The sequence below is a fragment of the Herbivorax alkaliphila genome (assembly GCF_030848475.1).
Classification (GTDB): Bacteria; Bacillota; Clostridia; order Acetivibrionales; family Acetivibrionaceae; genus Herbivorax.
Genome location: NZ_JAVDDS010000001.1, coordinates 57,672 through 173,014, shown reverse-complemented (window position 1 = coordinate 173,014; position 115,343 = coordinate 57,672). Strand labels below are relative to the sequence as shown.

87 protein-coding genes, 1 pseudogene and 1 other annotated feature are annotated in these 115,343 nt (G+C 31.4%); of the genes and pseudogenes, 65 read left to right on the top strand and 23 right to left on the bottom strand.

Annotated features, from left to right (window positions below; all coding sequences use genetic code 11):
* Positions 1 to 74 precede the first annotated feature (74 nt).
* Together RBH29_RS00650 and RBH29_RS00645 are read left to right on the top strand one after the other, a co-directional pair.
* Positions 75 to 1,052, top strand: coding sequence for an endonuclease/exonuclease/phosphatase family protein (locus tag RBH29_RS00650; protein ID WP_306694362.1), 978 nt, complete (start codon positions 75 to 77; stop codon positions 1,050 to 1,052).
* Positions 1,053 to 1,551: 499 nt separating this feature from the next.
* Positions 1,552 to 2,958: an ArnT family glycosyltransferase gene (locus tag RBH29_RS00645; RefSeq protein ID WP_306694361.1), complete on the top strand. Its 1,407-nt coding sequence runs from the start codon at positions 1,552 to 1,554 to the stop codon at positions 2,956 to 2,958.
* Positions 2,959 to 3,053: 95 nt separating this feature from the next.
* Here RBH29_RS00645 and RBH29_RS00640 read toward each other — a convergent pair whose 3' ends face one another.
* Positions 3,054 to 3,425 (bottom strand): DUF234 domain-containing protein, encoded by a 372-nt coding sequence (locus tag RBH29_RS00640; protein WP_306694360.1) that lies wholly within the window; start codon positions 3,423 to 3,425, stop codon positions 3,054 to 3,056.
* A 244-nt stretch (positions 3,426 to 3,669) separates the two neighbouring features.
* Between RBH29_RS00640 and RBH29_RS00635 the strand changes: the two genes are divergently transcribed.
* Positions 3,670 to 6,462: a DEAD/DEAH box helicase family protein gene (locus RBH29_RS00635; RefSeq protein ID WP_306694359.1), complete on the top strand. Its 2,793-nt coding sequence runs from the start codon at positions 3,670 to 3,672 to the stop codon at positions 6,460 to 6,462.
* A 32-nt stretch (positions 6,463 to 6,494) separates the two neighbouring features.
* Here RBH29_RS00635 and RBH29_RS00630 read toward each other — a convergent pair whose 3' ends face one another.
* Positions 6,495 to 8,099 (bottom strand): response regulator transcription factor, encoded by a 1,605-nt coding sequence (locus tag RBH29_RS00630; protein WP_306694358.1) that lies wholly within the window; start codon positions 8,097 to 8,099, stop codon positions 6,495 to 6,497.
* Positions 8,092 to 9,897: a sensor histidine kinase gene (locus RBH29_RS00625; protein ID WP_306694357.1), complete on the bottom strand. Its 1,806-nt coding sequence runs from the start codon at positions 9,895 to 9,897 to the stop codon at positions 8,092 to 8,094. Before RBH29_RS00625 ends, RBH29_RS00630 begins: the two co-directional genes overlap by 8 nt.
* 182 nt (positions 9,898 to 10,079) lie before the next feature.
* On the opposite strand from RBH29_RS00625, the gene RBH29_RS00620 reads away from it, so the two are divergent.
* Entirely contained in the window at positions 10,080 to 11,408 is a 1,329-nt protein-coding gene (locus RBH29_RS00620) for a cellulose binding domain-containing protein (protein ID WP_306694356.1), read from the top strand.
* A 184-nt stretch (positions 11,409 to 11,592) separates the two neighbouring features.
* On the opposite strand, the gene RBH29_RS00615 is transcribed toward RBH29_RS00620, so the two are convergent.
* Positions 11,593 to 13,110: an ABC transporter substrate-binding protein gene (locus RBH29_RS00615; protein ID WP_306694355.1), complete on the bottom strand. Its 1,518-nt coding sequence runs from the start codon at positions 13,108 to 13,110 to the stop codon at positions 11,593 to 11,595.
* 587 nt (positions 13,111 to 13,697) lie between these two features.
* On the opposite strand from RBH29_RS00615, the gene RBH29_RS00610 reads away from it, so the two are divergent.
* Entirely contained in the window at positions 13,698 to 15,401 is a 1,704-nt protein-coding gene (locus RBH29_RS00610) for a MutS-related protein (protein ID WP_306694353.1), read from the top strand.
* A 135-nt stretch (positions 15,402 to 15,536) separates the two neighbouring features.
* Here RBH29_RS00610 and RBH29_RS00605 read toward each other — a convergent pair whose 3' ends face one another.
* A complete protein-coding gene (locus RBH29_RS00605) occupies positions 15,537 to 16,292 on the bottom strand; it encodes a MerR family transcriptional regulator (RefSeq protein ID WP_306694352.1) in 756 nt (251 codons plus the stop codon).
* A gap of 511 nt (positions 16,293 to 16,803) precedes the next feature.
* On the opposite strand from RBH29_RS00605, the gene RBH29_RS00600 reads away from it, so the two are divergent.
* Genes RBH29_RS00600 through RBH29_RS00575 form a run of 6 tightly spaced genes read left to right on the top strand, consistent with a single transcriptional unit; the run spans position 16,804 to position 19,749 of the window.
* Positions 16,804 to 17,568 carry a hypothetical protein gene (locus tag RBH29_RS00600; protein ID WP_306694351.1) on the top strand — a complete coding sequence of 255 codons (765 nt, stop codon included), beginning with the start codon at positions 16,804 to 16,806 and terminating at the stop codon, positions 17,566 to 17,568.
* Positions 17,569 to 17,607: 39 nt separating this feature from the next.
* The gene (locus tag RBH29_RS00595) at positions 17,608 to 17,814 is read left to right on the top strand and encodes a hypothetical protein (RefSeq protein WP_306694350.1); all 207 of its coding nucleotides are present in this window, start codon (positions 17,608 to 17,610) and stop codon (positions 17,812 to 17,814) included.
* Entirely contained in the window at positions 17,768 to 18,298 is a 531-nt protein-coding gene (locus RBH29_RS00590; RefSeq protein WP_306694349.1) for an RNA-guided endonuclease InsQ/TnpB family protein, read from the top strand. Before RBH29_RS00595 ends, RBH29_RS00590 begins: the two co-directional genes overlap by 47 nt.
* Before the next feature lie 30 nt (positions 18,299 to 18,328).
* Positions 18,329 to 18,961 (top strand): DUF58 domain-containing protein, encoded by a 633-nt coding sequence (locus tag RBH29_RS00585; protein ID WP_306694348.1) that lies wholly within the window; start codon positions 18,329 to 18,331, stop codon positions 18,959 to 18,961.
* Entirely contained in the window at positions 18,954 to 19,085 is a 132-nt protein-coding gene (locus RBH29_RS00580) for a hypothetical protein (RefSeq protein WP_306694347.1), read from the top strand. The genes RBH29_RS00585 and RBH29_RS00580 overlap by 8 nt, the downstream gene beginning before the upstream one ends.
* Positions 19,054 to 19,749, top strand: a complete 696-nt coding sequence (locus tag RBH29_RS00575) for a hypothetical protein (protein ID WP_306694345.1) — start codon at positions 19,054 to 19,056, stop codon at positions 19,747 to 19,749. Before RBH29_RS00580 ends, RBH29_RS00575 begins: the two co-directional genes overlap by 32 nt.
* Before the next feature lie 122 nt (positions 19,750 to 19,871).
* Here RBH29_RS00575 and RBH29_RS00570 read toward each other — a convergent pair whose 3' ends face one another.
* Entirely contained in the window at positions 19,872 to 20,684 is an 813-nt protein-coding gene (locus RBH29_RS00570; protein WP_306694343.1) for an ion transporter, read from the bottom strand.
* 428 nt (positions 20,685 to 21,112) lie between these two features.
* Between RBH29_RS00570 and RBH29_RS00565 the strand changes: the two genes are divergently transcribed.
* The gene (locus tag RBH29_RS00565) at positions 21,113 to 22,390 is read left to right on the top strand and encodes a peptidylprolyl isomerase (protein ID WP_306694341.1); all 1,278 of its coding nucleotides are present in this window, start codon (positions 21,113 to 21,115) and stop codon (positions 22,388 to 22,390) included.
* Between the two features lie 65 nt (positions 22,391 to 22,455).
* On the opposite strand, the gene RBH29_RS00560 is transcribed toward RBH29_RS00565, so the two are convergent.
* The 6 genes from RBH29_RS00560 to RBH29_RS00535 form a co-directional block, all read right to left on the bottom strand.
* Positions 22,456 to 24,159, bottom strand: coding sequence for a hypothetical protein (locus RBH29_RS00560; RefSeq protein WP_306694340.1), 1,704 nt, complete (start codon positions 24,157 to 24,159; stop codon positions 22,456 to 22,458).
* A 55-nt stretch (positions 24,160 to 24,214) separates the two neighbouring features.
* Entirely contained in the window at positions 24,215 to 24,910 is a 696-nt protein-coding gene (locus tag RBH29_RS00555; RefSeq protein ID WP_306694339.1) for an SDR family oxidoreductase, read from the bottom strand.
* Entirely contained in the window at positions 24,907 to 25,977 is a 1,071-nt protein-coding gene (locus RBH29_RS00550; protein WP_306694338.1) for an SPL family radical SAM protein, read from the bottom strand. Before RBH29_RS00550 ends, RBH29_RS00555 begins: the two co-directional genes overlap by 4 nt.
* Positions 25,949 to 26,767 (bottom strand): 5'-methylthioadenosine/S-adenosylhomocysteine nucleosidase family protein, encoded by an 819-nt coding sequence (locus RBH29_RS00545; protein ID WP_306694336.1) that lies wholly within the window; start codon positions 26,765 to 26,767, stop codon positions 25,949 to 25,951. The genes RBH29_RS00550 and RBH29_RS00545 overlap by 29 nt, the downstream gene beginning before the upstream one ends.
* Positions 26,768 to 26,771: 4 nt before the next feature.
* On the bottom strand, positions 26,772 to 27,164 hold the full coding sequence (locus RBH29_RS00540; RefSeq protein WP_306694333.1) for a secondary thiamine-phosphate synthase enzyme YjbQ: 393 nt from the start codon (positions 27,162 to 27,164) through the stop codon (positions 26,772 to 26,774).
* 233 nt (positions 27,165 to 27,397) lie between these two features.
* Positions 27,398 to 28,324, bottom strand: coding sequence for an alpha/beta hydrolase family protein (locus tag RBH29_RS00535; protein ID WP_306694331.1), 927 nt, complete (start codon positions 28,322 to 28,324; stop codon positions 27,398 to 27,400).
* A gap of 569 nt (positions 28,325 to 28,893) precedes the next feature.
* On the opposite strand from RBH29_RS00535, the gene RBH29_RS00530 reads away from it, so the two are divergent.
* From RBH29_RS00530 to RBH29_RS00445, 18 genes and pseudogenes are all read left to right on the top strand, one after another.
* Entirely contained in the window at positions 28,894 to 29,247 is a 354-nt protein-coding gene (locus RBH29_RS00530) for an Hpt domain-containing protein (protein WP_306694329.1), read from the top strand.
* Between the two features lie 65 nt (positions 29,248 to 29,312).
* On the top strand, positions 29,313 to 29,714 hold the full coding sequence (locus RBH29_RS00525) for a response regulator (protein ID WP_306694328.1): 402 nt from the start codon (positions 29,313 to 29,315) through the stop codon (positions 29,712 to 29,714).
* A 35-nt stretch (positions 29,715 to 29,749) separates the two neighbouring features.
* Positions 29,750 to 32,497 carry a histidine kinase N-terminal 7TM domain-containing protein gene (locus tag RBH29_RS00520; RefSeq protein WP_306694327.1) on the top strand — a complete coding sequence of 916 codons (2,748 nt, stop codon included), beginning with the start codon at positions 29,750 to 29,752 and terminating at the stop codon, positions 32,495 to 32,497.
* Between the two features lie 219 nt (positions 32,498 to 32,716).
* Entirely contained in the window at positions 32,717 to 33,925 is a 1,209-nt protein-coding gene (locus RBH29_RS00515) for a PAS domain-containing sensor histidine kinase (RefSeq protein WP_306694326.1), read from the top strand.
* Positions 33,926 to 34,002: 77 nt separating this feature from the next.
* A complete protein-coding gene (locus RBH29_RS00510) occupies positions 34,003 to 34,476 on the top strand; it encodes a chemotaxis protein CheX (protein WP_306694325.1) in 474 nt (157 codons plus the stop codon).
* A 26-nt stretch (positions 34,477 to 34,502) separates the two neighbouring features.
* The gene (locus RBH29_RS00505) at positions 34,503 to 36,344 is read left to right on the top strand and encodes an Hpt domain-containing protein (RefSeq protein WP_306694324.1); all 1,842 of its coding nucleotides are present in this window, start codon (positions 34,503 to 34,505) and stop codon (positions 36,342 to 36,344) included.
* A 13-nt stretch (positions 36,345 to 36,357) separates the two neighbouring features.
* Positions 36,358 to 36,771 (top strand): response regulator, encoded by a 414-nt coding sequence (locus RBH29_RS00500; protein WP_306694323.1) that lies wholly within the window; start codon positions 36,358 to 36,360, stop codon positions 36,769 to 36,771.
* Between the two features lie 88 nt (positions 36,772 to 36,859).
* Positions 36,860 to 37,339 carry a chemotaxis protein CheD gene (locus RBH29_RS00495; protein WP_306694322.1) on the top strand — a complete coding sequence of 160 codons (480 nt, stop codon included), beginning with the start codon at positions 36,860 to 36,862 and terminating at the stop codon, positions 37,337 to 37,339.
* Positions 37,317 to 38,369 carry a protein-glutamate methylesterase/protein-glutamine glutaminase gene (locus RBH29_RS00490; protein ID WP_306694321.1) on the top strand — a complete coding sequence of 351 codons (1,053 nt, stop codon included), beginning with the start codon at positions 37,317 to 37,319 and terminating at the stop codon, positions 38,367 to 38,369. Before RBH29_RS00495 ends, RBH29_RS00490 begins: the two co-directional genes overlap by 23 nt.
* Positions 38,370 to 38,469: 100 nt before the next feature.
* Entirely contained in the window at positions 38,470 to 40,212 is a 1,743-nt protein-coding gene (locus tag RBH29_RS00485) for a chemotaxis protein CheA (protein WP_306694320.1), read from the top strand.
* 4 nt (positions 40,213 to 40,216) lie between these two features.
* A complete protein-coding gene (locus RBH29_RS00480; protein ID WP_306694318.1) occupies positions 40,217 to 40,705 on the top strand; it encodes a chemotaxis protein CheW in 489 nt (162 codons plus the stop codon).
* 1,276 nt (positions 40,706 to 41,981) lie between these two features.
* Positions 41,982 to 42,326: pseudogene (locus tag RBH29_RS17825) on the top strand (methyl-accepting chemotaxis protein); the annotation flags it as partial.
* 378 nt (positions 42,327 to 42,704) lie between these two features.
* The gene (locus RBH29_RS00470; protein ID WP_306694315.1) at positions 42,705 to 43,511 is read left to right on the top strand and encodes a CheR family methyltransferase; all 807 of its coding nucleotides are present in this window, start codon (positions 42,705 to 42,707) and stop codon (positions 43,509 to 43,511) included.
* A gap of 25 nt (positions 43,512 to 43,536) precedes the next feature.
* Entirely contained in the window at positions 43,537 to 46,215 is a 2,679-nt protein-coding gene (locus RBH29_RS00465; protein ID WP_306694314.1) for a chemotaxis protein CheA, read from the top strand.
* A gap of 16 nt (positions 46,216 to 46,231) precedes the next feature.
* Positions 46,232 to 49,423, top strand: coding sequence for a response regulator (locus RBH29_RS00460; RefSeq protein WP_306694307.1), 3,192 nt, complete (start codon positions 46,232 to 46,234; stop codon positions 49,421 to 49,423).
* A 26-nt stretch (positions 49,424 to 49,449) separates the two neighbouring features.
* On the top strand, positions 49,450 to 50,520 hold the full coding sequence (locus tag RBH29_RS00455; protein WP_306694300.1) for an HD-GYP domain-containing protein: 1,071 nt from the start codon (positions 49,450 to 49,452) through the stop codon (positions 50,518 to 50,520).
* A 22-nt stretch (positions 50,521 to 50,542) separates the two neighbouring features.
* The gene (locus RBH29_RS00450; protein WP_306694295.1) at positions 50,543 to 52,675 is read left to right on the top strand and encodes an ATP-binding protein; all 2,133 of its coding nucleotides are present in this window, start codon (positions 50,543 to 50,545) and stop codon (positions 52,673 to 52,675) included.
* A gap of 239 nt (positions 52,676 to 52,914) precedes the next feature.
* A complete protein-coding gene (locus tag RBH29_RS00445; RefSeq protein WP_306694417.1) occupies positions 52,915 to 53,502 on the top strand; it encodes a DNA-3-methyladenine glycosylase in 588 nt (195 codons plus the stop codon).
* A 17-nt stretch (positions 53,503 to 53,519) separates the two neighbouring features.
* Here the strand turns inward: RBH29_RS00445 and RBH29_RS00440 are convergent, their stop codons facing one another.
* From RBH29_RS00440 to glnA, 3 genes are all read right to left on the bottom strand, one after another.
* Positions 53,520 to 53,771, bottom strand: a complete 252-nt coding sequence (locus RBH29_RS00440) for a hypothetical protein (RefSeq protein ID WP_306694289.1) — start codon at positions 53,769 to 53,771, stop codon at positions 53,520 to 53,522.
* A 281-nt stretch (positions 53,772 to 54,052) separates the two neighbouring features.
* Positions 54,053 to 54,307 carry a hypothetical protein gene (locus RBH29_RS00435; RefSeq protein WP_306694287.1) on the bottom strand — a complete coding sequence of 85 codons (255 nt, stop codon included), beginning with the start codon at positions 54,305 to 54,307 and terminating at the stop codon, positions 54,053 to 54,055.
* 174 nt (positions 54,308 to 54,481) lie between these two features.
* Complete coding sequence (gene glnA / locus RBH29_RS00430; protein WP_306694286.1) at positions 54,482 to 55,909, bottom strand: type I glutamate--ammonia ligase; 1,428 nt, start codon at positions 55,907 to 55,909, stop codon at positions 54,482 to 54,484.
* A gap of 305 nt (positions 55,910 to 56,214) precedes the next feature.
* On the opposite strand from glnA, the gene cwlD reads away from it, so the two are divergent.
* Together cwlD and RBH29_RS00420 are read left to right on the top strand one after the other, a co-directional pair.
* Entirely contained in the window at positions 56,215 to 56,934 is a 720-nt protein-coding gene (cwlD, locus tag RBH29_RS00425; protein ID WP_306694285.1) for an N-acetylmuramoyl-L-alanine amidase CwlD, read from the top strand.
* 101 nt (positions 56,935 to 57,035) lie between these two features.
* Entirely contained in the window at positions 57,036 to 58,544 is a 1,509-nt protein-coding gene (locus tag RBH29_RS00420) for a LysM peptidoglycan-binding domain-containing protein (protein WP_306694283.1), read from the top strand.
* 203 nt (positions 58,545 to 58,747) lie between these two features.
* Here RBH29_RS00420 and RBH29_RS00415 read toward each other — a convergent pair whose 3' ends face one another.
* On the bottom strand, positions 58,748 to 60,664 hold the full coding sequence (locus RBH29_RS00415; protein WP_306694281.1) for an ABC-F family ATP-binding cassette domain-containing protein: 1,917 nt from the start codon (positions 60,662 to 60,664) through the stop codon (positions 58,748 to 58,750).
* Positions 60,665 to 60,942: 278 nt separating this feature from the next.
* On the opposite strand from RBH29_RS00415, the gene RBH29_RS00410 reads away from it, so the two are divergent.
* Positions 60,943 to 61,605 (top strand): redox-sensing transcriptional repressor Rex, encoded by a 663-nt coding sequence (locus RBH29_RS00410; RefSeq protein WP_306694280.1) that lies wholly within the window; start codon positions 60,943 to 60,945, stop codon positions 61,603 to 61,605.
* A 110-nt stretch (positions 61,606 to 61,715) separates the two neighbouring features.
* Here RBH29_RS00410 and aroA read toward each other — a convergent pair whose 3' ends face one another.
* The 3 genes from aroA to aroF all read right to left on the bottom strand — a co-directional run bounded on the left by aroA (position 61,716) and on the right by aroF (position 65,300).
* Positions 61,716 to 62,990 (bottom strand): 3-phosphoshikimate 1-carboxyvinyltransferase, encoded by a 1,275-nt coding sequence (gene aroA / locus RBH29_RS00405; protein WP_306694278.1) that lies wholly within the window; start codon positions 62,988 to 62,990, stop codon positions 61,716 to 61,718.
* A 200-nt stretch (positions 62,991 to 63,190) separates the two neighbouring features.
* Positions 63,191 to 64,285, bottom strand: coding sequence for a prephenate dehydrogenase (locus RBH29_RS00400; RefSeq protein ID WP_306694277.1), 1,095 nt, complete (start codon positions 64,283 to 64,285; stop codon positions 63,191 to 63,193).
* Positions 64,275 to 65,300 carry a 3-deoxy-7-phosphoheptulonate synthase gene (gene aroF / locus RBH29_RS00395; protein ID WP_306694276.1) on the bottom strand — a complete coding sequence of 342 codons (1,026 nt, stop codon included), beginning with the start codon at positions 65,298 to 65,300 and terminating at the stop codon, positions 64,275 to 64,277. Before aroF ends, RBH29_RS00400 begins: the two co-directional genes overlap by 11 nt.
* A gap of 480 nt (positions 65,301 to 65,780) precedes the next feature.
* Between aroF and fusA the strand changes: the two genes are divergently transcribed.
* From fusA to RBH29_RS00360, 7 genes are all read left to right on the top strand, one after another.
* Entirely contained in the window at positions 65,781 to 67,865 is a 2,085-nt protein-coding gene (gene fusA, locus RBH29_RS00390; RefSeq protein ID WP_306694273.1) for an elongation factor G, read from the top strand.
* A gap of 191 nt (positions 67,866 to 68,056) precedes the next feature.
* Positions 68,057 to 68,749: a heparan-alpha-glucosaminide N-acetyltransferase gene (locus tag RBH29_RS00385; RefSeq protein WP_306694272.1), complete on the top strand. Its 693-nt coding sequence runs from the start codon at positions 68,057 to 68,059 to the stop codon at positions 68,747 to 68,749.
* Positions 68,750 to 68,832: 83 nt separating this feature from the next.
* Positions 68,833 to 69,027, top strand: a complete 195-nt coding sequence (locus RBH29_RS00380; protein WP_306694271.1) for a hypothetical protein — start codon at positions 68,833 to 68,835, stop codon at positions 69,025 to 69,027.
* Between the two features lie 168 nt (positions 69,028 to 69,195).
* Positions 69,196 to 69,657 (top strand): CtsR family transcriptional regulator, encoded by a 462-nt coding sequence (locus RBH29_RS00375; RefSeq protein WP_306694269.1) that lies wholly within the window; start codon positions 69,196 to 69,198, stop codon positions 69,655 to 69,657.
* A gap of 65 nt (positions 69,658 to 69,722) precedes the next feature.
* Positions 69,723 to 70,223: a UvrB/UvrC motif-containing protein gene (locus tag RBH29_RS00370; protein ID WP_306694268.1), complete on the top strand. Its 501-nt coding sequence runs from the start codon at positions 69,723 to 69,725 to the stop codon at positions 70,221 to 70,223.
* 114 nt (positions 70,224 to 70,337) lie between these two features.
* Complete coding sequence (locus tag RBH29_RS00365) at positions 70,338 to 71,360, top strand: protein arginine kinase (RefSeq protein ID WP_306694266.1); 1,023 nt, start codon at positions 70,338 to 70,340, stop codon at positions 71,358 to 71,360.
* Between the two features lie 65 nt (positions 71,361 to 71,425).
* Positions 71,426 to 73,858: an ATP-dependent Clp protease ATP-binding subunit gene (locus RBH29_RS00360; RefSeq protein ID WP_306694264.1), complete on the top strand. Its 2,433-nt coding sequence runs from the start codon at positions 71,426 to 71,428 to the stop codon at positions 73,856 to 73,858.
* 56 nt (positions 73,859 to 73,914) lie between these two features.
* On the opposite strand, the gene RBH29_RS00355 is transcribed toward RBH29_RS00360, so the two are convergent.
* A complete protein-coding gene (locus RBH29_RS00355) occupies positions 73,915 to 75,171 on the bottom strand; it encodes a glycosyltransferase family 2 protein (protein ID WP_306694262.1) in 1,257 nt (418 codons plus the stop codon).
* Positions 75,172 to 75,395: 224 nt separating this feature from the next.
* Here RBH29_RS00355 and RBH29_RS00350 point away from each other — a divergent pair, with 224 nt between their 5' ends.
* The 3 genes from RBH29_RS00350 to disA all read left to right on the top strand — a co-directional run bounded on the left by RBH29_RS00350 (position 75,396) and on the right by disA (position 79,922).
* Positions 75,396 to 77,330, top strand: a complete 1,935-nt coding sequence (locus tag RBH29_RS00350) for a glycoside hydrolase family 15 protein (protein ID WP_306694261.1) — start codon at positions 75,396 to 75,398, stop codon at positions 77,328 to 77,330.
* 59 nt (positions 77,331 to 77,389) lie between these two features.
* Positions 77,390 to 78,757 carry a DNA repair protein RadA gene (radA, locus tag RBH29_RS00345; protein WP_306694260.1) on the top strand — a complete coding sequence of 456 codons (1,368 nt, stop codon included), beginning with the start codon at positions 77,390 to 77,392 and terminating at the stop codon, positions 78,755 to 78,757.
* An 88-nt stretch (positions 78,758 to 78,845) separates the two neighbouring features.
* Positions 78,846 to 79,922, top strand: a complete 1,077-nt coding sequence (gene disA, locus RBH29_RS00340; protein WP_306694259.1) for a DNA integrity scanning diadenylate cyclase DisA — start codon at positions 78,846 to 78,848, stop codon at positions 79,920 to 79,922.
* 79 nt (positions 79,923 to 80,001) lie between these two features.
* Here the strand turns inward: disA and RBH29_RS00335 are convergent, their stop codons facing one another.
* The 3 genes from RBH29_RS00335 to RBH29_RS00325 form a co-directional block, all read right to left on the bottom strand.
* Positions 80,002 to 80,397 (bottom strand): nucleoside triphosphate pyrophosphohydrolase family protein, encoded by a 396-nt coding sequence (locus RBH29_RS00335; protein WP_306694257.1) that lies wholly within the window; start codon positions 80,395 to 80,397, stop codon positions 80,002 to 80,004.
* Between the two features lie 155 nt (positions 80,398 to 80,552).
* Positions 80,553 to 81,278: a tRNA lysidine(34) synthetase gene (locus RBH29_RS00330; protein WP_459076743.1), complete on the bottom strand. Its 726-nt coding sequence runs from the start codon at positions 81,276 to 81,278 to the stop codon at positions 80,553 to 80,555.
* A 265-nt stretch (positions 81,279 to 81,543) separates the two neighbouring features.
* Positions 81,544 to 82,902, bottom strand: coding sequence for a YheC/YheD family endospore coat-associated protein (locus tag RBH29_RS00325; RefSeq protein WP_306694256.1), 1,359 nt, complete (start codon positions 82,900 to 82,902; stop codon positions 81,544 to 81,546).
* 475 nt (positions 82,903 to 83,377) lie between these two features.
* Between RBH29_RS00325 and RBH29_RS00320 the strand changes: the two genes are divergently transcribed.
* The 22 genes from RBH29_RS00320 (at position 83,378) to gmk (ending at position 114,927) form a co-directional block, all read left to right on the top strand.
* A complete protein-coding gene (locus RBH29_RS00320; RefSeq protein WP_306694254.1) occupies positions 83,378 to 84,772 on the top strand; it encodes a glycoside hydrolase family 11 protein in 1,395 nt (464 codons plus the stop codon).
* A gap of 525 nt (positions 84,773 to 85,297) precedes the next feature.
* Positions 85,298 to 86,200, top strand: a complete 903-nt coding sequence (locus RBH29_RS00315) for a hypothetical protein (protein ID WP_306694253.1) — start codon at positions 85,298 to 85,300, stop codon at positions 86,198 to 86,200.
* 43 nt (positions 86,201 to 86,243) lie between these two features.
* Positions 86,244 to 87,353: a site-2 protease family protein gene (locus RBH29_RS00310; RefSeq protein ID WP_306694251.1), complete on the top strand. Its 1,110-nt coding sequence runs from the start codon at positions 86,244 to 86,246 to the stop codon at positions 87,351 to 87,353.
* Positions 87,354 to 87,583: 230 nt separating this feature from the next.
* Positions 87,584 to 89,197, top strand: coding sequence for a mannitol dehydrogenase family protein (locus tag RBH29_RS00305; protein WP_306694249.1), 1,614 nt, complete (start codon positions 87,584 to 87,586; stop codon positions 89,195 to 89,197).
* A gap of 30 nt (positions 89,198 to 89,227) precedes the next feature.
* Positions 89,228 to 90,310 (top strand): mannonate dehydratase, encoded by a 1,083-nt coding sequence (gene uxuA, locus RBH29_RS00300; protein ID WP_306694248.1) that lies wholly within the window; start codon positions 89,228 to 89,230, stop codon positions 90,308 to 90,310.
* Between the two features lie 96 nt (positions 90,311 to 90,406).
* Positions 90,407 to 91,051, top strand: coding sequence for a bifunctional 2-keto-4-hydroxyglutarate aldolase/2-keto-3-deoxy-6-phosphogluconate aldolase (locus RBH29_RS00295; RefSeq protein WP_306694247.1), 645 nt, complete (start codon positions 90,407 to 90,409; stop codon positions 91,049 to 91,051).
* Positions 91,052 to 91,109: 58 nt separating this feature from the next.
* The gene (locus tag RBH29_RS00290) at positions 91,110 to 92,132 is read left to right on the top strand and encodes a PfkB family carbohydrate kinase (RefSeq protein WP_373463247.1); all 1,023 of its coding nucleotides are present in this window, start codon (positions 91,110 to 91,112) and stop codon (positions 92,130 to 92,132) included.
* A gap of 149 nt (positions 92,133 to 92,281) precedes the next feature.
* Complete coding sequence (locus tag RBH29_RS00285) at positions 92,282 to 93,529, top strand: glucuronate isomerase (protein ID WP_306694245.1); 1,248 nt, start codon at positions 92,282 to 92,284, stop codon at positions 93,527 to 93,529.
* Between the two features lie 121 nt (positions 93,530 to 93,650).
* Positions 93,651 to 95,258, top strand: a complete 1,608-nt coding sequence (locus RBH29_RS00280) for a response regulator transcription factor (RefSeq protein WP_306694244.1) — start codon at positions 93,651 to 93,653, stop codon at positions 95,256 to 95,258.
* A 36-nt stretch (positions 95,259 to 95,294) separates the two neighbouring features.
* Entirely contained in the window at positions 95,295 to 97,121 is a 1,827-nt protein-coding gene (locus RBH29_RS00275) for a sensor histidine kinase (RefSeq protein WP_306694243.1), read from the top strand.
* Between the two features lie 47 nt (positions 97,122 to 97,168).
* Positions 97,169 to 98,746 carry a response regulator transcription factor gene (locus RBH29_RS00270; RefSeq protein WP_306694241.1) on the top strand — a complete coding sequence of 526 codons (1,578 nt, stop codon included), beginning with the start codon at positions 97,169 to 97,171 and terminating at the stop codon, positions 98,744 to 98,746.
* 256 nt (positions 98,747 to 99,002) lie between these two features.
* The gene (locus tag RBH29_RS00265; protein WP_306694240.1) at positions 99,003 to 100,703 is read left to right on the top strand and encodes a type 2 periplasmic-binding domain-containing protein; all 1,701 of its coding nucleotides are present in this window, start codon (positions 99,003 to 99,005) and stop codon (positions 100,701 to 100,703) included.
* Between the two features lie 308 nt (positions 100,704 to 101,011).
* Positions 101,012 to 102,001 (top strand): ABC transporter permease, encoded by a 990-nt coding sequence (locus RBH29_RS00260; protein WP_373463244.1) that lies wholly within the window; start codon positions 101,012 to 101,014, stop codon positions 101,999 to 102,001.
* 12 nt (positions 102,002 to 102,013) lie between these two features.
* Complete coding sequence (locus RBH29_RS00255; RefSeq protein ID WP_306694238.1) at positions 102,014 to 102,928, top strand: carbohydrate ABC transporter permease; 915 nt, start codon at positions 102,014 to 102,016, stop codon at positions 102,926 to 102,928.
* A gap of 31 nt (positions 102,929 to 102,959) precedes the next feature.
* Positions 102,960 to 105,035: an alpha-glucuronidase family glycosyl hydrolase gene (locus RBH29_RS00250; protein ID WP_306694237.1), complete on the top strand. Its 2,076-nt coding sequence runs from the start codon at positions 102,960 to 102,962 to the stop codon at positions 105,033 to 105,035.
* Positions 105,036 to 105,097: 62 nt separating this feature from the next.
* Positions 105,098 to 107,269, top strand: a complete 2,172-nt coding sequence (locus RBH29_RS00245; protein ID WP_306694235.1) for a glycoside hydrolase family 3 C-terminal domain-containing protein — start codon at positions 105,098 to 105,100, stop codon at positions 107,267 to 107,269.
* A 22-nt stretch (positions 107,270 to 107,291) separates the two neighbouring features.
* Positions 107,292 to 108,821, top strand: a complete 1,530-nt coding sequence (gene xylB / locus RBH29_RS00240) for a xylulokinase (protein ID WP_306694234.1) — start codon at positions 107,292 to 107,294, stop codon at positions 108,819 to 108,821.
* 37 nt (positions 108,822 to 108,858) lie between these two features.
* Positions 108,859 to 110,178 (top strand): xylose isomerase, encoded by a 1,320-nt coding sequence (gene xylA, locus RBH29_RS00235; RefSeq protein ID WP_306694232.1) that lies wholly within the window; start codon positions 108,859 to 108,861, stop codon positions 110,176 to 110,178.
* 207 nt (positions 110,179 to 110,385) lie between these two features.
* Complete coding sequence (locus RBH29_RS00230) at positions 110,386 to 111,435, top strand: aldose epimerase family protein (protein ID WP_306694231.1); 1,050 nt, start codon at positions 110,386 to 110,388, stop codon at positions 111,433 to 111,435.
* A 258-nt stretch (positions 111,436 to 111,693) separates the two neighbouring features.
* Positions 111,694 to 112,980, top strand: coding sequence for a homocysteine synthase (locus RBH29_RS00225; protein ID WP_306694229.1), 1,287 nt, complete (start codon positions 111,694 to 111,696; stop codon positions 112,978 to 112,980).
* Positions 112,981 to 113,223: 243 nt separating this feature from the next.
* Positions 113,224 to 114,297, top strand: coding sequence for an AI-2E family transporter (locus RBH29_RS00220; protein WP_306694228.1), 1,074 nt, complete (start codon positions 113,224 to 113,226; stop codon positions 114,295 to 114,297).
* Between the two features lie 84 nt (positions 114,298 to 114,381).
* Positions 114,382 to 114,927 (top strand): guanylate kinase, encoded by a 546-nt coding sequence (gene gmk, locus RBH29_RS00215; RefSeq protein WP_306694227.1) that lies wholly within the window; start codon positions 114,382 to 114,384, stop codon positions 114,925 to 114,927.
* A 111-nt stretch (positions 114,928 to 115,038) separates the two neighbouring features.
* Positions 115,039 to 115,287 (top strand) — a binding site (T-box leader).
* Positions 115,288 to 115,343: the final 56 nt, after the last annotated feature.

The following is a 115,343-nucleotide window of genomic DNA, read 5'->3' as shown; positions in this document are numbered from 1 at the left end:
TTTAAAATGTATTGATGATTTTATCCATAAAGTATATTATAAGATTAAACTAAAACTTGGGGGGAAGCATTTAAATGAGTGATTGTGTAAATAAAAAATCTTATTTTAAATCTATATCAATAAAAGGACTTGTGGAGGCTCTATTTGCTTTATTTTTTATTTGTAATGTTGTTGGATACTTTGGGAGATTTGCATGGTATTTAGAATTGTTTGCACATTTTAAGTTTCAATATTTTGTAGTTGCAATATTATTTACTGTGACGTTTTTATTATTAAAGACGTGGAAATTTTTGAGTTTGGCCATACTAGTTTTAGGTGTTAATTTCTTTCATATAGCACCTTTTTATTTGGAGTTTTCAAGTTCTGATTATGTTATGCCTGAAAATAGTAATACGCTAAACCTTATATCCTTTAATGTCTATACAGATAATGATAATTATGAAGGTGTTATTGAATATATTAAATCAGAAAACCCTGAATTATTTGTTTTGCAGGAAGTGAATAGAGAGTGGATAGAAAATATTCAGCCACTGTTTGAGATTTATGAATACAGTCTTATAAAACCTAGAGAAGATAATTTTGGAATTGCTTTATTAAGTAAAATACCTTTAAAAGATAAAAGTATTGAATACTATGGAGGTTCTCGTGTTCCTAATGTTGTAGCAGACTTTATGCATAATGGGAAAGAAGTTACAATAATTGGCACGCACCCACTTCCACCTATGGGGGCAAATTATTTCGAAGACAGAAACAACCAGTTGAGAGATTTAGCTTCAAAAAGGTCTGAGTTTAGTGACAGTCTAATAGTTATAGGTGATTTAAATACTACGTCATGGACAAATATTTTTAAAGAGTTCTCTAGAGATATGGATGTATATGATACCAGGTTAGGAAAGGGTATTCAGCCTACTTGGCCATCAATGATTCCATTTTTTAAAATTCCAATAGATCATTGTTTAGTCAGTGAAGACATTACTGTGATAGAAAGAAAAACTGGATCTGACTTAGGTTCAGATCATAAGCCCATACTGGTTGAATTAGCTGTAAATTAGATATGATTTGAGGTAAATATAAAAAGAGAGGATGAAATAATATGGACAAAAATATAATTAATAAGTTATGTATTTTTTTTCTGGTGTTTCCTTGTTAATAGGTATTGTTTTGGTGTTTTATGGTATTGATAATCCTCGACCAATTACTGGAATTGTAGAAACAACTGGTGGTGGGTTTTTATTTTTATCTGGAACACTAGGACTATTACTACAAGTTTATATCTATAACAAAAACGGAAAATAATAATATATATCCTGTAATTTTTAAACATAGGTGGAATCTATTATTTAAAATAAATCATGCCCTCAAAATACATAAGAGCATGATTACTATACGTTTTGAATATTCATTGTATAAACTTTAATATTGTTTATTACAGAGTAAAAAAACAATATTATTGAAGGAGGTATAGTTATAAAAAACTTAAAATATTTTATTTCTGTCTTTTTTTCAATATTGATGGTGCTATTTGTTTTGTTTACAGGTCTAATAATTTCTTTGAGTAAGCCTGTAGCTCCGGTATTTAAAAACAATATAATGCTTATAATATATATTTTCTTTCTATCAGTGGCTTTATTATTTTTGGCGAAGAAATTTTTAAAAGATAATAAATTTATTTTTAATAATAGAAAGATATTGATTTTTTCATTAATATTATTAACATTTGTTACTAGGTTAATATGGATTAATGTTGTAAATGTTGTTCCAGTATCGGATTTTGGTAATTATCATAGTGTAGCTTCAAAGTTAGTTAATGGTAATCTGGATGGAAATAACTACATTTCTTTTTTTCCTCATGTTATTGGTTATCCAGCAGTATTGTCAATGGTGTATAGAATTTTTGGTGCCGAAGTCATAGTAGCACAATTATTAAATATAGTTTTGAGTTGTGGTACTGTGTTTCTCATTTATCTTATAGGAAAGAGAATAGTTGGTGAAAGATGTGGCTTTATTGCTGCACTATTATGGGCATTATGGCCGTCACAAATTTTTTATAATTCTCTTGTTGCAACTGAACATTTATTTACTTTTATTAATTTAATATGCATATTGATTTTTTACTATATTTATGAAAACAATAAAAACTATTATAAATCAGCTATTTTATTTATATTACTGGGAGTTTTATGTGCAATATTAAATGCGATACGTCCACTTGGATTGTTAATGATAATTGCTATGGGTATATTTTATTTTGTGTTTGCAAAGAATACTAAAATAGAGAGTGTAAAAGATAATCTAGTTAGAGTGGTCATATTTATTTTTCTACCAATATTTTTTTTCATTACATCTAATTTTCTTAACTTTTTAATAGTTAATACACTGGGTCAAGATATAGCAAAATCCCCAATGGGATTTAGTATTTTTGTTGGCTCAAATATTGAGTACAACGGTGTATGGAATTACGAAGATTCAAATGTATTTAATAAATTAATGAAAGATAAAGAAAAAAGCCCACAGGAAGTACAGGATGAACTTCTTAGGAAAGGAATAGCAAGATTTAAATATCAATCTTTTCAAAACGTTAATTTACTTATAAGAAAACACAAGGTTATGTGGTCATCTGATGATGATGTTTTAAAATATATTAATTCTGGTCTGGATAAGGAAAAGATTTCATCTATTGATTTTATTAAAAATTACAACAGATTAAATTTTTTATGTAATATTTATTATTATATTATGTTAGTTCTAGTTGGAATAAGTGCATTTATTGTAATTAAGAAAAAGAATAATTATGAGATTATCTTTTTATATATCATAATATCAGGTATAATTGCATTACATATGATAACTGAAGTTGCTGGCAGATATCACTTTCCTGCAATTTCAATATTTGCAATTATTGCGAGCTATAGCTTGATAAATAGTGACATTATATTAAAAAAAGAAGATTTAAAATAAGTAAAAAAAGGCAACAAAGAAAACTATATAGCTTTAAATTTCATAAATATGTATGCGTCAATTCTCCCTAAGCATTATGTATCACAGATAGTAGGTTAACTCACTATCATCATTAAATCCACGAGCTTTATCTTAGTATCCTTTTTAGATAAATCGATAAGCTTATTTTTAAAGCCAGATTTTGAAAATAAATAATAGTACTTTTCTGAGCCTATATTTATAAGTTCACTCTTGCTCTTTAAATCAAAATAGACTTCAGTACTCATTTTTTCATTTTTGTATTTACATTCATCGTATATAACTTTGTTTTCATAAAAAGCAAGAATATCTATTTTTTCCTGTCTTTTTTCTATTTTGTTATTCCCCCACCACTTACCTATATTTTTAAATACAAATGGTAAGTTTCTTGCTTTATCTGTAACAGGCAGAATTTTTTCTATTATTCGAAGCTCTATGAGTGTTTTCATATAGATATAGGTTTTATCAATTGGTTCACACACTTTAATCATAATTAAATTTAATCATGATTAAAGTGTGTGTTGTAGCTTGATTTGTCAAGGGTTAATGAAAATATTTTCTTTTGAATAACTTAAAGGTCTAAAACATTATTCTTTTTATTTGATATAATATATAATAAGTCATATAAGACAATTATTCTACAGCATATAGTATTGACAGGTAAAGAGGAACTACAAGGGGAGATAGTGTATTATGGGGACAAATTTTGATTTTTTAGAGACTAAAGAGCAATATAGTGATTTTGCAGAAAGTGCAATTGAAGCAGAAAAGAGCCTTTTAGTGTCACCGGCTACCTGTGCAATCCTTTCAAGAAGAGCTTTAGAGCTTTCAGTTAAGTGGGTATATGCAAATGATGATGATTTAACTGTGCCATATCGGAACAATATATCAAGTTTAATACATCAATCATCCTTTAAAGATATAATAGATATGGGACTTTTTCCTCTTTTAAAATACATTATAAAGCTTGGCAATACAGCAGTTCACACTAATAAAGAAATTGATTGGGATGAGGCTGTTTTGTCATTGAGAAATTTACATGAGTTTATAAGATGGATAGATTATTGTTACTCAGAAAAGTACAATGTTAAAGATTTTGATGAGTCACTTTTAGAAAAGAGTAGGGAAAGGCGAAAAAGGCCAGAAGAATTGCAGGAATTGTATGAAAGACTTAGTGCAAAAGATAAAAAGCTTGAACAAATGAGAAGTGAAAATGAGAAGCTTAGAAAATCAATGACGGCAAATAGAGTGAGGGCATCAGAAAACTATAAATTTAAGGTTGACAGTATAAGCGAAGAACAGACACGAAAAAAATATATTGATGTGGAATTAAAATTTGCAGGCTGGATATTAGGAAGAGACTATATAGAAGAAGTAGGAGTAGAGGGGATGGAAACTCCTTCAGGTCTAGCTTTTGTTGACTATGTGCTATATGGTGATAATGGAAAGCCTTTAGCATTAGTTGAAGCAAAGAAAGCCAGTGTTAATCCTGTTGGTGGACTGCAGCAAGCTAAACTATATGCAGACTGCTTAGAGGAGAGATATGGACAGAGGCCATTAATTTTCATTACAAATGGATTTGAAATACTTTTTATAGATGATAAAAGGGGATACCCTAAAAGACAGGTTGCAGGTATTTTTACAAAGGATCAGATGCAGCTTATTGTAAATAGAAGAAAGAATAAAAAACCTCTTAAAAATATAGATATAAACAGTAGTATTGCAAACAGATACTATCAAAGGGAAGCTGCTACAGCAGTTTGTGAGGCGATAGAGAAAAGAAAGAGAAAAATGCTTTTAGTTATGGCACCAGGAAGTGGAAAAACCAGAACAGCCATATCAATTGTTGATATACTAAAGGGTCATGGATATATAAAAAATATATTATTTCTTGCAGACAGAAAAGTTCTTGTACAACAGGCAAAAAGCAATTTTAAAAATCTTTTACCCAATTTGCCCCTTTGTAATCTTTTAGATGAAATTGATAATCCAGAGGAGGCTTGCATAATATTCTCAACTTATCCAGAAATGATGAATGCAATTGACGAAACTAAAAATGAATCTGGAAAAAGACTTTTTACTCCAGGGTACTTTGACCTTATTATTATAGATGAAAGTCATAGTAGCATTTACAAAAAGTATAAAGACATTTTTAACTATTTTGATGCACTTTTATTGGGATTTACATCTACCCCAAAAGATGAAATAGACAAAAACACATATAAAATATTTGAGTTAGAAAAAGGTATAACCACTTTTGTATATGACCTTGAAAAAGCTGTAGAAGATGGATATCTTGTACCTTATTCAACAATTGAAGTTAAGCCAAAAATAATGGCAGATGGTATTTTATATAATGATTTGAGTGATAAAGAGAAGGAAGAGTTTGAAAATACATTTGAAGATGATGAAATTATAGATGATAGTTTATCAAGCAATGACATAGACCAATGGCTTTTTAATGAAAGTACCATTGATATGGTTTTAAATAGGCTTATGGATAAGGGTTTAAAAGTTGAAGCTGGAGAAAAACTTGGAAAGACAATAATATTTGCAAAAAACAGTTTTCATGCAAAAGCTATTGTAGATAGATTCCATAAAATATATCCAGATTTTGAAGAAGATTTTATAAAACAGATAGATTACAGCATAAATCATGTAGATTCTTTAATGGAGTATTTTGCCACAAGAGATAAGTTTCCTCAAATTGCAGTTTCAGTGGACATGCTAGATACAGGTATAGATATTCATGAAATATTAAATCTTGTGTTTTTCAAAAAAGTACGTTCTAAGTCTAAATTCTGGCAAATGATAGGAAGAGGAACAAGACCTTGCAAAGATTTACTTGGTGTGGGAATTGACAAGGAAGAGTTTTTAATATTTGATTTTTGCAATAATTTTGAATTTTTCCGTGTTGAGAAAAATACCGGTGGATTAGGAATACAAAAGTCTTTATCCGAAAAGATATACAATTTAAAAGTTAATATTGTAAGGGAGCTTCAAGACACACAATATGAGAAAGACAAATATATAAAATATCGTGAGAGTCTTGTAAAAGATTTAAGGGATAAAGTTTTATCTCTAAATGAAGAAAGTTTTAGAGTAAAGCTTCATTTGCGTTATGTGGATACTTATAAAAATAAGGATGAATGGGAACATTTAGATGTAAAAAAAGTATCAGAAATAAAAGAGCATATTTCACCATTAATTCCACCTATAGAAGATGATGAACTTGCAAAAAGGTTTGATTATCTTATTTATACTGTAAATTTGGCACTACTTCAAAATAATAATGCTAAAAAGCCTATAAGAAGCATTGTAAAAACAGCAAAAGAATTATCTAAGTTATATAATATACCTAAAGTAAAAGAACAAAAGCATATAATTGAAAAAGTTCAAAAAGAAGAGTTTTGGGAAAATGTAAATGTAATAGAGCTAGAAAAAGTTCGTGAGGCATTAAGGGATCTGATAAGACTTATTAAATAAGTAAATTATTCAAGCCTGACCCCCAAAGGATTCTACTTTTTAGTAGTTATATCACCTCTTAGGTGAAAGTTTTTGAATTCTTTAGGTGATAAACCAGCATACTTTTTAAATATTCTATAAAAATATGCTGGGTCTTTATAGCCCACTGAATTTGAAATATCACTTATCTTAGAATTCTTATTTAGAAGGAGTTCCTTAGCCTTATTGATTCTATAGATATTTAAGTAATCGGAAAAATACTTTCCCATCTCCTCTTTAAACAGCTGTCCGAGATAATTTGCATTAGTATTTAGTTTATAAGCCAAGGTTTTTATAGAAATATCCTCCATGTAACTTGAATTCACATAATCCAACAACCTTTTAATTAATGGGTTTATGCTGGACGTTTTCATATTTACAAAGACTAAAAGTCTTCTTGATATTTCTTTTAAATTTTCTGTTGTCTGTTCCGTTGTTTTTAGTCTAGAAATATCTGCAGAAGGGCTTCCCATAATTTCGAAGACTCTGCCAGCAGGAAGTAATTCTTTGGCTATTCCTATCACTTCTATGAGAAACTGCAATGCTGCAGAATGTAAAATGGTAAGTTTCTCCCAATTTCCTTCCGGAATTGATAAAAAAATATCATCTATTAGATTTTCTATTCCAGCTTGATCATTTTTTAAAAACATTTCTTTTAAGCAATCTTTAATTTTATCAGATACTATTTTCTTACTAGGGCGAAAACTTTTTATATCTTCAAAATCAATAATTCTATTTGGAGACAGAATATAGCTGTACTCCATAAGCTTTACAGCACCTAAATAACTTTTGTGGACTGAACTAAACTCTCCTTCAACATTGCCAATGCAGATAAAAACATTACAATTTAATTCTTCATTTATTGAAAACAGGCAACTTTCAAGAACTTTTCTGATATTTATTTTTTCAAGAACCTGCTCTCTTTCTATGAATAAAACAATAATGTCTCCATCAGGAGCACAAAAGGTTACTCCACTATTATCTTTTTCAACTGTTTTACTGCATATTTCATAGGCTTTAGAAATCAAAGAGTTTGTTCTTTTTTTGAGGTTAACATTATTGTTCCTTTCATGCATTAGCCTTATAAAACACGTGCAGTAACATTTAGATTCAAGGTCAATTCCTATCATCTTAGACCTTTTTAAAAGCTCATTTTTATCAATGGAATTGGTAATCCATCTAAAAAGGATATTATCTCGTATAATCCGTATATCTTCTTCTAAATAAATCTTTTTATAAAAACTATTTTTAATTTTATCAATAGTGCTCATAATAGTAGCCTTTAGTTCATCGCGATTCACAGGTTTTAGAAGATAATTTTCAATGCCAAGTTTTATTGATTCTTTAAGGTACTCAAAATCATCATATCCACTTAATACTATAAACTTAATTTCAATCTTCTTTTCTTTTACAAGTTTTATGAGCTTAAGACCATCTATTTGAGGCATTTTAATGTCAGTAATTAAAATATCTGGTTTTTCTAACTGCACAGCTTCTAGTGCTTTTAGTCCATTTGAAACAGTACCAATAATCTTTATACCGTACTCATCCCAAGGTATAATATTTTTAAGTCCTTCCCTTATAGATGGCTCGTCGTCAGCTATTAACAATTTATACATCAGATTCCATCTCCTCTTTAGTTTTTGCAGGAATTTTTAAAATAACCTCAGTTCCTTTTCCATACTTGCTTAAAATATAAATACCATAATCACTACCATAGACTAATTTAATCCGTTTGTTTACGTTTACCAGACCCAGGCCCTCTTCATCACGGCTGTCTTTATTAGTAAGGGACTCTTCTAACTTATAGAGCTTTTCCTTCTTTATCCCTCTGCCGTTATCAATTATATGAATATAAAGTTCTTTATTTTTTATATAGATTTTAATTATAATGATATTATCTTCTTTCTCTATATCTACCCCATGTTTGATGCAGTTTTCAATGATAGGCTGTATCGAATGTTTAACAATTCCAAAGCAAAGAGCTTCTTTTTGTATATTGCATTCTACTGATAGAATATCATTGTATCTTAATTGAAACAGTTCTAGATACATTAAGGAGTATTCCAGTTCTTCATTGATGCTTACTATTGTCTTTCCTTTAACACTGTGTCTGAACAATTCTGAAAGAATATAAATCATATCACTCACTTCATAAGCTCCCTTTGTTTCTGCTTTCATTCTTATGGATTCTAGGGTATTGTATAAAAAATGAGGATTAATTTGTGCCTGCATTGCCTTTAATTCGGCTGTTTTCTGCTTTATTTCAGACACATATATTCTCTCTATGTATCCTTCAACTTCATCGCACATCAAGTTAAAGTCAGCAGCCATTTCACTAATCTCATCTTTTAGGTCATTAATAGGAATTCTTGCAGTGAGATCTCCATTTCTTACTCTCTTAAAACCTGTAAATATCAGCTTAATTCTCTTTGAAAAGGTAGTTATGGTCATGAATACAAGAAAAACTGCCCCTATAATACAAACTGATGCTATTAAAAAAATTGCCTTTGCAGGGGAGTTACCTTTACCCATATGCTGATTTCTGGTTAGTACCGTAATTGATACTCCATAATCCTCCAAATTCCTAGTACTGATAATATCTGCCTCACTCATTCTTTGATTAGAGGCTTGTTTGATTTCCATTGGCATTTTCTCATAGAGCTTTTCTAGAGAATCAAAAATAACTTGTCCTTTTTCTGTATATATGAAGACACTGCCTTTAAAATCTGCATATTTTGAAATCAGTTTATTTATGGCAGATATATCATAATCAATAGATATAAAACCAGTAACGTCTAATGAAAAACGATCCATAACAGGATAGACTATAGTAAAAATTAGTGTATTCTCTTTCCTTGAAGGATATTTAACGTTATGGTCAGGTAAAATCTTTCTCCCCCATATACCGGACAGAACATTATCAATTTCATTATAGAACATAACTTCATCTGATATCCTCAAAATATCGGAATAGATAAAAACCTCGTTTTTTTCTTTACTATAAATAGTAATACTATTTATATCCTCAGCGTTATATATGGTTGACTCAAAATATTTCTCGAAACCAATATAGGTAGCCTCATGACTCTGGGAGAATCTATCTAATTTATACGTCAAATGACTTTCGTATCCTCGTTTTATTAAATTATCTATCTCCTGGTGCATAGGAGAATTCATGTATATCTGCTGAACAATATTTCTGGACTCTTCAAGTTTTGACTCAAAATATCTTTCCATGCTATTTAAAACCTGATTATTATATTCCTTTTCTTTTTGCAGATAAGACATGTTTATGTATTTTGCGGCTATGAATGCTAAAGAGAGAATAGAAATGATTGAAATGGCAGAGAAAATAATAAACATTCGGTTAAAAAACTTGTTTTTAAAATATCTTGTGTAGAGTTTTTTAATCATAATCACAGCACCCTATAAAATCTTATTATTATTGTAACTCATTCTAATTTTATGTGCAATAAAACCATTTGAAAAATTTCTGTGATTAATACATAATACTAAAATTTTTAGACTTTAAATGTAGAAGCCTTTGAAATAAACTTAATTTATAACATCAATAAACTTTTTAAGGAGGTATTTATATGTATATGAGAAATTATAGGGGTGGAATTTTTTTATTGACTATTGTTTTATGTCTTCTTTTACCGGTATTATTTAATGCTGTTCCTTCTTGTGCAGCTTCAGAAAGTGAAGTTTCCTTTGAAAAATTAGCAGACTGGAAAACAGGGTTTTTGGGTAGTATTACCATTAAAAATAACGGTGATAAGGAAATTGATCAGTGGAAACTTGAATTTGACTTAGACAGCGAAATAACAGACATATGGAACGCAGAGATTGTAACTCATGAAGACAATCGCTATGTTGTTACCTTTAAAGATTGGAATAAGGTAATTGAGAAAGGAAAATCTGTAACCTTTGGTTTTATCGGTAAACCTGGCCAGGTCAGCGAACCTTCAGACTTTAAACTCTCGGATATATATGATGAGCTTGCCCAAAAAGATAAAGAGTGGCAGGATTACACAGCTTCTAGGGAAGCAGAAGAAATGCAGAAGTCATTAGCTGATTTTGCTATCTATTACGGCATTGTATTTGAATCCCAACATCCTTTTACAATAGGTTACTCCATAATGGAGAAAGATCCTTTTAAGGATGTTGTTACTCAAAAATATGAAACGGTTTATATACCAACTAAAGATGGATTAAAATTAAAAGGAGCTTTTTTCCCAGTTAAAAACCCAAAAGGTACTATCATTGTTATGCATGGAAGAAATAGCTATGCAGCTGAAGCTATACAGTCTATGGGATTTCTCGTTGACGCAGGATATCAGGTTTTAGTTTATAATGCAAGGGTATGGAATTATTATGAAACTCCTAAAGAATATGTAGGCGATGTAAGAAAGGATGTTGAAGATATTGGGTGTGCAATTGAATATTTAAAAAGCAGACACGATGTAGATAATGATAAAATAGGTATTTGTGGTGCCTCCTATGGAGCAAGTAAAGCCATAGCTGCTGGAAGCAAATATAAAGAGGATATCAAAATTGTTATATCAGACGCTGCAATGGCTTACCTAGGTAAGATATACGGTATGGAGAGAGATAATGATTGGCTTGAGTGGATGAAAAGATATCTTAACCTTCCTCTAGAACAGGATATGACAGAGGAAATATATAAATGCGTCGACTATACTTCTGCAATAGAGGATATCCAGGCACCTGTACTTATACTCCACGGTTTAAAGGACGAACTTGTATTAGTGTCTGATGCCAATATGCTTTATGATAGTGCAAATGAGCCCAAAGAAGTTCATTATATGCCTAATTCAGGGCACTGTGACTGGTTTCTTACAGAAGACAAGATAGAATATCAAAATACTGTGCTTAATTTCCTTGATAAATATTTTAAGTAAGGTATTTAAAAATAGTGTTGATAATTTAATTTAGTAATAACTAAGAAATAACATCCGATTCTCATCGTCCAAAACCCGTTAAATCATCAGGATTTTATCCTTGAGAATAGGGCGTTATTTCTAAGGTATTCCTTAGTGCTGATTAATATAATTTTAAATACTAAAATATAATTGTTAGTCAGCACTATTTTTCCTTCTTTAGCTCCAGCCATTCATCCAGCTGCCGTTGCTGTTCTTCTATTACTCTATCAAGTCCAAGAGCTGTATATTTAGATATTGCTTCTGGTAAATATACCTCTGGATCAACAGCTCCAGTAACAAGGGGACCCCAGTATTCATATGAAGCATTTTGAATTGCTGAAATCTCTTTTTTGACAGGAGTTGGATCAAAATTGAATCCTAAAAGAGGAGACTCAACTGCTGATTGATTAAATTTTTTGTAATCTTCCCAAATTGTAGGGGGATATCTTTTGTCAAAGTATGATAAATACATATTTCCCAAAGTAAAGGGTGCAATGGTATATGAAGAATTATGCTGGTTGATACCTTCAGGAAATTCAATAATATTCTCAGATTTCTTAATGTAATGTTTTCCCTCAATTCCAAAGACAATTAGATTATAAAGATACTTGTCTGTGTACAATAAATTTAAAAACATCATTACCCTTTCAGGATCCTGTGAGGTTTTGGAAACTGCGAGCATAGAACCCTGACAGTCACGATTTTCTATTATGGGATTCTGCAGTGGGACAACCACTACTTCATATCCAAATCTCATTTTTAAAGTTATATCAGAATGGGGTACATTGCTTAATGGTGAAACAAACCATTTTCCACTCTTTTCATAATCCTCCAACTGCAATGCAAAGGCTGCTTCTTTAGGGATATAACCTGCCAGATACCACCTACGCATTGTAGTAAAAAAATCTTTATATTCCGGTGTATTAAATTGATTTATAATTTCATATTCCGTTCTGTTATCATAATATAGGGCTCCTGGAATATTCTCCATAATAGTGTCAAAAGGCAATGATGGTGCATTGGTGTAAGCAGATTGAACTGCATAGGGAATAATGTCTGGTTCCTTTTCTTTTATGATTTTAAGCATTGGTTCAATATCATAAAGGCTGGATATATCAGAAGGGTCAAATCCGTATTTTTCAACGTATTTTTTATTGAACATTAATGCATTTTGATGAGCTATCTCTTTGTTGGCGGGTACAGCATATATTTTACCGTTCACTCTTGCACCTTCAAAGAAAATAGGATCTAAGTTTTTTAATATGCCCTTACCGTGTTCTTTTAAAAGGAAATCTAGTTCAATGAATGTTTCATTGGCTGCATTCTGAGTATAGCAATTTTTATAGGCTGCAGTAAAACAGATATCATAGGGTTCACCCGAAGCAATAACTGCATCTATTTCCCTATCATAATCCTGCCAGCCTATCATACGAATCTCTAAAGTTGCATTTATCTTTTCTTTCAGGTATTTATTTACTTCTTCTAAAACTAATTCAGTATCCTTTTGAGGTGTATTAATGTGATACCAGACAATATGATAAGGAGGTAGTTCTGAACATTCGCTGTTTTTGCCTTTTTCATGGGTATTGGTTTCTTGGGATGACATAATGGAGCATGAGAGCATAAAGAGGCATATAAAATTTAAAATTATAAGATTTAATATTATTCTATAGGTTCTCATTTTCTATCTCCTTACTTTCCATAACATTTCCTTAATCCTATGGGGTACCCATCTTATCTACCTTTCCCAGTATATTTAGGGTTTAACTAGGATTCTGCACCTCCAAAAAAGCTTTCTACTACAGAAACTAAAGATGAATCAACGTTTAAGTTTACGGTCGAAGTGCACCTGCTTCTATTATAATTGATTTAAAGGGAATTAACAACAAGAATCAATTTATTGGGTGTATATATTAAATGTGAAGAACAATATTCCAGAAACTAAAGTTACGCAGTTTAGAGCGTGTAAATACTCCTCGGGGTCGAGCAAATCTCGCTATCGCTCAAACAATGCTCTCCCTTTCCTCGTCGTATTAACACGCTCTACAACTTGCTCCACAATGTTTCTTCCATATTTTCATTCACATAAATAACATACGCCCAAACACAAAGGTGCATGTTATTTAAGTTAAACCCTTTATTTGTTGACATTATCTGCTTTCTTATGTAACAATATTAATGTGCTAGGTAAATAGATGTATTGTTCTTTACTGTTACAATCATTCATTTATAAGCAATATTTTCATAGTGTAAACGGGGGAAACAAGTATGACAGAAGATTCTTTAAATGAATTTATTAGTTTGCTTTGGCCAAGTAAAGAAGTATTTAGGAACTCTGAACAGGTTATTTCTGATAACTGTGATATGATTTCAAATCTGGAATTACAAGAACTTGCAAATGCACTATCTCCAGATACTCATCATACAATATCTGTTAAGGATCTCTTAACAAATTTGAGTGAAGATACTAATGTAATCAAGTATCGACTTGATGTTATTGAAGATTTACTTAATAATCCTCAAATAGTTTCTTGTTTTAAAAATATACTTCCTTTGATGGATGAATTGTTAATTATAAGTACACATAGAAGCTTCCATGAGATTATATTGCAGGAAACGGCCTCAAGAGTTGGAGAATTGGATACATATATTAGCTGTATAACTCAACTAAAAAAAGTATTTGAAGAAACAAATAAAAACCTTAAATCAACTGGCTTAAACAAATTATATGAGAAAATTAAAAACGTATCTAATGATGTTGTTTTTAAATCAATGGAAAAAGAACTGCCAGAACTTCAGAAGGGCTTGAGAAAAATATCCAGTGTAACCCTTGGTATTAATTTCAACGCCAAACTACATCCTTTTGAGTTTACAATAGTTTCAATAAATGAAGAACCATATAAGGAAAATACTCTAATGAACCGTTTGTTTGGGAAAAAGTCCACTAGTAAACAAACTGGAATTTCTCCTTTTGTTGAAATTAAAGAAATTGAAACAATAAAGAACAATAGAATTGCATCCATACCAAATCCATTTCAATTAGCAATCTTTAAAGAACTTGATAACATCACTCAAAGTGCCACAAAACCTATTGCAAAATCCATTGCAAAGTATGTAAAAGTTAACTCAAGATTATTGATAGACTTACGAACTGAAATTATATTTTTACTTGGATTAGAAAAGTTAATATACAAAATGAAAAGCATGGAACTTAACATGTGCAAGCCGGAAGTTTTATCAAAAGAGAAAAGGCAGTATAAGATTAACGAAATGTACAACATAAATCTGGCAATAAATATGAGTTATGTAGAAACAGATAAAAAACTAAATGATAAAATAGTTTGTAATAACTTTGATTTTGATAAAAATAGCAGAATATTCATACTCACTGGTCCAAATCAAGGAGGAAAAACCACTTATACTCAAGCCATTGGACTAGTTCAAATACTGTTTCAATTAGGTAGTTATGTGCCTTGTAAAAAAGCAGCTATTAGTCCTGTTGATAAAATTTTTACGCATTTCCCTGTTGAGGAAAAACCTGAATCTCAATTGGGTCGTCTAGGAGAAGAATCTAAAAGGTTAAAAGAAATATTTAATGAAGCAACCCAATACAGCCTTATTTTATTAAATGAATCATTACAAAGTACCAGTCCATACGAAGGTCTATACATTTCAAAAGAAGTTATTATGGGATTAAAACTTCTTGGTGCAAGAACAATTTTTGCTACTCATTTTCATGAACTGGCACTTAATCTGGAAAAACTTAATTCGTCAATACCAGAGGGCAGTAAAGTAGTAAGCTTAATATCCAGCGTCATAGAGAACAAAGAACTAAAAAACAGTGAACAGGCTAAAAGAACTTATAAAATAGTGCAGGGAATTCCACAGGGAAAGAGCTATGCAAAAGATATAGCCTCCAAATACGGACTGAGTTTTGAAAACATTGTTAAAACTGTAAAGGATAAAAATTAAGAAAAAAACTTTTAGTGTAAATAAGGTTAACTCGTTTGGCTAAAGCTACACATGGAATCTACATGTGTAGCTTATAACAGGAACTGCACCTTATATAAGGTGCAGTTAGACTATACAATGTTAGGATAAAATAAACTATTTACAGTAGATTTTAATTGCATCCTGGAAAAATTTAGCACAACCCACTGAAATGTCATCGTAATATTTCTTAAACCGAGGATCCTCCACATAAGTCTGTGCCAATCCAAGATGTGCTTTTTTAGAATAGTGCTTCCAAAAATACCCCAGCCACTCTCTATGCAAAGCACATGCCTTTTGGGCAAGCTCACTTTCTGGATCCCCCTGTTCAAAAGCTATTTTTAAGAAATGGTTTATTTCACGAGACAATTCTTCTGTCTTCTTATATTGCTGAGCGGTCAATCCCATCATTTTAGCATTACTGGAATCTATAACATTGTTACCAAATTTTTCACGAATTTCCTTCCCATATTTCTTTTCATTTTCATCAACTATCTTCTTTTTGAAACCTTCAAATTTTTCTTTATCACTCATTGTTATCTCTCCTTTCGATGAGGCAATAGTTTTTTCCAAATTAGCAATCAAAAGCTCTATTCTGTTCTTTTTTTCTTTTAAATCTGACAGATGCCCTTTTAGCATCGCTATACTGTCATAGTCTTCCGACCACATAATACTTTTGATTTTATCTAGCGGTACATCAAGTTCGCGATAAAATAAAATCTGCTGGAGAAGATTAACTTCTCTTTCACCATACACACGGTAGCCATTACTACTTACCCGTCTTGGAGATAAAAGTCCTATTTCATCATAGTAACGCAGGGTGCGAGTAGTAACTCCCGCCAACTTCGCTAGCTTATTGATACTGTATTCCATACTCATCCCTTCTTATTTATTACTTGCAATAAATACTTTTCATGAAGTCAATGAAGTTTATATGCAATACATGAATTAATGAACATGATTTTGCAATATCCAAAATAATTATTGTAAAAGTATTATTGCCAAACATGTAGTTATTAAAATATCTTCAATTCTTTAGAATTTATTCTTAACGAGTAAAGATTTTGACATTTTTTCTAGTTGCTTATAAATTTTTAATCACTTATCGGCCGTTAAATAATCTTATATTTAATATAAACCATGACGCTGCGTAAATGTCAATAGGGATATAAAAAATATTTAGTCTAGTTTTCCTCTCTGTAATATGGGAATAAATTGAGGTGCCTTTAATAATCGTGTTCAAAAATGTACGCAACCAATAAATTGGGGTGCATTTAATTTATGTGAAGAATAAAAAACCATGTTTAAAAGCTCCATTGAAAATAGACAAAAGCATAGTCTAAGATACCCATGTGAATTAAAATTTAAAGGGGATTCTTAGACTATGATTAAAAACATCGATACTATTGTATCAAAAAACATAGGTGAAATGGAATGGGTATTAAAGGAATTTGCTAAAGAAGCTGTGAAGCTTGATGACAACGGCGAACTTACAATGACTACCTTGGAAAAATTAGCAAGAAAAACAATGAAATCGCTTATCCAAATAGTGTTACTAATGATGGGGGCATTTTTAAGCAACGTTGTAAGAAGTGAAGTTAATAGAATTTGTTCCTGTGGGAAGAAAAGGGGTATATCCAAAAGAGATGTTACAACTCGCATACTATCTATGTTTGGATATGTTCCTGTAACAAGAGATATGCTGTTTTGCAGAAGATGTCGGAAAGGACAGGGAGTTTTTGATAAAGAGCTTGAGATATACGGAGAGCACAGAATAACAAAAGGAATGACAGAAATAATGACGTATATGTCTCAATTAATTCCTTCTTTTGAAAGAGCTACTGAAGCAATAAAAAAGCTGTTAAATATTAAGGTTAACCCTACGCAAGAACAGATAATATCTGAAGAAGTAGGGAAAAGAGTATTTGAAAAAGAAAAAACTAAAGCAGAATTAGCATATGAAAGGCCAGAATATGTAGCACCGCAAGAAGTAGTAAAAAATTTAAAAGAAGGACGATTATATATTCTTACAGATGGATCACAATTAAATAAACGAACAGAAAACAATAAAGGTTCAACATGGAAAGAAATGAAGCTAGGGCTAGTTTTTAAAGACAGTGATGTTATAATAAGAAAAGATGGAAGCTAAATAATAACAAACAAAGAATACGTTTCTTACTTGGGAAGTGTGAGGAATTTCAAAAAGTTTTTATTTGCAGCAGCAGATAGAGCTGGATATGGAAAGATAAAAGAAACTGTAATAATTGGAGATGGAGCACAGTGGATTTGGAACATGGTAAATGAAGTATTTCCTGATGCAGTTGAAATACTTGATTACTTCCATCTAAATGAAAACATTAATGACTATGCAAAATTTTTATATCCTGATAATTAAATTACATAATAAGATTGCTAATATAAGAAATGACTTTTTACATAAAGAGAGTACAAAGCTTTGCAAAAACCACGCATTAATTGTACTTGAAGATTTAAAAATAAAGAATATGACTAAATCAGCTAAAGGTACTATTGAAAATCCAGGACGAAATGTAAAAGCTAAATCAGGATTAAATAGGGTAATATTAATGCAAGGTTGGTACAGTTTTCAATCTATGTTAGAGTATAAGCAAAAGTATTTAGGTGGAGATGTAATATATGTTAATCCAAAAAACACATCGTTAAAATGTTCGAAGTGTGGTCATATAAGTAAAAATAATAGAAAAAGTCAGTCATTGTTTGAGTGCGAATATTGCAACTATACCACTAATGCTGACTATAATGCTTCTGTTAATATTAAGAATTCGGTAGGGCATACCGACTATGCTTGTGGAGAGTCTGCATTAAGTAGCTTTGTGAAGCAAGAATCCTTCTTCCTTTAGGGAGAGGAGAATGTCAAAGGAGACACTATTGTGAAAAGGTGGATAAACGATGACCCATTTATGTTTTCAGGGGTAAGAGAATATATGGCAAGTGATTCTTTAAATAAAATTCATTGGAAGGCAACAGCAAACCAAGGCAGAATCATGGTGAAAAAGAACGATTTTACCACTAACTTGAGAACTGCTGTTATTTTAAACATTCAATCTCAAGATAATGAACCAGAGACTGTTATTAATAAAGAATTTATAGAATTTGGAATAAAAGTTGCTGCAACTATATTTAATAAAGCATTAAGGCAGGGGATGCCATTAAGCTTTTCTACAAATGGAAGTGCTGTTAATGAAAATGAAAACGTAGTACTTACGAAAGAGGCATCTGGACAGGAACATATAAATGGACTTTTGAATATTCTTGCAAGGCTTAAATTAAAAAAAGTTCAGGATTTTGAGTATTTCATTAATGATATTTCTAAAGAATATTCAAATACAGAAGTCATAATACTTACATCTTACTTGACAAAAGAAATATGTGATACCATAAGAAAAATAAAAAAAGGAAAGAACATGGTTTCTATAATGTTATTAAATACAAGTGAAAAAGAGGAATTACCAGGGGATTTAGATATTTATATTCCTTACAGGGAGGAAAATGCTTATGAATGAAAAAAAGAGAAAAACTATACTTAAAATTATGTCAATAGTAGCCATGTTTCTAAGTGTTTATCCAATAGCAAGTATTGTGAGGGTTTCTTTATTTGGAGAAGATTACAATCAGAGCATATTTTAAAGAATATAATTACTTAATAAGTGGAGTCAAAATATATGTTGCCACGGTTATGATTCTTTTAGCATTGATTTTTTCTTCATATTTTGAAGAGCTAAAATATCTTAGAAATCAATTTTATATTTTTACATTTACATATGCCTTTTTTGTTATGATAATACAAAATCAAATCAATTTAGATAACATTTTTTCTAAAAGGTTTGATAAAGCTTCTGGATTGCCTGAAAAAATTATAAATTTATTTGAAAAAACTGAGTGTAGAGAAGAGAAAAATAGTTATTATACAGACAGCATTGAGAGGGTTATGCCTCTTGGAATTTCAAAAAAGAGTAAAAATAAAGAGTCAATACCGAGTATGAATAAGGCATTAAGACAGGCAGAAAAAATTAAAAATCCCAAAGAAAAAGTAAAGTATTTATATGGTTTTATTTTAAAAAATATGAGTATTAAAGGTATAAATATAGAAAAGTCCTATAGCACTGGAGAAATTTATAAAAAGGCTGAAAAAATTAATCAATTAGACAGACCTTTTAGAAAAGTAACTTCAATGTACGACAGGGTAAAATATGGAGAAAAAATTCCATATAGTAGCCAAGTAGATGATACTAAAAATAATGTTGTTGAAAGTATTAAAATAATCAAGAGGCAAAGTAGGCTTTTATACTAAGTAAGTTTTCTAAGATTCCATCTCATATAAGTATTCCTGTAAAGTGGAGGATTTCTTGTAATCTTTAGGTGAGATAAATCTAAACATAAAGTTTAATGTTTAGCTAAAGTTAAAAGAGAGTTTTACTCATATGGTATTCCACATTTAGGGCAATATTTATCATCATTTGAATGAGCATTTGAAGAACATTTAGAACAAGTTTTTATTTCTGCCACATTTTTAGACGTTAAAGCAAGTTCGTGAGAAATGATTCCAGTAGGAACAGCTATAATTCCATAGGCTGTAATCATTAACAGGCTTGATAAAAGTTTTCCAACAGGTGTCTGGGGAGAGATGTCCCCATATCCAACAGTTGAAACTGTAACAATAGCCCAGTACATGGATTCAGGAATATTATCAAAACCATTTTTAGGGCCTTCAATGGTATACATCATTGCACCAACCATAACAATGATAAAAATAATTGTAAAGAGAAAAACAAGTATTTTAGGTTTGCTGGCTTTTAATGCACGTATCAAATGACTGGATTCGTGTATATAACGAGCCATTTTAAATATACTGAATAATCTTAAAAGTCTAAAAATTCTGATGACTACTAAAAATTTTGCCTGTGGGAAAAATAATCCTAAATATACTGGTAATATTGCCAGTATATCGATGATGCCGAAAAAACTGAATATGTAATCTCTTTTTCTTTTTGAAACAAAAATTCTTAAAAAGTATTCTACTGAAAAAACAATTAGAAAAAACCATCCTAAAAAGTTTGTAAATACTCCATAAGAGCTTTTTACAACGTCTATACTTTCAGCAACAATTAAAATACTGTTACACAAAATAGTTACTATAAGAATTATATCAAAAGCCTTACCGGCAAAGGTATCTGTTTCAAATATAATATTATAGAGTTTGTTTTTAAAGTTATTGTTTATAAACATAAAATAAATTACCTTTCTTGAATGTTTGTGTATTTTTGGTAAAAAACAAGTTTCACTTTAATCTATTCCTAACGTAATGACTGAGAGTCAAAGCCTCTTCTAATTATAGTATAGATGATTTAGGTGGTCAATTAAACATCCAAAAATTAAAATTCTAGTAAAAATAAAACTTTAATTGCAGCTTCTTTTATGATATGTTATACTGTTTTTGCACACAAACCAATAAAATTGTGTTGTAAAAGTCAGTAAGTGTGTAATTTTATGAAAATAATATTTTATATGTAAAATTTTAAAAAGGGAGGGTTAAAATCAACTGAAAATGTTTACACTTTAGACATATCTATGACATACTTCATAGTTACAATTAGTATTACAATTGATTAAATTATTTTGGTAAGTAAAAAAAATTGAAAGGATGAATTTAGAGGATGAATTTAAAGAAAAGCAAAAAAGGGTTATTATTTATTGCAGTGTTAGTATTATCTTTTAGCTTGATATTAGTAGGTTGTGATTCTGATAAAGTACAAGAATCTGAAGATTTAAGTGGAGAAGTAGAAAATGATGAATTAGAACAACCAGTTTCTGGGTTGCCAGAATTATCAGAGGAAGAAGAAAATGTAGTAATAGCAGAGGTTAATAGTGAAGAAATATTATATAAAGATTTTTATAGTATTTACAAATACACTATGGACTCTAATCAGATGGATCCTACTACAGATGATGAGCAGGTATTAGCTCAAATTGATGGATTTAAGGACGAGTTATTTGAAGATCTTATATATAGATCAGTTATGAGACAGAAAATAAATGAAGATGGATATGAAGTAACAGATGAAATAATGGAAGATGCTAAAGAAGAATACAAAGGGTCAATTGAAGGAATTGCAATGCAGATGCAAATGCAGGGAGGCGAAGAAGACGCAGGAATAGATTATATGCAGGAAGCTGAAGAATATGTTTTAGAGCAGATTGCTATGATGAATCAAACAAAAGACAGTTATATACAGGATATAGCAGAACAAATCTTGGTAAACAATTATATTAATGATTTAGTAGAAGATGTAGAAGCTTCAGAGGAAGCTCTAAGGGAATATTATGATGAGCAGTTAGAGGCTCAAAGAGATGGTGACACTGGAGGAGAGATGGATTTTATGATGCCTGAACAACCACAAGAGGTTGAGTTGATTGAGCCTGCTCAAACTAGAGTTAAACACGTATTAATAGGCATATCAGAAGAAGCTAGAGATGAGTATATGGGTTTGATGCAAGGTGGAGATCAAGAGGCTGCTGAAAGTTTCCTTGAGGAAAAATTAGAGGAGATTAAGCCTAAGGCAGAAGAAGTTTTAGATAAGGCAAGAAGTGGTGAAGATTTTGAAGAGTTGATAGCTGAATATGGTGAAGATCCAGGTATGGAACAAGAGCCAGATGGTTACTCAGTTACTAAGGGAAGTCAATTCGTTCCTGAATTTGAAGAAGCTTCACTAAATCTTGAAGAAGGTGAAGTTTCAGACTTAGTGCCTACTATGCATGGCTATCATATCATAAAGGCATATGAAAAGATTGAAGAATCAGTATTTGATTTTGAAGAAAAGAGAGATGAAATAAAAGAACTTTTAGATGAAAAAGAACAAGACAGGGTTGCTGAAGAAACAATTGATAGCTGGGTAGAAGAAGCAGAGATTATTAAATATAAAGAAAATATTTAAAAAGTATCTAAAAAGCCTTCCACCCCCCCCCTTAATGGGTGGAAGGCTTTTTTTAAACCAAACTTTTAGTTCAATTTAAAAACTTTGTAAGATGCAGGTTCTAAATCTACTGTAAAAACAGTTTTTCCATATACATTTGTACCGTTCAAGTCTTTATTGTCGGAATAATTAACAAGATGGGCATCTTCTCTGTTTATCACAATTTTTATATCGCTGTTAAATTGCAAAAATGATTCAATTATAAATGTGTTATTATCATATACAAACAATCCTATTTTTGAAGGACCTTCAATTCTTACATATAAATCAGATAATAAAATTTCACGTATTTTATTTAACACGTCATCAGGAAGATTATAAAAATCTCCAAAATTATCAGGTACAGCGAGTACATACAAAGTACCCTTTCCATATTCAGCTTCTAAGAGTATGGGAAAATTTTTGCTTTCCCCCATGCCAACAATTATTTGCCAGCAATCATTGGTGTTGAAATTTATTTGTGGAATAAGCACTTTTTTATTAGATTGATAGTAATTTTTAAAGGCACATTTTTGCATATTGCAGGCAAATTGATTTACAAGGGATTTTTTAGAAGTAGCTTCTAACTCTATAATACTTTCAATATTCTGTGAAGGCAATTCTTTAAGTAATCCTGAAGTAATGATAACGTTGTTGCCGTTATTTAAACTTGTTTTTATTTTATCAACTATTTTATTATCTTTTTTTGCACTTTCAGTGAGCAAAATTGTTGATGCTTTTGTATCAAATTTAGCATCTGGTTCTAAAGGTATTCCCAACATACCTAAATATCCATGAATGTAATCTTCACCAGATGAGTTAAAAGGTTTGTAACATTTAAGACCAATAGGGGAACCTAATTTGTCAAGAAACTTATCAAGCTCATTAAAAACGTGCCCTATAACAGGTATTAATATTTTTTGTTCTGACATTAGTGTTCCAGCACAGAATAAAGTAACTTCCTTAGCTTTGGCAAAAAGTGTCATATAAGCCTGTTCAACATAAGAACCTATATTGTACATACAGTCAAATCCATCAAACCAGCCGCCTAAATTATTATTTGGTTTTACATTTTCAAGGTATCTCATTAAAAAATAGCCTGTGTATCTTTGTAATGCCTGTTGAGTGAAATCTGGGTTTCGTGTTTCAGTTCCAGTATAGAGCATATCAAATTGTTTAAATTGTTCTTTTAAATTATAGCCAGTGGCTTGATAGTTGTCGTACCAGTTGGGAAATTTAATTATTGTATTAATTTCAGGATTAACTTTTCTAGCAGTATTTAAAACTATATTTTGAGAAACTGTTTTCATAAGTTCTGTTCTAAATTCAGACCAGCTCTTATTTCCTTTGGCTTTAATACATGAAGGACATTTGCAATTTGTAAAGTAAAAGTCGTCAAGGATAATTTCATCAAACATCTTAGCAGTAAACTCAACTATCTTTTCAAGCTGATTAAGATGCTCTGGATTTGTATAACATAAAGATTTAAACTCCCAGTCATGGGTGCCCATTACCGAGGTTGTAATTCCACCAGAGGTTTTGATCCCTTTTTCATGGAAAAACCTCTTAAATTTCTCGATTTTCTCCTTTCCTATGTCCTGGCTGCACCTGAAAGTTTCTAAATACACTTTACTTACCTTTATGTGCTTTTCTACAAAGTTTAGAAAGTCTTCAACTTTAGAAACAGCTTCTACATCCAACAGGTCATACACGGTGAAATAAATGGCAGTTTCAAAATTATCATATTTCATTATTTATTCCTCCATTTAGATTATTTTTAGATATACGTACTTTTGCCACAAGCCATTACTTGTTTTTTCGTTTTATTCTGTTTTTTTGTGGTCTAAGTGTTATGTTATTTACAACTAAATTTTCAGAAGCTGTAAGAACATATTCTAGAGCATCTGCTATTTGTTCTTCAAATAAAACTGTATCTTCTCCATCTTCATATGTGAAGTTTAAATTGTCATAAAAGTTGCTTTTAGTCATATCAGGGTGAATTGTTGTAACTTTTACACCAGCTTTTCTAACTTCTTCAAAAAGACTTGTATGAAAATGAGATAGCCCTGCTTTTGAAGAACTGTAGGCACATCCATGGGTGCTTACTTTTTTTGCTGTTACAGAAGAAACAGAAACAATTCTCCCTTTAGTTTTTTTTAGAGTTCTTAAAAGAAGATGAGATAAAATTAATGGAACCTCTAAATTTGTGCGAAGCATGGTTTGAATATTCGTAACATTTATTTCTTCATGAGGACCAAAAAAACCTACCCCTGCATTGTTTATTAAAAGATGAATTTTTTTTGCTTCTTTACTTTCTATAGACTTAATAGTTTCTACAAGGTTATCGGTATTTAACAAATCACATGTAACAGGAATAAAGTTTTTTTGTGGACTTTGAAAAGTTCTAGAAAGTCCATATACTTTATAGTCAAGAGAAAGCAGTTTTTTTAGTAGGGCATGTCCTATTCCTTTTGAAGAACCTGTAAGAATTGCAGTTTTCATAGTGTAAATATCCTCTCCTCACTTATATATTTTTTTAATATTTCAAAGTGCATTAATTTACTCTTATTTTGAAGCTTTTCTGAGTAAGTAATTACATCTTCTATCTGACAAAAATCATCTAAAAATATATCCGGGCACATAGGTTGTTTTTCAATCCTTTTATAAAATTCTTTAGATATTCTAAAAAAACCAAATCCTACGTCAACTATTTTGTCAGCATCAATACTAGAAAAAACATTTTGATAAAAATGTTTATACAAATTATCAAATTCATTACTTATAAATATAGGGTCTAAACATATCCGTACCTTAAATCCTCTTTCAACTGCTGTATTGACTGCTTTAAGCCTAGATTCTAAAGGTGGAGTATTTTTTTCATATTTTTCTATAATTTCTTTTGGTGAAAGAGTAAATGCTACTATTAAATTATCTAAGGAAGAATAATTTTTATAAAAAGTTTGGTTTCCACTTTTAGTACGTATTTCAACTGTAAGATTCTTTTTTTCTTTAAAAAAATCATAAAAATAGTCCATGTAGGGAATTATGTTGTGAAATCCAATTAAATCAGTGTCGTAAGATGTAGCTAAAAAAATCGGTTTTTTTGAAATCATATCAGATATTTCATTTTTAAAATCCTCTGTATTTACAAAAGCCACTATATTAGCTGAAGGATACATTCCCTGAAGGTAACAGTATTTACAGTCAAAAATGCAGTTTAGTAAAAAGGAAGTATAATAAAAATTAGAATGACCAAAATCCTGGCATACTTCCGGACCTTTATATAAAAATGGCTTATCCTTAACGGCAAGAATTAAAGCTTGATTATGTTTTTGAATAGAAAAGAGCTGGTTGGTTCTATTAAAAACATCCTTATAGTGTTTTATTGGAATTATTGTATGGTGAGAGTACTTTTTAAGAATATGCTGTGCAATAGGATATTTAAGTGCAGCTTCTTCAACATAGATTGCATTAAACATGTGCTTTTTTGTAGGTTGTTTATCTAAATATTTGTTATCCATTTGTTTTGGTTCTGTGGTGTTACTTAAGTTTTTGTCGGATTTCTTCAAAAATCTTCTTCCCCTCTCTTTTGGAGTTAACTGTTGTTTTTGAAAATAAATTAATTTTATTATAAATATCAATATCTTTAATTTTAGCTTTTATCATATCTTTATAAAGTGTTTTCTCCATAACCTTAGAAAATCTTAAATTTTGAGAAACAGTGTTCAAAATAGTTACTTCATTTTCATCTAAAGAAACACCTTTAAATGAATTATTTAGCCTTGCTGCTTTTTGTATTATTAGTTCAATCAATGGCAAATTCATTTTGACAAAACTTTTAAGCTTGTCTTTATTAAGATTTTCTGGACTTAAGTAGTCTGAAATAATCTTTAATAGTATCACCTGATGTGCATAATAAAATTTTTGGCCAGCTTCCATAATTCCTGCCGATTCCATGTCACAAAAAATATCTTTTTTCACATCTTTTACAGGCTTAGAATAGCAGCAAAGGGCAGTAAAAGGAAGATTCTTATTTATAAAGACATCTGGATAGTAATCTTTTTTGGTATCCATGTCAGTTATTTTATTTGCTGCTATAAGCGTTCCAAGGCTATATTCTGTATTGCCTGTACCACAAAAACCAACATTTAGTAGCACATCTTTTGAAGTAGTTTTATATATTGATAATAAATGCATTGTTGCCATTGCACTTTTTATTTTTCCTATGCCACTTATTATTAGCACAATGTGGCAGTTTTTGTATACTGGAAATGCATGCACATTCATATCTTTTTTTAATTTAAAATGCTTAATCAAGGGCTCAGCTTCTATCATAAGTGCAGTAACTATAAAAATCATATCATCACCCGGTTATTTTGACATATGCCTGTCTTTGGCGTGCACCGTCAAATTCGCAGAAATATATACCCTGCCATGTGCCAAGAACAAGCTTTCCATTTTCAATAATTACTTGTTCTGAAAAGCCAAAAAGGCTTGCCTTTATATGAGCTGCAGAATTACCCTCCATGTGAAGGTATCCATCTTTTAATGGAATTACCTTGTCTGTTTCCATCAAAATATCATGTACGACATCAGGGTCTGCATTTTCATTTATTGTAACTGCTGCTGTGGTATGAGGTACAAATATTGTACATATACCTGATTTTATATTGCTTTTATCAACAAAACCCTGTATTTTACCAGTAATATCAATCATTTGGGTTTGTTTATGTGTTGAAACATTTAATTTATCCATAATTTAACACCTCCCATGTAAGTTTAAAAGTTAATATATATCATACCACATATAAATTGTTTTTTTAAGCATAGGAATTTATATTGGTGTATATATTAACTGTGAAGAAAATATTTCAGAAATGCTTCCTCCATATTTTGTCATGAGCCAAATTTATAAAAAGAAAAAACTAATATAAATGCCACATCAGACAATATGATGTGGCATTTATATTAGTTTTTAAATTATTATAATTAACGGTTCCTTAAATAATACCAAAACCTTAAATATCTTGAAGTTCTTCTGCCTGAGTCAGAATCAGAGTCAGAATCAGGGTCAGAACCAGAATCAGAGTCATCAATTACGTTATCAGGTTTTGATGGAGCATTTTTGATTTGAATATTTGTCCAGCTAGAATCGGCTTGTATGCCACTTCTGCTTTCAAAGAAAGTACTGTGTTGTGTAGAATCGTTCATTAAGTAATATTTAAACCATGCTACTGAATAATTAAGAATATCTCTTGAAGGAGAACGACCTGCAGGTGCCATATGACCAGTTCTCCTAAGCTCGGCGTATATAGCTGTATCCGAGCAACTAGTATAAATGGATCTTACCATACGAGGCGTTACAATTCTATCAGTTGAGCCAGCAAGTGCAAATGTAGGGGTGTTAATTGTCCCGACTCGTGTTTTAGTGCCCATGATAGGAAGTGAACAAACTATTCGAGAGTCTCTTAGAGATGCACTAACTGCACCTATTCCACCTTGAGAATGTCCAGTTACACCTATTGCATTTGTATCTAGTTTATTGTAAAAGATACTTCCTGAGTCTTCATTTTCAGAAATCATTAAATCTATTCCCTCAATCATTTCTCTTCCACTTCCAGCTGAACTAGTATTTGCAGCTACAACAACAAATCCATAAGACGCAAGATGATTTAATATGCCGCTATAGGTTGAAGTTCTTGCTCCTGTTCCGTTTCCCCAAGCAATGATAGGATGTTTTAATCCGTCACTGCCCAAATCTTGTGGATAATAGATTGTATGATTTCTTGTTCTCATTGTTGTGGTTCTGTATTGACCGCTTTCCGAAAAATCAGCTTGGGCAAATACCGAAACAGAACCCAATACCATTGTCGCAATTACAGTTAGAACCAGTATTTTGATAATTTTTCTTTTCATAACATATAACCCTCCCAAAAAATTCTAGTGCAATTCTACACATTTGCTATATTGTATTTTTAAATAGGTTAAACACTTTAAGTGGATTTTAAAGAAGATAAAATCGTTACATACTTAGAGGTTTATAATGCGAAAGATTTTTGCTAAGAATGTTTGCAACTTAGAAGCAGTTTGCATGAGAGTAAATTGAGAGTCTCCTCTCCTTACAAGAAGAAGGATTCTTGCTTGACAGAGATACTTAATGTAGAATCTCCACAAGGATAGTTGGTACGCCTTGATGAATTTTAATAAGACCTTGCTTTATATCACCTACCTTCTAGAATTGTCTTACGGTGAAGTCGATAAAAAAAGCACTTACACATATATTATACAGCATATATTATGTCAAGTAAATGATTTTGGAAAATAGCACATAGAATTTGATGCTAAATATAATATTGATATCTTGTTAATAAATGTGGTTTGTTGACCGATATATTTATAGTAAGATTAGTGAGGCTAGACTGGTAGATTATTAAACCAAATGCTTCCTGTCAAAAAAATCCAAATAGTATAAAGGAGGAAAAAAAATGATTTATTCTAAAAAAACTATAGATTTTGATTCCTTTATAGACGATGCAGGTATAGATAGAGAAACAATGAAAGAGTTGTATGAAGTGTTTTTAGAAGAAGTTTTGGAAGAAAAGGAAAAACTCCAATATTATTTTTTCCATGATAACAATCAAATGATGAAAAAGACAATTCACAACATAAAGGGTATATCAGGAAGTTACAAAGCTTATGAAATATATGATATTGCAAAGGAACTTGATGAAAAGCTTAAAAACGAAGAAAAAACAAAAAGTGATTTTCAAATCGAAGAATTAATAAAATATATAGAAATAGCATCTCAGGAAATAAACTTATACTTTGAAAATAAATAGCTTAATTATTAGTATTTTTTACAAAAAAAGAATTGAGCAAATATTTCTAATGAAGAGGTGAAAAAATGTTTCATGGAAAAGTCGCTGTAGTAGTAGATGATTCCGCATCTATAAGAAGAGAAGTAAAAGCTATTTTAGAAAAACAGGGAATGACAGTTAGAATTGCTGGAAGTGAGTTTGGAATGTTTAATTCTATCGAAGAATATGGAAAAAAAGCAGATTTAATAATAATGGATCTTAATCTTAATAATGAACATGGATTTGATTTAATATCGAAGCTTAAAAATACAAGCAGATATAACGATATTAATGTATTGGTTTTAACTCAATATGCAGATTTAGATAATGTAAAACAAGCAAAAAACTTAGGTGTAGAAGCTTATTTAAGAAAACCTATAGATGCAAAAGAATTATCCACCAAAATCAAATCAATATTTGAAAAACAGGTTCAAAGCAAGGAAAATTAGATAAATTCTAAAAAGAGTATCCTTGGAGGGATTATTTGGAAACTTTTGTTACATTAACGTCTGTCTCTATTATTATGTCAATAATGCTTATGTGGATTATTAGAAGAGGATTTGACAGAGACAAAAAATATACTAATTTTATCAGGTTAATGTTTTTTATTTCTATATGGTCTTTTTTTTCGATTTTTGAAGTGTATAAACCAGATTCAATGAATTTTATTTTTGCAAGGCTTATGTATATAGGAGTTGTCTTTGCACCAGTTGCTTGGTTTCTCTTTTCATTAGAATACTCAAAAAAGCATAAATTTATCACAAAAAAATTTATTATAATTTTAAATATAATTCCAATACTAACTTTGAGTTTAGTATTTTTAAATGAACATCACTGGATTTTTTGGTCAGATATATATTTATTCGATACCATTAATGGAATCGAGTTTTATAAATATGAAAGAAGTTTCGGATATTATACAAATCTAGTGTATGGATATTTATTAACCCTTATAGGGTGTATTTTTATTTTTTTTGAGTTAAACAAAAAGAAAAGTCCCCGTGAATTTTATCTTGTACTTCCAGGAGTTTTCGCCCCTTTAATTGTTAACTTTTTGTATTTAATAAGAGTGTTAGACTTTGATTATTCACCTGCTGCTTTTTCATTCACATGCTTATGTTTTTCCTTGGCCATTATAAGAGGTTTTTTTCAAAGGAAAATGGCTATTGTAGAAACAATTCATGAAAATATGGAAGAGGGAATTATATTAATTGATGAAAAATATAAAATTGCAGGAATAAATCCTTCAGCAAAAAAAGCAATGAGAATAGACTCTAATGTAGAAGAAATGGATGCAAAAAAAGTTATTGTTTTTTGGAATCAGCTTAAATCAAAACTTAAAAAGCATGCTAATGAATTATTTGAAATTAGTCTTGGTAATAAATGGTATGGAGTTCATGTTTATTATGTTGAAAAAGAAAACATAATAACAGGATGGTTTGTAACTATGTTTGATATAACTGATAAAAAAATAAGTGAAAATGCATTAAAAAAGATGGACACTATATTATCAGCTACAACCAAAGCCACAAGCATTCTTTTACATGGCAGCAATTACAGAGAGTCTATATATAAGGCACTTGAAATGATAGGAGATGCGGCAGATATTGATATTATTTGTCTTTATGAAAATAAGTACAATAATAAATCAGGAGAAAATGCTGCATATAGAATTTTTCATTGGAGTGCTGAAGAAAAAATAGACAAAAATTTTTTAAATAAAATTTCTTTTAAAGAATTTTCTTATCTAATTGATCCAATGAAAAAAGCAAAAGAATTTAATAAATTAGTTTATGATATTGAAAACAAAAAAATAAAAGAAATGTTTATGTCTCAAAACATATTGACTGTATTTTTCTTACCATTGTTTGTTAATGATGAGTTTTGGGGGTTTGCAGCCTTTAAAAGTTGTCGGGAAAAAAGAATATGGACTTTAGCTGAAAAGTTTGTTTTTAAATCTTTTATAGATTCAATATCAAGGGCAATTGAAAGGGGTATGGTAGAAAAGGAACTGGAGGAAGAAAAATTAGCAGCAGAGGCAGCAAATGTTGCCAAAAGCTTTTTCTTAGCCAATATGTCTCATGAAATAAGGACACCTTTAAATGGTATAGTTGGTTTTGCAGAGCTTTTATCTCAAACTTCTTTAAATAAGGAGCAGTTGGACTATCTTTGTGAAATGAGAAATGCCTCAGATTCACTGTTATATTTAATTGATAATGTGTTGGACTTTTCAAAAATTGAAGCTGGAAAAGTTGATCTTGAAAGCATAAATTTTAATATTCATAGAGTGGTAAAGAATTCTATATCCCTTATTTCTCCAAAAGCAAATAAAAAGGGTATAAAGGTCTATTCAGATATAAGAGAAGAGGTTCCTTCTGAAGTTAAAGGAGATCCTCAAAGACTAAAACAGGTGTTAAACAATCTTTTAGCAAATGCAGTTAAGTTTACTGAGAAAGGTGAGATAGTTGTTTTAGTTGAGAAAACAGAAGAAACATATAAAAAAGTTGATTTAAAATTTGAAGTTTCAGACACTGGAATTGGTATGCCTAAGGAGGTGTTAGACAATCTTTTTAAGCCCTTTACCCAGGGCGATAGTTCTACTACTAGAAAGTATGGTGGTACTGGATTGGGTTTGGCAATTTCAAGAGGAATTATCGAGCTTATGGAGGGGAAAATTTCTGTTGAAAGCAAGGAAAGTTCAGGAACAAAATTCAGGTTTAATTTACCCCTTGAAAAAGGTTTTTCTGAACATGTCCCAAAATCTTCAAAAGGTCAGGAACTTGCAGATGTAATAGACACTGTTGCATGTAACCAGCATAAAGATTTAAATAATAATCTTATCACTAATGTTGGGAAAGACGAATTTAAAAAAAATAAGTGCATATTGCTAGTTGAAGATATTGCTGCAAATAGAAAACTGACTGCAATTATTATAAAAAAAATGGGGTTTGAATGTGAGACAGCTGTTAATGGAAAAGAAGCTGTAGAGATGTGTCAAAGTAAAGAATATAATTTAATATTAATGGACTGTCAAATGCCTGTTATGGATGGTTATACTGGGGCAAAAACCATTAAAGGAAACAGTTTGAACATTAAAACACCTATAATTGCAATGACAGCAAATGCTCTTGAAGGAGACAGAGAAAAGTGCCTCCAATTTGGAATGGATGATTACCTAGCAAAACCCATAAAAAAAGATAATTTAGAAAATGTAATTAAAAAATGGATATGATTTTGAACTTGTAATCTAAAGAAATTTAATTCAAAAAGAAGTAATTAAATAGCAATAAAAGCCTAAAGTAAATTTTGAAATATAACGATAAAAATAGTACAAAAAGAATCATTAACATAAAAAGGGCAAGACAAAAAATAACAATTGATAGATTATAAAAAGGATATGCTTAACATTCTCAAAGAAAAGTTTTCCTTTTAAGGAGGCGAAAAAACTTTTATGATTGATAAGCCGTGTAATGACTACAATGAGAACAAAAAACAAAACACTATTAAAACTATATTTGAATCAGCACCTGTTGGTATGATGATTGTTGACAAAGAAACTAGAATAATTGATATAAACTATGGAATTATCAGTATTAATAAAAAAAAATACAAAGAAATTGTTGGAAAAAAATTTGGTGAGGGAATGGGATGTATAAATAGTTTTGAAAAAGGTTGTGGATATAGCGAAGAATGTTGCAATTGTATTATAAGAAAGAACATTGAAAAGGTTATTGATACAGGCAGGGAACGTAAAAATATAGAAGTTGAGTATAAAATATTAACTCAAAAAAAAACTGCTTTAAAAACTTTAAAAATAAATATTGCTCAAGTTATTTATAATAACGAAATAGTTTATTTGCTTGTTGTTGATGATATTACAATTAGCAAAAAGAAGAGTAGAATTCTTTTAGATACAACTAAAAAACTTAAAGAAGCAAAAGAAGAAGCAGAAGAATCTATCATAGAAAGAAATAGATTTCTCGATAATATGAGCCATGAAATAAGGACTCCTCTTAACGGAATTACAGGAATGATTGAATTGACACTGGTTGGAAAGCTTGAAGATGAACAAAGATTAAATATTGAAATTGCCCAAAATTGTGTAGATAAGCTTTTGAAAATAGTAGACGATTTATTTGATTTTTCAAAAATGAAAGCTGGAGAAATGAAATTGTCAAAGACTATATTTGAAATTAGAAGTTTGATTTCAGATATTGAAAATATATACACACCTATTGCAGTAGAAAAGGAAATAGAATTTAATTGTTTTGTCAGCGAGAATGTGCCTGATAAGATATTTACAGATAGAACTAGATTAAAAAAGGTTATAGATAGTCTATTAAATAATGCTTTTAAATTTACCCCTGAAGGAAGTATTAGTCTAGAAGTAAAAGCGGAAAAATGTAATGGTGAAAAATATTTATTTTTTGATATTGAGGATACGGGAATTGGTATTGAAAAAAAAGATTTAGAAAAACTATTTGAAAGATTTACTCAAGTAGATGGATCGTATACTCGTAAATATAGTGGTGCGGGGATGGGGTTAAACATTTCAAAGTATATAATAAAAAAAATGGGAGGAGATATATTCGTTGAGAGCAAAAAAGGCGAAGGAAGTAAATTTTCTTTTAATATTAAATTTGAAGAAGAAAAAAATTAAATAACTCAGTAATTTTTGACGATAAAATAAAACGAAGTATTTTAAAACAAATATTAATTATGAATGGAGAGTTAAAAATGAAGGAAGAGTATATAGATATAATATCTGAAGCGGGAAAAAGTCTTTTAGAAAGCATCACAGGATTTGATATACAAGTAAAAAAAGCGTATAAAAGAGATAATCCTTATTACAGTGATAACGTAGCAATTATGATTACTCTTTTAGGCTCTATACGAGGTCATGCTGTTCTTACCCTTAACGGAGAATTTGCATGTAAAATAGCATCGGCAATGATGTGTGGACTTGAAGTTAATGAACTTGATGATATGGGCAAAAGTGCCCTAGCAGAGTTGGGAAATATGGTCATGGGAAATTGTGGGACTCAATTGTCTCAAAAAGGACTGTTTATAGATATAGGACCTCCAAGTGTTTTAATAGGAGAAAAAATGGAAATATCCTTTGATAAAATGGCTATTATAACAATTCCATTTATCTTTAATGAAAATGAAAAAGAAAAAGTAGAATTAAATATATCATATAGTGAAGAATAGCTTTAAAAGTGAGGTGAATATTAATTATGGATGCTAATAATCAATTATTTTCTATTTTTGTTGAAGAGACTAAAGAGCAGATAGAATCTATGCTAAATCTTTTAGAAACTATTGAAGAACAGCCAGATAATATAGATATAATAAATAGTCTTTTTAGAATTGCTCATTCTATGAAGGGTTCATCATCATCCATGGAATATTCAAAAATGGCAGATCTTACACACAATATGGAAAATGCTCTTCAGTTTATAAGAGATGAGAAGAAAAAGATAGATGAAAATATGATTGAAATTTTATTTGTGTGTCATGATTTTTTAAACAAGGCATTTAATTACATAAGAGATAATGGAGAAGAAGACAGTGAATTAAATTTTGATAAAATAATAATTAGACTAAATAATGTAATTAAAAAATCTGAAAATAGAGAATCAATTCAATATGATGAAATTTTTGAGATTGATGATGAAATGACTGAATTATTTATAAGTGAAATGAAAAGCCAATTATTTAAACTTAAATCTGAAATACCATCAATTGAAAATAAAAGTGGAAGAAGTGAAGAATTATCTGAGATTTTCAAAGATTTTCATGTCTTAAGAAGTTATGCTGGATTTATAAATATGAAATGTGTAAAAAAATTTATGTATAAAGTAGAAAAATTCATAGACAGGATAATAAAGTCAGATACTCTAATAGAAAAAGATATCGTTGAAACTCTTTTGAATTGTTGTGAATTAATAAAAGAAACAATCGAAAATAAAAATTTTGAGGAATCAGAAAAAAGCGTTGAAGAAAATTGTGAAAAATTAGAGGAAAAAATTCAAAAAATTAAAATAGATGATTTTAAAATAAATGAAGGTTCAAAAAAGTCCGAACAAAATATTGGTATTTCTATGAGGATTCCCTATGACAGATTAGAAAAATTAATGTTAACTTTAAGTGATATTTTTGTTTTGCAGTCTTTTCTAATGGAACAGGCGGAAAAAAGTTTTTTGCCAGGAGATAAAATAAGATCAAATCTTTCAAGGTATGGAAAGCTGATTAGAAATATGCAAAACAAAGGAACCAGACTTAAAAAAACATCATTTAAAGATATAACAAAAGAAGCTGTTAAAAAAATGAAAAGCCTAGCGTACAATGAGCAAAAAAAAATAAATATAAAAGTTGAAGGAGAAGATACACTTATTGATAGATCTAAGATTGAAAAGACAAGAATGGTTTTAAATAAAGTTTTTGAAAACCTTATTGAATTAAACTGCATAGAGGATAGAACAGATTTAAATATTTTTATTAATAGAGATTATGAGACCATTACAGTTGAAATAAATTATTATGGAGATGAAGACAATTACATAAAGAATATTATAAAAGAATTTTCATATGAGCTTGTAGATGTTGGAGGAAAAATCAGATATCAAAGTAATGGAGGGAATAATAAGTCTATTTTAATTAGAATACCAGATGAAACGATGGTAGTTGATGGAATGACAGTACAGATTAAAAATATGAGTTTTATTATTCCTGCTATATACATAAAAAAAATAGTGAGAATTGGCAAAGAACAAATTGTAAAAATAAAAGGAAACATTAATTCTTTAAAAATAAATGAAGAAGTTATTGATATATTGTCTGTAAAAGATGTTTTTGACATGGAAGTTTTAAATGAGCCTAGTTTTACTTCGATAATACTTGAATTTGAGGGAAAAAAAAGAGCATTAATTGTTGACGATGTAAAAGAAAAAAAAGAGTTTTCGGTAAAAGAATTGGGAAAGGGTTTTGAAAATCTTGATTTTGCATCAAAAGCATCTATTGTTGAAAATGGAAAAATAGCGCCTGTAGTTGAAGTAGAAAATATTATAAATATGTAATGGAGGAGATTATATGAGAATTCTTATAGCTGAAGATGATTTTGCCAGCAGAAGATTTTTAAAAAGAATGTTAATGTCTTATGGAAGATGCCATACTTCAGTGAATGGTATTGAAGCATTAGAAGAGTTTAAAGAGGCATTTGAAGAAGGAGAGCCTTATGATGTTGTTTTTATTGACATAATGATGCCAGAAATGGATGGTCAAGAACTGTTGAAAAAAATACGAGAATATGAAAAAGAGGCTGGTTTAAAAGGTTTAGATGCTGTAAAAACTGTTATGGTAACAGCACTAAGAGACATTGAAAACATAAAGACTGCTTTTTTAGAGCAATGTGAAGCGTATTTGCCAAAGCCTGTAGAACGAAAAAAGATGATAGAGGTATTGGATGATTTGGGGTTGATAAAAAACAATTCTTTTAAGGAGTGATTTTTTTGAAAATCCTTGTAATTGATTATATTGAGTCATTTAATTATATAGAAAATAAACCTGATATATGATAGAAGGTGTTTAAAATATGAATGATGCATCAAACTTTTTTCTACAGCCCGGACATATATTTGTGAGCAAAGAAGAATATAAAATAAATACTGTTTTGGGCTCCTGTATTTCTGTTTGCCTTTGGGACGAAAAGGAGAAATTTGGAGGAATGAATCATTACGTATATCCTAGAACAGACAAAGAGAAAAGAACTGCAAAATATGGCAACATAGCAACACCCTACATGATAAAGCTTATGAAAAATATGGGGGCGAATGTATCAAATATAGTTGCACATATAGTTGGTGGAGGATACAATCCACTATTGAGTCCAGTTATAGGTGAAGAAAATTGCAAAATTGCAGAAGACATATTAAAGAAAAGCAAAATTAAAATAGCAACTCGAGATGTAGGTGGTCAAACAGGAAGAAAAGTTATATTTAATAATAAGACGGGCGAAATACTTGTTTATAAGGGAATAGAGGTGAGAGGTAGTGATTGGTATAAAAACAACTGATAATGACATTAAAGTATTAATTGTTGATGATTCTGCAATGGTAAGAAAAATACTTACAAAAGAATTATCAAAAGAAAAAAATATTAAAGTTGTAGGTACTGCCCCAGATCCTTATATTGCAAGAGATAAGATAGTACAGTTAAAGCCAGATGTGTTACTTTTAGATGTTGAAATGCCTAAAATGGATGGTATAACTTTTTTAGAAAAACTTATGAAGCACTTTCCGATGCCTGTTATAATTGTAAGTTCTCTTGGAGAAAAAGGCGGAGAAGTTGCCATGAAAGCTCTTGAGGTTGGTGCTGTTGATGTTATGGCAAAACCTGGCTCTTCATATACAGTAAAAGATATGAGTGAGCAGTTGATAGATAAAATTAAATCAGCCTCTTTAGTAAAGAGGTTTTCAGCAAATACTTCAAAAGAAGTTAATGTTTCAAAGAAAGTTCACTCTAAGGCAATGATAAAGACAACCAATAAAATTATAGCGATAGGTGCTTCTACAGGTGGAACAGAGGCAATAAAAGACGTATTGACAAGATTTCCAGGGCAAATGCCTCCAATACTTATAGTACAGCATATGCCACAAAATTTCACAAAGTCTTTTGCCCAAAGACTTGATAATATTTGCAGTGTGGAAGTAAAGGAAGCTGAACATATGGAGAGAGTAACTCCAGGAAAAGCTCTTTTAGCACCAGGTAACAAGCATATGGTTTTGAAAAGAAGTGGAGCTGTATATTATGTAGAAGTTAAAGATGGCCCTCTAGTCTATCATCAGAGACCTTCTGTGGAAGTTTTGTTTTCATCAGTTGCAAGATATGCAGGACAAAATGCAGTGGGAACAATACTTACGGGAATGGGAAAAGATGGTGCAAAAGGACTTTTAGAAATGAAGAAAGCAGGCGCCTATACAATAGGACAGGATGAGAAAAGTTGTGTTGTCTATGGAATGCCGAGAGAAGCTTCAGAAATTGGGGCTATACATATATCGGCACCTCTTTATAAAATTTCTAAAATAATAATGGACAAGGTATAAAAATCTTAAAGGTTCATTAGTCTGTTACTTAGCCATTGCTTAATGATTCTTAAAATAATAAATTGTATCACAAATACCAATTAAGGAAGTGACCTTTATTATGAGTGAGCAAAATAGAGAAGTTTTCACCAATTCTGAAAAGGAAAAATCGCAAGATGAAATACTAGAATTGTATGATGAAGTGATTATTGAAGTTTCAGAACATGTTGAAAACATAGAAAATATTTGTCTTAAAATAGATAAGAGCAAGGAAAAAATTGAATTAATAGATGACTTATTTAGATCCTTTCACAGTATAAAAGGACTTGCAGGATTTATAAATCAGTCATTGATAGCCGAGATAGCACATAAAACAGAGACTCTTTTAGACTTGCTAAAAAATATAAAAGTTGTGCCACAAAAGGGCTGTATAGATATAATTCTTATGGCGGCAGATAAAATAGTTTCCATTTGCAGAGACAATAAAGTAGTAGATAATAATATATTTATAAAAACAGTTGAAGAACTTTTTGAAAAATTATATTTAAAACAAAGTGAAGTAAATAATCTTTTGCAAAAGAGCACCAAAAATAAAGAGGCTGATGGATTAAAAAAACAGCAAAGTGATAATGAAAAATTAAAAAAAAGAAAAGAAAATAATAAAAAAAATGTGTCTAAAGACTTAAGTGAGAATAAAAATACAAATTGTGTAGAGTATTTAAAAGTTATGCCTGAAGATATTGACTTTCTATCTGAATTAATGGGAGAAATTATTATTACCCAGTCAGTATTAGAGAGAGAGATGGAAAATAGAGTTGAAACAAATGAAAATTTTTTTAAAGAATTTATGGAAATGTCAAAAGCCACTATAAATATGCAAAATCTAATAATGTCCCTAGGGATGGTTCCGCTAAAAGCAAATTTTAATAAATTGAAAAAAGTTGCAGATGAGACTATAAAAGAATTAGGCAAAAATATCCATCTTAAAGTAACAGGTGAAAATACTGAAATGGAAAGAGATCTTGCAGAAAAAATAACTGATCCTCTTATGCATATAGTTAAAAACTCTATATCCCATGGAATAGAGTCAAAAGAAGAGAGGATAGAAAAGGGGAAAGATGAATGTGGAACTGTAAACATTGAAGCATATACAAAAAGTGAAAGTGTCTATATAGAAATATCTGATGATGGAGGAGGAATAAATCTAGAAAAAGTTTTAAAAAAAGCCATAAATAAAAAACTTGTAAATCCTGATATTGAATATAGCAATGAGGAAATACTTGACTTTTTATTTATGCCAGGTTTTTCAACATCAGAATCTGTAAACAGTATTTCAGGAAGAGGTGTTGGGCTTGATGTGGTAAAAACTGAAATAGCTAAAATAGGAGGAAAAGTAGAGATACATAACAATCCAGGAAAAGGGTGTACATTTGTTGTCAAAACTCCTTTAAATCTTGCAGTTTTAGATGGTGTAGTTGTAAATATTGATAAAGAAAAATTTATAATTCCTACCACATACCTAAAAAAAGTGCTTAAATGGGGGGAATATTCATGGATAAAACAACAGGGAAATAAGAACATGGTTAAAGTCAAAGAGGAAATTATCCCTTTACTGCCACGAGAAAAGATATTTGGACTAAAAGAAAAAAAAGAAGAGGGTGATTTATGTATTTTGTTACTGCAAATAAGAAGGGAAAAAAGAGCTATTGCTGTGGAAGGAATTGATGAGAGAAGGAAGCTAGCAGTTAAAAGCCTAGACAATGTATATTATAATCCATCTTTTGTAATGGGAGCATCAATTTTAGAAGACGGCAGAGCATCATTTATCGTTGATGTTGAATCTATATTTAGAAATGGAGGTTAAAGCTATGGAACAAGATGGAGGGAAATTCTTATCCTTTTTACTTGAAGATGAGGAATATGGTATATCCATTCACAGAGTTAAAGAGATTATAGGTATCATGGATATAACAGCTATTCCAAAAACTCCAGAATTTATAAGAGGTGTAATTAACCTTAGAGGAAAGATAATACCTGTTTTGGACTTGCGCCTTAAGTTTGGAATGAAAGAGATGGAATACAACCAAAGGACATGCATAATAGTTGTTGAAGTTTCTTTGGCAGGTACTTCAAGGCTTATGGGAATAATAGTTGATACTGTTTCAGAGGTGGTAAATATTCAAAAAGGAGAAATTGAACCACCTCCCCAATATGACTCAAGAGCGGAAGAAGGTTTTTTAACAGGTATAGGCAAGGTGAAAGAAAAAGTCATACTTCTTTTAGAAATTGAAAAAGTTCTAGGAAATGAAGATTTAGTAATACTAAATGAAAAACAGGAGGCGATTCAAAATGTTTAAAAATTTACGACTAAGCTACAAAATAGCAGCAGGATTTGGTATTGTTATTTTAATTATGATTGTTCTTGGAGTGGTAGCTTCAATAAATATGAACAATACGAGAGTTCAATCTACAATTCTAGCAGAAGAATATGTACCGGAAGTTGCAATTTCAGCAGAAATAGAAGAAAATATTCTAATGCTTATGTACGAGATGAGAGGTTATGCTTTTGACGGAGACAGAAGCTTTTATGATAGTTCTTTGGTATATCTTGAAAATGTTAAGGGATACATCGAAGAAGGAAAAGAGCTGGCTTCAAATTCAGAAAACTTAGGAGATTTTGAAAACAATATTGAAGAAATTGAAATATATATATCAGAGTATGAAGGCCTAATGGATGAGACTTTAGAGCTAAACGATGATTTGGAAGGAATAATAAGCGAGCTAGATTCGTCAGCAGTAGTACTTGTTTCAAATGTAGATGAGTTTTTAGATAATATGAATGAAGACATGGAAAGAGAAATAGCTTCAGACGCAAGTCATTCAGCACTAAATGAAAGGGTCTGGCAAATATACAGAATGAACGATGTATTAGATACGGCAAACGATATAAGAATTTCAAATGAAAGATTTCAAATAACACATAATGATGCTTATATCGATGAAGGAATACGAAATTTTGATTCAGTGCATTCTATTTTAAATGAAATAGAACCTACACTAGACAATGCTGATAACCAGAGACAAGTAACTGATATAAGAAATTCGGCAGACGATTACAGAGCAGGTATGCAAAGGCTTCAAGACAATTGGGCTGAAATGGATAGAGTAAATAATGCAAGGACAGACACAGGTCTAAGAGCTGTGGCACTGTCAGCAGAAAATATGGATGCTGGAATAGCATATGTGGAAGACAGATCCTTAGAAAATGCAAGAAGTCTTGGAACTTCAACCACTGTTGTGATAATAGGACTTATTATTGCGTTGATAGCAGGGATTATACTTAGCCTGTTTATAATTTCAAGCATCACAAAACCAATAAATAGAATTGTAGATGGCATGTCCCAAGGAGCTGAGCAGGTTACTGCAGCATCAGAGCAATTATCCAGTTCAAGTCAGCAGTTAGCTGAGGCAAATGCAGAACAGGCTTCATCAATTCAAGAGACATCCTCTACGCTAGAGCAATCGGCATCTATGGTGCAGCAAAACACTGAAAATACAAAGCAGGCAGCTATGTTGTCAGAAAAAGCTAAAGATGCTTCTTATAAAGGAAATAGTGAAATGAATGAAATGATGAGTTCTATGGAAGAGATTAAAAAATCCAGCGATGAAATTGGAAAAATAATAAAAGTAATTGATGAAATAGCTTTTCAGACAAATATATTAGCACTTAATGCAGCAGTAGAAGCAGCAAGAGCAGGTGATGCAGGAATGGGTTTTGCAGTAGTTGCAGAAGAAGTGAGGAACCTTGCTCAAAGAAGTGCACAGGCAGCAAAAGACACTGCTTCGATAATTGAAAACAATATTAACATGTCTCACAAAGGTGCAGAAGTTGCCAAAAAGGTAGGAGAATCATTATCAGAAATAACGCTCCAATCTAAAAAAGTAAATGAACTTATGGATGAGATTGCAGCTGCAAGTCAGGAACAAACTCAGGGAATAGGACAAATAAACAAGGCAATAAACCAGATGGAAAAAGCCACTCAGGAAAATGCTGCTAGTGCAGAGGAGAGTGCATCATCTTCAGAAGAATTGAGTGCACAGGCAGAAAACTTAGATGAGATGGTAAATCAATTATTGGCACTTGTAGAAGGTAGCAGCACAGGTTCAAACATGAGAACTAAAAAACTGTCAAGTCATGCTCCAAAGAAAATGATAGAAGAAAAAAGCACAAAAAAATTGTCTAGAGATAATAACAAAAGTAAAAGCTCAGACAATTCAAAAACCCATATTGTAAACCCAGATGATGTTATTCCACTAGAAGAAGATAAAGACGACTTTTAAGGAGAGATAAAATAAATGAGATACTTGAGTGACGGTACGTTCCTGAAATACAGAAACTTTATATATGATAAATTTGGAATAAATATAAGCCAGGACAAAAAAGAGATGCTACAGTCTAAGCTTTTAAAACTGATTGTAAAAAGCAGATGCGAGTCCTATGAAGAGTATTTCAGGATCCTCACTCAGGGATATGATAAAGAGAGTTTGTTTGAATTTTCAAACGAAATTACAGTAAACAAAACTGATTTTTTTCGAGAAAACAATCATTTTGAGTTTATAAAGAGCAGTGAAGATTTTATTATTGACAAAAACAAAAGAATAAGGAGAAATAATGAAATAAGAGTATGGAGTGCAGGATGCTCTACTGGGGAAGAAGCATATACCCTTTCAATAGTTCTTTTAGAACATTTTTTACAGGGGTTAAACATAAAGATTTTAGGAACTGATATTAATTCAAATGTATTAAAACAGGCTATAGAAGGAGTTTATTCCTCTACAATAAAAAACAATATTGACAAATATTATCTACTTAAATATTTTAAAAAATGTGAAAGAGGATGGAAAGCGTCTGAAACAATAAGAAGACTTGTTACATTCAGGTTATTTAATCTTATGGATGATTTTCCTTTTAAAAAGTCTTTTGACTTAATCTTCTGTAGAAATGTAATGATATATTTTGACTCGAAAGTTCAACAAAGACTTATAGATAAATTTTATGATGTGCTTGTACCAGGTGGAATTCTTTTTATTGGTCATTCAGAAAGTCTTACAGGAAAAAAGCATAAATTTCAATATTTAAAGCCTACTATATATATTAAATAGGCAGTTTTTGAAAGGAAGTGAATTTATGAATGAAGAATTGATGGAAATATATATTGAAGAAACAAAGGAACATCTTGAGGCGCTGGATATTGCACTTTTAAGCCTAGAAAAAAATCCTTATGACCAAGATTTAATTGACCAGCTTTTTCGTGCTGCACATACAATAAAAGGCTCTTCAGCTGCTATGGGATTTGAAAAGATGGAAAAACTTACACATGATATGGAAGATATACTTCATGATATAAGAGGGGGGAAAATAGAAGCAGACAGGAAAGTAATAGAACTTTTATTTGTCTGTCATGATTTTCTTGAAAACAGTCTTGACTCAATAACTAGGACAGGTTCAGAAGAGGAAATAAACTCTGATAGCATTTTAGCAAAACTTCATAAAATAATAGAAGAAAGACAGGAAGAAGTAAAGCAGCCAGTAGAAGAAAAAACAGACGATAAAGATAAAAAAGAATTTCTAGAACTAGATAAAGAAAATGCTGATAGAGTTAAGAGTTATTTTTCAGAAGGTTATAGTGCCTACAATTTAAATATTTCATTAGTTGATGATTGTATGTTTAAAACAGTAAGAGTGTTGCTGACATTTCGTGAAATTGAAAGTATAGGAGAAATAATATCATCTCTTCCTAGAAGGCCTGATGAAGAGGAAGCTAAAAAAGAAGATTTTGTAATAGAAGAAAATACAATTAAAGCTATTATTGTTTCTAAGCTTAAAAAAGATGAAATTTTAGAAAAACTTGAAACGCTACAAGAAGTGAAAAATATTTGCATAGAGACTTTAGATAAAGAAAAAAAATCGAAAGGTGGAAGTTCCTTTAAACTAGTAAGTGTAAAGGATAAAGTCTGTACTGCAAACCAGCATAAAACAATAGAAGACTCTATGGTAAATGATATAATAGGAGAAGATACACACAAGTTTATAGAAATTGAAAAAGAATTTGATAAAGATATAAAAGAAAGCATTGTTGAACAAATTGAAAAAATAAATATTAATGCAGTTTTAATTGACAAAAATCAGGACAATGAAGATATAATTTATATTCTTTTCAGAAGTTTTCATACTATAAAAGGGCTTTCAGCCTTTTTAGGACATTTAGAAATATCTGAAATTTCTTCAAAAGCAGAAAAAGTTTTAGATATGCATTTAAAAGAAGAAATTCAGGCAGACAATCAATTAGTTAGTTTGATACTTGCATCAGCAGATATGATTCTTAATTTATGTAAAAATGAGAATCTAATAAAAGACGAAGAGTTTTTAAAAAAGTACAGTGAGCACATAAAACAATATGATAAAAAAGAAAAAGGAGAATATGAAGAAAAAAAACTTGGAGAAATTCTTATTGAAAGAGGAAAGCTTAAAGAGTCTGATTTAGAGGAACTTTTGAAAAAACAAAAAGAAAACTATACAGATTTAAAATTTGGTCAGGTTGCTGTAAAAGAAAAAAAGGTTGCCCCTAAAGATATAATTGAGTCGATAAACAGTCAAGAAGATAAAGGTAAAAAAAATAAAGGTACTGTTTTGGAAAGTAATAAATTTATGAAAATACCAGTTAAAAAGATAGATAATCTTGTTGATTTATTAGGTGAAATGTTGGTTTTTTATTCTATACTTGAGAGAGATGCAAAAGAACAAATGAGCATTCACAGTCAATTTATGAATAACTTATCTAGAATGTCTAAAACAATAAAAGACGTACAGGGGCTTTCAATGTCACTTAGAATGGTATCTTTAAGGCCGACATTTCAAAAGTTAATGAGGATTGGAAGAGATACTGGAGTAGAATTGGAGAAAAAGGTTGATATCATTGTATCAGGAGAAGACACAGAGGTTGATCGGAGTATAGTTGAAAAATTATTTGATCCCCTTATGCATATTGTGAGAAATGCAGTTTCACATGGACTAGAAAGCAGTGAAGAGAGAAAGCAAAAAGGCAAAAATGAAGAAGGTAAAGTATATGTAGATGCTTGCAGTAAAAGAGGAAGTGTATACATAGAAATAAAGGATGACGGAAAGGGACTTGATACTGAAAAGATTTATAATAAGGCAAAAGAACAAAATTTAATTAATGATGAGCGGGATTATTCTCAAGACGAGATAAACAGATTTATTTTCATGCCAAGTTTCTCCACAAAAGAAGAAGCAAATAACATTTCTGGAAGAGGAGTTGGTATGAATGTAGTGGAAACAGAAATGTCAAAAATAGGAGGTAGAGTTGATATTATAAATAATCCTGGACAAGGGTGTATATTTACTCTTAAAATTCCTATAAATCTTGCAGTTATAAATGGAACTATAGTTGATGTAGCAGGCATTCGTTATATAATTCCAACACTTTACATAAAACATCTATTAAAGCCTGAAGAAGACCAGTGGGTGAGTGTAAAGGGAAAAAGAGAATTTATAAATGTAAGAGATGAAATAATAGGGCTAATACCTTCTAAAGAAATATTCGATATAAAAGATGAGGACAAAAAAAGTGAAATGGTGGTAATTTTAGAAGTTGAACAAAAGTTAAAAGCATTTCCTGTATCCGAGGTTTTAGGGAGGCAGGAAGTGGTTGCAAAACCATTAAATGAAGAATTTAAAGATCTTAAATTTGCATCAGGAGCAAGTATTTTAGGAGATGGAAAAGTCTCATTAATACTGGATGTAGAAGAGTTGTTTAAGATGGGAGAAAATAACTCTTCTTCTTAAAGAGAGGTGTTATATTATGTCTGATTTATATTCTGAAGTTTTAAAAAAAATGCCTGTAGCTTATGCATATCATAGAATAATATGTGATGATGCGGGAAACCCATGTGATTATGAATTTTTAGAGGTTAATTCTTTGTTTGAAAAATTTACAGGTATTAAAAGCACTGATGCAATTGGTAAAAAAGTAACCGATATAATTCCTGATATAAGAGAAAAAAGTGAATTTGATTGGATATCTTTTTACGGAGACGTAGCATTAAATGGAGGAAAAAAAGAAATTGAAAAAAAATCAATTGCTTTAAATAGGTGTTATAGAATAACCGTTTTTTGTCCCGAAAAATATTATTTTGTTAGTTTTTTCATTGACATATCAAATGAGAGGGAGAAAATTGAAGAACTTGATAACTTTTTTGAGATAAATCTAGACTTGCTTTGTATTGCTGATACAAATGGAAACTTTCACAAAGTAAACAGAGAATGGGGAAGAATACTTGGGTATAGTAAAAAAGATTTGGAAAAGAGAAAGTTCCTAGATTTTGTTCATCCTGATGATATTGAAGATACCCTAAAAGCTATGGACAAACTGGGAAAACAACAAAAAGTAGTGAACTTTGTAAATCGTTACAAAGGAAAAGATGGAAGATATAAATTTATTGAATGGCGATCACAACCAAAAGGCTCTTTAATATATGCTGCTGCCCGAGATGTAACTAAAAGGATAGAACATGAAAATGAACTGGAATTTCAAAATAACTTTCAGGAGATTGTGTCGATTATTTCTTCTGATTTCATAAAGGTAAATAGTTTTAATTTAAATGAAAAAATCAAGAATATGTTAACTCAGATGGGAGAATTTTTTGATGTTGACAGAACTTATGTATTTCTTTTTTCAGAAGATAATTCTACTATAACCGATACACATGAGTGGTGTAGAGAAGGAGTAACACCTCAAAAAGATTTTTTTAAAAATATTAAAATTGATTTTTTTCCTTGGTGGAAAAGTGAAATAATCCACTCAGGAATTATGAGCATATCAGATATTAATGAGCTCCCCAAAGAAGCTTCGGTGGAGAAAAAAGAGTTTGAGAGACAGGAAATAAAATCTATTTTAACTGTTAGCATTTCAGATAATGAAAAAGTAATTGGATTTTTAGGTTTTGATTCTGTGAAAAATAAAAGAACATGGAACAAAAATGAGATTAACAACTTAAAGGTATTGGCAAACATAATTTCTGATGCAAAAACAAAGGTATCAGCTGAAGAAAAGCTTGTTTTAGAAAAAGAAAAAGCAGAAAAGGCAAGTAAAGTTAAAAGCCAGTTTTTAGCCAATATGAGTCATGAAATAAGAACTCCTATGAATGGAATAGTTGGCTTTATTAATTTGCTTGAAAATTCAGATTTAAATGATGAGCAAATAGAATACCTAAAATGTGCTAAAGCATCTACAGATACTTTGTTACAAGTGATAAATGACATTTTAGATATATCAAAAATAGAGGCAGGAAAAATCGCCCTTGAAAGTATTTCTTTTAATTTAGTAAACACCCTAGAGTCTTCGATAATTCCATTTGTAGAAAAGGCAAAAGAAAAAGGACTTGAAATAAATATGCTGATAACATCTGAAGTGCCTTTATATGTAACAGGAGATCCTACAAGACTTAAGCAGGTACTAATAAATCTTGTTAGTAATGCAATTAAGTTTACTCAAAAAGGTGAAATATTTATAGAAGTAGCATTGAAAAACACATTAGAAAATGGTTATGAATTAGTGATTACAGTAAAAGATACTGGTATAGGAATGAATAGAGAAACCATCAAAGAACTATTCAAGCCATTTACCCAGTCGGATAATACTTCTACAAGAGTATATGGAGGAACAGGCTTAGGGCTTTCTATATGTAAATCTATTGTAGAAATGATGGATGGAAATATAAATGTTGAAAGTGTAGAGGGAAAAGGAACAACCTTTATTTTTACTGTATTATTGGAAAAATCAGAAGAAATACAGGGAAATAGTTGCTTTGACTATTCAAAGTTAAAAGGCATAAGGGCATTAGTTGTAGATGACCATAAAATTAATAGAGATATAGTAAGAATATATTTAGAAGAAGCAGGTGCTATGGTTGATGAAGCTTCAAGTGCATCAGAAGCTTTAGGAAAGCTTGTGAAATCTGGAGGATGTATTTATAATATTGCATTTGTTGATTACAATATGCCAAACATGAATGGATATGATTTGGCTACAGCTTTAAAAGCAATACCTTCTACAAAAGATATTCCATTAATATTACTGACTTCTCTTGCTGAAAAGGGAGAAGGAAAACAGGCAAAAGAGATAGGCTTTTCAGGATATCTTACAAAGCCGTTTAAAAGAATTGATTTTTTAGAATGTTCATTAATGGTTTTGGATGGGAAAAAACAAAATGAAAGTAAAGATAAATTTATAACTAGAGACACTTTAAATGAAGCAGAGTTTAATAAAAAATTAAAAATACTGATGGTAGAAGACAATAAGCTAAACAGATTGTTTTTTATAAAACTATTAAAATCAAAAGGTCTTTCATGTGATGTAGCAATGAATGGAGAAGAAGCTGTAAATGCGTGCATTGAAAAAAATTATGATATAGTGTTTATGGATTGTCAGATGCCTATTATGGATGGTTATGAAGCAACAAGGAGAATTCGTAAAAGTGAAAGTGGAGATAAACATAACAATATAGTGGCTTTAACTGCCTATGCAATGAAAGGTGATGAAGAAAAATGTAGAGAAGCGGGAATGGATGATTATATCAGTAAGCCTATAGATATAAACAAGTTAACAGAAATTATAAATAAGTACTCATCAGGTGATATTATAAATACTGATGAAAATGATGGTGATAATAGTTGTAATGGAATAATAGATGCGATTATAGAGAATACAGGTTTTGACAGAGAAACGGCGCGCCAGCTTTTTAGGGAAAGTATGCCTTCTTTAAATGATATTTTTAGAAGCGTTGAACATAATATTAAGGAAAATAACGTACAAAAAGCATCTAAATTGATACATCAATTTAAAGGTGCAGCAGGAAACTTAAGAATAAATTCTATAGTTGAAAAAGCTAAAAAAGCCGAGGAGGAATTGGGTAAAGAAAATTTTGAAAATTTTTCTGATTTGTTGACTGAAATAAAGCTTATATTAGGAGCTTTAAATGATAGGTGCAGATAAAAACTTATGTTTTTATGGAGGTTAGTATGAGAATTGTTGATGTTTCAAGACTTAAAGGAAATGAAATACTTGGAAAACAAATTTTTGATGATGAAGGCAGAGTTTTGTTAAATGAAGGTATAAAACTAACTCCATTTTATATTGAGAAGTTAAAAGAATTGGAAATCCAGTCAATCTACGTAGATGATGATATTTCAAAGGAAGTTGTTATAGAAGAAAATATATCTGAAAAGACCAGACAGATGAGTAAGCATGCTGTTAAAGACATGATTGGTAAGTATTGTAGGGAAGGAAAAGCTGATAATAGTGGTGTTTTAAAATCAGTTAACTCAGTTATAGACGATGTTTTAGCGAATAAAGATGTCTTAGCAAATGTATCAGAAATAAGATCAAAAGATAATAGCATTTATTCACATTCAGTAAATGTATGTGTTTTATCTACGATAATAGCAACTCATATGGGCTACAATATGTTAAGGCTTAGAGATGTTGCAATGGCAGGGATTTTACATGATATAGGAAAAGTGGAAATTCAAAATGATAAAAAAATAACCTCTAAATATAAATCAAGCAAAAAACTAGATGAATATATAAAAATTATGCATCCAAGGGCAGGGTATGATTTTTTAGGTGAGCAGGATTTTTGCAATGCCCATACTAAAGTTGCAGTTTTAATGCATCATGAAAAGGTAGATGGAACTGGATATCCACTTAAGCTTAAGGGAAGTGAGATAAGCGAAATTGCAAAGTTGATTTCAATTTGTGATACATTTGATAATATGATTTCAGAAAGAGGGACTGAGGGAGAGAGGTTTGTCTATAAAATTATTGAATATATAACAAGTATGAGCAATACTTTTTTTGATTCTGAGATAGTAAAAAAGTTCTCGGCAAATATTGCTGCCTTTCCAAATGGAAGTGGAGTTTTGTTAAATACAAATGAAAAATGTCTTGTAATAAAACAAAATAAAGGAATGCCAATGAGACCTGTTGTAAAAGTTATATATGATAAAAAAGGGAAAAGGTTAATTGAACCATATGAAATTGATTTATTAGAAGAATTGACTATTTTTATCGACGGAAGCTGTCAGATATAGATTATTAGTTTGGAGGGTACTTATGAGCTTAGATGATAATATGAAAAAAACTTTTTCAAAACAGTATCTTCAATTAATATATAAAGTGTGTAGCAAAACTCTTAATGTTACCACAGATAATTATGAAATTGAATTAGTAAAAATTATGGATGAAATAGCACATGTGTTTTCGTTAGATAGAATATACATTTATGGTTTTTCTGATGATCCAACTATAATGAAACTGGAAGTTCAATGGAGCAGGGAAGGGATAAAAAAGAAGAGAGCTAAAAAAATAGACGAACCTGTTTATGATTTACCATGGATAATTTCAGAGATTAAGGAAAAAAATTATTTAGTAATTAACAGCATTGAAGAACTACCTGAAGATGCAATATTTGAAAAAATGGCTTTTCAAGAAGAGGGAGTTAGGGATTGCATTATTATTCCCATAAAAATAGAAATGGAGCTTAAAGGGTTTCTAGCTTTTGAGCATATAGAAAAAAATATAGTATGGGAAGAGAAACATATCGAGGTATTAAAAGAAATTGCAAAAATATTTACAAACATAAGAAAAAAGATTAAAAAAGATGAAGAATATTTAAAAACCATAATAAACCAATCTATTCTTTTAGATAATTCAGAGGCTCAGTTGTGGGTGCTAAAAAATGTTACTGTATATGGTGCAGTAAATGAAGCACATGCCAAATTTTTCAACAGAAAAAAAGAAGAAATGGAATTTCAAGACTTATATGACGTTTTTCCTGCGAATATTGCTGATAAATTAACACAAAATAACTGGTCCATGTTTTATGAGGATAATCTTGGAGAAAATGAACTAGAGATTGAAAACTTCAAAGGTGAAAAAAGACTTCTCCTTATAAAGGGTAAACCTAAAAAAGACAAATATGGTAATACTGAGTTTGTAGTTTGTACAGCAGAAGATATAACGGAACAAAAAATAATACAAAATGAACTTAATAGGGCAAAAACAGCAGCGGAGTCAGCTAGCACAATGAAAAGCCAGTTTCTTGCTAATATGTCTCATGAAATTAGGACTCCAATGAATGGAATACTTGGTTTTTTGGATTTGCTTTACGGTACTGACCTGTCTTTAGAACAAAAAGATTATGTAAAAGAGGCAAAAGTAGCTTCAGAAATGTTGCTATATTTAATAAATGATATTTTAGACTTTTCAAAAATTGAAGCTGGAAAACTCGTAATAGAGGAAACGGTTTTTAGCATAAAAACCTGTGTTGAAAACGTAATATCCATTTTCATGCCTAAAGTTTCAGAAAAAAATATTGTCATTGAAACCAAAATACATTCATCTGTTCCTGAAAAAGTAATTGGAGACTCTAACAGGCTACGACAAATATTAATGAATCTTATAGGAAATGCTGTGAAATTTACAGAACAGGGAAAAATAAATATAGATGTTTTTGCTGAAAAGCAGTTAAAGGGTGGAGATACAATTAAAATTGAAGTTAAAGATACAGGGATAGGAATAGAAAAAGAGAAAATAAATAAACTGTTTAATCCTTTTACCCAAGAAGATTCTTCTACCACCAGAAAATATGGTGGAACTGGTTTAGGTTTAGCAATATCAAAGAAATTATTAGAACTTATGAATGGAAAAATATTTGTTGAAAGCGAGCTGGGAAAAGGATCCATATTTAAAGTTTTTATCCCTTTTTCTAAGTACAAAAATGAAAAAAATCATTTAATTGGCGATAATTCTCATCAAAATAAAGCTAACTATTTTGATAAGAATAAAACATTAATAAAAGCCAACATTGACAATAAAGATATTAAAGTATTGTTAGTGGAAGACAATGAAATTAATATAAAAGTATTGAGTACCATGTTAAAAAAGTTAAATATAATTTGTGATATAGCTGTTAATGGAGAGGAGGCAGTTGAAGCAATAAAAGAGAAAAATTATGATATAGTATTTATGGATTGTCAAATGCCTGTTATGGATGGTTATCAAGCGACAAAGGAAATTAGAAAAATGGAAGAAGACAAAAAACATACCATAATAGTTGCATTGACAGCAAATGCTATGGATGGTGATAATGAAAAATGTATTAATAGTGGTATGGACAGTTATTTAAGCAAACCTGTGAATAAGGACAATTTTTTAAAAGTTATACAGAATATAAAAGCAAAGTGAAATAGTTCAGATTTAGATAAACGAGTTTCCTATGAGTGTATGTTATTTTTAAGTGAATGAAAAAATGAAGTATTTATAGGCTCTAAACTTTGAAACTTTAGTTTTTGGAATATTATTCTTCAAATTTAATATGTACAATTTGTAATTTATCAAAAAAATGTGCTAAAATAATTATTGAGCTAAAATGTGATTAATTATAGATATTTTAAATAGAAAAAAGATAAGGAGTTGTATTTAAAATAAAACTTAAGAGAAACTTTTATGAAAGAAATACTTTAACAGTTGCAAAAGAACTTCTTGGAAAGAATTTAATACATAATACCAGTGAGGGGACTACAACAGGTAAGATTGTAGAGGTAGAAGCATATATTGGACCTTTAGATGCTGCTGCACATACTTTTAGGGGAAAGAGAAGCAGCCGTAATGAAGTTGCCTTTGGACTGGGAGGCTATGCCTATGTGTATCTCATTTATGGTATGTATCATTGTTTTAATATTGTTACGAATGTAGAAGAAAAGCCTGAAGCAGTTTTAATTCGAGCAATAGAGCCAATAGATGGAATTGATTTGATGAAAAAACGCAGGAAGACTGATGTTATACGAAATCTGTGCAGTGGTCCTGGTAAGCTGTGTCAGGCGATGAGCATAACTAGAGAAACAAATGGAGTGGATTTGTGTAAAAGCGACGTATACGTCACGGAAAATAAAGATGTAGACAGTAAAGATATTATTTCTACACCAAGGGTGAATATTGACTATGCAGGTGAGGCAAAGGATTATCCATGGAGGTATATGATAAAGGACAACAAATTTATTTCAAAAAAATAGTGCTAAAAAAAGATTTTTTAAAGTCCTCTTGTTATAAGATAAGGATTTTTTTCTTTTATATTAGAGATTAGATGGAAGAAATTATCGATGTTATTACAAACCCGTATCTTTTTACATGAAGTATTGCTATTAGGTTTTACCAACAAAAGATAGCTGCTTATTAAGCCTTTTTTTATAAAAAGCACATCTGTTAATAATGCTTTTCTTTTGCCGATTAAAAATTTAAATTCAATTATATCGTTTTCTAGTTTTGTTATTTTGTGCGGCATCTTCAGGAAAAATACAGCTAAAATAAAAAAAAGGAAAGCCCATAATAATGAAAAGAATGGTTGTGTGAATATCAAATATTAACGGGCTTAACATAATCACAAAAAGAGACAAATTTATAGTTGTCAATAGTATATATTTAAAAACTAAAATCAAAGTGGATACGTAGTAAACTGTTTGTTTGGTTTTAAACTGGTTAATACCGAATTCTTCCATGCAAATAGCCTCCTAAAAATAGCAAACTTAAATGGTGAATATTGGTGCAAGATAATTTAATTAGCCATTACTTATCGTTTTTTTTAATGTCATCATATACGCATTTGTAAAGTTGAAAAAGTTCATTTGCGGCAGGATCATCAATGTTTACATCAGGATGATATTTTTGTAGAATGTGTTTCCAGCCAAATTCTGAAATTTCTTCTCTAATTTTATCTACTTTAGTAGATGTACCGGTTTTTTTGCTTAAGTCACTAAGTTCATTACTACATTTAGTTAATTCCCCCATGATAGAATTAATAGAATTTTTTTTCTTACTCATATTACTACTCCCTTACTTACTTACTAATATTTCAAAAAGCAATTGAATTACTTTTCAAAATATTATATCATTATTATAACATATCGCATCGATGGGTGCAATTAAAGAGAAAAGCAAAATAATGTAGGGGTCAGGCTTGAGTAAGTAAATTATTCAAGACTGACCCCAATTTAATTATAAATCGTAGTAGTGTTCGAATTCAGCAGGGTGAGGTATTTTATTGATTGAGGCAGCTTCATTGCGCTTTTTATCTATCCAGATATCTATAAGGCGCTTTGGAAATACATTGCCTTCAAGTAAATACTCATAATCTTCTTCTAAAGCATCTAATGCTTCATTTAATGATTTTGGTAAAAATTTAATTTTAGATTGTTCTTCTTTAGTTAAGTTATATAAATTGAAGTCGCATGGACCTAATCCTTCTTTTGTAGGGTCTATTTTTTTCTTTATTCCATCTAAACCTGCCATTAGAATTGCAGAATATGCAAAATAAGGATTGCAGGTAGCATCAGGACTTCTAATTTCAAATCGTTTTTCCATAGGTGATGTTGCATATGCTGGTATACGTACAACGGCACTTCTGTTAGAAGTGGCAAAACAAATACCAACTGGAGCTTCATATCCTGGCAATAAGCGTTTATATGAATTGGTACTTGGATTGGTAAGTGCACAAAGAGAAGCAGCATGTGTTAAAAGACCACCTATAAAATACAATGCCTCTTTACTTAATCCGGAATATCCATTTTTGTCATAAAATATTGGCTTGCCCTCTTTAAACATGTGCATATGAACATGTAAACCATTGCCGGCATCGCCATACACAGGTTTTGGCATAAAGGTAGCTGTTTTTCCCTCTTTAAAAGCTGCATTTTTAGTGATATACTTTGCCAGCATTGTTTTGTCTGCCATCTCTCTTAGACCACCAAATTCTACTTCTACTTCAAGCTGACCAGGACCGCCTACTTCGTGATGGTGATATTTTACTGGAATTTGTCTCTTTTCCAGTTCCATGCAGAGTTTGCTTCTAAAATCAAAAGAGACATCCATAGGAGGTGTTATGTGATATCCACCTTGATAAGGAATTTTATATCCTAAATTCTTATCTGTTTTACAATTATTCCACGCAGCTTGATTTGCATCAATTTCAGAAGCTATTGTATCTGAAGAAATATTGTGACTTACGTGGTCAAATAAATAGAATTCAAATTCAGGACCTATCCTAAATTCATCTGCTACGCCCATATCCGACATATATTTCTCTGCCTTGTTGGCTATATTTCTAGGATCTTGATCAAAAGGCTTAGGAGTGTCTTCTATTATGTAAACATCTCCTATCATAGAGATTGTTGGTATCTCTGCAGAAAATTCAATATTTGATGTTGTAATATCTGGTATAAAAACCATATCGCTTTTTTCAAGAGTAGCATAACCATAATTTGATCCATCAAAACCAATTCCGTTTTCTAAAGTTTTTTCAGTAAATCTTTCAGATGGTATCGTTAAGTGGCGCCAGCGACCAGATAAATCAATCATTTTGAAGTCAATCATTTTAATTTCATGTTCTTTACAGTAGTTTTTTAATTCGCTTAAATTTTTAAACATTGTTTCACCCCTTTTAGGAATTTATTATTAATATATTTAAATCTACAAAAAATTATATTAATTACTGTAGATTTAGTAAATGATTAATAAAAATAATCTTTTACAAATCACATAGATATATTTTATTGAACATTGAAAAAGAAGTCAAGCCAATAAATTGACAAAGATTCATATATTAAAGGTGAAGGAGAATGTTTCTTCCATTTATCATGCACCTATTGACAAAGCTTTGTAAAATTAATAGTATATGGTCAACCTGTTATTGAATATCTTTATTGTATATTGATAAAAGGGGGACAGATATAATGATTTTTGTATTTAGAAAAGATAAAATACTTTTAATAGCATTGATTTTTTTACTTTCAATAATAGTATACAGCTTGAAATTCAATTTTAATGCAGAGTCAATCGAGACAACAAATGCTGATATGATGAAAAAAAACGTAATTATTGACTCAGGACATGGAGGAGAAGATCCGGGAGCTGTTAGCGATTATAGCGGGATAAAAGAAAAGGATGTGAATCTAGCTATAGGAAAAAGGGTAAAAGAACTTCTTGAGGAAGAAGATTTTAAAGTTATTATGACTAGAGAAGAAGATGGACTTCAGTATGAAGAGGGGACAAAGGGATACACAAATAAAAGAAGACAGGATTTGCAAATGCGTAAAAAAGTAATGGATAAAGAAGAGGCTGATATAGTGGTTAGTATTCATTTGAATAAATTTCCTCAGACCCAATATCATGGTGCTCAGGCGTTTTTTCCAAAAAATTCGGCAGAGAGCAAGAAACTTGCTGAATGCATTCAAAAATCATTAAAAGAGTTTGTTGATCCTGAAAATAAAAGAGAGGCACTTGTTAAAGACACGCAAATACTTATTTTAAGAGATATTAAAAAACCTACCGTCATAGTTGAATGTGGGTTTTTATCTAATCCTGAGGAGGAACAGAAACTTTCAACTCAAGAGTATCAAGAAAAATTGGCTTTTGCCATAAAAGAAGGAATAAAAAAATATTATGGTCTATGAAACAAAAACTTAATTAAATTGAAAAGCAATAAATACTGATTAAACTAAAATAAACCCTTATAATATTATGTAAACCAATAATGTTATAAGGGGGCAATTTAATGAAAAAACTAGTTGCAGCAATGTCTATTGTAATATTGTTTCTCACATCTATGCAGCAAATCTCTTGGTCAGCGGATAATTCACTGGGTATTGCATTTAATAACAATGTTGTATTTGAAGAAGTAGGTGTTGGTACTCATAACAATGTTTTAATGGTACCAGCAATAGAACTTGCCCAATCTATAGGAGGGAGTTTCTATTATGACAGAATTGCTATGACAGGTACTTTAAAATATGGAGAGAATCAGCTTGTATTTTACTTAGACAATGATATTGTATCCTTTAATGGGAAGTATATTAGAGCAGAGGCACCAATGAAAGTTATAAACTTGAGGTATATGGTTCCAGCAGAGTTTTCTTATAGAAAACTAGGAGTAGAAGTTTATATGCACAATCGTGTAAATATGCTTATGGCATTTAACCCTAGTGAAAGGAAATTGACATATAATGTGATTTCAGGGGACTCTTTGTGGCGTATTTCCCGTTTGTTTAACACTACAATTTCGTCGATAAAACAACTTAATGGTTTAACTGGGGATATAATATATCCAGGACAAAATTTAAAAATAAAAGAGTTTAAGAGTAATACAAAGTACATTGAAGCATATACCTCAAACAGTGCAACTTTAAGCAGCGGAACAAGTCTTAATGTTAAGGCAGTCGGATATCTCCAGCCTTGGACAAGGGTAGACATAAAGGGAAAGGCAGGGGATTGGTACAAGGTGAATACTCCTATAGGTGAGGGATATATACACAAAAGTGTTACATGGATTAGACAGGATATAAATAATACAAGCTCTAACAGCCAATACTTTAATAATGTAATACCTGTTGATACATCCAGCAACTATACAACTTATAAAGACTACACTGTAAAAATGGGAGATAGCATGTGGAGTATATCTCAGCAACTGGGTATACCTAATAATGAACTCGAAAGTATAAATAATTTGCCGTCAGGTTCTGTTTTAGATGTAGGACAGGTACTTAAAATTCCTGTTCATCATATAGCGAAAAAAGATACACCCACAACTAATTCAGGTGAAGTATTAGATTGGTTTTCTGAAGGGAACTATGTTTTCCCAATTGGTGCAACAGGAAAACTTATAGATGTGGAAACAGGAAAGAGTTTTATGATAAAAAGAACAATTGGAGCAAACCATGCTGATTGTGAAACTCTTACAAAAAGAGATACTCAAACGATGAAAGAAATTTTTGGATGGAATTGGACGTGGAGCAAACGTCCCTTTATTCTAGAGACAGCCGAGAGAAGATTTGCAGTATCTGTATCAGGTATGCCTCACGCAGGTGTTGATGGGGTTCCATTTTTAGATAATGTAGCCAACAGAAGTGGGGGATATGGATATGGGCCTAATTATAACAAAATTTCCGGGAATGGAATGGACGGACATTTTGATGTTTACTTTCTAAACTCTAAGAGACATAACAATAATGGAATTGATGCTGCTCATCAGCAAAATGTATTGATAGCTGGAGGACTAAGATAAAAAGTCAGGAAAGTGAACTCGTTTAGATAAAGCTAAACATCGAGGCTTCAGGTGGAGACTTAGAATAAGATAAAAACTTAAGTAAAAAAGGGAATGGTATATTAAAAAATAATGCCATTCCCTTTTAATAAATACATTCTATTGCCTTTATTTTCATAATATTGAACGTCTAATCCACAATTTCTAACTTACAGTTAAGGTCTCTAACTTTCAGCCAATGCTGCTTCCCATGTTTCATAAAGTTTTTCTAATTTTTGATTAAGTTCATCGTGTTCCTTTTGAAAATCCATAAGTTTTACATGGTCGGTTATTATCTCTTCTGACTGCATTTGAGTGTTTATTTCATTTAGCCGGTTTTCAACTATTGATATTTCTTCTTCGGTGTTAAGGACAAGTTTTTCTAAACGTCTTTTTCTAGACTTTTCTTCTTTACTAGCCAAGTGTTGTAATTTTGCAGAAGACAGGTTTTCATCGGTATCTTCCTTTTTTTGCTCAAAAGTATTAATTTTATCCCTGTAAGATAAAAAATCTTGGTAATTTCCCTTATAATTTATATTGGAAGATGTATTGTCAAGGTAAATAATCCTAGTTGCAAGCTTATTAATAAAGTATCTGTCATGAGAAACGACAATTAGAGTATCTTCAAACTCCACTAAAGATCTTTCAAGTGTTTCTCTGGAATTGATATCTAAATGATTTGTAGGTTCGTCTAAAATAAGAAGATTTGAACCTGAAAGCATTATTTTAATTAATGATATTCTGCTTTTTTCGCCTCCACTTAAAGTAGATATCTGTTTAAAAACATCCTCTCCTTTAAAAAGAAACATTGCAAGAGCATTTCTGATTTCTGTTTCTGACAGGTTGGGATTTGCATTCCATATTTCATCAACTAGTGTATTATCAAGATTTAAGGATTCTTGTTCTTGGTCATAATAATTCATTTCAACATTGTGACCATAACGAAAGCTTCCCCCAGTTTGTTTAAGGTTTTCTGTGAGTATTTTTAAAAGAGTTGTTTTACCACAGCCGTTTGGACCTAATATAAATAGCTTTTCACCTTTTTTAAGATTAAAAGTCAGGTTATTAAAAAGAGGTTTTTCTGGAAACTCTTTTGAAATATTTTCGACAAATAAAACATCATTTCCACTAGGGATATTGCTTTTAAAATTTATTTTAATTTTATCAGGTAAACTTTCAGGTCTATCAATCTTTTCCATTTTATCCAAGGCTTTTTGTCTGCTTTCTGCTGCAATAACTCTTTTGTCTCTACCCCATTTTTTTTGTTGCTGTATAAAAGCTTCCATTTTAGAAATTTCTTTTTGTTGCTGTTCATAGTGTTTTTGTTGTACTTCTCTGTCAGCACTCTTTTGTTTTATATAAGTTGAGTAGTTCCCGTTATATAGCTTTACACGGCAATTTTCTATTTCTAGTGTTTTATCTGTAATTTTATCTAGAAAAAATCTGTCGTGAGAAATAACCATTACAGATTTTTTATATTCTTTTAAAAAGCCTTCCAGCCATTCTATTGCATTAATATCTAAATGATTTGTAGGCTCGTCTAAAAGAAGAAGATCAGGCTCTTTTAAAAGAAGTTTTGACAAAGAAAGTCTGGTTTTTTGTCCACCACTTAGCTTATCAACTTCTAAATGAAATTCATCTTCTGAAAATCCCAAGCCTTTTAAAATACCTTTGGCACGGCTGTTGTACTCAAAGCCTCCCAATCTTGAAAAATCCTCTGACAAACGAGAATATTCTTTCATGTATGAGTTTAGGGCATCTTCATTTTTTTCAGTGCTTATAAACTCTTCTAATTGGTTTATACGTGCTTCCATGCTAATAAAGTGAGAGTACACTTCTAGTACTTCTTCCAACAGGGTATTATTTAAATTAAGACCGGAGTCTTGCTCTAAATAACCAAGCTTTAAGTTTTTAGCAGTATAGATTTCTCCGCTTTCGGCTGTATAAACTGAAGTTATTATTTTAAAAAGAGTGGTTTTACCAGCTCCATTAACCCCAACAATTCCAACTTTGTCAGTATTTTTTATGCTAAAAGAGGCATTATCCAATATTTTATTTATTCCAAATGAAAAACTTATGTCATTACAACTTAGAATAATCAAATTAATCACATCTTTCTTTTGAACTCACTAGACAATTGTAGCAAAAAACATATGCGTAAGCAATATTGACAATAAAATAACAAAGGTGTATAATCACAATAGTTTAATTGTTAAAAATAATATCTAGATACTTTTAAATAATATTTTTGTAAATTTTTACTAGAAAAGTTTTATGGTGTGAGTGTAATAGGACACTTTTTAGGGTATGTGTAGCTTCTATATCTATTGCAGAGATTAATCTGTGATATGATTCATTATTTATATTAGAGGTGAGTGGGATGAATGGGGATAAGAAAATTTCAATGGCTGTAATAAAGCGTTTGCCAAGATATTATAGATATTTATCGGATTTACTTAAGATGGATATAACAAAAGTATCTTCTAAGGAATTAAGTCAGCGTATGGGAATAACTGCTTCTCAAATACGTCAGGATTTAAATTGCTTTGGAGGGTTTGGGCAGCAAGGTTATGGTTATAATGTAGGATCTTTGTATAATGAGATTGGAAATATTCTTGGAGTTAACCAAAATTTTAATGTGGTTATTATTGGTGCAGGTAATATGGGGAGAGCTCTTGCTAATTATTCAAATTTTGAAAAAAGAGGATTTAATTTAATAGGAATATTTGATGTAAATCCTGATTTGATAGGTGAAAAATTGCGTAAAATAGAAGTTATGGATTTTGATTATTTTGGTGAATTTGTTAAAAATAAATCCATTGACATTGCTATGCTATGTTTGCCTTACGAGAAAACTCCTGCTGTTGCCGATAAAGTAGCTAGCTTGGGAGTAAAAGGACTTTGGAATTTTTCTCCTATGGATTTGGAAATTACTCATGATGTTATTGTTGAAAATGTTCACTTAAGCGATAGTTTGATGGTGTTAGGATACAGGCTTAAAGAAAAATCAAGAAGAGAAGCGAAATCAAAAGAGATAAAGTGAACTGGTTAAATTCTCGGGAATTTGTCCTTTAAAATAGGGCAGGGCGTTATTTCTAAGATATTCCCAAGTGAAAGATTTAAAAATAAGGGGACTTAAATGCCCCCTTATTTTTATAGTTTATTTAATACAGGAATAAATTCAGGGTATGCTATATCTAAAATCTGTGATTTTCTTACCATTGTTTCTTCTTCTGCTATAAGACCTGCAACACAAAGAGACATAGTTATTTCAGCATCATTATGTCCTTCTACAATGGTTCCTTTGAGTTCTTTTCCACCTTCTACTGTCATTCCATCTTCAGTTTCTTTAATGGAAGCTCCAAGCTTTGAAAGCTCTCTAACCATGTATTTCAAACGACCGGATTCTTTGATTTTAAAACCGTTTAAATCCTTAAATACTGTGGTTCCCTTTGCCAGTGTAGCAGCAACAGCAATAACAGGTATTTCGTCAATAAGTCTTGGTATTAAAGCACCTTTTATTTCAGTTGCCTTAAGAGAAGAGGACGTTACTCTTATATCAGCTACTTTTTCATTGTTTACAGTTTTTTCATTAAGAAATTCTATTTTAGCACCCATTGATTTATATACATCAAGAATTCCTGTTCTTGTTGGATTCACACCAACATTTTTAATTATCACATCAGAATTAGGTACTAAAAGAGCTGCAGTTATAAAATAAGCAGCAGTTGAAATATCGCCAGGTATTTTAATATTATTAGCATAAAGGTTTTCAATTTTTTTAGAGCTTACTTCAAGACCATCAATTTTTAAATCAGCTCCTAAATGGTTTAACATTAATTCTGAATGATCCCTTGACTTAATTGTCTCAACAATTTTTGTTTCACCTTCTGCGTAAAGTCCAGCAATTAGTAATGGTGATTTTATATAAGTGTCTAAAAGGGATGAATTATAAGTTATTCCTTTTAGTTTAGAAGGTGTGACTCTAAGAGGACATAAGTTTCCTGAATCTCTTCCATCAATATTTGCCCACATTTGCCTTAAAGGTGTTACAACTTTACCTACAGGTTTTCTTAGTGCGGAATCGTCTCTAGTTACCACAGAACTAAATGGTTGACCTGATAAAACTCCAAGTAATAACCTTAGAGCTGTTCCAGACTTACCAGAATTCAAAACAGCAGTTGGAGGCTTCAAGCTATAAAGCCCATTACCGTGAATTCTAACTTTATTGTCTTGCAGTATTTCAATTCTAACCTGCATTTTTCTAAAGCAGTCAATTGTACTGAGACAATCCTCATTCATTAAAAGACCATCAATTTCGGTCGTTCCCTTTGCTAAAGAAGCGAAAAGAATAGCTCTGTGTGAAATAGATTTATCACCTGGCACTGTTACTTCGCCTCTCAATGAATCTCTTTTTTCAACTAACACTCTAAATTCCCCCATTCCTTGAGTATAAGAATTCTTGTTTTATAACAACATAAATGTAACTATTAATGCGGAACGTACTTTTAAAAGCTTCCGCTAGGATATATAATCAAGCTGGTTAACATAAACAGCTTAAAAATCTTCTTTTGAAGTTTATCGGGTATTTAAAATATAATTTTAACTCTTAATTCACTGGTAGAGAGTCATATTTTAAATACTTTATACCCAATACTAGTGAGCAAACTAAAGGATGCATCTACACTGTAAGAATCAGGTAAAGTAATTCTGAGACACCCTTGCTCAAATTCCCTGCTGTTTGATACATTTATATTCTTAATATTAATACCGTTTTGCCCTAATAAAGTTGCTATTTCACCAATTATACCAGGTTTATCTATTACATCAACCACCAACTCATTTGAAGGCTGAATCAGTCCTTTTCTGTTGTTTGAAAATGAGTCCCTATATAGTTTGGCAGATTCAAAAAAGTTGTAAATGTTTTTAGAATCATTATTATCAATATATTCTATAAAACTTTGTAGTGTTTCTATAAAATCAAATATTATTTTTTGAATTTTTTCTTTATTACTTAAAACTATATTTTCCCACATTTGAGGACTAGATGATGCAATTCGTGTTATATCCTTAAAACCTCCTGCTGCAAGAATTTGCATTTTTTCTTCTAAGTCGGAATCTTTCACAAGATTTACAAGAGCGGAGGCTATTACATGAGGAGCATGGCTTATTGTTGCAGTTATTTTATCATGTATTTGAGCATTGAGTTTTAATGGAATTGCACCTAAACCTTCGATTATTTTATATAAAGTTTCCATGGTGTTTTCAGTAGAACTTTTAGTGTGTGAAAGTATATAATATGCATTTTCAAAAAGATGACCATAGCTTGAGGTAAAGCCTGTTTTTTCTGCACCTGTCATTGGATGACCCCCAATAAAGCATGGGGGTTTTTCCATTGAGTTGATATAGTTTACAATTTCTCCTTTTGTACTTGATGTATCGGTTATTATACAGCCATCCTTAACGTTATTTTTAAGAGCATCTAGATAGGTAATTGTAACTTTAACAGGTGTACATATAAAAATAATGTCTGAATCAAATATATATTTATTTAACTTGGAAAAACCTCTGGATATATATCCTTCCTTCAGGGCTTGGTTTAAAGATTCAACATTGTTATCAATTGCTGTAATATCACTTACATTTAAGCGTTCCCTTAAAGCCTTTACAATTGACCCCCCAATAAGCCCAAGACCAATAACAGAGATTTTTTTATCCACCATATTTAAATTCTCTTTCTACTATTTTGGCTATTCCTTCAATGTCTTTGCACAGCTGGTTGAAGACATCTGGTGACAGCTGTTGTGCAGCGTCTGAAAGAGCTTTTTTTGGCTGGGGGTGAACTTCAACAATTAAACCATCTGCACCAGCGGCTATAGCAGCTTTTGAAAGAGCGTCTATATAAACTGATTTTCCAGCAGCATGACTTGGATCTACTATTATTGGCAGATGACTTAAATTTTTAACTACAGGTACAGCACTTATATCCAATGTGTTTCTTGTGGCTGTTTCAAAGGTACGAATACCTCTTTCGCACAATATAACATTGTAGTTGCCTTCATTCATTATGTATTCTGCAGCGTTTAGCCATTCACTTATAGTTGTAGCAGTACCTCTTTTAAAAAGAACAGGTTTTTTAGAACGTCCGATTTCGCGTAAAAGTTGAAAGTTTTGGACGTTTCTTGCACCTATTTGAAACATATCTACGTACTTATCTGCTATTTCGACAGCTCTCTCACTTGTGACTTCAGAAACAACAAGAAGTCCGGTAGCTTCTTTTGCTTCTGCAAGAAGCTTAAGTCCTTCTTCTTCTAGTCCTTGAAAGGCATAAGGAGAAGTTCGAGGTTTAAAAGCCCCACCTCTTAAAAATTGAGCTCCTGACTTTTTTACTGCTTTAGCAGTTTCTAATATTTGTTCTCTATTTTCCACTGCACATGGACCTGCCATCATAACAAGTTCTTTTCCACCAATCTTAACACCATTTACATCAATTACACTTGGTTCAGGCTTAAATGTTTTACCTGAGAGTTTATATGATTCTGAGATATGAACAAGTTTTTCTACCCCAGACATTAATTCTAAAGGGACATCACCAAGCCTTCTCTTATCGCCGATTATACCTATGATAGTACGTTCTGTACCTTGTGATATATGCACTCTAAGTCCTAATGAACCTACTACTTTTGATACTTCCTTTATTTCACTTTCTTTAGAATTGGGTTTCATTACAATAACCATAATTAGCTTCCTTCCCTTTAATAATAAAATCTTAAAACTTATTCTTAATGTACAATGAGAATTTTAAATTGTCAACAAAAATATATAATAATGGGTGTATTTAATAAATGTGAAGAACAATATTCCAGAAACTAAAGTTACTTCACAATGATTCTTCCATATTTTAATATAAGATTAATGAAATTAATCTTATATTCATAAAACTGCAAATGGAAAAAATAACCGTTTACGATTTTTAACATATGTGTTACAATTCTAAGAATAAGAATGATAAAAGAAATTTATTTTATAAAGAGGGAATTTAAATTATTGGTTGAATACTTAAAGTAGAGTTATAATAAAGTGAATAAAGTACTATCTTTTTGGGAAAGAATAAGGCATCTGATGTAATAATTTAGTAACACTCCTTAAAAGCACAAGCAAAGCAAAGAAAAGAGCTTTTGAAAAAAGTTCAATTTAAATATATAAGGGGGAATTATTATGAAAGACTTGAATACTGAAAAAATTCGTAATGTCTGTTTTATGTCACATGGAGGACATGGTAAAACCACTCTTACAGAAGCAATGCTTTTTAATACCAAGGTATTAGAGAGGTTTGGAAAAGTTGAAGATGGTACGACTACGTCTGATTATGACCCTGAAGAAATTAAGAGAAACAATTCATTATTCACATCTATATGTCCATGTGAATGGAAAAATCACAAAATTAACGTTATTGATGTTCCAGGATATTTTGATTTTGTTGGAGAGGTAAAACAGGGAATTAGAGTTGCTGATAGTTCAGTAATACTTGTTTCTGCAAAAAGTGGTGTTGCAGTTGGTACCGAAAAAGCTTGGGATTATTCAAGCGAGAGAAAAATTCCAAAAATGTTTTTTGTAAATAAGATGGATGATGAAAATGCAGACTTCCATAAGGTTTTTGATCAACTGGTAGACACTTTTGGGAAAAATGTTATTGCATTTGAAATACCAATAATTGAAGGTGATAAATTTATTGGTTATGTTAACATTGTTACCATGAAAGCCTTAAAATTTGGAAAGGAAAAATTAGAAGAAGTTGAAATTCCTTCTGATTTAAATGATAAAATAGAAGAGGCAAGAGAGGAATTAATTGAAGCCGTTGCAGAGACAGATGAAGAACTTATGGAAAAGTTTTTTGATGGTCAGGAATTTACAGATGAAGAAATAAACAGTGGTCTTCGTACAGGAATAAAAAATGGATTTTTAACCCCAGTGTTTTTCGGAAGTGCTTCTAATAATTTAGGAGTTAAAAATTTGATGGACTCAATTATAGATTTAATGCCGGCTCCATCTGATGAAAAGGTAGTAGAGGCTAAAAAGAAAGATTCAGATGAAATGTGTGAATTGGAAATATCAAAAGATGCGGATCTTTCAGCACTGGTATTTAAAACAATAGCAGACCCTTTTGTTGGTAAGATATCAATGCTTAGAGTATACTCAGGAACTTTGAAATCAGATTCTTTAGTTTATAATACTTCCACCGAAAAAAATGAAAAAATATCTCAGTTATTTGTGTTAAGAGGTAAAAAGCAAATACCGGTTGATCAGCTGGTAGCAGGTGACATAGGTGCAGTTGCTAAGCTTCAAAATGTTAATACAAATGATACTCTTTGTACAAAATCAAATGCTGTGGAATTAGATAAAATTGTTTTCCCTGAACCTGTTATATCTATGGCAGTTGAACCTAAGTCAAAAGGTGACGAGGAAAAAATCGGGAGTGGTCTTCACAAACTTCAGGATGAAGATCCTACGTTTAAAGTGGAAATAAACTCAGAAACTCATCAAATGCTTATTTCTGGTATTGGAGAAGTTCACTTAGATGTTGTAGTGAGTAAATTAAAATCAAAATTTGGTGTTTCAGTTGAGCTTGCTGATCCAAAGGTTCCATATAGAGAGACAGTTAAAAAGAAAGTTAAGGTAGAAGGAAAGCATAAAAAACAATCAGGTGGTCATGGTCAGTATGGACATGTATTGATGGAATTTGAGCCTGGAGAAACTGAAGAATTGACTTTTGAAGAAAAGATTTTTGGTGGAGCAGTGCCAAAGCAATATTTTCCAGCTGTTGAAAAAGGACTTCAGGAAAGTATTAAAAAAGGAGTTTTAGCAGGTTATCCTGTAGTTAATTTAAAAGCAACGCTGGTTGATGGTTCATATCATTCAGTTGACTCCTCTGAAATGGCTTTTAAGATGGCTGCAAGTCTTGCATATAAAAAAGGCTTACCTCAAGCTTCACCTGTTTTATTAGAGCCTATAGCTCATGCGGAAATTTATATTCCAGACAGCTATATGGGGGAAATAATAGGTGATTTAAATAAGAGAAGAGGAAGAGTATTAGGAATGGATCCTCAGGAAAATGGTATTCAGAAAGTTGAAGCAGAAGTTCCTCAGGCAGAAATGTTTAAATATGCTACAGATTTAACCTCTATGACTCAAGGTAGAGGTAAGTTTAAGCTTTGGTTTGAAAGATATGAAGAAGCACCTGCACAGGTAAGCGAAAAAGTAATTGAACAGGCTAAAAAGGAAAGTGGAGACTCAGCCGACTGATGCTTTAACATTGAGATATGTTGATATTTAAAAATCATTTATGTATAAAAAGCCCAGGTTATTTATTAACTTGGGCTTGCTTGTGCTATCTTTAATTTAGTTTAAGGGTAAAAATTTATAAAAATCTTAATAATATAACAATGGTGCGGGAAAAGTAATTTAATGTACCTATACCCATTTAAGGAGGGGGCATGGAAAAGATAAGTTCAAAACGTATATGGGAAGTTGATATGGCAAGAGGAATATTAATAATATTGATGATTGTATTACATATACTCTTTAACCTAGAATATTTTTTTGAAATATCGATAAATTATTCTTCTGGTTTTACAAATGTTTTAAGAATTGCAGTTGCATCTTCTTTTATATTAATTTCTGGTACAAGTACTTCTTTTAGCCGAAATAGTTTTAAGCGAGGAATAATTGTTTTTTTAACTGCAATGATGATTACCCTTTTTACATATATTTTTAATAGAGAAGCGTATGTTTTATTTGGTATTTTGCATTTATTAGGAATATGTATGATTATTTCTCCAGTATTTAAAAAGCTTAATATACCTTGGCTTTTTATTTTGATTGTTGCAATTATTTTAATAAATTTTATATTTTCTAATCTAACAGTTAAGAGCAATTATTTTTTTATGTTTGGATTATCAAATGAAAATTTTATTTCACTAGATTACTATCCACTATTACCTTGGTCCTCATTCTTTATTGCAGGTATTTTACTTAGCAAGATAATATATAGGCAAAAGAAAAGCATCTTTTCTTTTGATATAAAAGATAATGTTATAAATTTTTTAGGAAGACACTCACTTTTTGTATATGTTGTTCATCAGCCAGTTATTTTGATAATAATGTTTTTAACAATGGCTAAGAAATAACATCTACTTATAAACTAATAAAATTTTATTTTTTTGAAAAAATAAATAATAGTATTAGTTTTTTAAAAAGGAGATTGAAATAAATGTCAAATAAAAATAATAAAAACAATATTAAGGATGAGAGAATAGAGGATACAACCCAGTATGGGGAATTTGTATCATCTTTTCATGAATGGATTACTCCAGAAGAGCAGAAAAAAAAGGCACGTCATTTAGCTCAAGTAACAGAAAAAAATAATAAAACACGAAAAAACTCTATAGAGAAAGAAGAAAGTTGAGTGTTTTTCTCGCTTTTATTAAAAAAGCCCTATTCAAAGATTAATCTTTAAAGGGCTTTTTTAATTTCTTTTCCCTTGAAATTTTTAAAGAAATAAAATATAATAATACTAAAGGTCAAAGATAGTCAAAGTGAATTGAACAAAAAATCACTAAGGAGGGTGGTGGGTATGGCGAAACTCAGCGATTTGATAGAAGCTTTTATTAAGCAGTTGATTAATGACACCGATGGATATATTGAAATACAAAGAAATGAGCTTGCAAATCAGTTTAAATGTGTTCCTTCACAAATTAATTATGTTATAGACACAAGATTTACATCAGACAGAGGTTATTATGTAGAGAGCAGGCGAGGTGGTGGAGGGCATATAAGGATAAAAAGAGTTAGTATAAGACATAAAGATAAAAATCATCTTATGCATGTTGTTACATCTATAGGTGATAATATTTCCCAGCAGATAGCTCAAGCTTTTATTAATAATTTTATCGATTATAACATAATATCAGAAAAAGAAGGATTGATGCTAAAGGCAGCAACAAGCGATAAGGTTTTGGCTACTGTGCCTAGAGAACAAAGAGGTTTTTTAAGAGCAAATATATTGAAAAATATGCTGGTATGTCTTTTAATGTAGGATGTAATGGTTAAGAAACAACTTGGTATTTATGAATTAATATACTTTAGAAAGGAGCGATGTTTATGTTATGTCAAAAATGTCAAAAAAGAGTTGCCAACATTCAATTTACTCAAATAATAAACAATAATAAACATGTTGTTTACTTATGTGATCAATGTGCTAGAGAAGAAGGAAAGTTTAACATTGGCTCGCCTCTTAGTATAAATGATTTTTTTTCAGGTATTATGGGTGTTCCATATATGCAATCTGTCAAGCAGCATAATTCAGAAATAAAATGTGACAGTTGTAAAATGAGTTATAATGAGTTTGAAAAAACAGGAAAGATTGGTTGTTCAGATTGCTATAAAGCTTATGGTGAAAAACTTATGCCATTATTAAAAAGGCTTCATGGAAGTGTACAATATAACGGAAAAATACCTGGAAGAGTTTATAGTAAGGTAAAAGTGTCAAGAGAAATTAGAAAATTAAAGGAGCATCTTGATGCTTGTATAAAAAACGAGGAGTATGAAAAAGCTGCTGATATCAGGGATCAAATTAAAGAAATGGAATCAAAAAAAGAATGAAAATTAATAAAAGACAGTGAATTTTCTTAAGTCTTGTACAAGTAGTACATTTAATTGTGGAAAATGGTGTTTTGAATATAAGATAAACTATTAGGAAGTAGGGAGGTAATATAAATGAAAGGGTGGTATATAGAAAAGGGACCTGAGTCAGATGTGGTCATGAGTAGCAGAGTAAGGCTTGCCCGAAATTTTAAAGATTTCCCCTTTCCTTTTAGAATGAAGAGGGAAGATGGAGAAAAGGTATTGAAAAAAGTAAAAGATGTTATACTTGAAAAAGGTAGCGACATTGGAAGATTTGATTTTGAAAATATACAAAAATTAAGTCCTCTGAGCAGGCAGATACTTGTTGAAAAGCATCTTATGAGTACAGAGTTAGCAGATAGTAATATGGAAAGTGGTATTATTATAAGTAGTGATGAAAGAGCAAGTATTATGATAAATGAAGAAGATCACCTCAGAATTCAGTGCCTTTTTCCAGGTATGCAGCTAGATAATGCTTGGAATTTATGCAATAGTATAGACAATCTTTTTGAGGAAAATGTAGATTTTGCCTTTGAAGAAAACTTTGGTTATTTAACCAGTTGTCCTACAAATGTTGGCACTGGAATAAGAGCATCAGCAATGCTTCATCTTCCAGCCCTTACAATGACAGGACATGTAAAAGGTATTCTTGAAGTGTGTGGCAAACTTGGAATAACAGTTAGAGGTATATATGGAGAAAATTCTGAAGCATCGGGAAATATGTTTCAAATATCTAACCAGGTAACTTTAGGACAAACAGAGGAGGAAATAATTACAAACATAAAAAATATTGCAAAACAGGTTATTGATCAGGAAAGGATGCTTAGAAAGGAGCTTTACAGGCAAAATCCTTTCAGATTTGAAGATAGGATATACAGAGCATTAGGGATATTATCTAATGCTAGAATAGTTTCTTCTGAAGAAAGCTTTAAATTACTTTCAGATGTTAGACTGGGAGTGGATATGGGTATAATTAGTAACATAGATATAAATAATCTCAATGAAATATTTATTAGCATACAACCGGCAAATTTGCAACAGTCGGTAGGAAGACAGCTTCTTTCCGGAGAAAGAGATGTTAAAAGGGCCGAACTAATTAGGAACAGGTTAAAGTGAACTCGTTTAGCTAAATCAAAAAAATTACTTTTAATTACAAATAGAGATAAAAGGAGGATTAACATATGTATGGACGTTTTACAGAAAAAGCTGAAAAAGCAATGAAGTTTTCACAGGAAGTAGCAATGGAATTAGGTCATAATTACGTAGGGACAGAGCATTTACTTCTTGGACTCATTAAAGAAGGAAGTGGAGTGGCAGCACGTGTTTTACAAAATCAGGCAATGACTGAAGAGAAAGTTATAAAAGAAATTGAAGAATTAATTGGTCGGGGAGAAATGACAAATGAACAGCCTTTGGGTCTTACTCCTAGGACAAAAAGAGTTCTTGAATTAAGTTTTAGAGAAGCAAGAAGAATTGGTCATAATTATATAGGAACTGAACATCTTCTCCTTGGAATTTTAAAAGAAGGAGAGAGTGTTGCAGTTAGAATAATAATGGATTTAGGTGTTGATCCTCAGAAACTATTCCATGAGATGCTTAAGATGTTAAATGAGGAAGCTCCAAATGCAGGGGGGGTTCCTAAAAGTGGTAAAGATAATTCAAATACACCTGTACTAAATAAGTTTGGAAGAGATTTGACAGAAATGGCTAGGGAAGCTAAATTTGATCCTGTAGTAGGAAGAGAAAAAGAAATTGAAAGAGTAGTTCAAATATTAAGCAGAAGAACAAAAAACAATCCCTGCCTTATAGGGGAATCAGGAGTGGGTAAAACTGCAATAGCAGAAGGGCTGGCACAAAAAATTGTAGAGGGCAATATTCCAGAAACTTTAAAAGATAAGAGAGTTGTAACTCTTGATTTATCATCTATGGTTGCAGGAGCAAAGTATAGAGGTGAGTTTGAAGAGAGACTGAAAAAAGCCCTTGAGGAAATTAAAAAGTCGGCAAATGTAGTTCTCTTTATTGACGAAATGCATACCATCATAGGTGCAGGAGCTGCTGAAGGAGCTATTGATGCATCTAATATTTTAAAACCTTCTCTGGCAAGAGGTGAAATACAGGTAATTGGAGCAACTACTTTTGATGAATACAGAAAGCATGTGGAAGAAGATGCAGCTTTAGAGAGAAGGTTTCAGCCTATTACTGTATCGGAACCGACAAAAGAAGAAGCCATTATTATTCTAAAAGGATTGAGAGATCAATATGAGGCACACCACAGAGTAAAGATTACAGATGAAGCTCTTGTAGCTGCTGTTAATTTATCTGATAGATATATTACTGATAGGTTTTTACCAGACAAGGCAATTGATTTAATTGATGAAGCAGGGTCGAGAGTAAGACTCAGATCATTTACCGCTCCACCAGACTTAAAAGAGCTAGAGGAGAAAGCTGAAAAGTTGAAAAAAGAAAAAGAAGATGCTATAGTTTGTCAGGAATTTGAAAAGGCTGCAAGAATACGAGATGAAGAACAGAAAATAAAAGATGAGCTGGAGACTGCAAAAAACAGCTGGCAGCAAAAGAATCAAACTACAACAGATACTGTTGACGAAGAGGAAGTCGCAGGAATCGTAGGTGATTGGACAGGCATTCCAGTAAAAAGGCTTGCAGAAGAAGAAACTGAAAGATTAATGAATATGGAAGAGGAACTTCATAAGAGAGTAATAGGTCAGGATGAAGCTGTAAAGGCATTAGCTAAGGCAATTAGAAGAGGGCGTGTAGGGCTTAAGGATCCTAAAAGACCAGTTGGATCTTTTATATTCTTAGGACCGACAGGAGTAGGAAAAACTGAACTAAGTAAGGCATTGGCAGAGGCTCTTTTTGCAGATGAAAATGCAATGATAAGGATAGATATGTCTGAATATATGGAAAAGCACAGTGTCTCAAGACTTGTAGGTTCACCTCCAGGGTACGTAGGATATGAAGAAGGAGGACAGCTTACAGAGAAGGTGAGAAGAAACCCTTATTCTGTTTTGCTTTTTGATGAAATTGAGAAAGCCCATCCAGATGTTTTTAATATTTTGTTGCAAATACTTGAGGATGGCAGACTTACCGATTCCCAGGGAAGGAATGTGGATTTTAGAAATACCGTAATAATCATGACTTCCAATGTAGGAGCAAGGCTTATTACTGAGCCTAAACGTCTTGGTTTTGGTGCAGGAGCTGACGATAAATCAAAAGATTATAAAGATATGAAAAACAATGTTATGGGAGAACTTAAAAAGACATTTAGACCTGAATTTTTAAACAGAATTGATGAAATTATAGTTTTCCACCCACTAGAAGAAAAGCATTTAGTAGAGATAGTTGGGCTTATGGTTGACGTTTTAGCAAAAAGGCTTAAGGACAATGCCATAGATATTGAGATATCAGATGATGCAAAGGTTCTTTTAGCCAAAAAAGGATTTGACCAAGTGTTTGGAGCAAGGCCTTTAAGAAGGGCGATACAGAGTATGATTGAGGACAAGCTTGCAGAAGAAATGCTAGATGGTCGAGTTAAAGCAGGGGACAAGGTAACTATAGAAAGAAATGAAGACGAATTGGTTGTGAAAAAGGGATGAATTTATGTAAGTAAAAAAAGAGGAGCTATCTTAACGTAATAGCTCCTCTGTGTTTTTTAAGCCTTTTCTAAATCGTTAATACTAATTTCTCTTGAGTGGTCAGTGTGACTCCAATCCTTATTGTTTTTAGTTAAAAAGCCCTGTATGGTAATTGGAATCCATGTAAGGCAGTAAAAGGGGTAAATCAAAAATCCTAACAGTACTTTACGGCTAAACTTTTTTTCAGCTAAAATTACAATAGGTCCGTATAAAAATTGTAGTATTACAAATACCGACCAAACCTCTGCGGGAAACAAATATTTTAGCGTAAAAAAAGGAGATTCAGGAAAAACTATTTGTATCCACATCATTATTGTAATTAAACCTATAAATATTAATCTTATAGGCTGAAACATGTAGATTGCACAATCAAAGGATATAAGATCCCCATTTTTAAAAGCCTTTTTAAAAAGAGAACCTAAAAATCTGCTTGTACAGTCTGCATGTCCCTGCATCCATCTTTTCCTTTGTCTCCATGACTGTTTTAAAGTCAGAGGTTTTTCATCGTAAACCACTGCACTGTGAGCCCATGCTACTTTCATATCTTTTAAAACAAGCTTCATTGTAAATTCTAAATCTTCTGTAAGGCATGTGGCACCCCAGCCTATTTTCTTTAAAACATTAATATCTATACAAAATCCTGTACCACAAAGTCCACAGCTTAATCCTAAATAGTATCTTGGAAGCTGAAATATTCTGTTAGACAGCCAGAAAGCAATTGAATATGAACATGTTATCCATGAATCATAAGGATTTTTGCTGTCTATATAACCCTGTACAACTTTATGACCTTTACATAATTGCTTGTTCATTTCCAATAAGTAATTGGATGAAACAAGGTTGTCAGCATCAAAAACGCTTATAGCATCATATTTTTCTTCCATTTCATATATTTTTTTAAACATCCACTCTAAAGCATGTCCTTTCCCTTTAACAGTGGAATTAAATCTTTTATATACGATAGCACCATGCTTTTGAGCTATTTCTGCTGTTTTGTCAGTACAATTATCAGCAATTACAAATACATCAAATAAATTTTCAGGGTAGTTTTGCCTAAAAAGACTATGAATTACATGGGTTATTACTTTGTCTTCATTATGAGCAGCTATAATTAGTGCAAATTTTTTATGAGGAAAAAACTCTCCTTTGTTGTCTACCTTACGGTTTAACCATCCAAAAATAGATATTCCAAAAAAATAACATCCTGCGGTAAATATTATCACCTGTATTAACTGAGTTGTATGAAAAATCACACTATTTATTTGTGATAACATTTTACTCCTCCAATAATACTTTAGTTATTGTCTGAATTTCTTTATTATTTTGCACCTAATAAAATAAAATATTTATGATATTTAATTATAAAAAATGTTATGTTATAATTAAATGGTTGAAAATCCAGAATTAAAAGAAATCTTATTATTCAAGCTAAAGGTTTAATTTTACGCATTTTCTAAAAATTTATAAATGCGATTTATGGAATGTGGAGGTTTATTTTATGTCAAAAACCTATTTTAATGATGCCATTGTTGGAAACTCAAGAATGCTTGGGTGTTTAACTAAAAGAGGGGAATTGACCAGATTATTCTGGCCTAATATTGATTATCCACAGCACATAGATAAAATGGTTGCGGGGATTTTTTTAAAAGGACATAAAAACAGCACTTCATGGTTTGGTGAGGATAACTGGAATTGTACTCAAACTTATATAGAAGATACAAATATATTAAAGAAAATTTATAGTTGTAAAGAAAAATCACTTAAAATTGAGCAAAAAGATTTTGTGTTAAAAGATAAAGATATTTTAATAAGAAATTACACAATAGAAAATATAGGTCAACATGAAGTGGATCTGGGGTTTGTACAATATTCTTCTTGTATTTCAACTATTTCTGAACTGGGAAGCACTTTATTTGACTTTGACACTGACGCATTGATACATTACAGACATGGATATTATATTTCAATATCATCTGATTATGAAGTATTTCAATTTCAATTAGGAAATAATGCCTTTGATTGTGCAAAACATACAGAGCTTAATGGATATGAAAATATAGGCATGATGAAAGATGGTGCACTTTCCTGGGAGTTGGGAAAAATTATACCAGGAGAAAATAAAATATTTAATCTTTATATCTGTGCTTCTAATACTCTAAAAGAAGCAAAAAAACTGGTGAAGGAATGCAAAAGGATAGATTTTGAAATGGAATTTGATAAAACAAAAAGATATTGGTTTGAATTTTTAAAAAGTTCTAAACAAATAATAACAGGAAACAGCACAATTGATAGATTATATAAAAGGTCTCTTTTGGTTTTTAAGCTTATGGCAGATGAAAAAACAGGTGGTTTGTTGGCATCGGCAGAGGTGGATGAAGAGTTTACAAAGTGCGGACGATATGGGTATTGCTGGGGGAGAGATGCAGCCTTTATAACAGATGCTCTCGATGTTTCAGGGCTTATTGAAGATGTAGATAAGTTTTATAATTGGGCTGTTATGACACAGGAGGACGATGGTTCTTGGCATCAAAGATATTATATGGACGGAAATCTTGCACCTTCTTGGGGGATACAGATAGATGAGGTCGGTGCACTTATTTTTGGAATGGTAAAGCATTATGAAAATACAAAGGATAAAAATTTTATTGCTAAAATGTGGAACAGCATAACATGTGGTGTTGAATTTTTAATTGGATTTATTGATATAGAGACAGGTCTTCCAAAGCCTAGCTACGATTTGTGGGAGGAAAGGGTTGGAGAGCACGCTTATTCATCTGCTGCTGTTTATGGAGGTATAAAAGCAGGGGTTAGTGCAGCAAAAATACTTAATGCTCCTTTCAAAATAATAGAAAAATGGGATTTAGCAGCTAAAAATTTAAAAATAGCAATAGAACAAAACCTATGGAAACCTCAGGCGAACAGATTTTTAAGAAGTGTAAAAACAAAACTTAATCCTTGGGGAAGTGAACATTCAAATCATACTACAGTTGTTACAGTTAACAGTAAGGGATATAAAAGAGATGTAACTTTAGAGGATTATACTATAGATGTTAGTCTTTTAGGTTTAATTGTTCCATTTAAGGTGTTTGATGCAAAAGACCAAAGGGTAGTAAATACTGTAAGGGCTATTGAAAAAGCTCTTACATCACACCCAGTTGGTGGAATAAAAAGGTATGAAAATGATGGCTATATTGGTGGGAATCCTTGGGTTTTAACTACCTTATGGTTAGCTCTTTATTATATTGAAATTGAAGAATATGAAAGAGCCAAAGAGTATTTTAACTGGGCAGTTAAAGCTCGTACACAGTTAGATCTTCTTCCAGAGCAGGTAAGCAAGGACAATGGAGAGCCCTGTTGGGTTATTCCACTTACATGGTCCCATGCTATGTTTGTATTGGTTTTGGAAAAGCTAAAAAGAACAGAAAGTATTTAAACGGCACTTACATTTAAAATGTATATGTAAAAATTATGTGAAAAGGATGAGAAAAAGACATGCCGAAGAAAAAAACATTTTTTACTTGTCAGGATTGTGGTTATGAATCAACAGGATGGTTGGGTAAATGTCCCGGGTGTAATCAATGGAATACTTTTGTAGAAGAAATACAACAGCCATTGGTTAAAAAAAATGATGAAGCTTTTTTGTCCAGTGTAAAGCCTGTAAGTATAAATGATGTTCAAATAGAAAAAGAAGACAGGTACAAAACAGGTATAGATGAGATGGACAGAGTGCTTGGTGGTGGGTTGGTAGAAGGCTCACTGGTACTAGTAGCTGGAGATCCAGGAATTGGAAAATCCACCCTTCTTTTGCAAATATGCGATAAAATCAAAGAAAATTCTAAAATTATATATATTTCAGGAGAGGAATCTATAAAGCAAATCAAGATAAGAGCCGATAGATTAAGTATAAGCAATTCAAATCTATTAATGGTATCTGAAACCAATTTTAAGGTGGTTAATGCCTTAAGTCAAAAAGAAAAACCTGATTTAATAATTATTGATTCGGTACAGACTATGTTTAATGAAGAATTATCAGCAGCACCAGGAAGTGTAAGTCAGGTAAGAGATATTACTGCAGGACTTATGAGAGTTGCCAAAAGTATGAATATAGCAATAATCATTGTTGGTCATGTAACTAAAGAAGGCTCAATTGCAGGGCCTCGAGTTTTAGAACATATGGTGGACACGGTTCTTTATTTTGAAGGAGAGAGACATTTAAGTTATAGAATTTTAAGAGCTGTAAAAAATAGATTTGGTTCTACCAATGAAATTGGAATATTCGAGATGAAAGATATAGGGCTTGTTGAGGTTGATAATCCGTCTAAAATTATGATTTCTGGAAGGGCTGAAAGTGTGCCTGGATCAGTTGTGGTATCCAGTCTTGAAGGTACACGTCCTATGCTTATTGAGATACAGGCACTTGTTTGTCCAACAAGTTTTGGAATGCCAAGAAGAATGGCAACGGGGGTTGATTATAATAGAATTACATTGTTGATGGCAGTTCTTGAAAAAAGAGTGGGAATGCAACTTCACAATTTTGATGCATATGTTAATGTTGTGGGAGGACTTAAAGTTGATGAACCAGCATGTGACTTAGGCATTATTGCAGCCATTGCATCTAGTTTTAGAAATGTTTGTGTAGATATAGATACTGTTTTAATTGGAGAAGTAGGTTTGACAGGTGAGGTTCGTGCTGTCAACCAAGCAGATAAAAGGGTTATGGAGGCCATGAGAATAGGTTTTAAGAAATGTATAGTTCCTTTAGGAAATATGGAAGTTATTAAGGGGATGAAAGAAGTCAATAATATAGATGTAAAAGGTGTAGAAAATGTGCAGGATGCATTGAATATAATTTTGCAGTAGATATTTTTGCATAAACTGGTATTGTTTGATTATCCAAACTTAACTTATTGTTATAATATTTATCAATGATTCTCTGGAGGGGTATACTATGGATAATGTAAAAAAAGATGAAAAATTACTTGAAGTTTTAAAAATGCTTGCTCCAGGTACGTCTTTAAGAGAAGGGCTGGAGAACATTTTAAAGGCTAAAACTGGGGCATTGATTGTTATTGGAGATTCACGGGAGATAATGAACATTGTAGATGGTGGATTTTTCATTAACAAGGAATATTCGCCTGCCCACCTATATGAACTTGCAAAAATGGACGGTGCCATTGTATTAAGTAAAGATTTGAAAACACTTTTGTATGCAAATGCATTACTTATTCCTGATGCTAAAATATCCACCAGCGAAACTGGTACAAGGCATAAATCAGCACATAGAGTGGCAAAACAAACTGGGGAAACTGTTATAAGCATATCCCAAAGAAGGAATATCATCACAATTTATAAGGGAGTAATAAAATATATTTTAAAAGACACACCAGCCATTTTAAATAAAGCTAATCAAGCTATGCAGACACTGGAAAAATATAAATCAGTTTTAGATACGGCAGTTACTAACTTAAGTGTCCTTGAGTTTGAGGATATTGTAACTCTTGACGATGTGGCTTTTGTAATTCAGAGGACAGAAATGGTATTAAGAGTTGCCTCTGAAATTGGCAGATATATTTGTGAATTGGGAAATGAGGGAAGGCTTATAAGTATGCAGTTAGAAGAGTTGTTAGCTAATATTGACGATGATGAAGTGTTAATAGTTGAAGATTACATGGACAGAGAAGATATGTCAGCAAAAGAGATTCGAAACAATTTAAGAATGCTTTCCTTTGATGAACTTATGGAGACGGCAAATATATGCAAATTATTAGGTTATAATGGAAATTCAAATGCTTTTGAAACTGCAATATATCCTAAAGGATATAGATTAATAAGCAAAGTTCCCAAAGTTCCCATGATGGTGACAAGAAATTTAGTTGATAGATTCTTGAACTTCCAAGAGATTTTAAATGCATCAATTGACCAGCTTGACGAGGTTGAAGGAATTGGTGAAGTAAGGTCAAGACTAATTAAAGAGGGATTGAGAAGAGTTCAGGAACAACTATTTTTAAGTACTAGAAAAATGTAGCTAAAAAGCAAGTTAATAAAAGCTAAACTCTAGAGAAACTCTTTTAAACCAAAAAAAGTTGCCCAATACAGACAACTTTTTATCTTAAATTATATTTTCCAAGCATTTTTATTCTGTCAAGTTCTTTTATTATAATATCATATAAATTCAAATCTAGGGTGTTACATATTGAAGCTAAGTAAAAAAGATTTCTTCCAATATCTTTTTCAATATAATCCCTACAATTTTCGCAAAGAGTTCCCTCTAAATGAGTTTTCATTAAATTTCTTACTTCATCAAAATCAGCATCTGCAAAACTAACCTGTTTTTCAGCGTTTACTTTTACACAACCACATTGGGTAATAGACTTCACAATGCCACGATTAACTCTAGCATTTGAATCCTGAAATTTAGTAATAAGATCTAAAATACTTTTATTTCTTATTAAAAGTTCTCCAACAGTAAATTGGAATTGATCTACCATCATGTCCTTCAATATGATTCACTCCTTAGGTGTATTGATTAACAACAGAATTTTCAAAAGGCATTAAACGATCAAGAAACTTAACTGATATACCTATTATAATTGTTTTAATAGTATTTTGTCAATGAAAATTAAACTGGATAAACTTACTATTTAAAAAAGAAGTCTTAAACATTCCACCCATCAATACTAGAGCGTTTTATTGCACCAAAAATATTTTCTTTTGTGTACTTGTTTTCTTTACATATTTCTTTTAAAAGGTTTTTAATATATTCACGTTTTGTTTTTCCATCTACTTTGCATGTGTTTTTAATTGGGATAATATTATTAGCATTTATAAATCCTTTTATTTCATTTTCCTTGGCATATAGTAAGGGTCTTATTACATATAGTTCTTTTCTGCTCAAATAAGTAACAGGAGAAAAAGTATAAATTCTTCCTTCAAATAAAGTGCTGAGCATTAGAGTTTCTATTACGTCATCACTGTGGTGTCCAAGGGCAATTTTATTACATCCTAATTCCTTAGCAACATTATTTAAAGCTCCCCGTCGCATATTTGCACAAAGAGAACATGGATTTTCTTCACTTTTTTCTTCAAAGACAATTTTACCAATAAGAGTTTCTTTTATTGTATAATTGACTCCAATATTTTCACATAGATTTTTCACATAATTTAAATTGTATTCACCTATTCCCAAGGTAAGAGTAACCGCTTCTAAAAAAAACTTTTTATCTAAAAATGTTTGAAGCCGTCGTAAAGCTATCAATAGAGTTATACTGTCTTTGCCAGATACTCCTACAGCTATTTTATCTCCATCTTCTATCATATTAAAATCTTCAATTGCTTTTCTTACCTGACCAAGTATTCTTTTTTGATTCAAAAAACCTTCCATTTTAATCACTTCCAATCTATGAGGTTATCCAAAAGTCTTTTAAATTGTTTATGATACCTGAATACATTATTACATAGATTTAACGTACTAATCAAGAAACTTTTTTTATACATTAAAGGTAAAGAACAATATTCCAGAAACTAAAGTTTTACAATGTTTCTTATATATTTTATCTTATTCTAATACTCCACCTAAAGTGGAGTTACTATTATAAATTCCCAAGTAGAGTTGAATAGCCACTTGAATTTGGAATATTTAACCAAAGCTAAACTAGTTCATTGTAACTATCTCCAAACTCAGTAAGAGAAACTGCATATTGCAGAGGGGTACTTCTTAAGGTTAAATAAAGATTATAATCTAATTTTTTAAAACCTTTGAAGGTTGGTAATACATTTATTTCAATAAGCCAGAGCTTTTTTTCATTATCAATGCCAATATCTATTCCCAATTCCCCAAAATGTTCTCCAGCTCTATCCATATGGCAGCATATTTTGTCACACAGCTGCATAATGCTAGTCTTTATGTCTTCATAGTCTTCTTCTTTAAAGGACTTGGTAATTGCTTTTTTTAGTGAGACAGCATAACCACCCCTTGAAATATTAGTTAGTAGAGTTTTTTGTCCAACTCTGCATTCTTCTCCTATATACCCCCATTTGTTTTTATTTACCTTCTGCATTACCACTCGTACATCATAAGGGCAACTTTCTATCTTAGCCAGAGAAATATATTTTTGTATAAGGTAGGTTTGATTCAAAAAAATGCCATCATTTAGAAAATGTATCAGTAATTTTTTATTTCTTACCCTATGCTTTTTTTCCGTATTCTTTCTATAGTCAAAAATTCTATATCCATAGTTTGTTTTTTCAATAATACATATACCCCTTCCTCTTGAAAGATTAATGGGTTTTAGTATAACTTTATTATTATTCTCTATAAACTCTGTAACCTGCTTTATATCCTTACATAATTCAGTTTTAGGAAGATATTTAATTAATTGCTCTTGTTTTTGAAAATATTCATATAGTTCATATTTTGTAAACCTATAGGAATTGAATACTCTGTCCTTTGTTAATTTTTTTAATTTTGTGATACGCTCTGGTTTAATAGAAAAAATTCTTGAATATATTACGCTGGGAATGGGAACTTTTTTTTCTACCCATATATTTTTATTCTTATTATAATAATATCCATATGCTGATTTATTTTGCCAGTTTATTTTTTCCAACGAAAACGCACAGATTAATCCACCTCTTTGATTGTATCCCTCCATTCTGTCACGGTTACTATTTAAGAAACTAATATTGTAATAATCCCTATTTTTGCTTATCAAAAATCCGATTACAGGCCCTAATATTATTTGGGATTTATAAAGTTTTATTTGATAAGTTATTTCTTCAGGAATTAAAAGTTGATTTTTAAGGCTGTTTGACATTGCAATTTTAATTGGAATATCAGATAGCGTGCTTTGGTTTTGTAAATTATTATCTTTAGGTATATTTACTTGTGCTTTTATTTTTTTTGCACCAAATATAATCCAGACATGCTTTTCCAAATCTTTTAAAAGTGGTGGTGGAAGAGTAACAATATTATCATTACCTGGAATTACCTCTATTTTAACTAGCATTTTAATACCCTCCATTACAACAGTCTAAAATAGTCTACGTAATAAAAAATTATCTAAATATTATATAGAGAACAATTTATTACTAACACCTATAAATAAAAGTCATTATGGTGTTATAAAAATCAATTAAAAACTTTCCATAAAATAAATCTATATACTGTAATATATTATTTTTTCTGCTATTCGGTTCTTCTTGAAGTGAATATTATCTTAATAGATATGTGAACAAAAGTTTAAGGGTACATATTAAAGGTGAAGAACAATATTCTAAAAACTAAAGTTTCGCAGTTAAAAGCATGTAAATACTCTTCAATAACATGCTACATTTTTCTTAAAAAATGAGTTTAAATGTAGTGGAAATTATGCTATAATGATAAAAAAGAATATATAATAAAAAAATAAACAACATATTATAAAAAGTTGTTTATATTATATTTAATATAAGATTTTAAAGAAAAGTAGGGAGGAATTTAAAATGAAACAAAAAGCGATGGTGCTTTTAGCAGTTATGATGTGCTTTACCTTATTGCTAGCACCAAATGTACAGGCACAAACCATTACCGAGAATGAAATTGGTACCCATGACGGATACGACTATGAGTACTGGAAAGATGAAGGAACTGGAAGTATGACTCTCACAGAGGGTGGAACATTTAGTTGTGAGTGGAGTAATATAAATAATATATTATTCCGTAAAGGTCAGAAATTTGATGAAACTCAAACACACCAAGAACTTGGAAATATAGTTGTGGAATATGATGTTGATTACAATCCAGATGGAAATTCATATCTATGTATTTATGGATGGACGGTTGATCCACTTGTAGAATATTATATAGTTGACAGTTGGGGGAGCTGGAGACCACCAGGGTCAACGTCAATGGGACAAATTACTGTTGATGGAGGCACATATGACATATATGAAACTACCAGAACTGAGCAGCCTTCCATTATAGGTACTGCAACTTTCCAGCAGTACTGGAGCGTAAGAACTTCCAAAAAAACCAGTGGAACTATATCAGTTACTGAACACTTTCTTGCATGGGAAGACATGGGAATGCCTATGGGTAATATGTATGAAGTTGCACTTACTGTAGAAGGATGGCAAAGTGAGGGTTCAGCTGTTGTAAATACTAATGATCTTATTGTGGGTGGCGAAATGCCTGATGCACCAGATACTTCAGAGCCTTCAGAGCCTTCAGAGTCTGACATGCCAGAAAATCCTGGTCCTAGTTCAAGAAGTGCTTTTTCAACTATTGAAGTTGAGGAGTATAACGATTTTAGTTCTTCTACTATGGAGATTGTAGGAACAGACGATGGAGGAGACGGTATTGGATACATAGAAAATGGAGACACATTGACTTTTAATAATGTTGATTTTGGAAGCAATGGATCAGATGAATTTACTGCAAGGGTTGGATCTGATGTAGAAGATCCTACAGATATTGAAGTAAGGGTAGGAAGCTCAACAGGAACTCTTTTAGGAACTTTAGAAGTAGGTTCAACAGGAGATTGGGATGAATATACCGAACTTTCTACAGATATTAGTTCTGTTACAGGAGAAAATGATATTGTATTAGTATTTACAGGACCTGTAAATATTGATTGGATTACTTTTTCTGAAGCAGGAGAAGGAACAACTCCAGTAGATCCTGATCCACAAGTAATATATGGTGACTTAAACGGAGATGGAGTTATTGATTCAAGTGACTACACACTACTACAAAGATATATATTAGAAATTCCAGTTTCTATTGACGATATTTCTGTTGCTGATTTAAACGGAGACGGAGTTATTGATTCTACCGATGCAACTTTGCTTAGTAGGTATATATTAGAAATCATCGATAGTTTTCCAGTTGAAGACTGATTGCAGTTTGTATTGTTGTAAAGTTTAAAAAATAATAAAAATATTTTATAGTTTTTTGCTATAAACTAAAATAATAAAAAAGGGTGGTGCTTTTCCATCCTTTTTTATTTTATATACACTTTTAATATGAAGCTAAATGTAATTTGTGTGAGTGAAAATATCAAGAGAACTCGTTTAGCTAAAGCTAAACTTTAGTTTGTAGAATGTTTCTTTTTCAATTTATTACATACACCATTAGTATGAAGTTTTTTTGACTGATATATGAAATTTGTGATATTATAGGATTTGTAAAGAGAACTCGTTTAGCTAAAACTAAACATCGAGGCTTTAGGTGGAGACTCAACTCCACCTGAAGATTTATTCTAAAATTCCACATTATAGAAGATGGAGTCTTAGAATAAGATTAAAGTCTAGAAGTAATAATTTTTTAGTATTTTAATATTGTAAAAAGAATTATAATATATCTTATTTATCAGTTTAGTGTATTTTTAAAATAAAAAAGGAGAAAAAGCATACTTTATGGAAATGGTAGATAAAGTCGTAAAGATATTAGAAGAACATGGCCCTATGACAGGAAAAGAGCTTCAGCAAAAATCTCAATTAGATGATTTTTGTTTATGGAAAATTTGCAATACATGTGGGGAAATAACAACAAAAGCAATCGGAAAAAGATATTTAAGATTTGACAAACAGGTAGAAGGATATGCTAGACTGTCACCTTCTATTGTAAGAGAATTTTATTCATATACTGTTATTGGTACTAAAAGAGATATTGGAAGAATACTGGAAAAAACTGAAGTGCTTTGCAAAAACATAATTGATATCAGTAAAAATAAATTTAATTTAGCATATGAGACAATAAGACAAATTGTCGAGACTCATGAAAATTCTGAGATATTGAATAAATACATATGTTTTTTAATTGCAGGAGATGTGGTGTTTGAGATGGCTCATTTAGAGCCAAGGCCGGAATCTTCAACAGGAAAATTGGTCAAAGGTTCAGACCTTGACATTGTAGTTGTTACTAAAGGTCTTCCAGATAGCATAGTTAATAATATTGATGCTTTAATATATGATAAGAAAAATTTTCTGCTTAAAAATCCTGACTACAATGAAGAGATAGATTATGTGGTAAAAGACATTTCAAAAATAAAGCAACAGTTGAAATTTGATAATTTTAAGGCTAAGATAGCTTCAAAAGTTTTATTTGAAAGCAAATATCTTTATGGAAATTCTGAAATGTATAAAAAGATTAAGCAAATGGTTAAAGAAGCAGGTATTCCACAAAAGATGGTAGAACTTGAAGAGAAAGCAGAAATTGAGAGGAATGATGCAAGGATTTATCTCTTGAAATCCAAAGCACCTCTATCTGAGGAGGAGAGTTTAAAATTATTTTATACAAAAGAAGAAAAGGAAGAATTTTTCTAAAGTCTAAAAATTTAGTTTTATGATTTAATATGGAGGATTTGTTATGGGGGAAGCAGAGGAAGCTAAAAATAAAAGAATGGTAATTTTGCTGCCGGTTTTGGTGGGTTCATTTTTAGGATTTATAGGAGGATATAGTTTAGTTGGCAGTTTTTTAGTTGGTGAATGGGATTTTACAAATATCATTTTATTTTTTATTTTTTTGAGTATTGCAGTATTTATTTCCATTAATGTTCATGAATTGGGACATTTAATATTTGGGAAAATTAGTGGTTATAAGTTAATTTCATACAGAATAGGTTTTTTTGCTATAGATAATGAAAATGGTAGGATTAAATTTTCCATTATAAAAAACATTGATTATATAGGGCTTTGTGCTATGACAGTTCCTGAAAAAGAGGTTTCACCGCATAATCATTTACTGTATTATGCAGGCGGAATTTTATTTAATATGGTATTTGGTATATTTTTAATAGTAATCAAAAATATATACAATGTAAATAATTCATTAAATATGTTTTTGATTATAACTGCTGTAATTTCTATCTTGTTGGGAACAATTAACGTTATTCCTTTTTTTTCAGGAAATAATCCCTCTGATGGTAAAATAATATGGAGTATGATATTTAAAAGACCTTTTTCAGATAAAGTTATTGAGGTTAACAAATTGTGTTCTCAAATTTCGGCAGGAAAATCCTTAGAAGATGTAGCGATTCCATCTAACTTTAACATATATCAACCTGATATGATGGATACAACAATTTTGATGTATTCATATTTTAAGGCTTTAGATGCTGATGATGCTGAAAAATGTTCTAAATACATAAATATAATGAAACAAACTATAAATTATATTCCCGGTCAGTTGCTTCCCCATGTTTATTATGAGCTTTGTTATAATGCCTGCATAAACAAAGAAAGAGAAAAAGCAGCTAAATATTACAAAAAGGCAGGGAAGATATTGCAAAATGATAAAGATATTAATGGAATAAGAGTAAAAGCTTATTATGAATATTATGTAAATAAAAACATGAATGTGGCAAAGTTTTTTTGTGAAAGAGCTTTAGAAGTTGCAGATAAATTTCCCATCAAGGGACAGGCATTAATTGAAGAAAAACTGGTCAAAAGGCTTAAAACTGTAATAGAGGAAAATTAAAAACTGGTTGAAAAAAATGGGTTTTAAATGTAAAATTGAATTATTGATATAACTTTTAGTTTAACGGAAAATTTAAGTAAATTCGTTTAGCTAAAGCTAAACATCCAAGCTTCAGTTGGAAACTCAACTCCGCCTGAAGATTTATAAGAGCAACTCCACTTTATAAAAGGTGGAATATTAGAATAAGATAAATATAATAAAATAGTAAATAAGGATTGGTGAATAAAGCAATGAAGTTGAGTAAAAGTGAAATAGCAGAACCACGCATGTGGGACAAAGCTGATATTGAATTACCTCAATTTGATTTAGAAAAAATGATAGAAGCTACAAAAGAGAATCCAACTTGGGTTCATTTTGGTTCAGGTAATATTTTTAGAGGTTTTATAGCAGCTTTGCAGCAAGAGTTATTGAATTCGGGAAAGTCAAAGACAGGAATTATTGCAGCGGAGACATTTGACTATGAGATAATAGACAGAATTTATGAGCCATATGATAATTTAAATTTATTAGTGCTTATGGAACCTGATGGAAGTTTAAAGAAAAAAGTTATTGCCAGTGTGGCAGAAAGTCTTGTAGGAGATACTTCAAGAAAAAGTCACTGGGGAAGGTTGGAGGATATATTTTTAAAAGAATCTCTTCAGATGGTAAGTTTTACTGTAACTGAAAAAGGTTATTCTCTAACTGATATATCAGGAAATTATTTACCACGTGTTATAAATGATTTTGAAAGCGGGCCAAGGGCACCTGAGCACCTTATTTCTAAAATAGCAGCATTGTCATATAAAAGATACAAAAATGGAAAACTACCAATTGCTTTTGTCAGCATGGATAATTGTTCCCATAATGGAGATGTTTTAAAAAAGGCTATTTTGACTGTGGTTAGAAATTGGGTAGATAATGAACATGTAGAAAAGGAGTTTTTAGAGTATTTAAAAGATCCAGAAAAAGTGTCTTTTCCCTGGACTATGATTGATAAAATAACTCCAAGACCTTCAGAGAAAATTAAAGATGATTTAAATAAGATTGGTTTTGAAAGTACTAGTATACTTTGTACTGATAAAAATACATTTATAGCTCCATTTGTAAATGCAGAAGTGCCACAATACCTTGTTGTAGAGGATCATTTTCCAAATGGACGTATGCCGTTAGAATTGTCAGGAGCTCTTTTTACAGATCGTAAAACTGTAGATATGGTAGAGAAAATGAAGGTGACAACATGTTTAAATCCATTGCATACAGCTTTAGCTGTCTTTGGATGTCTGTTAGATTATAGATTAATAGCTGATGAGATGAAAGACAAACACTTAAAAAAGTTAATTGAAAAAATAGGATATAAAGAGGGAATGCCTGTTGTTGTAAATCCAGAAATAATAGATCCAAAAGATTTTATAGATGAAGTGATAAACAAAAGACTTAAAAATCCATTTATTCCAGATTCCCCTCAGAGGATTGCTACAGATACTTCACAAAAAGTAGGTATAAGGTTTGGGGAAACAATAAAAACATATGCGTATCATTCTAATTTAAGAGCAGTGGATTTAGAATTCATTCCTCTGGCTATTGCAGGGTGGCTGAGATATTTACTTGGTGTTAATGATAAAGGAGAAAAGATTAAATTAAGTCCAGATCCTATGTTAAATGAATTGCAGCGATATTTAGATGGAATAGAGCTAGGAGATGTGTCTTTTGCGTCGGATAAACTAAAACCAATTTTGTCTAATGAAAAGCTATTTGGTATAAATCTATATAATGTTGGATTAGCACAAAAGATAGATGAATACTTTAGAGAAATGATTAAGGGAAAAAACGCAGTAAGAGATGTATTGGAAAAGTACGTAGGCTAAATTTACAAAGATTAGTGAGGGTGTATATATATGAAGATGACATTTAGGTGGTTTGGAGAAAAAGATGATAGTGTAAAGCTTTCTCAAATAAAACAGATACCAGGTATGACAGGAGTTGTAGCAGCTCTTTTTGACATTCCTGTGGGTGATGTTTGGCCTTTAGAAAAAATAAATGAATTAAAAAGTACTGTTAAAAATGAAGGATTAGAATTAGAAGTGATAGAGAGCGTAAATATACACGAAGATATAAAGTTAGGGCTTTCTACAAGGGATAAATACATTGAAAATTACATAGAGACTATTAGAAATCTAGGTAAAGTAGGCGTAAAGGTGATTTGCTATAACTTTATGCCTGTATTTGACTGGCTTAGATCAGATTTAGCTAAAAAATTAAAAGATGGATCGGAAGTTCTTTCGTATGACGACAGCATTATCAGTAAAGTTGATCCTGTCAAACTTGTTGAGGATATGGAGAGCAATTCACAGGGGTTTTCCCTTCCTGGATGGGAACCATATAGATTAAAAGAGCTTAAAGATACTCTTGACAAATATAAGAGTGTTGATGAAGAAAAGCTTTTTGATAATTTAAAATATTTTTTGGAAAAAATAATTCCTGTATGCCAAGAAGAAGATATAAAAATGGCTATTCATCCTGATGACCCACCATGGAATCTTTTTGGATTGCCGAGAATTGTTACATCAATTGAGAATATTAAAAGGCTTGTAAAGCTTGTGGACAGTCGATATAATGGTTTGACATTGTGTACTGGTTCACTGGGATCTAATCCAGATAACAATATCCCAGAGATGATAAGGTATTTTGGGAAGATGGGAAGAATTCATTTTGCCCATATAAGAAATGTTAAATTTGTATCTGAAAGGACATTTCACGAAGCTTCACATCTATCCAGTGATGGCTCTTTTGATATGTATGAGATTGTAAAAGCATATCACGATATAGATTTTAAAGGTTATGTAAGACCGGATCATGGAAGGATGATTTGGGGTGAAAAAGCAAGACCAGGATATGGCCTTTATGACAGAGCTTTAGGAGCTACATACATAAATGGATTATGGGAAGCTATAGATAAGTGTAAAAAAAGTGATGAATAGTGGAGTGATTTGCAAATAGATAAGCATGAACCTTGAGAAAAGCTACAAATAAGTGGGAGAAGTTACCATGACATAAGTAATGGGAGGGAATTTTTTATGAATAAGGAAGAAATATTATATAAAATAAAGGAAAGCGGTCTTGTTGCTGTAATAAGGGCAGAAACCAGAGAAAAGGCATTTAAAATTGTTGATGCATGTATTGAAGGTGGGGTATCTGCAATAGAAATCACATATACTGTACCTGGTGCAACTGAAATTTTAAAAGAATTGAGCTCTAAATACAGTGATGAAGAGATTATTCTAGGAGCCGGCACCGTTATGGATACAGAAACCGCAAGAATTGCAATTTTAGCAGGAGCAGGCTATATAGTAACTCCATATCTTAATAAAAAAGTAGTGAGTCTTTGTAACAGATATCAGATTGCCTGTATGCCAGGTGCAATGACTATTAAAGAGGTGGCAGAATGTCTAGAAGCAGGTGCTGATATAGTAAAGGTATTCCCGGGAGAAGTGTTAGGTCCTAAATTTATTAAAGCAGTTAAAGGTCCTATGCCTTATGCATCTTTGATGCCTACAGGAGGAGTTGACCTAGAAAACATCTTTAAGTGGATAAATGCAGGTGCTGTTGCTGTTGGAGTTGGTGGCAGCTTAATAAAGGGAGCTAAAAAAGGTGACTACAATTCTGTAACTAAAGCTGCAAAAGAGTTTAGTGAAAAGATAAAAATTGCAAGAGGTCAATGATATTATAAGAGGGATTCCACTTTTTTTAAATATAAAGATTTTGTTTGGAGGTAGAATAATGTCTAAAATAATATGCTTTGGAGAAATAATGTTAAGACTTTCACCACCAGGGCACTTAAGATTTGTGCAGGCAAATTCCTTCGGTGCTACATATGGAGGAGGAGAGGCAAATGTAGGTGTTTCACTTTCTAATTATGGCATGGATGCTGTATTTGCTACAAAGGTGCCTGATAATTCAATTGGCCAGGCTGCCATAAACAGCTTAAAACAGTATAGTGTCAATACAAATTTTATAGCAAAGGGTGGAAAAAGACTTGGAATATATTTTTTAGAAAAGGGTTCATCTCAAAGACCTTCAAAGGTTATATATGACAGGGCTGATTCTTCCATTTCAACAGCTAATGAAGATGATTTTGACTGGGATGCAATATTTGAGGGAGCTAAATGGTTTCACTTTACAGGAATCACTCCTGCATTGTCTGAAAATGCCCAAAAACTTACACATAAAGCATGTAAGAAAGCTAAAGAAAAGGGTCTTACAGTGAGCTGTGATTTAAACTATAGAAAAAATCTGTGGTCAACAGAAAAAGCAGGTCAGGTGATGGAACAGCTTATGGAATACGTAGATGTATGTATTGCAAACGAAGAAGATGCAGAAAAAGTGTTTGGAATAAAGGCTGATAATACTGATATTACCGGTGGTAAACTAAACAGAGAAGGATATAAGGAAGTTGCCAAAAAACTTAAAAGTAAATTTGATTTTGATAAAGTTGCAATTACTTTAAGAGAGAGTTTATCGGCTTCTGTTAACAATTGGGGAGCAATGCTTTATGCCAAAGATGAATTTTATTTTTCAAAAAGATATTCTATAAATATTGTAGATAGAGTTGGTGGAGGAGATTCCTTTGCAGGAGGCCTTATATATTCATTGATGAATGAATTTGATATGCAGGAGTGTATAGAATTTGCAGTTGGTGCATCCTGTCTTAAACATTCAATTGAAGGCGATTTCAATCACGTTACTGTAGATGAAGTAAAGTCGCTTATAAAAGGTGATGGATCGGGAAGAGTCCAAAGATAGCTAATGGGGTCAGGCTTGAATAATTTACTTATGCATTATGTAGCTAAATATCAAGGATTTATATAGAGTAGTGAACTCGTTTAGCTAAAGCTAAACATCGAGGCTTCAGGTGGAGTCTTATAACAAGATAAAATAAAAGGAGTATAAAAATGAAAGAAGTTGTAAATAGGCAAAATATCAATAAAGTTACAGAAGATTTGATAAATTCTGTATATATTACAGACATTCATACTCATTTGTTTTCACAATGCTTTGAAAGTATGTTTCTCTACGGTATTGAAGAACTTTTGACATATCATTATTTGGTTGCAGAGGCTATGAGGTATACAGATATGGATTATAAAAATTTTTATGATATGGATAAAGATAAACAGGCAGAATTTGTATGGAATATATTATTTGTTAAAAACACACCTTTAAGTGAACCAGCCAAATCTATAATAACAATATTTAACAGTCTGGGTCTTGATGTAAATGTTAAAGATATAAACTATTTTAGAAAATTTTTTGAGTCAAAAAAACTTTCAGATTATATTGACCAAGTATTTGAAATTTCAAAACTTAAATGTGTAGTTATGACTAATGATCCTTTAGATGATGACGAGAGAAAAGTATGGGATAATTCATATGTAAAGGATGAGAGATTTAAAGCGGCACTCAGACTAGATAGAGTTTTAAACTCTTGGGAAGAGAGCTTTACACACATCAAAAAACTTGGATATAATGTAGAAAAAGACTTATTAGAGCCAACAATTGAAGAGATAAAAAAATTTCTTATTGATTATATAGACAGGATGGAAGCATTGTACTGTGCCGTGTCTCTGCCTCCTGATTTTAGCATGAATGATGGCTCTGTAAGAGCTAAGATAATTGAAAACTGTGTACTTCCTGTATGCAGAGAAAAAAACATACCTTTTGCGTTGATGATAGGAGTAAAAAGAGGGGTGAATCCAGCTTTAAAGCTTGCTGGAGATTCTGTTAAAAGAGCCGATATTGAGCCTTTAGAATATTTATGCTCTGAGTACCCATACAATAAATTTCTTGTTACAATGCTTTCTTTAGAGAATCAGCAGGAACTCACTGTAACTGCAAGAAAATTTAAAAATTTAATGGTATTTGGATGCTGGTGGTTTTTAAATTCACCTTCCTTGATAGAGTTTGTAACAAATATGAGAATTGAATGGCTGGGAACTTCTTTTATTCCTCAGCATTCTGATTGTAGAGTGTTTGAACAACTTATAAGCAAATGGAAACATTCGAAAAAAGTGATAGCAAATGTATTGGCTACAAAATACAGCGATTTAATGTCTGAAGGATATGAAATATCAAATGACAGGATAGAAAGAGATATAAATAATTTATTTGGAGAAAATTTCTGGAAATTTATAGAACCTTAAATGATTTTTAAAGCATAGGAAGTTATTTTCACTCACATTTATTACATACTTCTTAAAGTAACTTAGACATTGATAAATTATAATAAAAATTGTACACTTAATATATGTAGTAAATATATAAGTGGGTGAAAATAAATTGTTAAGAGTGCTTCTTGTTGATGATGAGCCTTTTGTATTTGAAGGACTTAGAATTATGGTAGACTGGGAGAAATACGGATTTTCAATCTGTGGTGAAGCATCAAATGGAGAAGATGCGTTAGAAATAATTAAAACAGGTAATCCACATTTGGTAATTACCGATATAAGAATGCCTGTAATGGATGGTATTCAGCTTATTAAATCAGTTTATGAAGATTCAAATTTAAGAGCTAAATTTATTATATTAAGTGGATATAACGATTTTGATTATGCCAAAAAGGCAATGAAATATGGGGTAAACAGTTATATTTTAAAGCCTTTAGATGAAGATGAGCTAAACCAAGCAGTAAAAAAGGCAGGCAATCAGATTCAAGAGGAGAGAAAAAAGGAAGAGTCAAGAAACAATCAGTTATCATTTGTTGCTGAAAATGCCATAAACAGTATATTGAAAGGTAATGCAAAGGACTCGGAAATTAAGCGTGCAAACTTTATGTTAGATATAAAAGAAGATGAAGAAATTAAAATGTTGCTATTAGAAATTGATAATTTTGATAAGTGGATGAGTGACTATGATGAAGTTGAACTTCGAAAAATAAGAGATAAAACAAAAGAGTTAATTAATAGCAGTATGGATGATGAAATTAATTTAAAAATTTTTGAAGATGATTTAAGCAGGTTTTGTGTTGTAATATCTCAAAGTATGTGTATTTACAGTAGAATTAATGACTATGCAAAAGATTTGAAAAAAACAATTGAGAATGCTTTAAATTGCAGTGTTTCAATTGCAATAAGTGATTCAATGTCTGGAATAAAATCTCTTGAACCTCTTTTTAAGCAGGTAGACTTGGCTATAAGCTACAAATTTTTTAAAGATATTGGAAGTGTTATTTTATACAAAAATATTAAAAACATGTCAAAAAATTATGATTTTTTTGAAGTAGATATTGATGCTTTAAAGAAGTGTATTAAAAAAAATGATGTCGATGGAATAAAAAGAACAATGAAAAATCTATTTCATGGATTTTCAAAGAAACTGACAGCTCCAGAAGTAATAAAAATTTATATTGAAAATTTAGAGCTGGAATGCATAAAGTATGTAATGGAGTTAAAGGGTAATGTACAAGAGTTTACAAAAAAAATAATAGATTTTAATAAAGACTTAGAGAAATCCACTATGAAAGAGCTTAAAAATGAAGTTTGTGATTTATGTATATTTCTGGCACAGTATATAGATTCCATTACAAAAAGCAATTCAAAGGATATTATATTGGAGATGCAGCAGTACATTAAAGAAAATTATAGTAAAGAAATAAACTTAAAAATAATAGGAAAAGAACTTTACGTTAACCCTGTATACATTGGCAGAAAGTTTAAAAAAACTACAGGAATGCAGTTTAACGAATATTTACACAAGATAAGAATAGAGGAAGCTAAAAAACTTTTAAGGAAAACAAATATGAAAGTATCTGATGTAGCAAGAAGTGTAGGATACAATGATACTGAATATTTTACAGCTAAGTTTAAAAGCTTTACAAATTTTTCTCCTTCTGAATTTAAAAACAATTTTTTGGTTAACCTGCACAAATATTAGGCTGTTAGTTTTTATAGAGAAAAAAGGCGGGGTTTTGTGAGATTGAGATTACAAATTTTAAATAAAATAAACGACATACCTATTAATACTAAGTTTATCTTAATAAGTATTTTTTGCGTAATAATTCCTATTTTATCGGTTAATTTAATTTTTTTAAATAGCTTATCTAATACTGTTAGAGAAAGAGAAGAAGAAAATTTTAAAATTTCTTATGAGAGAGCAAAAACTGATATTGCACATGTAATTAGAGAGGGTCTGGCTGTGAGCCATTCTATATATTATGATAGAGGGATATATGATGAGTTAGATAAATCTTACGAAAAAGGTGAATATTATAGTGTTTTTACAGACTCCTTAAAAGGCAGGGTTGATAGATATTTAGCCATTTACAGAAATATTTCAAACATAACAATATATACATCCAATGACACTATAGATTCTGGTGGTTATTTTATTATACTTAATGATGAAATAAAAGATACTCCATGGTATAAAAAGAATAAAGAATTTAATGGAAATCCTATGTTATATGCTGATATTGAAACTATAGATTATAGCAAGAATAGATACGATGAATTTTTAAGTATTATAAGGGTTATGGATCAAATAGATAGAGCTCAGGCAGATCGACCCCAGACAATGCAGCATGAGAGAATACTAAAAGTTGATATTAATACTCATTGGATTTATAATGCTCTAGAGAGGGAAAAGGACTATTTAAGCCTTTATATCGTTGATGATGAAGGAAGAGTGGTTTTAGCTGTAGATGATTATGTATATGGAAATGAGGAGAAGTATGAATTTATAAAATTTGATGATTTAGGATTTAATGAAAGTGAAATTTTGTTTGATGGCAATCTTTGGGAAGCATCATATATTAAGGACTGGCGATTAGTAGGAGTTCCAAATGAAGAAAAAGTATATATGGCAATGAAACAGGCTAGGCATTTTATATTATTACTTGCATGTGTCAGTATACTTATTTCAGGTTTTTTAGTTTGGATAATATTGAGGTCTTACAATGATAGAATAAAAAAACTTTCAAGCCACATGTCAAAATTTGGAGACGAACAACTGGACTTAATAGTTTTAAATGAGGGAAAAGATGAAATTGGACAGTTGATAAGAAAATTCAATAAAATGGCTGTAAAAATAAATACATTAATAAATGATGTGTATAAGCTTCAAATTCAAAAGAAAGATTTAGAATTAGAAAGGGTGCAGGCTGAAATTAATTTTCTTCAAAGCCAAATGAATCCACATTTTTTATTCAATACTCTAAATGCTATGTTAATTGTAAGTGTAAAAAACAATTATACAGAAATAATTGATGTAATAAAAAATCTTTCAAAGACTCTTAGAAGACTTTTAAGCTGGAAAGATGATTTGGTTACAGTAGAGGAAGAGATATGCTTTACTGAAATGTATCTTAAAATAGAAAAATTTCGTTTTAGTGAAAAGTTTAAATATAATGTGTTTATAGATGAAGGTGTACATAATTTTAAAATTCCTAAAATGAGTATACAGCCATTAGTGGAAAATGCATGTAAGCACGGTATACAGAGCATAAAAGGACATGGTGATATCACTGTTGAAATTAGGGTTTTAGGAGAAGATTTAAAAGTATCCGTCAAGGATAATGGAATAGGTATTTTGGAAGATCAAATAGAAGACATCTTAATGAGTTTGGAAGATGACATATACAAAGCAGGAAGTATAGGGATAAGAAATGTATATAGAAGACTTAAGTTGTATTATGGAGAGGATTTAAAATTTTTTATTGAAAGCAAAAAAGGCAAGGGAACAACGGTAAGTTTTTTAATACCATTTACAAGCAAGCTTTCTAATCAAAAAAGTATTTAATTCATAAAAATATGTATAAATTATTAATCTAGGGAGGTTATCTTGAAATGTTAAGGGTTTTAATTGTAGATGATGAACCTCTAGCGAATGAAGGACTGAAAAACATTATTGAATGGGAAAAAAATGGCTATGAAATATGTGGAGAAGCCTCAAATGGGGAAGAAGCTACATTAAAAATAAGGAAACTAAAACCTGATGTAGTGGTCACTGACGTTAGAATGCCTGTGTTAGATGGGTTAGAACTTATATCTTTTGTGAAAAACAAAATAGACAGCAATATAAAATTTATTATATTAAGTGGGTACAGTGAATTTGAATATGCTAAAAAAGCCATGGAATTTGGTGTGAAACATTATTTATTAAAACCTGTATTCGAAGAAGAAATAACGCAGGTTTTAAAAGATTTGTGCACTGAAATTGAAAGAGAAAAGGAAAATAAATTGCTGAAAACAGAGGAAGCTCATATGTCTATAAGCAATTTGATTAAAAAACTAATTCATAAAGATGGAAGTACTGATGAGCTTTGCAACATTTATAATTCTACTTTTGGCAAAAATGCTGCAAAAGTCTGGTATTATGCATTTCTTAAAATACTACCTGCTGACTATTTAAATAATCAAGAAAGCAAAAAGGATAAAATTACAGAACACATGAAAAGTATTTCTGAGGAGGCAATAGAAAATAATAATCAATTATTTGTTTTCAACAATAATACAAATACATTTGGTTTGTTTATTGGGATTTTAGAAGATGGAGAAAATCAGGATAAAATTAAAAATATACTAAAGGAGATAGCAGCTCCAATAAAAAAGATCTTTGACAGCAGGTATCAAATTTCTGTAGGTAACCCTATAAAAGATTTAAAGGAAATAAAAAGAGCATACAATACTTCAAAAAAAGCACTAGAGCACTGCTTTTATGAGGATTTAGACAATATAATATTTTACACTTCTCTTAAAAATGTTAATTTTGATTACGATTTTTTACATAGCGAATGTGTTGATTTAGTTATTGAGGCAGTTGAAGAGATTAATGAAGAAAAAGTGGAAGATATTATACAAAAGGAGTTTGCATATTTCAAAGAAAGATTATTAGACCCTGAAATAATATATATGTATGTCAATAATATTATTTACCGAAGCAATAAAGTTACAGAAGATATGAATGAGGTAGATGCTTTCAAAATAAACATGTCAGAATTTAAAAACAAAAAAATTCCAATTACTCAAATAAAAAAGGTTGTTATAGATTGGTGCAAATATTGCTGTAAAATTTTAAGAGAGAAGAATAAAAAAGTATTCGATGAAAATAGTTATAGAATAGAGAAATATATTAAAGAAAATTACAAGGAGCCAATCACAATAAAAGAGATGTCAAAAAATCTTTACATAAACCCTGTCTATCTTGGACAGCTTTTTAAAAAAATATTTGGTGTAAGATTTAGTGATTATGTACATGAATTAAGGATAGATGAAGCAAAGAGACTTTTAGAAGAGACATCAATGGAAACATGTGAAATAGCAAGGGAATTAGGTTATTCAAATTACAATATGTTTTTAAAGTACTTTGAAAGAAATACTGGAACAAGACCTAATAACTATAAAAAGAAACAGAGTTCAAATTAATGGTTGACATGTGAGAATACAAATATAAAACCAAAACATAATGCATGGACATAAGGTAAAATGAGGGTAAGAATATTTACATAAAACCCCGTAAGTTATTTAAAACCTATAAAATTTTAATAAAAGTTTAATTTTTAGGGTACATATCTTTAGTTTATTAAATCAAAAAAGACATAAATAATTGTATAATAAAATGTATGTAGTGCATATGCTTTTTAAAAGCTGTGCAACAAACTATCATTAAGGGGGAAAAACAATGAAGAATAGCAAGAGATTGTTAGTTATTTGTCTTTCTGTGGTACTTGTTTTAACTTTTGCCTTAGCAGGTTGTGGTGACAATGGAGATACAACTGATAGAGGCGATGGTGTCGATGATGTCGATGGCGGCGATGGTGGCAGTGATGATATAATGACACTATCCACATTTATCAGTCGTGCAGGATCAAATCCTACAAGTGACAACAGGATTTACAACAAAATCAGAGACGAATTTGGAGTTGAATTTGAATTTGAATTTGTTGTAGGTGAAATCAGTGAAAGAGTTGGAACAATGACAGCTGGTGGAGAATACCCAGACTTGTTAGGTGTTCAGTCAAATGAAGCAAATCAGTTTATTGATGCAGGTGCATTTATTCCTTTGCAAGACTACATCAATGATGCTGAAAATTATCCAAATCTTAACGAACACTATGGTGAGTTAATCAACAGAATAAGTCATGATGATGATAATGTGTATATCATGCCAAACTATGGAGTGCACTATGGTACAGTTCATCAAAATGAGAACTGGGGTCCTTCATTCTGGATTCAAAATGAAGTGCTAAGAGAATTTGACTATCCTGAACTTACTACATTGGATGATTATTTTGACATAATTCAGGAGTATATGGAATTGTATCCTGAGATTGATGGTCAAAAAACAGAAGGTTTTGTTGTACTTACAGATAGGGGAATGGACTGGACGCTAAGAAACGCTCCAGCACATCTTGCAGGAGCTCCTAATGATGGAATCGTTATAGTAGACCAAGACGATTACACAGCTGAGATTTTTCAGGACAAAGAGACTTCTAGGAAATACTATAAAAAGCTTAATGAAATGTATAATGCAGGTGTAGTTGATGGAGAAAGCTTTGTTATGAACTATGACCAGTACAGAGGAAAGCTTGCAAGTGGAGCAGTCTTAGGACTTTTTGATCAGCGTTGGAATTTTAATGAAGCAAATGTTTCTCTACGTGAACAGGGAAAAGAAGAAAGAATATTTGCTCCAGCTCCAATTGTACACGATGAGAGCATAACTGATTGGTATTTGACTCGTCCAGAGTTAAATGTTAACAGTGGTTTTGCAATAAGTACTAATGCTGAAGATCCTGACAGAATAATGCAATTTTTTGAAGCTATGCTGGATGAAGATTGGCAGATAACCTTGCAGTGGGGTGAAGAAGGTGTAGATTATCTTGTTGATGATGATGGAATATTTTATAGAGAGCCAGAGATGAGAAATAATCAAGAGGACAATCAATGGAGACTTGCTAATCAAGCAAGAGACTTGTTGGAATTTATGCCTAAAATGGAAGGTACATTAAGTTGTGGTAATGCAACATCAGCAGGACAGCAGCCAGAGGAATATTTTGCTGGTTTGACAGAGTCTGAGCAGGAATTGTATGAAGCTTATGGAGTTCAAACTCAGGGACAGATGTACTCAGATCCACCTGAAAATCCAATGTACTTCCCTGCATGGAATATTAATGTTCCAAATAACAGTCCACCAGACATGGCGGCTCAAGCGTTACAGGATATAGCATTTGAATATTTACCTAGCATAATAACAGCTAATCCAGGTGAGTTTGATCAAAAGTGGGAAGAATTCCTTGAGGCACACGAAAATATAGATGTAGATGCTTTTGAAGAACATATAACAGAAGGTGTTCAGAGAAGAATGGAAGAGTGGACTAAATAATTAAAAACAGTTTCACATAGAAAACATATTTGTAAGACTTTAAAATAATTAATCTGAACTTTTGTAAAACAAATAGCGGAAGGTATGCTTTTAAAATACCTTCCCCTATTTGTGAAAAGTTGATATTTTTCTTTAAATTTATATTAAGATTAGTAGGGTTTTGTAAAAAAAGATTGCTTAATAATGGCTAATAAATTGTCCTTGAGAATACAAAGTTATTTCTAAGGCATTCCTTAGCACAAAGTATAAATACAATTAAGATGTTGCCCTAATAAAGAGAATTTAGTTTATTATAGGAGAGTGTTTATATGCAAGATTCTAATTTAAATACCAATATGGGTGAAACCATGGTAGTTAAAAAATCTGCCAAAAGAAAAAAATGGGAAAAAATAAAAGATCAAAAACAGCTTATGTTTATGTCTGTTCCCCTTCTTATATACATATTTATATTTCAGTATTTCCCACTATATGGGTGGGTTATGGCCTTCCAAAATTACAGACCAAGTCCTACTGCTACTATATTTAATCAGGACTGGGTGGGGTTTTATTGGTTTGACTTTTTATTCAGGCAAGCAAACTTTGGAAGAGTTTTGAGAAATACGCTAGGTATGAGTCTTATAAATCTAGTTCTTTCATTTGTCACAGCAATAGCACTGGCTCTTTTATTAAATGAAATAAAGAACTTGTTTATTAAAAAGACAGTTCAAACAATATCGTATCTGCCATATTTTTTATCATGGGTTATTGCGGCAACAATGGTTTCACAAGTTCTTTTAAATAATGGAATAGTTAATGAAATACTTGTTGCTTTAAATATTATTGATAGTCCAAGACTGTGGCTGTCTGAAGGAAAGTATTTCTGGGGTATATTTGGTATAGCCAATGTGTGGAAACAGGTAGGATTTAATGCAATAATTTATCTTGGAGCAATGGCGGCTATAGATCCTAACCTTTACGAGGCAGCTGAAATTGATGGAGCAGGAAGATTAAAGAAAATGCGTCATATAACACTGCCAGGGATTAAGTCTACTTTCGTGGTGCTTTTGATAATGAATGTTGCCCACCTATTAAGTGCAGGTACTGGCGGTAGTGGTTTTGAATTTCAGTATCTTTTACAAAGACCAGGTAATATAGCATGGTCCGAGACAATTGATGTATTTGCATTGAGGTATGGTATCAGAAGAAGTAATTTTTCGCTTGCAACAGCTGCAGGTATGTTTAAGACAGTTGTAAGTGTATTTCTGGTATTTGGTGTAAATGCTATAGCTAAAAAAATTGGAGAGGAAAGGCTTATATAAGGGGGTGAGAGTATGTATATAAAATTTAGAGGCAAAAGACATAGTATATATGATGTAGCTTTTAATGCTTTTAATGCTACTGTTATGGGAATTTTAATTATTTTTACAATGTACCCTTTCTTAAATACCCTTGCCATTTCATTTAATGAGGGTATTGATGCAATGAGAGGTGGAATACGTCTCTGGCCAAGGGAGTTTACCTTGCAGAATTATCAGGCTGTATTTGTTGGAGGAACAATTATTAGAGCATTTTTTGTATCCGTTGCAAGAACTGTTTTAGCTGCTGTTATAAATGTTTTTCTAACAGCCATGCTGTCATATTGTTTAACTAGGAAAGAGTATGTTCTAAATAAATTTATTACAATTGCATTTGTTTTGACAATGTACTTTAATGCCGGATTGATACCAACGTATCATTTAATACAAAACTTAGGACTTTTAAATAGCTTTTGGGTATACATCATTCCAGCGGCGATATCTGCATTTAATGTTATAGTTGTAAGAACTTTCATGAACACTATACCAGAAAGTTTTATAGAATCTGCAAAATTAGATGGAGCAGGGGACTTTAAAATATTTATGAGGATTATATTTCCTCTTTCAAAGCCGGCTCTTGCTGTTGTTGGTATGTTTACGATAATTTTTCAGTGGAATAACTGGTTTGATACGTACCTGTACGCACCAGGAAACCAGAGCCTTAGTACTTTGCAATTTGAACTTCAAAAACTTTTGGCATCTTCATTTAGTCAGGGTACTGCACAACGTGCCAGCACTGGTTTAGCAGGTGAAATGGCATCTAGTATGGTTACATCAATAACTATTCAGGCGGCTATTACTGTTATTGCGATGGTGCCAATACTTTCTGTATATCCACTCTTGCAAAGGTACTTTATTGCAGGACTGAATGTAGGTGGAGTTAAGGAATAATAATATAAATTCACTTATAAAGGAGCAAAACATGCTTAAGTGTGACATAAAAAAAGAAGATTACAAATGCTGGTTAAAGTATAAAAAGATAAAAAATGTAAAGCTATTAGACATATATATCACACAGTGTAAAGATATTATTACTGAGATAGATACGCCAATAGTCAATTCAGCGAAAGCTGAATTGTCTAATGGTTTCTATGGGATGTTAGGCATAAAGCCAAGTGTGTCTAAAAAGCCAGAGGGTTCAGCATTTATTGTATTGGGTATATTAGGCAGGAATGAATATATAGATAATGAGGTTTTAGCATCTGAAAAAGATAAAGTATATAAAGATGGTTATCTTATAAAGACAATCAACAAAAATGGAAAAAAATATATTGCAATAGCCTCAAAGACAGAAAAAGGTATTTTGTATGGGGCGTATGCATTTTTAAGACTTATGCAGATGCAAAAGGACATTGATGATTTATTAATAATTGATAATCCCCATAACCTTTTAAGAATTGTCAATCACTGGGACAATATAGATGGCAGTATCGAAAGAGGTTATGCGGGAGAGTCTATTTTTTTTGAAAAAGATAAAATTATAAAAGATAAAAATAGAATAAATGATTATGCTAGGCTGTTAGCTTCAGTGGGCATAAACGGTGTTGTAATTAACAATGTAAATGTACATGAAATAGAGTCTAAGCTTATTACAAAAGAATATTTAAATGATGTGGCAAAGCTTTCAGAAGTGTTTAGAAATTATGGTGTTACATTATATTTGAGTATAAATTATGCCAGTCCTATTGAACTTGGGAACTTGGATACTGCTGATCCTTTAGATGAAGGTGTAAAGCTGTGGTGGAAAAATAAAGTAAAAGAGATATATGATTTAATTCCTGATTTTGGAGGATTTTTAGTAAAGGCTGATTCAGAGTTTCGACCAGGGCCTTTCACATATGGACGAAATCATGCAGATGGAGCTAATATGCTTGCAGAAGCATTAGAGCCCTTTGGAGGAATTGTTATTTGGAGATGTTTTGTGTACAACTGTCTTCAGGACTGGAGAGACAGGGAGACAGATAGAGCAAAAGCAGCCTATGACAATTTTAAGCCTCTAGATGGCTTGTTTCATGATAACGTGTTATTGCAGATTAAAAATGGACCTATGGATTTTCAGGTTAGAGAGCCTGTTTCTCCTCTTTTTGGAGCCTTAGAAAAAACAAATCATACTATTGAGTTTCAAGTAACCCAGGAATATACAGGTCAGCAAAAACATCTGTGTTATCTTGTGCCAACGTGGAAAGAAATACTTGATTTTAATACAAGAATAGATGGGGAAAATGTAACTGTTAAGGAAATAGTAAATGGTTCATTTTTTAAAAACAAATATAGTGGAATAGCTGGTGTAGTTAACGTAGGAAATGACACAAATTGGACGGGACATCAACTGGCACAGGCTAATCTCTATGGGTTTGGACGTCTTACATGGAATCCTAATTTGTCATCAGAGAGTATAACTGATGAGTGGGTAAAGATGACATTTTCAAATAAAAAGCATGTAGTTGATGTTATAGCTCATATGTTACTTAGTTCTAGGAGTATTTATGAGAACTACACAACTCCATTAGGGATAGGCTGGATGGTAAATCCAGGGCATCATTATGGTCCTAATGTGGATGGATATGAATACGATAAGTGGGGAACTTATCACAGGGCTGATATTAATGGAATTGGTGTAGATCGTACAATGAAAACAGGTACAGGATATACAGGTCAATACAGTAAAGAGATTACAGAACTTTATGAGAATATGAATAAATGTCCTGAGGAATTGATTCTTTTCTTCCATCACGTACCCTATAGTTACAGGTTAAAGTCTGGAGTAACCTTAATTCAGCACATTTACAATACTCATTTTGAAGGTGTTGAGCAGGTTAAAGAGCTTATTAAAAAGTGGAACAGTCTAGAGGGTGAGATAGAAAAAGAATCATTTAATCATGTATTAGAAAGGCTTTATATGCAGCTTGAACATTCAAAAGAGTGGAGAGATGTTGTGAATACGTATTTTTACAGAAAGACTGGTATAAACGATGAATTGAATAGAAAAATTTATTAAGTATAAATAAAATTATTTTAAATTAACGTAAAATGGTAACCTGAATTACCAGGAGGTTTTTTATGGAAAAACAAATACCTAATTATAAAAATAAAGAGCTTAGTTTTGAAGAAAGAGCTAAGGATTTGGTCTCAAGGATGACTCTTGAGGAAAAGGTAATGCAGATGTTACACAGTGCACCTGCAATACCACGACTTGGAATAAAAGCGTATAACTGGTGGAGTGAAGCCCTTCATGGAGTTGCAAGGGCAGGAACTGCAACAATGTTTCCACAGGCTATTGGCATGGCGGCAACGTTTGATGAAGATTTAATATACAAAATTGCCGATGTTATTTCCACTGAAGGAAGGGCTAAGTTTCATGAGTTTCAGAGAAAAGGAGATTGTGGAATATATAAAGGATTGACATTTTGGTCTCCGAATATAAATATTTTCCGAGATCCTAGATGGGGAAGAGGTCATGAAACATATGGAGAGGATCCATATTTGACAGGAAGACTAGGAGTGTCATTTGTTAAAGGAATACAGGGTAATGATGATAAATACCTAAAGGCTGCTGCCTGTGCAAAACACTATGCCGTTCACAGTGGTCCTGAAGGAGAAAGACATGAGTTTGATGCAGTTGCATCTGAAAAGGATATGCGTGAAACATATCTTCCGGCTTTTAAAGAGTGTGTAGAGGAAGCACAGGTTGAAGCTGTAATGGGTGCATATAACAGGACAAATGGAGAACCCTGTTGTGGCAGTAAGACATTGCTTAAAGATATATTAAGAAAAGAGTGGGAATTTAGTGGACATGTAGTTTCTGATTGCTGGGCTATAAAGGATTTCCATGAAAATCACATGGTTACAAAAACTGCTCCTGAATCAGTTGCATTAGCTGTTAATAACGGATGTGATTTAAATTGCGGTAATATGTATGGTAATCTATTAATTGCACATAAAGAAGGACTTGTAGATGAGAAAACAATAGAAGAGTCTGTTATTAGATTAATGATTACAAGAATGAAATTGGGAATGTTTGATGATGAGAAAGAAGTTGCTTATTCAAAAATTCCATATGAAATGAACGATTGCAAAGAACACAGGGAATTTGCACTTGAGATGTCAAAAAAATCACTGGTTCTTTTAAAGAATGAAAAAAATATACTTCCACTTGATAGAGACAAAATAAAGTCAATTGCTGTAATTGGGCCTAATGCTGATAGTAGAGATGCATTAATAGGCAATTATTTTGGAGATGCTTCAAAATACGTTACTGTTTTAGATGGAATTAGAGAGGCTGTATCTGAAGATACCAGAATATATTATGCCGAAGGCTGCCACCTATATAATGAAAGTCCTGGTTTAGCTGAAAGAGGTGCAGGTTTTGCAGAAGCTCTTTCAGTTGCAGACAGGTCTGATGTTGTAGTTATGTGCTTAGGACTTGATGCCACTATTGAAGGAGAACAGGGAGATGTGTCTAATGAATATGCCAGTGGTGATAAGCTTCATTTAAATCTTCCAGGGCTTCAGCAAGAACTACTAGAAGAAGTTCATAAGGCAGGAAAACCTGTTATTTTAGTTTTGCTTTCCGGTAGTGCATTAGCAGTTACTTGGGCAGATGAAAATGTTCCTGCAATTGTTCAGGCATGGTACCCAGGGGCAGAGGGCGGAAAAGCAATTGCATCAATGCTTTTTGGTGAATACAGCCCTTCTGGAAAGTTACCGATAACATTTTACAAAACAACAGAAGAACTTCCTGATTTTAGAGATTATTCAATGAAAAATCGCACATATAAATATATGGAAAAGCCTGCTCTTTATCCCTTCGGATATGGTTTAGGATATACTAAGTTTGAATACAGCGAATTAAAGATTTCAAAGGATAAAGTGAATGCAGGAGAGAATGTGCAATGTAGTGTAAAAGCAAAAAACACAGGCAACTTTAAGGCTGATGAAATTGTTCAAATGTATATAAAAGAGGTTGACAATCCAGAGGCTCCAAAATGGCACTTAGAAGGATTTAAGAGAATAAATTTAGCACCTAGAGAAGAGATGACAGTTCAGTTTGAATTGACCAAAAAGCAAATGTCCTTTATAAATGAAAAGGGGCAGCGTATTATAAAACCAGGTGCCTTTAAAGTGTACGTTGGAGGAAGTCAGCCTGATGAGAGAAGTCAGCAGTTGACAGGGACTAAAGTTGAAGAAGCAGTATTTGAAGTTACAGGAAATATGGTACAATTAGAATATTAATAAATTACATGGGGGGATAAAATTGGCTTATTTACTTGGAGTAGATATAGGTACGTCAGGGACAAAGACTGTATTATTTGATGAAAGTGGAAATACAATTGCCAGTGCATTAGAAGAGTATCCTCTGTATCAACCTAATGTAGGATGGGCAGAGCAAGATCCAGAAGACTGGTGGAGAGCGACATACAAATCAATAAATCAAGTTATAGCAAAAAGTGGAGTTGATTCCTCTGAAATTAAGGGTTTAGGTCTTTCAGGACAGATGCACGGTGCTGTTTTGTTAGATAAAAACGCCAATGTGCTTAGAAAAGCAATAATCTGGTGTGACCAAAGAAGCTATTTAGAATGTGATCAAATCACTTCAATGATAGGAAAGGAAAGGCTGATTGAGATAACTGCAAATCCAGCTTTGACAGGATTTACAGCCTCTAAAATCCTCTGGGTTAAAAATAATGAGCCTGAAATTTTTGAAAAGGTAAGTAAAATACTTCTTCCAAAAGACTATATAAGATTTCGTCTAACTGGAGAATTTGCTACCGAAGTTTCTGATGCAAGTGGTATGCAATTAATGGATATACCAAAGAGAAAGTGGAGTGATGAGGTACTAGAGAAGCTTGAAATAAATAAAGACATGCTTGGTACTATGTATGAATCCTTTGAAATAAGTGGTAAAGTTAACAGCAGTGCAGCTAAATTAACTGGCTTAAAGGAAGGCACATCTGTTGCAGGTGGTGGTGGAGACCAAGCAGCAGGTGCAATTGGAAATGGGATTGTTAAACCTGGAGTTATTTCTTCAACCATTGGAACTTCAGGGGTTGTCTTTGCTTTTTCCGATAATGTAACGATAGATCCATTAGGAAGAGTACATACTTTCTGTCATGCTGTGCCTAATACATGGCATGTTATGGGAGTTACACAGGGAGCGGGTTTATCCCTTAAGTGGTTTAGGGATAATTTCTGTATAGAAGAAAAAAGAACAGCCGAGCTTATGAAAACAGACCCTTATATATTAATGGATCAAGAGGCTGAAAAAGTAGATGTTGGCTGTAATGGACTTATATACTTGCCTTACCTAATGGGTGAAAGAACACCACATCTTGACCCTAAAGCAAAGGGAGTATTTTTTGGATTGTCTGCAAAGCATGAAAAGCAGGATCTTATAAGAGCGGTAATGGAAGGAGTTGTGTACAGTCTTAAGGACTGTATGGAAATAATTAGAGGTATGGGCGTGGATGTTTCACAGGTAAGAGCTTCTGGTGGTGGAGGAAAGAGTAAATTGTGGAGACAGATGCAGGCAGATGTATTTGGAACAGATATTGCTACCATCAGTTCAAGCGAAGGACCAGCCCTTGGTGTGGCACTGCTTGCAGGTGTTGGATCAGGTGTTTATAACAGTGTGCCTGAAGCCTGTGATGCAGTTATTAAAGTAAAAACAATACAAAATGCAAATAAAGATTTTAATAAAAAATATAGTAAGTATTACAGTGTATATAAAGGACTTTATAATTCGCTTAAAAAGGATTTTAATGATTTATCTGATATAATTGAGTAAAAAATAAAAAATTAATAATAAACAGGAGGAAATAAAGATGGCAGAGTTTTTTAAGAATGTTTCGAAAATAAAGTACGAAGGTAAAGATTCGGATAATCCCTTGGCGTTTAAATATTATAATCCAGATGAGGTGATTGCCGGAAAGACAATGAAAGAGCATTTGAGATTTGCAGTTGCTTACTGGCACACATTTCAGGGCGTGGGAGTAGATCCATTTGGAGCTGGTACAGCTGTAAGACCTTGGGATGGTATGACAGATGCTATGGACATTGCAAGGGCAAAGGTTGATGCAAATTTTGAATTTTGTGAAAAGCTAGGGGTTCCATTTTTCTGTTTTCACGACAGAGATATAGCACCTGAGGCTTCAACATTGAGGGAAACTAATAAAAGGCTTGATGAAATAGTTGCAAAAATAAAAGATTACTTAAAAAACAGCAGTGTTAAGTTGTTGTGGGGTACAACAAATGCATTTTCAAATCCTAGATTTGTGCATGGTGCATCTACTTCTCCAAATGCAGATGTATTTGCATTTGCAGCAGCTCAGGTTAAAAAAGCTATGGAAATTACCCATGAACTTGGTGGTCAAAACTATGTATTCTGGGGTGGAAGAGAAGGATATGAGACACTACTTAATACTGATATGAAGCTTGAACTTGACAATATGGGTAGATTTTTGAATATGGCTGTTGACTATGCAAAAGAAATTGGATTTAAAGGACAGTTTTTAATTGAGCCTAAGCCAAAAGAGCCTACAAAACATCAATATGATTTTGATACTGCAACTGTATATGGTTTCTTACAAAAATATGGACTGGATAAAGATTTTAAAATGAATATTGAAGCAAACCATGCTACTTTGGCTGCTCATACTTTCCAGCATGAGCTTCATGTATCAAGAATAAATGGATTGCTTGGAAGTATAGATGCAAATCAGGGAGATTTGTTATTAGGATGGGATACAGACCAATTCCCAACCAATATTTATGATGCTACTCTTGCAATGTATGAAGTGATAAAGGCAGGTGGGTTTACAACTGGAGGATTAAACTTTGATGCTAAGGTTAGAAGAGGCTCATTTGAACCAGAAGATCTTTTCTATTCTCATGTTGCAGGCATGGATACATTTGCAAAGGGATTAAAAGTTGCATATAAAATGGTTCAAGATGGCAAGTTGGAGAAATTTATTGATGAAAGATATAAAACTTATCAAAGTGGCATAGGAAAAGATATTGTAGATGGAAAAATTGGTTTCAAAGAGTTAGAAAAACATGCTCTTGAAAATGATCAGGTTAAAAATGTTTCAGGTAAGCAGGAAATGCTTGAAGCTATTCTTAATCAATATATTTTAGAAGGGTAATATTTAAAATATAAATTTTTTATATACCATAATTCCCTTGTTTAACGATGTAAAAGGCTGCTTTTAAAGCAGTCTTTTACTAGAATAAAGGAGTATAAGCAATACCCCTAGAAGGTAGAGACTTATAGTGAACTCGTTTAGCTAAAGCTAAACATCGGGGATTTAGGTGGAGTCTTAGAATAAGATTAAATAAAGTGAGGAAATATTATGGGTATTATTAAAGAAAAATTTTCTGAGGGAAAAGACTTGGACAATATATATATATATACATTGTCTAATGACTCTGGAATGAAAGCGAAAATAACAAATTATGGCGGGATAGTGGTATCACTTTTTGTTCCTGACAACAGTGGAAAAGTGGATGATGTTGTTTTAGGATACGACAACATCCGCAGCTATTTTAAAAACAGTTGTTATTATGGTGGAATAGTAGGGAGACATGCTAATAGAATTGAAGGTGCATCTTTTGAGCTTAATGGTAAAGTATACAATTTAGCGAAAAATGATGGAGAAAACCATATCCACGGTGGAAATATAGGTTTTCACAGTGTAATCTGGAATGCAGAAATAATGAAAAAAGATGATGTGGAGTGTCTCAAATTGTCTTATAGGAGTAAAGATGGAGAAGAAAACTATCCTGGTAATCTTGATGTAACTGTAATCTATAAAGTTACAAAGGACAATGCTCTTTCAATTGAATACTATGCAGTCTCTGACAAAGATACAGTGGTGAATCTTACAAATCATTCTTATTTTAATCTTTCAGGTCATGGCTTTGGGGATGTATTAAATCATGAAGTTATGATTAATGCAGAAAAGTTTACTCCAATAGATGAGTACTCAATACCTACAGGAGAGATAAGAGAGGTGTCAGGTACTCCTATGGATTTTAGGCAAATGAAGCCAATAAAAAAAGCAATTGAAGAAAAAGATAATCAGATTTTATATGGAAAAGGATTCGATCACAACTGGGTTTTAGATACAAAAGATATAATGCAAAAAGCGGCGGAAGTATTTGATCCAATTAGCAAAAGGCGTATGGAAGTTTACACGACAAAGCTAGGAGTACAGTTTTATACAGGTAATAATATTGCAGATTCACAAGTTGGTAAAGATGGGGTCAAGTATAAAAAGAGAAGCGGAATTTGTCTTGAAACTCAGTATTTCCCAAATGCATTAAAACACAAACATTTTCCTTCACCAATTCTAAAGGCAGGAGACGAATATAAGCACAAGACTATATATAAATTTGTATAATACCAGTAAATTAAAAGGGCGATTTTTTTGTTTCTAGATAGAAAGGAAGCAAGAAAATCGCCCTTTTACCTTTATGGGTGCATGTTATTTAAGTGAATGAAAATATGGAATAAACATTGTTCTTCACCTTTAATATATACACCCTTATTTTTATAAACATGTTGACAAATTTAGTTTTTGCATGTATTATTATATAAAACATATAGGTTTAGTTGGGATTAAAAAATGATATATAAAAATGTTAGGAGCGTGAATAATATGAATCGAAAATTAAACTTTGACACATTACAGGTACATGCAGGTCAGGAACCTGATCCTACAACAGGATCAAGAGCAGTTCCTATTTATCAAACTACTTCATATGTATTTGAAGATGCACAGCATGCAGAGAATCTTTTTGCATTAAAGGAACCTGGTAATATATATACTAGAATAATGAATCCTACCAATGATGTTTTAGAAAAAAGAATAGCGGCATTGGAAGGTGGAGCGGGTGCTTTAGCAGTTGCCTCAGGATCGGCCGCCATAACCTATGCTGTGTTAAACATTGCAGAGAGTGGAGACGAAATTGTATCTGCTAGCACTCTTTATGGTGGAACATATAATTTATTTTCAGTTACATTACCAAAATACGGAGTAAAAACTACTTTTGTTGATCCAGATGAACCTGAAAACTTTAGAAAAGCAATTAATCAAAAAACAAAAGCAATATTTATAGAGTCTATTGGAAATCCAGGAGCAAATCTTATTGATATTGAGAAAGTAGCAAAAATTGCCCATGAAAATGGATTACCTCTAATTGTTGACAATACTTTTGGAACACCGTATCTAATAAAGCCATTTGATTTTGGAGCAGACATAGTTGTACATTCTGCAACAAAGTTTATAGGTGGACATGGCACATCAATAGGAGGTCTCATTGTTGATTCGGGTAAATTTGACTGGAAGGCAAGTGGCAAATTTCCAGGACTCACAGAGCCAGATCCAAGTTATCATGGAGTAAAATATTTTGAGGCATTAGGACCTTTGGCATATATCACCAAGGCGAGAGTTCAACTTTTAAGAGATACTGGTGCAGCAATTAGTCCTTTTAACTCTTTTCTTCTACTTCAAGGTCTTGAAACACTATCATTGAGAGTTGAAAAACATGTCTTGAATACTAAGAAAATTATTGAGTTTCTAAAAAGTCATCCTAATGTATCCTGGGTTAATTATCCAGGAATTAAAGAAAGTAAATATTATGAACTTTCACAAAAATATTTTCCAAAAGGGGCAGGTTCCATATTTACTTTTGGAATTAAAGGTGGAATAGAATCTGCTAAAAAATTCATTGACAGTCTTCAGGTTTTTTCGCTTTTGGCAAATGTGGCAGATGCAAAATCTCTTATAATTCATCCTGCAACTACAACTCATGGACAGTTGTCAGAGCAAGAACAGAAAGATGCAGGAGTCACTCCTGAGCAGATAAGGATTTCTATTGGTATAGAAGATGCAGAAGATCTTATTTACGATCTTGATCAGGCATTAAAAAAAGCAGTTAAATAATTAATTATATTTAAATAAAAGTGAGTGGGGCTAAATGCCCCATACTTTTATTTAATACACCCACTTCCTAAGGCAACACATCATTTATTAGATACCTCCAAGCTCTAATTTTAACTTGCTATCTATTTAAAAAATCAGTATAATAAAGTTAAATTAATATGTTACTTGAGCCATTATCTAATTATATTTATTTAAATTAAAGATTCAAATCACTAATAAAGTCAAAGAATAAAAGGAGTAAAAATGATTAATCAACTTAAAAGCAAGCGGCATATTTTAATGGATATTGGTTTATTTCTATTCTTATTAATATTTATAATAATACTTGGACAAAGTTTTATAAGTATTATAAGACCTTTTATTTATGCTTTAGTTGTTGCATATATTTTAAATCCAGTTGTTAATTCTATCGAAAAGAGAAAAGTAAAAAGAGTTTTTGCCATATTGATTGTTTTTTTCTCAATCTTTATCATAGTGTCATCTGCATTTGCAATAATTATACCTAGGTTTTCCAGAGATATTTCTGAGTTTGTCAGCGAAGAAATCCCGAAGATTCTAAATTTTGTCAATAGAATTATAGATGATTTTAGAGCTGGAGAGTTGTGGATTTTGCCTGAAGTAGTCTACGATTACATAAATATAGATAGTGAATTAGAGAGAATTACTGAAGTTATAGGAGATTCCTTTAGTGAGCTTTCAACTGCAATAGTGGAAAGCACAGGTACACTTTTAGACATAGTGCTAACACCTATTATTTCATTTTATTATCTTAAAGATAAAGATACTCTTATAAAATCATTTATGAGGTTGATAAATAATAAAGCAAAGGAAAAATTAGTTGTTATAGCAGGTGAGATAAATGTTGTATTAGGTGGATTTATAAGAGGACAACTTATAGTAGCAGCATTTGTGGGTATACTCACAGGAGTGGGGTGCAAAATAATAGGTGTTCCTAATTCTCTTACAATTGGACTTGTGGCAGGAGTTACCAATATCATTCCTTATTTTGGTCCATGGATAGGAGGAATATTACCGGTAGTTCTTGCTATGATGGACAACCCAATAACAGCTTTGTGGGTTATTATATTGATAGTTGTTGTACAGCAGGTAGAGTCTAGTTTTATTTCTCCTCAAGTTATGTCTCGCAGTGTAGGCCTTCATCCTTTAGCTGTTATGTTCTCGGTTTTATTGTTTGGAAATGCTTTTGGAATTATCGGAATGATAATTGGGGTTCCTTTGACTGCAACAGCAATTGTAGTTTTTAAGCACGTTATGGACTTTAGAAAATCACTTAGAGAAAAATTTGCAAAAAAATAAATATAATATATAATTATCAGAAAGCTTAAATTTTTATAATTTTTAAAAGTGGTAAAAAGATGAATATTGAAGGGTGTGTTTTATATGCTTGTAATTTTATCAGGAAGTTCTGGAGTTGGAAAAAATACAGTTATTAATGAGGTTTTAAAACAAAGTAATAATATTGAACTGATGCCTACCATTACAACAAGGGAGATGAGAAGTGGTGAAGAACCTGGAAAACCGTATGTTTTTGTGACAAAAGAAGAATTTGAACAAATGATAAAAGAGGGAGAACTTATAGAGTATCAAATTGTACATGGATTTTATTATGGTACTCCTAAAAGAATAGTTGAAGAAAAACTTAAAGATAAGAAAATTCTTATAAAAGATATTGATGTAGATGGAACTCAGGTTTTGGCCAAAAATCTTAAAAATGTGGTGACTATTTTTATAAAGCCTGCTTCTAAAGAACAGCTTATTGAAAGACTTAAATCTAGGGGTGAAACAAGAATTGATGCACGACTTGCAAGATATGACTATGAGGAAGAGATGTCAAAAAAATATCAATACATAGTAGTAAATGATAAATTAGAAGATGCTATTGAAAAAATTACAGAAATAATTAATAGGGAATATCAAAAGAGATAATTCTTTAATATTTGGCAGTAAGTGATAAGCTAGAGGCATACAAACCCAAAAGTGTAAAAACATATCAGCGTTTGACAAAGGGATTTTAGAGTGCTATAATTTTAACAATAGCATAAACCGATGATTAAGAATAGTAGGAATAATTTTTTGTACAAAGAGAGCTGCTGTTTGCTGAAAGGCAGTTACAAGGGTTATTTTGAATGGACTTGAGAGGGAAGCCCCTAAATTGTAATCAAGAGTAGGTGCTTACGGAAAACCCTATCCGTTATCAGGGGGATGTATATGATTGTATACAAGTTGAGTGGGCGTTTATCGTCAAATTGGGTGGTACCGCAGAAGTTAATGGCTTTTGTCCCTTATGGGATAAAGGCTTTTTTTGAGTTCTTTGCAAAAAAAGTGAAAACAAAAGAGGTTAA

Excerpts from the sequence above, each read along its gene's own strand:
- RBH29_RS00650 (WP_306694362.1), top strand. The coding sequence starts at position 75 with ATGAGTGATTGTGTAAATAAAAAATCTTATTTTAAATCTATATCAATA.
- RBH29_RS00640 (WP_306694360.1), bottom strand. The coding sequence starts at position 3,425 with ATGAAAACACTCATAGAGCTTCGAATAATAGAAAAAATTCTGCCTGTT.
- RBH29_RS00635 (WP_306694359.1), top strand. The coding sequence starts at position 3,670 with ATGGGGACAAATTTTGATTTTTTAGAGACTAAAGAGCAATATAGTGAT.
- RBH29_RS00630 (WP_306694358.1), bottom strand. The coding sequence starts at position 8,099 with ATGTATAAATTGTTAATAGCTGACGACGAGCCATCTATAAGGGAAGGA.
- RBH29_RS00625 (WP_306694357.1), bottom strand. The coding sequence starts at position 9,897 with ATGATTAAAAAACTCTACACAAGATATTTTAAAAACAAGTTTTTTAAC.
- RBH29_RS00620 (WP_306694356.1), top strand. The coding sequence starts at position 10,080 with ATGTATATGAGAAATTATAGGGGTGGAATTTTTTTATTGACTATTGTT.
- RBH29_RS00615 (WP_306694355.1), bottom strand. The coding sequence starts at position 13,110 with ATGAGAACCTATAGAATAATATTAAATCTTATAATTTTAAATTTTATA.
- RBH29_RS00610 (WP_306694353.1), top strand. The coding sequence starts at position 13,698 with ATGACAGAAGATTCTTTAAATGAATTTATTAGTTTGCTTTGGCCAAGT.
- RBH29_RS00605 (WP_306694352.1), bottom strand. The coding sequence starts at position 16,292 with ATGGAATACAGTATCAATAAGCTAGCGAAGTTGGCGGGAGTTACTACT.
- RBH29_RS00600 (WP_306694351.1), top strand. The coding sequence starts at position 16,804 with ATGATTAAAAACATCGATACTATTGTATCAAAAAACATAGGTGAAATG.
- RBH29_RS00590 (WP_306694349.1), top strand. The coding sequence starts at position 17,768 with ATGAAAACATTAATGACTATGCAAAATTTTTATATCCTGATAATTAAA.
- RBH29_RS00580 (WP_306694347.1), top strand. The coding sequence starts at position 18,954 with ATGAATGAAAAAAAGAGAAAAACTATACTTAAAATTATGTCAATAGTA.
- RBH29_RS00570 (WP_306694343.1), bottom strand. The coding sequence starts at position 20,684 with ATGTTTATAAACAATAACTTTAAAAACAAACTCTATAATATTATATTT.
- RBH29_RS00565 (WP_306694341.1), top strand. The coding sequence starts at position 21,113 with ATGAATTTAAAGAAAAGCAAAAAAGGGTTATTATTTATTGCAGTGTTA.
- RBH29_RS00560 (WP_306694340.1), bottom strand. The coding sequence starts at position 24,159 with ATGAAATATGATAATTTTGAAACTGCCATTTATTTCACCGTGTATGAC.
- RBH29_RS00555 (WP_306694339.1), bottom strand. The coding sequence starts at position 24,910 with ATGAAAACTGCAATTCTTACAGGTTCTTCAAAAGGAATAGGACATGCC.
- RBH29_RS00545 (WP_306694336.1), bottom strand. The coding sequence starts at position 26,767 with ATGATTTTTATAGTTACTGCACTTATGATAGAAGCTGAGCCCTTGATT.
- RBH29_RS00540 (WP_306694333.1), bottom strand. The coding sequence starts at position 27,164 with ATGGATAAATTAAATGTTTCAACACATAAACAAACCCAAATGATTGAT.
- RBH29_RS00535 (WP_306694331.1), bottom strand. The coding sequence starts at position 28,324 with ATGAAAAGAAAAATTATCAAAATACTGGTTCTAACTGTAATTGCGACA.
- RBH29_RS00530 (WP_306694329.1), top strand. The coding sequence starts at position 28,894 with ATGATTTATTCTAAAAAAACTATAGATTTTGATTCCTTTATAGACGAT.
- RBH29_RS00525 (WP_306694328.1), top strand. The coding sequence starts at position 29,313 with ATGTTTCATGGAAAAGTCGCTGTAGTAGTAGATGATTCCGCATCTATA.
- RBH29_RS00515 (WP_306694326.1), top strand. The coding sequence starts at position 32,717 with ATGATTGATAAGCCGTGTAATGACTACAATGAGAACAAAAAACAAAAC.
- RBH29_RS00510 (WP_306694325.1), top strand. The coding sequence starts at position 34,003 with ATGAAGGAAGAGTATATAGATATAATATCTGAAGCGGGAAAAAGTCTT.
- RBH29_RS00505 (WP_306694324.1), top strand. The coding sequence starts at position 34,503 with ATGGATGCTAATAATCAATTATTTTCTATTTTTGTTGAAGAGACTAAA.
- RBH29_RS00500 (WP_306694323.1), top strand. The coding sequence starts at position 36,358 with ATGAGAATTCTTATAGCTGAAGATGATTTTGCCAGCAGAAGATTTTTA.
- RBH29_RS00495 (WP_306694322.1), top strand. The coding sequence starts at position 36,860 with ATGAATGATGCATCAAACTTTTTTCTACAGCCCGGACATATATTTGTG.
- RBH29_RS00485 (WP_306694320.1), top strand. The coding sequence starts at position 38,470 with ATGAGTGAGCAAAATAGAGAAGTTTTCACCAATTCTGAAAAGGAAAAA.
- RBH29_RS00480 (WP_306694318.1), top strand. The coding sequence starts at position 40,217 with ATGGAACAAGATGGAGGGAAATTCTTATCCTTTTTACTTGAAGATGAG.
- RBH29_RS00470 (WP_306694315.1), top strand. The coding sequence starts at position 42,705 with ATGAGATACTTGAGTGACGGTACGTTCCTGAAATACAGAAACTTTATA.
- RBH29_RS00465 (WP_306694314.1), top strand. The coding sequence starts at position 43,537 with ATGAATGAAGAATTGATGGAAATATATATTGAAGAAACAAAGGAACAT.
- RBH29_RS00460 (WP_306694307.1), top strand. The coding sequence starts at position 46,232 with ATGTCTGATTTATATTCTGAAGTTTTAAAAAAAATGCCTGTAGCTTAT.
- RBH29_RS00455 (WP_306694300.1), top strand. The coding sequence starts at position 49,450 with ATGAGAATTGTTGATGTTTCAAGACTTAAAGGAAATGAAATACTTGGA.
- RBH29_RS00450 (WP_306694295.1), top strand. The coding sequence starts at position 50,543 with ATGAGCTTAGATGATAATATGAAAAAAACTTTTTCAAAACAGTATCTT.
- RBH29_RS00440 (WP_306694289.1), bottom strand. The coding sequence starts at position 53,771 with ATGCCGCACAAAATAACAAAACTAGAAAACGATATAATTGAATTTAAA.
- RBH29_RS00435 (WP_306694287.1), bottom strand. The coding sequence starts at position 54,307 with ATGAGTAAGAAAAAAAATTCTATTAATTCTATCATGGGGGAATTAACT.
- glnA (WP_306694286.1), bottom strand. The coding sequence starts at position 55,909 with ATGTTTAAAAATTTAAGCGAATTAAAAAACTACTGTAAAGAACATGAA.
- cwlD (WP_306694285.1), top strand. The coding sequence starts at position 56,215 with ATGATTTTTGTATTTAGAAAAGATAAAATACTTTTAATAGCATTGATT.
- RBH29_RS00420 (WP_306694283.1), top strand. The coding sequence starts at position 57,036 with ATGAAAAAACTAGTTGCAGCAATGTCTATTGTAATATTGTTTCTCACA.
- RBH29_RS00410 (WP_306694280.1), top strand. The coding sequence starts at position 60,943 with ATGAATGGGGATAAGAAAATTTCAATGGCTGTAATAAAGCGTTTGCCA.
- RBH29_RS00400 (WP_306694277.1), bottom strand. The coding sequence starts at position 64,285 with ATGGTGGATAAAAAAATCTCTGTTATTGGTCTTGGGCTTATTGGGGGG.
- aroF (WP_306694276.1), bottom strand. The coding sequence starts at position 65,300 with ATGGTTATTGTAATGAAACCCAATTCTAAAGAAAGTGAAATAAAGGAA.
- fusA (WP_306694273.1), top strand. The coding sequence starts at position 65,781 with ATGAAAGACTTGAATACTGAAAAAATTCGTAATGTCTGTTTTATGTCA.
- RBH29_RS00385 (WP_306694272.1), top strand. The coding sequence starts at position 68,057 with ATGGAAAAGATAAGTTCAAAACGTATATGGGAAGTTGATATGGCAAGA.
- RBH29_RS00380 (WP_306694271.1), top strand. The coding sequence starts at position 68,833 with ATGTCAAATAAAAATAATAAAAACAATATTAAGGATGAGAGAATAGAG.
- RBH29_RS00375 (WP_306694269.1), top strand. The coding sequence starts at position 69,196 with ATGGCGAAACTCAGCGATTTGATAGAAGCTTTTATTAAGCAGTTGATT.
- RBH29_RS00370 (WP_306694268.1), top strand. The coding sequence starts at position 69,723 with ATGTTATGTCAAAAATGTCAAAAAAGAGTTGCCAACATTCAATTTACT.
- RBH29_RS00365 (WP_306694266.1), top strand. The coding sequence starts at position 70,338 with ATGAAAGGGTGGTATATAGAAAAGGGACCTGAGTCAGATGTGGTCATG.
- RBH29_RS00360 (WP_306694264.1), top strand. The coding sequence starts at position 71,426 with ATGTATGGACGTTTTACAGAAAAAGCTGAAAAAGCAATGAAGTTTTCA.
- RBH29_RS00355 (WP_306694262.1), bottom strand. The coding sequence starts at position 75,171 with ATGTTATCACAAATAAATAGTGTGATTTTTCATACAACTCAGTTAATA.
- RBH29_RS00350 (WP_306694261.1), top strand. The coding sequence starts at position 75,396 with ATGTCAAAAACCTATTTTAATGATGCCATTGTTGGAAACTCAAGAATG.
- radA (WP_306694260.1), top strand. The coding sequence starts at position 77,390 with ATGCCGAAGAAAAAAACATTTTTTACTTGTCAGGATTGTGGTTATGAA.
- disA (WP_306694259.1), top strand. The coding sequence starts at position 78,846 with ATGGATAATGTAAAAAAAGATGAAAAATTACTTGAAGTTTTAAAAATG.
- RBH29_RS00330 (WP_459076743.1), bottom strand. The coding sequence starts at position 81,278 with ATGGAAGGTTTTTTGAATCAAAAAAGAATACTTGGTCAGGTAAGAAAA.
- RBH29_RS00325 (WP_306694256.1), bottom strand. The coding sequence starts at position 82,902 with ATGCTAGTTAAAATAGAGGTAATTCCAGGTAATGATAATATTGTTACT.
- RBH29_RS00320 (WP_306694254.1), top strand. The coding sequence starts at position 83,378 with ATGAAACAAAAAGCGATGGTGCTTTTAGCAGTTATGATGTGCTTTACC.
- RBH29_RS00315 (WP_306694253.1), top strand. The coding sequence starts at position 85,298 with ATGGTAGATAAAGTCGTAAAGATATTAGAAGAACATGGCCCTATGACA.
- RBH29_RS00310 (WP_306694251.1), top strand. The coding sequence starts at position 86,244 with ATGGGGGAAGCAGAGGAAGCTAAAAATAAAAGAATGGTAATTTTGCTG.
- RBH29_RS00305 (WP_306694249.1), top strand. The coding sequence starts at position 87,584 with ATGAAGTTGAGTAAAAGTGAAATAGCAGAACCACGCATGTGGGACAAA.
- uxuA (WP_306694248.1), top strand. The coding sequence starts at position 89,228 with ATGAAGATGACATTTAGGTGGTTTGGAGAAAAAGATGATAGTGTAAAG.
- RBH29_RS00295 (WP_306694247.1), top strand. The coding sequence starts at position 90,407 with ATGAATAAGGAAGAAATATTATATAAAATAAAGGAAAGCGGTCTTGTT.
- RBH29_RS00290 (WP_373463247.1), top strand. The coding sequence starts at position 91,110 with ATGTCTAAAATAATATGCTTTGGAGAAATAATGTTAAGACTTTCACCA.
- RBH29_RS00285 (WP_306694245.1), top strand. The coding sequence starts at position 92,282 with ATGAAAGAAGTTGTAAATAGGCAAAATATCAATAAAGTTACAGAAGAT.
- RBH29_RS00270 (WP_306694241.1), top strand. The coding sequence starts at position 97,169 with ATGTTAAGGGTTTTAATTGTAGATGATGAACCTCTAGCGAATGAAGGA.
- RBH29_RS00265 (WP_306694240.1), top strand. The coding sequence starts at position 99,003 with ATGAAGAATAGCAAGAGATTGTTAGTTATTTGTCTTTCTGTGGTACTT.
- RBH29_RS00260 (WP_373463244.1), top strand. The coding sequence starts at position 101,012 with ATGCAAGATTCTAATTTAAATACCAATATGGGTGAAACCATGGTAGTT.
- RBH29_RS00255 (WP_306694238.1), top strand. The coding sequence starts at position 102,014 with ATGTATATAAAATTTAGAGGCAAAAGACATAGTATATATGATGTAGCT.
- RBH29_RS00250 (WP_306694237.1), top strand. The coding sequence starts at position 102,960 with ATGCTTAAGTGTGACATAAAAAAAGAAGATTACAAATGCTGGTTAAAG.
- RBH29_RS00245 (WP_306694235.1), top strand. The coding sequence starts at position 105,098 with ATGGAAAAACAAATACCTAATTATAAAAATAAAGAGCTTAGTTTTGAA.
- xylA (WP_306694232.1), top strand. The coding sequence starts at position 108,859 with ATGGCAGAGTTTTTTAAGAATGTTTCGAAAATAAAGTACGAAGGTAAA.
- RBH29_RS00230 (WP_306694231.1), top strand. The coding sequence starts at position 110,386 with ATGGGTATTATTAAAGAAAAATTTTCTGAGGGAAAAGACTTGGACAAT.
- RBH29_RS00225 (WP_306694229.1), top strand. The coding sequence starts at position 111,694 with ATGAATCGAAAATTAAACTTTGACACATTACAGGTACATGCAGGTCAG.
- RBH29_RS00220 (WP_306694228.1), top strand. The coding sequence starts at position 113,224 with ATGATTAATCAACTTAAAAGCAAGCGGCATATTTTAATGGATATTGGT.
- gmk (WP_306694227.1), top strand. The coding sequence starts at position 114,382 with ATGCTTGTAATTTTATCAGGAAGTTCTGGAGTTGGAAAAAATACAGTT.